General features: G+C 63.2%; 114 protein-coding genes and 2 pseudogenes (1 of these 116 cut by a window edge). 65 read left to right on the plus strand and 51 right to left on the minus strand.

Annotated features, from left to right (window positions below; genetic code table 11):
* Positions 1–200: 200 nt before the first annotated feature.
* The 3 genes from NKJ94_RS00005 (at position 201) to NKJ94_RS00015 (ending at position 3,450) form a co-directional block, all read left to right on the plus strand.
* Positions 201–1,745 carry a sugar ABC transporter ATP-binding protein gene (locus NKJ94_RS00005; RefSeq protein ID WP_352522358.1) on the plus strand — a complete coding sequence of 515 codons (1,545 nt, stop codon included), beginning with the start codon at positions 201–203 and terminating at the stop codon, positions 1,743–1,745.
* A gap of 24 nt (positions 1,746–1,769) precedes the next feature.
* Positions 1,770–2,765: an ABC transporter permease gene (locus NKJ94_RS00010; RefSeq protein WP_352522359.1), complete on the plus strand. Its 996-nt coding sequence runs from the start codon at positions 1,770–1,772 to the stop codon at positions 2,763–2,765.
* A 154-nt stretch (positions 2,766–2,919) separates the two neighbouring features.
* On the plus strand, positions 2,920–3,450 hold the full coding sequence (locus NKJ94_RS00015) for a DUF2231 domain-containing protein (RefSeq protein ID WP_352522360.1): 531 nt from the start codon (positions 2,920–2,922) through the stop codon (positions 3,448–3,450).
* A gap of 95 nt (positions 3,451–3,545) precedes the next feature.
* On the opposite strand, the gene phnN is transcribed toward NKJ94_RS00015, so the two are convergent.
* The 9 genes from phnN to NKJ94_RS00060 form a co-directional block, all read right to left on the minus strand.
* The gene (phnN, locus tag NKJ94_RS00020; protein ID WP_352522361.1) at positions 3,546–4,175 is read right to left on the minus strand and encodes a phosphonate metabolism protein/1,5-bisphosphokinase (PRPP-forming) PhnN; all 630 of its coding nucleotides are present in this window, start codon (positions 4,173–4,175) and stop codon (positions 3,546–3,548) included.
* Positions 4,172–5,311 carry an alpha-D-ribose 1-methylphosphonate 5-triphosphate diphosphatase gene (locus tag NKJ94_RS00025; RefSeq protein WP_352522362.1) on the minus strand — a complete coding sequence of 380 codons (1,140 nt, stop codon included), beginning with the start codon at positions 5,309–5,311 and terminating at the stop codon, positions 4,172–4,174. Before NKJ94_RS00025 ends, phnN begins: the two co-directional genes overlap by 4 nt.
* Before the next feature lie 77 nt (positions 5,312–5,388).
* Entirely contained in the window at positions 5,389–6,096 is a 708-nt protein-coding gene (locus tag NKJ94_RS00030; protein ID WP_352522363.1) for a DUF1045 domain-containing protein, read from the minus strand.
* Positions 6,097–6,247: 151 nt separating this feature from the next.
* Positions 6,248–7,060 (minus strand): 5-deoxy-glucuronate isomerase, encoded by an 813-nt coding sequence (gene iolB / locus NKJ94_RS00035; RefSeq protein WP_352522364.1) that lies wholly within the window; start codon positions 7,058–7,060, stop codon positions 6,248–6,250.
* Positions 7,061–7,062: 2 nt separating this feature from the next.
* The gene (locus NKJ94_RS00040) at positions 7,063–7,281 is read right to left on the minus strand and encodes a DUF3329 domain-containing protein (RefSeq protein WP_352522365.1); all 219 of its coding nucleotides are present in this window, start codon (positions 7,279–7,281) and stop codon (positions 7,063–7,065) included.
* Positions 7,282–7,323: 42 nt separating this feature from the next.
* Complete coding sequence (iolE, locus tag NKJ94_RS00045) at positions 7,324–8,241, minus strand: myo-inosose-2 dehydratase (protein ID WP_352522366.1); 918 nt, start codon at positions 8,239–8,241, stop codon at positions 7,324–7,326.
* Between the two features lie 43 nt (positions 8,242–8,284).
* Entirely contained in the window at positions 8,285–10,129 is a 1,845-nt protein-coding gene (gene iolD / locus NKJ94_RS00050) for a 3D-(3,5/4)-trihydroxycyclohexane-1,2-dione acylhydrolase (decyclizing) (RefSeq protein WP_352522367.1), read from the minus strand.
* A gap of 35 nt (positions 10,130–10,164) precedes the next feature.
* Positions 10,165–12,099, minus strand: a complete 1,935-nt coding sequence (locus tag NKJ94_RS00055) for a bifunctional 5-dehydro-2-deoxygluconokinase/5-dehydro-2-deoxyphosphogluconate aldolase (RefSeq protein WP_352522368.1) — start codon at positions 12,097–12,099, stop codon at positions 10,165–10,167.
* 200 nt (positions 12,100–12,299) lie between these two features.
* Positions 12,300–13,028: an SDR family NAD(P)-dependent oxidoreductase gene (locus tag NKJ94_RS00060; protein WP_352522369.1), complete on the minus strand. Its 729-nt coding sequence runs from the start codon at positions 13,026–13,028 to the stop codon at positions 12,300–12,302.
* Between the two features lie 137 nt (positions 13,029–13,165).
* Here NKJ94_RS00060 and NKJ94_RS00065 point away from each other — a divergent pair, with 137 nt between their 5' ends.
* Positions 13,166–14,056, plus strand: a complete 891-nt coding sequence (locus tag NKJ94_RS00065) for an AraC family transcriptional regulator (protein WP_352522370.1) — start codon at positions 13,166–13,168, stop codon at positions 14,054–14,056.
* Here NKJ94_RS00065 and NKJ94_RS00070 read toward each other — a convergent pair.
* Positions 14,053–14,898 (minus strand): MurR/RpiR family transcriptional regulator, encoded by an 846-nt coding sequence (locus tag NKJ94_RS00070; protein WP_352522751.1) that lies wholly within the window; start codon positions 14,896–14,898, stop codon positions 14,053–14,055. The two genes, NKJ94_RS00065 and NKJ94_RS00070, sit on opposite strands and share 4 nt — an antisense overlap.
* A gap of 153 nt (positions 14,899–15,051) precedes the next feature.
* Between NKJ94_RS00070 and NKJ94_RS00075 the strand changes: the two genes are divergently transcribed.
* Positions 15,052–16,161 (plus strand): Gfo/Idh/MocA family protein, encoded by a 1,110-nt coding sequence (locus NKJ94_RS00075; RefSeq protein ID WP_352522371.1) that lies wholly within the window; start codon positions 15,052–15,054, stop codon positions 16,159–16,161.
* Between the two features lie 57 nt (positions 16,162–16,218).
* Here NKJ94_RS00075 and NKJ94_RS00080 read toward each other — a convergent pair whose 3' ends face one another.
* The 7 genes from NKJ94_RS00080 to NKJ94_RS00110 all read right to left on the minus strand — a co-directional run bounded on the left by NKJ94_RS00080 (position 16,219) and on the right by NKJ94_RS00110 (position 23,947).
* Positions 16,219–17,310: a 3-deoxy-7-phosphoheptulonate synthase gene (locus NKJ94_RS00080; protein ID WP_352522372.1), complete on the minus strand. Its 1,092-nt coding sequence runs from the start codon at positions 17,308–17,310 to the stop codon at positions 16,219–16,221.
* A gap of 501 nt (positions 17,311–17,811) precedes the next feature.
* Positions 17,812–18,606: an SDR family oxidoreductase gene (locus NKJ94_RS00085; RefSeq protein WP_352522373.1), complete on the minus strand. Its 795-nt coding sequence runs from the start codon at positions 18,604–18,606 to the stop codon at positions 17,812–17,814.
* A 23-nt stretch (positions 18,607–18,629) separates the two neighbouring features.
* Positions 18,630–19,631: an inositol 2-dehydrogenase gene (gene iolG / locus NKJ94_RS00090; RefSeq protein WP_352522374.1), complete on the minus strand. Its 1,002-nt coding sequence runs from the start codon at positions 19,629–19,631 to the stop codon at positions 18,630–18,632.
* Positions 19,632–19,698: 67 nt separating this feature from the next.
* Positions 19,699–20,466, minus strand: coding sequence for an ATP-binding cassette domain-containing protein (locus NKJ94_RS00095; protein ID WP_352522375.1), 768 nt, complete (start codon positions 20,464–20,466; stop codon positions 19,699–19,701).
* 2 nt (positions 20,467–20,468) lie between these two features.
* Positions 20,469–21,545, minus strand: a complete 1,077-nt coding sequence (locus tag NKJ94_RS00100; RefSeq protein WP_292655972.1) for an ABC transporter permease — start codon at positions 21,543–21,545, stop codon at positions 20,469–20,471.
* Between the two features lie 117 nt (positions 21,546–21,662).
* Complete coding sequence (locus tag NKJ94_RS00105) at positions 21,663–22,604, minus strand: sugar ABC transporter substrate-binding protein (protein ID WP_352522376.1); 942 nt, start codon at positions 22,602–22,604, stop codon at positions 21,663–21,665.
* A 311-nt stretch (positions 22,605–22,915) separates the two neighbouring features.
* Positions 22,916–23,947, minus strand: coding sequence for a LacI family DNA-binding transcriptional regulator (locus NKJ94_RS00110; protein ID WP_352522377.1), 1,032 nt, complete (start codon positions 23,945–23,947; stop codon positions 22,916–22,918).
* Positions 23,948–24,081: 134 nt separating this feature from the next.
* Here NKJ94_RS00110 and NKJ94_RS00115 point away from each other — a divergent pair, with 134 nt between their 5' ends.
* The 3 genes from NKJ94_RS00115 to NKJ94_RS00125 are packed head-to-tail and all read left to right on the plus strand — an operon-like array spanning position 24,082 to position 26,804.
* Positions 24,082–25,212, plus strand: coding sequence for a fatty acid desaturase family protein (locus tag NKJ94_RS00115; protein WP_352522379.1), 1,131 nt, complete (start codon positions 24,082–24,084; stop codon positions 25,210–25,212).
* A 42-nt stretch (positions 25,213–25,254) separates the two neighbouring features.
* Positions 25,255–25,569: a MocE family 2Fe-2S type ferredoxin gene (locus NKJ94_RS00120; protein ID WP_352522380.1), complete on the plus strand. Its 315-nt coding sequence runs from the start codon at positions 25,255–25,257 to the stop codon at positions 25,567–25,569.
* Positions 25,570–25,574: 5 nt separating this feature from the next.
* The gene (locus NKJ94_RS00125) at positions 25,575–26,804 is read left to right on the plus strand and encodes an NAD(P)/FAD-dependent oxidoreductase (RefSeq protein WP_352522381.1); all 1,230 of its coding nucleotides are present in this window, start codon (positions 25,575–25,577) and stop codon (positions 26,802–26,804) included.
* Positions 26,805–26,838: 34 nt separating this feature from the next.
* Here the strand turns inward: NKJ94_RS00125 and NKJ94_RS00130 are convergent, their stop codons facing one another.
* The 5 genes from NKJ94_RS00130 to hslV form a co-directional block, all read right to left on the minus strand.
* The gene (locus NKJ94_RS00130; RefSeq protein ID WP_352522382.1) at positions 26,839–27,798 is read right to left on the minus strand and encodes a DUF1402 family protein; all 960 of its coding nucleotides are present in this window, start codon (positions 27,796–27,798) and stop codon (positions 26,839–26,841) included.
* Positions 27,799–27,982: 184 nt separating this feature from the next.
* Positions 27,983–29,296 carry an ATP-dependent protease ATPase subunit HslU gene (gene hslU / locus NKJ94_RS00135; protein ID WP_352522383.1) on the minus strand — a complete coding sequence of 438 codons (1,314 nt, stop codon included), beginning with the start codon at positions 29,294–29,296 and terminating at the stop codon, positions 27,983–27,985.
* 4 nt (positions 29,297–29,300) lie between these two features.
* A complete protein-coding gene (locus tag NKJ94_RS00140; protein WP_352522384.1) occupies positions 29,301–29,897 on the minus strand; it encodes a DUF2585 domain-containing protein in 597 nt (198 codons plus the stop codon).
* Between the two features lie 4 nt (positions 29,898–29,901).
* Entirely contained in the window at positions 29,902–30,459 is a 558-nt protein-coding gene (locus NKJ94_RS00145; RefSeq protein ID WP_352522385.1) for a GNAT family N-acetyltransferase, read from the minus strand.
* Entirely contained in the window at positions 30,449–31,000 is a 552-nt protein-coding gene (hslV, locus tag NKJ94_RS00150; RefSeq protein WP_352522386.1) for an ATP-dependent protease subunit HslV, read from the minus strand. The genes NKJ94_RS00145 and hslV overlap by 11 nt, the downstream gene beginning before the upstream one ends.
* 225 nt (positions 31,001–31,225) lie before the next feature.
* On the opposite strand from hslV, the gene hisB reads away from it, so the two are divergent.
* From hisB to NKJ94_RS00220, 14 genes are all read left to right on the plus strand, one after another.
* Positions 31,226–31,825, plus strand: a complete 600-nt coding sequence (gene hisB / locus NKJ94_RS00155; RefSeq protein WP_352522387.1) for an imidazoleglycerol-phosphate dehydratase HisB — start codon at positions 31,226–31,228, stop codon at positions 31,823–31,825.
* Between the two features lie 4 nt (positions 31,826–31,829).
* A complete protein-coding gene (locus NKJ94_RS00160) occupies positions 31,830–32,303 on the plus strand; it encodes a DUF2628 domain-containing protein (protein WP_352522388.1) in 474 nt (157 codons plus the stop codon).
* Position 32,304: 1 nt separating this feature from the next.
* On the plus strand, positions 32,305–32,955 hold the full coding sequence (gene hisH, locus NKJ94_RS00165) for an imidazole glycerol phosphate synthase subunit HisH (protein ID WP_352522389.1): 651 nt from the start codon (positions 32,305–32,307) through the stop codon (positions 32,953–32,955).
* A 3-nt stretch (positions 32,956–32,958) separates the two neighbouring features.
* Positions 32,959–33,249 carry a DUF1330 domain-containing protein gene (locus tag NKJ94_RS00170; protein ID WP_352522390.1) on the plus strand — a complete coding sequence of 97 codons (291 nt, stop codon included), beginning with the start codon at positions 32,959–32,961 and terminating at the stop codon, positions 33,247–33,249.
* A gap of 2 nt (positions 33,250–33,251) precedes the next feature.
* Positions 33,252–33,995, plus strand: coding sequence for a 1-(5-phosphoribosyl)-5-[(5-phosphoribosylamino)methylideneamino]imidazole-4-carboxamide isomerase (gene hisA / locus NKJ94_RS00175; RefSeq protein ID WP_352522391.1), 744 nt, complete (start codon positions 33,252–33,254; stop codon positions 33,993–33,995).
* Positions 33,996–33,997: 2 nt separating this feature from the next.
* Positions 33,998–34,834 (plus strand): arginase family protein, encoded by an 837-nt coding sequence (locus NKJ94_RS00180; protein ID WP_352522392.1) that lies wholly within the window; start codon positions 33,998–34,000, stop codon positions 34,832–34,834.
* A complete protein-coding gene (hisF, locus tag NKJ94_RS00185; RefSeq protein WP_352522752.1) occupies positions 34,831–35,625 on the plus strand; it encodes an imidazole glycerol phosphate synthase subunit HisF in 795 nt (264 codons plus the stop codon). The genes NKJ94_RS00180 and hisF overlap by 4 nt, the downstream gene beginning before the upstream one ends.
* Positions 35,626–35,661: 36 nt before the next feature.
* Complete coding sequence (locus NKJ94_RS00190; protein ID WP_352522393.1) at positions 35,662–35,988, plus strand: phosphoribosyl-ATP diphosphatase; 327 nt, start codon at positions 35,662–35,664, stop codon at positions 35,986–35,988.
* 18 nt (positions 35,989–36,006) lie between these two features.
* Entirely contained in the window at positions 36,007–36,966 is a 960-nt protein-coding gene (gene coaA, locus NKJ94_RS00195) for a type I pantothenate kinase (protein WP_352522394.1), read from the plus strand.
* A 76-nt stretch (positions 36,967–37,042) separates the two neighbouring features.
* On the plus strand, positions 37,043–38,050 hold the full coding sequence (locus NKJ94_RS00200) for a glycosyltransferase family 2 protein (protein ID WP_352522396.1): 1,008 nt from the start codon (positions 37,043–37,045) through the stop codon (positions 38,048–38,050).
* Positions 38,050–38,820: a class I SAM-dependent methyltransferase gene (locus NKJ94_RS00205; RefSeq protein ID WP_352522398.1), complete on the plus strand. Its 771-nt coding sequence runs from the start codon at positions 38,050–38,052 to the stop codon at positions 38,818–38,820. The genes NKJ94_RS00200 and NKJ94_RS00205 overlap by 1 nt, the downstream gene beginning before the upstream one ends.
* Positions 38,821–38,827: 7 nt before the next feature.
* Positions 38,828–39,241, plus strand: coding sequence for a GtrA family protein (locus NKJ94_RS00210; protein WP_352522399.1), 414 nt, complete (start codon positions 38,828–38,830; stop codon positions 39,239–39,241).
* Positions 39,238–40,425, plus strand: coding sequence for a hypothetical protein (locus NKJ94_RS00215; protein ID WP_352522400.1), 1,188 nt, complete (start codon positions 39,238–39,240; stop codon positions 40,423–40,425). Before NKJ94_RS00210 ends, NKJ94_RS00215 begins: the two co-directional genes overlap by 4 nt.
* On the plus strand, positions 40,377–40,790 hold the full coding sequence (locus NKJ94_RS00220; RefSeq protein ID WP_352522401.1) for a hypothetical protein: 414 nt from the start codon (positions 40,377–40,379) through the stop codon (positions 40,788–40,790). Before NKJ94_RS00215 ends, NKJ94_RS00220 begins: the two co-directional genes overlap by 49 nt.
* Positions 40,791–40,810: 20 nt before the next feature.
* On the opposite strand, the gene NKJ94_RS00225 is transcribed toward NKJ94_RS00220, so the two are convergent.
* From NKJ94_RS00225 to NKJ94_RS00235, 3 genes are all read right to left on the minus strand, one after another.
* Complete coding sequence (locus tag NKJ94_RS00225; protein ID WP_352522753.1) at positions 40,811–41,428, minus strand: alpha-ketoglutarate-dependent dioxygenase AlkB family protein; 618 nt, start codon at positions 41,426–41,428, stop codon at positions 40,811–40,813.
* A gap of 144 nt (positions 41,429–41,572) precedes the next feature.
* A complete protein-coding gene (arfB, locus tag NKJ94_RS00230) occupies positions 41,573–42,010 on the minus strand; it encodes an alternative ribosome rescue aminoacyl-tRNA hydrolase ArfB (RefSeq protein WP_352522402.1) in 438 nt (145 codons plus the stop codon).
* Positions 42,011–42,090: 80 nt separating this feature from the next.
* Positions 42,091–43,701: a phosphoenolpyruvate carboxykinase gene (locus NKJ94_RS00235; RefSeq protein ID WP_352522404.1), complete on the minus strand. Its 1,611-nt coding sequence runs from the start codon at positions 43,699–43,701 to the stop codon at positions 42,091–42,093.
* A gap of 343 nt (positions 43,702–44,044) precedes the next feature.
* Between NKJ94_RS00235 and NKJ94_RS00240 the strand changes: the two genes are divergently transcribed.
* The 13 genes from NKJ94_RS00240 (at position 44,045) to NKJ94_RS00300 (ending at position 61,983) form a co-directional block, all read left to right on the plus strand.
* Positions 44,045–44,746, plus strand: coding sequence for a response regulator transcription factor (locus tag NKJ94_RS00240; RefSeq protein WP_023677547.1), 702 nt, complete (start codon positions 44,045–44,047; stop codon positions 44,744–44,746).
* A 22-nt stretch (positions 44,747–44,768) separates the two neighbouring features.
* Positions 44,769–46,553, plus strand: coding sequence for a sensor histidine kinase (locus NKJ94_RS00245; protein ID WP_352522405.1), 1,785 nt, complete (start codon positions 44,769–44,771; stop codon positions 46,551–46,553).
* Positions 46,554–46,584: 31 nt separating this feature from the next.
* Positions 46,585–47,031 carry an HPr kinase/phosphorylase gene (locus tag NKJ94_RS00250; RefSeq protein ID WP_352522406.1) on the plus strand — a complete coding sequence of 149 codons (447 nt, stop codon included), beginning with the start codon at positions 46,585–46,587 and terminating at the stop codon, positions 47,029–47,031.
* A gap of 164 nt (positions 47,032–47,195) precedes the next feature.
* Positions 47,196–47,597 carry a PTS sugar transporter subunit IIA gene (locus NKJ94_RS00255; RefSeq protein WP_352522407.1) on the plus strand — a complete coding sequence of 134 codons (402 nt, stop codon included), beginning with the start codon at positions 47,196–47,198 and terminating at the stop codon, positions 47,595–47,597.
* Complete coding sequence (locus NKJ94_RS00260; RefSeq protein ID WP_352522408.1) at positions 47,594–47,890, plus strand: HPr family phosphocarrier protein; 297 nt, start codon at positions 47,594–47,596, stop codon at positions 47,888–47,890. Before NKJ94_RS00255 ends, NKJ94_RS00260 begins: the two co-directional genes overlap by 4 nt.
* Positions 47,891–48,060: 170 nt before the next feature.
* Positions 48,061–49,461 carry an adenosylhomocysteinase gene (gene ahcY, locus NKJ94_RS00265; RefSeq protein WP_352522409.1) on the plus strand — a complete coding sequence of 467 codons (1,401 nt, stop codon included), beginning with the start codon at positions 48,061–48,063 and terminating at the stop codon, positions 49,459–49,461.
* 187 nt (positions 49,462–49,648) lie between these two features.
* The gene (locus NKJ94_RS00270; RefSeq protein WP_352522410.1) at positions 49,649–52,213 is read left to right on the plus strand and encodes a sensor histidine kinase; all 2,565 of its coding nucleotides are present in this window, start codon (positions 49,649–49,651) and stop codon (positions 52,211–52,213) included.
* Positions 52,214–52,221: 8 nt separating this feature from the next.
* Positions 52,222–53,733 (plus strand): tRNA (adenosine(37)-N6)-threonylcarbamoyltransferase complex ATPase subunit type 1 TsaE, encoded by a 1,512-nt coding sequence (gene tsaE, locus NKJ94_RS00275; RefSeq protein ID WP_352522411.1) that lies wholly within the window; start codon positions 52,222–52,224, stop codon positions 53,731–53,733.
* A gap of 41 nt (positions 53,734–53,774) precedes the next feature.
* Positions 53,775–54,533 (plus strand): nucleotidyltransferase family protein, encoded by a 759-nt coding sequence (locus NKJ94_RS00280; RefSeq protein ID WP_352522412.1) that lies wholly within the window; start codon positions 53,775–53,777, stop codon positions 54,531–54,533.
* Positions 54,530–57,667, plus strand: coding sequence for a double-strand break repair protein AddB (gene addB, locus NKJ94_RS00285; RefSeq protein ID WP_352522413.1), 3,138 nt, complete (start codon positions 54,530–54,532; stop codon positions 57,665–57,667). Before NKJ94_RS00280 ends, addB begins: the two co-directional genes overlap by 4 nt.
* Complete coding sequence (addA, locus tag NKJ94_RS00290) at positions 57,664–61,176, plus strand: double-strand break repair helicase AddA (RefSeq protein ID WP_352522414.1); 3,513 nt, start codon at positions 57,664–57,666, stop codon at positions 61,174–61,176. The genes addB and addA overlap by 4 nt, the downstream gene beginning before the upstream one ends.
* A gap of 73 nt (positions 61,177–61,249) precedes the next feature.
* Entirely contained in the window at positions 61,250–61,573 is a 324-nt protein-coding gene (gene trxA / locus NKJ94_RS00295) for a thioredoxin (RefSeq protein WP_352522415.1), read from the plus strand.
* A gap of 128 nt (positions 61,574–61,701) precedes the next feature.
* On the plus strand, positions 61,702–61,983 hold the full coding sequence (locus NKJ94_RS00300) for a cupin domain-containing protein (protein WP_023718287.1): 282 nt from the start codon (positions 61,702–61,704) through the stop codon (positions 61,981–61,983).
* A 48-nt stretch (positions 61,984–62,031) separates the two neighbouring features.
* On the opposite strand, the gene NKJ94_RS00305 is transcribed toward NKJ94_RS00300, so the two are convergent.
* From NKJ94_RS00305 to NKJ94_RS00330, 6 genes are all read right to left on the minus strand, one after another.
* Entirely contained in the window at positions 62,032–62,451 is a 420-nt protein-coding gene (locus tag NKJ94_RS00305) for a VOC family protein (RefSeq protein ID WP_352522417.1), read from the minus strand.
* A gap of 62 nt (positions 62,452–62,513) precedes the next feature.
* A complete protein-coding gene (locus tag NKJ94_RS00310; RefSeq protein WP_352522418.1) occupies positions 62,514–63,839 on the minus strand; it encodes a bifunctional folylpolyglutamate synthase/dihydrofolate synthase in 1,326 nt (441 codons plus the stop codon).
* Positions 63,840–63,901: 62 nt separating this feature from the next.
* The gene (gene accD, locus NKJ94_RS00315; RefSeq protein WP_352522419.1) at positions 63,902–64,828 is read right to left on the minus strand and encodes an acetyl-CoA carboxylase, carboxyltransferase subunit beta; all 927 of its coding nucleotides are present in this window, start codon (positions 64,826–64,828) and stop codon (positions 63,902–63,904) included.
* A 36-nt stretch (positions 64,829–64,864) separates the two neighbouring features.
* Positions 64,865–65,704, minus strand: coding sequence for a tryptophan synthase subunit alpha (trpA, locus tag NKJ94_RS00320; protein WP_352522420.1), 840 nt, complete (start codon positions 65,702–65,704; stop codon positions 64,865–64,867).
* A gap of 2 nt (positions 65,705–65,706) precedes the next feature.
* Positions 65,707–66,957, minus strand: coding sequence for a tryptophan synthase subunit beta (gene trpB / locus NKJ94_RS00325; RefSeq protein ID WP_352522421.1), 1,251 nt, complete (start codon positions 66,955–66,957; stop codon positions 65,707–65,709).
* A gap of 33 nt (positions 66,958–66,990) precedes the next feature.
* The gene (locus NKJ94_RS00330) at positions 66,991–67,650 is read right to left on the minus strand and encodes a phosphoribosylanthranilate isomerase (RefSeq protein ID WP_352522754.1); all 660 of its coding nucleotides are present in this window, start codon (positions 67,648–67,650) and stop codon (positions 66,991–66,993) included.
* A gap of 166 nt (positions 67,651–67,816) precedes the next feature.
* Here NKJ94_RS00330 and NKJ94_RS00335 point away from each other — a divergent pair, with 166 nt between their 5' ends.
* Positions 67,817–68,035 carry a hypothetical protein gene (locus NKJ94_RS00335; protein WP_352522422.1) on the plus strand — a complete coding sequence of 73 codons (219 nt, stop codon included), beginning with the start codon at positions 67,817–67,819 and terminating at the stop codon, positions 68,033–68,035.
* 31 nt (positions 68,036–68,066) lie between these two features.
* On the opposite strand, the gene NKJ94_RS00340 is transcribed toward NKJ94_RS00335, so the two are convergent.
* From NKJ94_RS00340 to NKJ94_RS00360, 5 genes are all read right to left on the minus strand, one after another.
* Entirely contained in the window at positions 68,067–68,453 is a 387-nt protein-coding gene (locus NKJ94_RS00340) for a hypothetical protein (RefSeq protein ID WP_352522424.1), read from the minus strand.
* Between the two features lie 79 nt (positions 68,454–68,532).
* Complete coding sequence (locus tag NKJ94_RS00345; protein WP_023677568.1) at positions 68,533–69,291, minus strand: M48 family metallopeptidase; 759 nt, start codon at positions 69,289–69,291, stop codon at positions 68,533–68,535.
* A 97-nt stretch (positions 69,292–69,388) separates the two neighbouring features.
* Positions 69,389–69,868 carry a DUF2852 domain-containing protein gene (locus tag NKJ94_RS00350; protein WP_352522425.1) on the minus strand — a complete coding sequence of 160 codons (480 nt, stop codon included), beginning with the start codon at positions 69,866–69,868 and terminating at the stop codon, positions 69,389–69,391.
* Positions 69,869–69,882: 14 nt separating this feature from the next.
* Complete coding sequence (locus NKJ94_RS00355; RefSeq protein WP_352522426.1) at positions 69,883–70,146, minus strand: hypothetical protein; 264 nt, start codon at positions 70,144–70,146, stop codon at positions 69,883–69,885.
* Positions 70,127–70,591: an Lrp/AsnC ligand binding domain-containing protein gene (locus tag NKJ94_RS00360; protein ID WP_352522427.1), complete on the minus strand. Its 465-nt coding sequence runs from the start codon at positions 70,589–70,591 to the stop codon at positions 70,127–70,129. The genes NKJ94_RS00355 and NKJ94_RS00360 overlap by 20 nt, the downstream gene beginning before the upstream one ends.
* A 170-nt stretch (positions 70,592–70,761) precedes the next feature.
* On the opposite strand from NKJ94_RS00360, the gene NKJ94_RS00365 reads away from it, so the two are divergent.
* On the plus strand, positions 70,762–71,775 hold the full coding sequence (locus NKJ94_RS00365; RefSeq protein ID WP_352522428.1) for a 1-aminocyclopropane-1-carboxylate deaminase: 1,014 nt from the start codon (positions 70,762–70,764) through the stop codon (positions 71,773–71,775).
* A 48-nt stretch (positions 71,776–71,823) separates the two neighbouring features.
* Here the strand turns inward: NKJ94_RS00365 and NKJ94_RS00370 are convergent, their stop codons facing one another.
* Complete coding sequence (locus tag NKJ94_RS00370) at positions 71,824–72,594, minus strand: alpha/beta hydrolase (RefSeq protein WP_352522429.1); 771 nt, start codon at positions 72,592–72,594, stop codon at positions 71,824–71,826.
* A 212-nt stretch (positions 72,595–72,806) separates the two neighbouring features.
* Between NKJ94_RS00370 and infC the strand changes: the two genes are divergently transcribed.
* The 9 genes from infC (at position 72,807) to NKJ94_RS00415 (ending at position 80,042) form a co-directional block, all read left to right on the plus strand.
* Complete coding sequence (gene infC, locus NKJ94_RS00375; RefSeq protein ID WP_023677573.1) at positions 72,807–73,343, plus strand: translation initiation factor IF-3; 537 nt, start codon at positions 72,807–72,809, stop codon at positions 73,341–73,343.
* A 124-nt stretch (positions 73,344–73,467) separates the two neighbouring features.
* On the plus strand, positions 73,468–74,124 hold the full coding sequence (locus NKJ94_RS00380; protein WP_352522430.1) for a methyltransferase family protein: 657 nt from the start codon (positions 73,468–73,470) through the stop codon (positions 74,122–74,124).
* A 161-nt stretch (positions 74,125–74,285) separates the two neighbouring features.
* A complete protein-coding gene (gene rpmI, locus NKJ94_RS00385) occupies positions 74,286–74,489 on the plus strand; it encodes a 50S ribosomal protein L35 (RefSeq protein WP_006201248.1) in 204 nt (67 codons plus the stop codon).
* A 35-nt stretch (positions 74,490–74,524) separates the two neighbouring features.
* Positions 74,525–74,926 (plus strand): 50S ribosomal protein L20, encoded by a 402-nt coding sequence (gene rplT / locus NKJ94_RS00390; protein ID WP_352522431.1) that lies wholly within the window; start codon positions 74,525–74,527, stop codon positions 74,924–74,926.
* A 96-nt stretch (positions 74,927–75,022) separates the two neighbouring features.
* Positions 75,023–76,108, plus strand: coding sequence for a phenylalanine--tRNA ligase subunit alpha (pheS, locus tag NKJ94_RS00395; RefSeq protein WP_352522433.1), 1,086 nt, complete (start codon positions 75,023–75,025; stop codon positions 76,106–76,108).
* Positions 76,105–76,545, plus strand: coding sequence for a GFA family protein (locus tag NKJ94_RS00400; RefSeq protein ID WP_352522434.1), 441 nt, complete (start codon positions 76,105–76,107; stop codon positions 76,543–76,545). Before pheS ends, NKJ94_RS00400 begins: the two co-directional genes overlap by 4 nt.
* A complete protein-coding gene (gene pheT, locus NKJ94_RS00405; protein WP_352522435.1) occupies positions 76,542–78,950 on the plus strand; it encodes a phenylalanine--tRNA ligase subunit beta in 2,409 nt (802 codons plus the stop codon). The genes NKJ94_RS00400 and pheT overlap by 4 nt, the downstream gene beginning before the upstream one ends.
* 4 nt (positions 78,951–78,954) lie before the next feature.
* Complete coding sequence (locus NKJ94_RS00410) at positions 78,955–79,326, plus strand: hypothetical protein (RefSeq protein WP_352522436.1); 372 nt, start codon at positions 78,955–78,957, stop codon at positions 79,324–79,326.
* A 113-nt stretch (positions 79,327–79,439) separates the two neighbouring features.
* Positions 79,440–80,042: a nucleotidyltransferase family protein gene (locus NKJ94_RS00415; RefSeq protein ID WP_352522437.1), complete on the plus strand. Its 603-nt coding sequence runs from the start codon at positions 79,440–79,442 to the stop codon at positions 80,040–80,042.
* Between the two features lie 279 nt (positions 80,043–80,321).
* On the opposite strand, the gene NKJ94_RS00420 is transcribed toward NKJ94_RS00415, so the two are convergent.
* Positions 80,322–81,317 (minus strand): aldo/keto reductase, encoded by a 996-nt coding sequence (locus NKJ94_RS00420; RefSeq protein ID WP_352522439.1) that lies wholly within the window; start codon positions 81,315–81,317, stop codon positions 80,322–80,324.
* A 105-nt stretch (positions 81,318–81,422) separates the two neighbouring features.
* On the opposite strand from NKJ94_RS00420, the gene NKJ94_RS00425 reads away from it, so the two are divergent.
* The 7 genes and pseudogenes from NKJ94_RS00425 (at position 81,423) to NKJ94_RS00455 (ending at position 86,579) form a co-directional block, all read left to right on the plus strand.
* Positions 81,423–82,313: a LysR family transcriptional regulator gene (locus NKJ94_RS00425; protein WP_352522440.1), complete on the plus strand. Its 891-nt coding sequence runs from the start codon at positions 81,423–81,425 to the stop codon at positions 82,311–82,313.
* Between the two features lie 190 nt (positions 82,314–82,503).
* Positions 82,504–83,079 (plus strand): cytochrome b, encoded by a 576-nt coding sequence (locus tag NKJ94_RS00430; RefSeq protein WP_352522441.1) that lies wholly within the window; start codon positions 82,504–82,506, stop codon positions 83,077–83,079.
* Positions 83,080–83,145: 66 nt separating this feature from the next.
* A complete protein-coding gene (locus tag NKJ94_RS00435; protein WP_352522442.1) occupies positions 83,146–83,721 on the plus strand; it encodes a YceI family protein in 576 nt (191 codons plus the stop codon).
* Between the two features lie 155 nt (positions 83,722–83,876).
* Positions 83,877–84,863, plus strand: a complete 987-nt coding sequence (locus NKJ94_RS00440; protein ID WP_352522443.1) for a Gfo/Idh/MocA family protein — start codon at positions 83,877–83,879, stop codon at positions 84,861–84,863.
* Positions 84,864–84,922: 59 nt separating this feature from the next.
* Positions 84,923–84,976: pseudogene (locus tag NKJ94_RS00445) on the plus strand (hypothetical protein); the annotation flags it as partial.
* Positions 84,977–85,074: 98 nt separating this feature from the next.
* Positions 85,075–85,449, plus strand: a complete 375-nt coding sequence (locus tag NKJ94_RS00450) for a hypothetical protein (protein ID WP_352522755.1) — start codon at positions 85,075–85,077, stop codon at positions 85,447–85,449.
* 164 nt (positions 85,450–85,613) lie between these two features.
* On the plus strand, positions 85,614–86,579 hold the full coding sequence (locus NKJ94_RS00455; RefSeq protein ID WP_352522756.1) for an FAD-binding dehydrogenase: 966 nt from the start codon (positions 85,614–85,616) through the stop codon (positions 86,577–86,579).
* 25 nt (positions 86,580–86,604) lie between these two features.
* Here NKJ94_RS00455 and NKJ94_RS00460 read toward each other — a convergent pair whose 3' ends face one another.
* Complete coding sequence (locus NKJ94_RS00460; protein ID WP_352522444.1) at positions 86,605–87,345, minus strand: GntR family transcriptional regulator; 741 nt, start codon at positions 87,343–87,345, stop codon at positions 86,605–86,607.
* A 106-nt stretch (positions 87,346–87,451) separates the two neighbouring features.
* Between NKJ94_RS00460 and NKJ94_RS00465 the strand changes: the two genes are divergently transcribed.
* From NKJ94_RS00465 to NKJ94_RS00475, 3 genes are all read left to right on the plus strand, one after another.
* Positions 87,452–88,006: an autotransporter gene (locus tag NKJ94_RS00465; protein ID WP_352522445.1), complete on the plus strand. Its 555-nt coding sequence runs from the start codon at positions 87,452–87,454 to the stop codon at positions 88,004–88,006.
* Positions 88,007–88,171: 165 nt separating this feature from the next.
* The gene (locus tag NKJ94_RS00470) at positions 88,172–88,957 is read left to right on the plus strand and encodes a DUF899 domain-containing protein (protein WP_352522446.1); all 786 of its coding nucleotides are present in this window, start codon (positions 88,172–88,174) and stop codon (positions 88,955–88,957) included.
* 100 nt (positions 88,958–89,057) lie between these two features.
* Complete coding sequence (locus NKJ94_RS00475) at positions 89,058–89,342, plus strand: hypothetical protein (protein ID WP_352522447.1); 285 nt, start codon at positions 89,058–89,060, stop codon at positions 89,340–89,342.
* Positions 89,343–89,388: 46 nt separating this feature from the next.
* Here NKJ94_RS00475 and NKJ94_RS00480 read toward each other — a convergent pair whose 3' ends face one another.
* The 6 genes from NKJ94_RS00480 to bcoG form a co-directional block, all read right to left on the minus strand.
* Positions 89,389–90,330 (minus strand): alpha/beta hydrolase, encoded by a 942-nt coding sequence (locus NKJ94_RS00480; protein ID WP_352522448.1) that lies wholly within the window; start codon positions 90,328–90,330, stop codon positions 89,389–89,391.
* A gap of 159 nt (positions 90,331–90,489) precedes the next feature.
* Positions 90,490–91,272 (minus strand): carnitinyl-CoA dehydratase, encoded by a 783-nt coding sequence (locus NKJ94_RS00485; protein ID WP_352522449.1) that lies wholly within the window; start codon positions 91,270–91,272, stop codon positions 90,490–90,492.
* Positions 91,265–93,343 carry an acetate--CoA ligase family protein gene (locus NKJ94_RS00490; protein ID WP_352522450.1) on the minus strand — a complete coding sequence of 693 codons (2,079 nt, stop codon included), beginning with the start codon at positions 93,341–93,343 and terminating at the stop codon, positions 91,265–91,267. The genes NKJ94_RS00485 and NKJ94_RS00490 overlap by 8 nt, the downstream gene beginning before the upstream one ends.
* A gap of 58 nt (positions 93,344–93,401) precedes the next feature.
* On the minus strand, positions 93,402–94,565 hold the full coding sequence (locus NKJ94_RS00495) for an acyl-CoA dehydrogenase family protein (RefSeq protein WP_352522451.1): 1,164 nt from the start codon (positions 94,563–94,565) through the stop codon (positions 93,402–93,404).
* A 4-nt stretch (positions 94,566–94,569) separates the two neighbouring features.
* A complete protein-coding gene (locus NKJ94_RS00500) occupies positions 94,570–95,667 on the minus strand; it encodes a carnitine 3-dehydrogenase (RefSeq protein WP_352522452.1) in 1,098 nt (365 codons plus the stop codon).
* Positions 95,668–95,803: 136 nt separating this feature from the next.
* Positions 95,804–96,715 carry a 3-dehydrocarnitine:acetyl-CoA trimethylamine transferase BcoG gene (gene bcoG, locus NKJ94_RS00505; protein ID WP_352522453.1) on the minus strand — a complete coding sequence of 304 codons (912 nt, stop codon included), beginning with the start codon at positions 96,713–96,715 and terminating at the stop codon, positions 95,804–95,806.
* A 76-nt stretch (positions 96,716–96,791) separates the two neighbouring features.
* Between bcoG and NKJ94_RS00510 the strand changes: the two genes are divergently transcribed.
* Positions 96,792–97,772, plus strand: coding sequence for a GlxA family transcriptional regulator (locus NKJ94_RS00510; protein ID WP_352522454.1), 981 nt, complete (start codon positions 96,792–96,794; stop codon positions 97,770–97,772).
* Between the two features lie 61 nt (positions 97,773–97,833).
* On the opposite strand, the gene NKJ94_RS00515 is transcribed toward NKJ94_RS00510, so the two are convergent.
* Positions 97,834–98,043 (minus strand): hypothetical protein, encoded by a 210-nt coding sequence (locus NKJ94_RS00515; protein ID WP_095484432.1) that lies wholly within the window; start codon positions 98,041–98,043, stop codon positions 97,834–97,836.
* A gap of 164 nt (positions 98,044–98,207) precedes the next feature.
* Positions 98,208–98,864 carry an O-methyltransferase gene (locus NKJ94_RS00520; RefSeq protein WP_352522455.1) on the minus strand — a complete coding sequence of 219 codons (657 nt, stop codon included), beginning with the start codon at positions 98,862–98,864 and terminating at the stop codon, positions 98,208–98,210.
* Between the two features lie 93 nt (positions 98,865–98,957).
* Here NKJ94_RS00520 and NKJ94_RS00525 point away from each other — a divergent pair, with 93 nt between their 5' ends.
* Positions 98,958–99,602, plus strand: a complete 645-nt coding sequence (locus tag NKJ94_RS00525) for a TetR/AcrR family transcriptional regulator (RefSeq protein WP_352522456.1) — start codon at positions 98,958–98,960, stop codon at positions 99,600–99,602.
* Positions 99,603–99,725: 123 nt separating this feature from the next.
* Here the strand turns inward: NKJ94_RS00525 and xylA are convergent, their stop codons facing one another.
* Complete coding sequence (gene xylA, locus NKJ94_RS00530; RefSeq protein WP_352522457.1) at positions 99,726–101,051, minus strand: xylose isomerase; 1,326 nt, start codon at positions 101,049–101,051, stop codon at positions 99,726–99,728.
* 110 nt (positions 101,052–101,161) lie between these two features.
* Between xylA and NKJ94_RS00535 the strand changes: the two genes are divergently transcribed.
* Entirely contained in the window at positions 101,162–101,521 is a 360-nt protein-coding gene (locus NKJ94_RS00535; RefSeq protein ID WP_352522458.1) for a nuclear transport factor 2 family protein, read from the plus strand.
* Positions 101,522–101,562: 41 nt separating this feature from the next.
* On the opposite strand, the gene xylB is transcribed toward NKJ94_RS00535, so the two are convergent.
* From xylB to NKJ94_RS00550, 3 genes are all read right to left on the minus strand, one after another.
* Complete coding sequence (xylB, locus tag NKJ94_RS00540; RefSeq protein ID WP_352522459.1) at positions 101,563–103,017, minus strand: xylulokinase; 1,455 nt, start codon at positions 103,015–103,017, stop codon at positions 101,563–101,565.
* A gap of 192 nt (positions 103,018–103,209) precedes the next feature.
* Entirely contained in the window at positions 103,210–104,535 is a 1,326-nt protein-coding gene (locus tag NKJ94_RS00545) for a tetratricopeptide repeat protein (protein ID WP_352522460.1), read from the minus strand.
* Between the two features lie 9 nt (positions 104,536–104,544).
* The gene (locus NKJ94_RS00550) at positions 104,545–105,168 is read right to left on the minus strand and encodes a LysE family translocator (protein WP_352522461.1); all 624 of its coding nucleotides are present in this window, start codon (positions 105,166–105,168) and stop codon (positions 104,545–104,547) included.
* Positions 105,169–105,355: 187 nt separating this feature from the next.
* Here NKJ94_RS00550 and NKJ94_RS00555 point away from each other — a divergent pair, with 187 nt between their 5' ends.
* The 6 genes and pseudogenes from NKJ94_RS00555 to NKJ94_RS00580 form a co-directional block, all read left to right on the plus strand.
* A complete protein-coding gene (locus tag NKJ94_RS00555; RefSeq protein WP_352522462.1) occupies positions 105,356–106,120 on the plus strand; it encodes a L,D-transpeptidase in 765 nt (254 codons plus the stop codon).
* Positions 106,121–106,215: 95 nt separating this feature from the next.
* A complete protein-coding gene (locus tag NKJ94_RS00560) occupies positions 106,216–107,382 on the plus strand; it encodes a diphosphate--fructose-6-phosphate 1-phosphotransferase (protein WP_352522463.1) in 1,167 nt (388 codons plus the stop codon).
* 16 nt (positions 107,383–107,398) lie between these two features.
* Entirely contained in the window at positions 107,399–108,124 is a 726-nt protein-coding gene (locus tag NKJ94_RS00565; RefSeq protein WP_352522464.1) for an MBL fold metallo-hydrolase, read from the plus strand.
* Positions 108,125–108,525: 401 nt separating this feature from the next.
* Positions 108,526–110,063: pseudogene (locus NKJ94_RS00570) on the plus strand (DegQ family serine endoprotease).
* 135 nt (positions 110,064–110,198) lie between these two features.
* Positions 110,199–110,810, plus strand: coding sequence for a molybdopterin-dependent oxidoreductase (locus NKJ94_RS00575; protein WP_352522465.1), 612 nt, complete (start codon positions 110,199–110,201; stop codon positions 110,808–110,810).
* Positions 110,807–110,824: the 5' end (the start) of an FAD-binding oxidoreductase gene (locus NKJ94_RS00580; protein WP_352522466.1), read on the plus strand. The gene runs 729 nt beyond the window's last position; 18 of the gene's 747 nt are visible here — the first part of the coding sequence; it begins with the start codon at positions 110,807–110,809; its stop codon lies off the right edge, out of view. Before NKJ94_RS00575 ends, NKJ94_RS00580 begins: the two co-directional genes overlap by 4 nt.

Below are 110,824 nucleotides of genomic sequence, written 5' to 3' on the forward strand. Positions count from 1 at the left end.
CCCGATCCCCGCCCCACACCTACCCCCCGCACGCGTCCACCCCCCCCCCCCCCCCCCCCACCCCCGGCCTTCTCCGATACACTCCCACATACCTCGGGCCGCGCCGCCCCGCCCCCCCCCCCCCCCGCGATTCTATTGACGCGCCTTGCGAGGCCCGTCAGTCTGAGGCCAAAACGGCTCACCGACTGCTGTCAGGCGTGATGAATTATTCCGACCCATCCATCGTTGCATCCACGGACGCTCCGTTCCTGAGCCTTGACGGCGTGCGCAAGACCTATCCCGGCGTCGTCGCGCTGGACGGGTTCTCGATCGAGGTCAGGCCCGGCGAGGTCATCGGCCTGGTCGGCGAAAACGGCGCCGGCAAATCGACGCTGATGAAGATCCTCGGCGGCGTGACCCGGCCGGACACCGGCACCATCACCGTCGATGGCCTCGACCATGACGGTCTGACCGTCGAGGCCAGCATCGGTTCGGGCATCGCCTTCGTCCACCAGGAACTCAATCTGTTCGAAAACCTTGACGTCGCCGCCAATATCTTTTTCGGCCGCGAACCGCTGCGTGCCGGCCCGCTCAAGCTCGTCGACCGCGCCAGGCTGCGAGCGCTGGCGGCGCCGCTGCTAAAACGCGTCGGCGCCAATTTCTCGGCCGATACGCCGGTGTCGGCGCTGTCGCTGGCCCAGCAGCAAATGGTCGAAATCGCCAAGGCGCTGTCGATCAAGGCAAGGCTGGTCATCCTCGACGAACCGACCTCGAGCCTGCCGATCGCCGAAACCGACAAGCTGCTCGGCGTCATCAAGGCGCTGAAGGCGGACGGCATCAGCGTCATTTTCATCTCGCACCGCCTTCACGAGGTCGAGCGCGTCGCTGACCGCGTCGTCGTGCTCAGGGACGGAATGCTCGCCGGAACCTTGCCGAAGAGCGCCATCAATCACGACCAGATGGTCAAGCTGATGATCGGCCGCATGCTGAAGGAGAGGGAGAAGGCCGCGGAATCGGCGCGCCCGCCGGGCTCAGTCGCGCTGTCGGTCAAGGCCATTCGCACCGCTGCCTATCCCGACCGGCCCGTCGACCTCGATGTCAGGCATGGCGAGATCCTCGGCCTCGCCGGTCTCGTCGGCTCCGGCCGGACGGAGCTGGCGCGCGTCCTGTTCGGCATTGACAAGAGCTTTGGCGGCACCATGCTGCTCGACGGCAAGGAACTGGTCGTCGCGCAAGCCGCGGATGCGGTGGCAAGCGGCATCTTCCTCGTCCCCGAGGATCGCAAGCTGACCGGCATCCTGCTCGACCTGTCGATTGCCCAGAACATTTCGCTCCCCAACCTGCCGGCGCATTCGCGGCGCTCGCTGGTCTCGGCCAGCGCGGAAGCTGCTACCGCCGAGAAGCAGAAGACCAATCTCGGCATCAGGGCGCCCTCCGTCCAGACGCGCACCGGCACGCTGTCCGGCGGCAACCAGCAAAAGGTCGTGCTGGCCAAATGGCTGGCGATGAAGCCGAAGGTGATGATCCTCGACGAGCCGACGCGCGGTATCGATATCGGCGCCAAGGCCGAAATCTACGGGCTGATGCGGGGGCTGGCCGATGCCGGCGTCGCCGTGCTGATGATCTCCAGCGACATGGAGGAGGTGATCGGCGTGTCCGACCGCATCGCCGTCATGCATGAGGGCCAGATCTCCGGCATTCTCGACAAGGAACAGTTCAGCCAGGAAAACGTGCTGCTGCTGGCGGTGGGCAAGCAGCCGAAATAGGCAGCGGCCATTGGGGAGACGACGATGAGCAAGAAAGATCTCGGCCTGCTGATCCTGATCCTGGTGGTCGGCGCGGTGGTGGCGATCATCAATCCACGCTTCCTGCTGCCGATCAATCTCGCCAACACGTCGAACCTGATCGGGCTGTTCGGCATTCTGTCGATCGGCCAGGCCTTCGTCATCATCACCGGAGGCATCGAATTGTCGGTCGGTTCGGTGGTTGCGCTGCTCGGCGTGCTGTTCATCGATTTCATCGCCACGCGCGGCATGGCCTGGCCGGTCGCCCTGCCGCTGATCCTGGTGCTCGGCGGCATCATCGGGCTGGCGCATGGCTGGCTGATCACGCGGCTCAAATTGCAGCCTTTCGTGGTCACCTTGTGCGGCCTGTTGATCTATCGCGGCGTGGCGCGCTTCTACACCGCCGACGGCACCGCCGGCTTTGCCTTCGGACAGAATTTCCCGGAACTCGAATTCCTGACCGCCGGGCGGTCCTGGGGCGTGCCGAACAGTTTCATCGCGCTGATCGTCATCGCCGTCGTGATGTGGGTGGTGCTGCACCGCTCAGTGTTCGGGCGCTATCTCTACGCCATCGGCAAGAACGAGGAAGCGGCGAAATATTCCGGCATCCGCACCGGCCGCATCGTCATGGCCGCCTATGTCATCTGCGGCGTGCTGACGGCGCTGTCGGCGATCTATTTCGCCATGTACACACGCTCGATCTCGCCGGCGAGCCACGGCCAATTCTATGAACTCTACGCCATTGCAGCGGCGGTGCTCGGCGGCTTCTCGCTGCGTGGCGGCGAAGGCTCGCTGATCGGCGTCATCCTCGGCACGGTGCTGCTGCAGGAGCTGCAGAACCTCGTCAACCTGCTCGGCATCCCCTCCTCGCTCAACTTCGCTGTCATGGGCGGGGTGATCCTCATCGGCGTGCTGGTCGACCAGCAATGGGGCGTGTTCCGGGCGCGGCGGCTAATGCTCGAGGCCACCCGCAAAAGTGTGGCGGGTGCTGCCGCGGAGTGACGCAAAAATAACTGGATGAAGCACGCCAATTGCCATTGGCAGGTGGCATGAAAAATCAGTGCTGAGCTTCGCGACGGCAGTTTCAGATCAATCTCTATTTGGAACGAAACTCGTATCTGAGCGTTGATTTAGGCTTTTCTATTGGAGGCATCCAATGGCCACGAATCCTGTAAGCACCGCCAAAGTAGGAAGTCACCCCCTCCACCCGATGCTGATTCCTTTTCCTGTCGCTTTTCTTGTCGGTGCGTTTGTCACCGATCTGGTTTTCTGGGGGACTACTGATGCCTTCTGGGCACGGGCATCGATGTGGCTGATCGGGGCAGCCGTCGTAATGGCACTTCTAGCTGCCACAGCCGGTTTTATCGACTTCCTCAACGAGCCGCGCATCCGCGCCTTGCCCGACGCTTGGTACCACATGCTGGGCAACTTGACCGCGGTCGTTGTGGCATTGATCAATTTCTATCTTCGCTATGCCCAAGGCGCCGAAGCCGCGGTCCGACCATGGGGCGCGCTGTTGTCGTTCATAGTGGTCTGCATACTGCTGTTTACCGGCTGGAAGGGGTGGGAAATGGTGTATCGGCATCACGTTGCAGTTCTGGATACGCCAGCGGATACGCAGGTGCGGCCTTCGGCAACCAACGCCACTGACACTCGTCACGCCGGTCGGGACCGGCACGCCGCATGAGGCCATAATCCCGAAAAGTGAATACCGGTTTCCGGAAAGATATTGGTCAAACAAGAAGATAGAGTCCCATCCCGATGCATCGGGATGGGCAGGCTCTAGATAAGGCCCGACACGTCGGAGAAGGCCATGGCCTTGCGCAGCACCTCGGCGAAGCGCTCGCCGGCGGCTTCACGAGGGCCGCTATTGTCGATCGAGGTGACACCCGGTCCGGACAGCGCCACATTGGCGCTGCGCGCCAGCCGCGCCAGCACTTCGCCGCGCGACTCGCGACCGCGCAATGCCAGCCGCTCGGCCAGGATCTCCGGTGTAGCCGTGATCTCGACGACAGCCAGATTGGCGTAACGCTCGCGCAGCGCCGGGATAATCGCGCGCGAGACATTGGCGACCGCGACACGGCCGTTGGAGACCGACCAGTCGACTTCGGCCGGGATGCCGTAGCGCAGGCCATGCGCCTCCCAGGAAATGGCGAAGGCACCATCCGCTTCGGCCTCGACAAAGGCCGCGTCGGCCAGCGTGTCGTGATCCTCGGTGGCCGCATCGCTCGGCCGGGTGATCACCCGGCGCACGAACTCCAGCCGGCTTTCGTCGGCAAACACAGTGCGCGCATAGCCGATCACCGTGTCCTTGCCGGCACCACTCGGCCCGACGACGGCGACAAAGACGCCGTCGCGGATCGGAAACGCCGCCGCGGACAATTCACGCTCGATCGACGCCGACACCATCATGCGACCCGGCGTCCCTGCCGCCAGACCGTGCGGACAACCGGGACATGGTCGTCGACGCGCACGCGAACCAAATCGGCGCGCCGGCCGGGCTCGATGACACCGCGATCGGTGAGGCCGACCGCCTCGGCCGGGTTCTTCGAAACCATGGCCACCGCCTGCGGCAGCGAGATACCTTCGACCACGTCGCCGAGAAAGAAGGCCGACTGGATCAGGCTGAAGGGGATGTAGTCCGACGACAGTATATCGAGCAGGCCGTCGCCGGCCAGCGTGCGGGCCGAGACATTGCCCGAATGCGAAGCGCCGCGCATGACGTTCGGCGCGCCCATCAATACGCCGAGCCCTGCCTCTTTCGAAGCCCGTGCTGCCTCCTCGGTGGTCGGGAACTCGGCGACGCGCACGCCTTGCTCGATCGCTTCGTCGACATGGCCGACGGTCGCGTCGTCATGGCTGGCGAGCACGATGCCGCGCTCATGGCAGGCAGCGGCGATGAAGCTGCGGTTCGGGCTCGAATTCCTCGCCGATTCCGCCATCCGCTTTTCGCAGAATTTCTGGAAATCGCGATCGGTCAGCTTCAGCTTGCGCTGGTAATAATAGGCATAGGTTTCGAGATCGACGAATTGGCGCTGTCCCGGCGCATGGTCCATCAGCGACGCCAGCCTGACCCGCTCGTCGCCGTCGAAATTGGCGAAGGCTGTGAGGCAGTCCGGCGCCGAAACCTCGCAGCGCAGATGGATGAAATGGTCGGCCCTGAGCCGGTCCTGCTGGACGCTGTCCTCGATCGCGTCGGCCAGCTTGCGTATGTCGGCAGCCGTTAGGTCGGCGTCCTCGTCCATGCCGACGCGCAAGGCATCGAGCACGGTGGTGATGCCGGCGGTCGCCACCTGCGCGTCATGGGCGAGCACAGCGGCGATCGGGTTCCAGCGCACTTTCGGCCGCGGCGCGTAATGGCCTTCGAGATGGTCGGTGTGGAGCTCGACCAGGCCGGGAATGATGAAGTCGCCGTCCATGTCCTCGCCGCTGCGGCCGGGACCGGGATCGATGGCGGCGATCATGCCGTCGCGCAGCACGATCGACCCTTCGACGATCTGGTCGGCGAGCACGATGCGGGCGTTGTCAAGAACGGTCTCGGCGGTCATTTCAGGCAGTCCTTGCAGCATTTTTGCAGCCAATTGGAATCAATTCGCGTCGCTTGCGGTTAAAACAAATAGTCATTTCAGGCGGTTCTTCTGGCCGGGCGACACCCGAGCGCGTGATGAGACAGCACCATGAACGGCGCGCCAGGTTCAGTTTCCACAAACAGCGTCAGCGCGTCCACCGGCACCGGCCTTTGCAGCACGTCCGCAAACAGGCTGTCGATTGCTAAGCGAAGACGAGGGCTTTCCTGTGACGAGACCCGGCCGGACAGCGTCATATGGAAACGAAACGTCTCGAAGACATAGGGATAGCCCCATTGGCAAAGATTGCGGAATTCGTCGGGCTTCAGCGAATCGGGGCTGCGCCGTTCGATCTCGGCCTCGGTCAGCGGCGCGCGAAAGCGGTCGAAACCGCGCACTACGTCGTCGGCGAAGCGATTGAGTGCCGGCAGCGGTGCTTCCGGCACCAGCGCGAAAAAGCCGTCGATCTGGCTGACGACGAGGCGCGGGATCATCACCACCGGCATCGCCTCGCCAAAGTTGTCCAGTGCCGCGCGAAGCGTGGCTTCCGTCTCGTTCGAGGCCAGCCGGAAGGGCGCCTTCAGCGTTGCGTGGAAACCGTAGCGGCGCGCCGAGGCGGTATGGAAGGCGACCTCCGCCGCCGACAGTTCGCCCACCGCCTCAACCGGCCTTGTGGCGGCGCCGAATGGGTCGCGACCGAGCCAATTGGCGGCGATCCGTGCCAGCGGTTCGTCCTGCCGGGGGGTGAAATAAATCGCGTAGCGCATCGAAAGTCCTCGTCAGCCCGCTGCCATAGGCGATTTGCATGACGAAATGACGAAGCTGGTGATCGCTCCTGATAACAAAGTTGTCCAGGCGGGTCATTAGCCGACGATTTTTTCGCCTTGGGCCAGTTTGCCGACGCGGACGGGGCCGCTATCAGGCCTTCATCAGCCATTCGTGCTCGGGCGCGTTGTGGAATTTCCACGTCCGCTTCGGCCCGGCCATGACGTTGAGGTAATAGAGGTCGTAACCGTGGCAGGCGGCACAGGGGTGATAGCCCTTGGGCACCAGCACGACGTCGCCGTCCTCGATCGCCATCGCCTCATCGAGCGAACGAGCACCGTTCTGGTCGACATCGGTGTAGACGCGCTGGAAAGCGAAGCCCTGCGGCGGATTGAGGCGGTGATAATAGGTTTCCTCGAGATAGGATTCGGCCGGCAGGTTGTCCTGGTCGTGCTTGTGCGGCGGATAGCTCGACGTGTGGCCGCCGGGCGTGATGACCTCGACCACCAGCAAGGAATCGGCCGGCTTGCCCTCCGGCAGGATGTTGGTGACATAGCGCGTGTTGGTGCCCTTGCCGCGAACCTCCTGGCCGAGGTCCTTCGGCGCAATGACGCGGACCGGCAGGCCGCCGCCAAGCCCCGGCGCCGAGCAGACGGCAAGTTCGAGATCGGTATCCGCGCTCACCGACCACTCCGAGCCCTGCGGCACATAGACCGACCACGGCTTGCCCTCGAACGGCGACATGCGTCCGCCCAGCAGGCCGAGATCCCTGCCGCCGGCCTTGGCCTTGCCCTTGCCGGTGAGAAACACCAGGCAAACCTCACGATCCGCGGTTTGCCCGGAAGCGCTCTCGCCTGGCCTCAACCGATGCAGATCGAAGCCGACATAGCTCCAGCCCGCGCTTTGCGGCGTCACATGGGCGATGCGGCCGTGGCCTTTATTGGCTTTGACGAGCAGCTTCGACATGGTCATTCCTTCGGTTCGGCGTCCGCCGATGCCTTGTCTTCATTAGCTGGCTTATAGAGATAGAAGAACTGCCAGACGGCATAGCCGGCGAAGCCGAGCGCGATCACGCCCCAGAACGGCGTGCCGGTGGCGAACTCGATCACCGACCAGACCAGGCAGACCGCGACAATGGCAACGCGGCGCCATAGCGGCCGGAAGAACGGGTGCTCAGAGTCTTTCATCCAATCAACCCCGGCATCGGATCAGCCCTTCTTCGCAAACTCTCAAGCATTCGGAAAGCCCTGTGTCTCCACCGTATAGCCCGCGGCCGTCATCACCCGCATCAACTCCTTGTAGCCGACTTGCGCCATCTTGAGCGGCGGGTTCTTCTTCGGGTCCTGCTCGGCCTCGACCACGAACCAGCCTTCATAGCCATGTTCGGCGAACCTCTGCACAATCGCGCCAAAGTCTAGCGAGCCGTCTCCCGGCACGGTGAAGGCACCAAGCGCCACCGCGTCGAGGAAAGACTGCTTGTTGCGATCCAGTCTTTCGATCACTTCCATGCGTACGTCCTTCACATGCACGTGGTTGATGCGCCGGTGGTGGTTGTCTATCGCGCGCAGCACATCGCCGCCGGCAAAGGCCAGGTGACCGGCATCGAGCAGTAGGGGAATGCCCTCTCCCGAATAGCGCATGAAGGCATCCAATTCGGGCTCTGTCTCGACCACCGCCGCCATATGATGGTGATAGGAGAGCGGCATGCCTTGCTCGGCACACCATTCGCCGAACTGCGTGAGCCGCCTGGCGTAGGCTTTCATCTCGTCGTCCGAAAGCCTGGGCTTGCTGGCGAGCGGCTTGGAACGGTCGCCCTGGATGGAGCGGCCGACCTCGCCATAGACGATACAAGGCGCATTCACCGCCTTGAACAGATCGATCATCGGCTGGATGCGATCTTTATTCCCCGATGTATCCTCATCGACCAGCGTCCCGGAGAACCAACCGCCGCAAAGCGTCACGTCGGCCTGCCTGAGGATCGGCAGCATGATTTCTGGGTCATTGGGAAAACGGCGGCCCATCTCCATGCCGGTGAAACCAGCCGAACGCGACTGGCGCAAGCACTCCTCCAGCGATACGTCGTCGCTGAGTTCCACAAGATCGTCGTTCCACCATGCAATGGGGGACATGCCCAGTTTGGCTTTCAAGTCGTCACTCCAATTCAGACATTCGAGGCGGTCTTCGCAGGGCTTAAAGACCCCGCCCGCGCAACGCTTCTTCATATTTCTTGCGCGCCGCGTTCACTTGTGGCCGCGCCGAGACTTCCGGCACTGCGACATCCCACCAGCTTCCTCCGGCGTCGGTCGAAACCAGGGGGTCGGTGTCGATGACCAGCACCGTCGTTCGCGTGTTCTTCTTCGCTTGCGCCAGCGCCGTTTCCAGCCCAGCGATCGAGGGCACTTTTTCGGCGATCGCACCCATGCTCGCAGCATGCGCGGCGAAGTCGATATCGGGCAAGGTCTCGTGACGCGCATCCTTCAGCAGATTGTTGAAGTTGGCGCCGCCGGTTGCCATCTGCAGCCGGTTGATGCAACCATAGCCGCGGTTGTCGAGCAGCACGATGGTCAGCTTGAGGCCGAGCATCACCGAGGTCGCGATCTCGGAATTGAGCATCAGGTAGGAGCCGTCGCCGATCATCACGACAACCTCCTCGTCCGGCTTGGCCATCTTGGCGCCGAGCCCGCCGGCGATTTCGTAGCCCATTGTCGAGAAGCCGTATTCGGCGTGATAGGAGCCGGGCGCGCCCGCCTGCCACAGCTTGTGCAATTCGCCCGGCAGGCCGCCGGCGGCATGGAGCAGTACCACGCCGGAGCCCATGGCGCGCTGCACGGCGCCGATCACCTGCGCGTCGGACGGATAGGCGGCATTGGTCGACGCCGTCACCTTGCCGGCATCCGCCTGCCAGTCCTTTTTGCCACTGACTGCGTTGTCGGTCCAGCCTGAAGGAGCCTTCCAGCCCTTCAGCGCCGCAGCGAATTCGGCGAGCCCTTCCATCGCATCCGCGACCAGCGGCAGCGCCTGGTGCTTTCCGGCATCGAAAGGCTGGACGTTGAGCCCGATGATGGTCTTGCCGGAATTCTTGAACAAAGCCCAGGAGCCGGTGGTGAAATCCTGCAGCCTAGTGCCGACGGCAAGCACGACATCGGCCTCTTCGGCCAGCCTGTTGGCCGCCGAAGTGCCGGTAACGCCGACCGCAGCCATGTTCAGCGGATGATCGTCCGGCAGCGAGGATTTGCCGCCTTGCGTCTCGCAGACCGGAATGCCGGCGTCCTGCACCAGTCTGGCCAGTTCACCCGACGCCTGCGAATAGAGCACGCCACCGCCGGCAATCACCAATGGCTTCTTCGCGCTCTTCAGCGCCGCCACCGCAGCCGCCAATTCCCTACGGTCCGGGCGCTGCCGGCGCTGAGTCCAGAGCCGTTCGGCAAAGAAACTCTCGGGGTAGTCATAGGCCTCGGCCTGCACGTCCTGGCACAGCGCCAGCGTCACCGGGCCGCATTCGGCGGGATCGGTCAGCACCTGCATGGCGCGATTTAGCGCCGGTATGATCTGCTCCGGCCGCGTGATGCGGTCGAAATAGCGCGATACCGGCCGGAAGCAGTCATTGACCGTCGCCGTGCCATCGGAAAAATCCTCGACCTGCTGCAGGACGGGGTCCGGGATGCGATTGGCGAAGACATCGCCGGGCAGAAGCAGAACCGGCAGCCGGTTGACATGGGCAAGGGCTGCCGCCGTCACCATGTTGAGCGCACCGGGGCCGATCGAACTGGTCGCCGCCATGAAACGGCGGCGGAAATTGGCCTTGGCATAGGCGATCGCCGCATGCGCCATCGCCTGCTCGTTATGGGCGCGGAAGGTCGGCAACTCGTCGCGGACCTGATAGAGCGCCTCGCCGACGCCGGCGACATTGCCGTGGCCGAAGATCGCCCAGACACCGCCGAAGATCGGCACTTTCTTGCCGCCAATCTCGGTCATCTGTCTAGCAAGAAAGCGGGTCAGCGCCTGCGCCATCGTCAGGCGGATTGTTTTGGTCATGTCGTTTTCCTCCGCAGTCCTTATGCCGCGCCTTCTTATGCTGCTTTGCGGCCGCGCGCGGCAAGCCATGCCTCGGTCAGTCTCTCGAAGCGCGACGCCATGTCGGCCACCGCCTCGTCGTCCGACATCTTGCCGGCAAGCCATTGCTCGGCCGCGTTGATGAAGATGGTGCGACCAACGGCGAAACCCTTGACGATGGGTGCCTTGGCGGTGGCGGCGAAGGCCGCTTCCAGTTCGTCCTGCGGCGCTTCCAGGCCAAGCAGCACTATCCCGCGGCACCACGGATCGTTCCTCAGGATCACCGCCTCGATCTTTGCCCATGCGCCGGCCGACGCCTGCGGTTCGAGCTTCCACCAGTCGGGCTTGATGCCGAGCGCATAGAGTTCCTCCAGCGCCCGCGGGATGGTCATGTTGTCGAGCTTGCCATGCTTGCCGGCGATGATCTCGACCAGCAATTCCCGGCCGACCTTGCGCGCCGCTTCGAACAAAGCGCGCAGCTTCCGCTGCTGTTCGGTTTTCAGCTCCGCCGGATCGTCAGGATGGTAGAAGCACAGGCACTTGATGCAATGGTCGACCGGCCACTCGGTCAGTTGCGAGCCGATATCTTGCGAGAATTCGAAGCGAAGCGGCCGCGAGCCCGGCAACTCCACCGGTCGGCCGAGCCAGGCGAAGGAATGGTGGGCGAATTCGAACATCGCCTCGCGGCCGTATTTTTCGTCGAGCAGCATGCCGTAGCCGGCGCGACCAGCCGCGACCTTGGCCGCAGCCTTGACCGTCAGCACCTTGAAAGCTGGGATTCGCGACGGATCGGCACCGACTTTTGCCGCGACGTCCTCCAGCTGGACGCGGTGGTCGCAGGCGAATGCCATCAGCGAGGGGACGTCGCGCCGGCGCGTCGTCGCCCAATGGATGTGGTTGATCGCCTCGTCCTTGCGCAGCGCCAGATGCTTGCTGCCGTTCCTCAGGAAGAACTGCAATTCCTCGAAGGTCGGGTATTCCGGCGCGCAGAGCAGCCGCGACACGGCAAATGCCCCGCAGGCATTGGCCCAGGTCGCCGCCGTCGCCAGGCTTTCCTCGCCGAGCCAGCCGCGCAGGAAGCCCGACATGAACGCGTCGCCGGCGCCAAGCACATTGTAGACCTCGATCGGAAACCCCTTGCCGACGACACCGTCCTCGAGGTCGTCGCTGATCGGCCCGTCATAGACGATGCAGCCCATGGCGCCGCGTTTCAGCACGATGGTTGCCGCCGACAGCGACCGGATGGTTTTCAGCGCGCTCAGGTAATCGTCCGCGCCGGAGGCGATCATGATCTCCTCTTCGGTGCCGACGATGAGATCGCAGTCGGGCAGCACCGTCTTCAACTGCGCCGAGACGCGGTCGGATTTCACATAGCGCTCGAAGCCTTCGGCGTGGCCGGCGAGGCCCCATAGGTTGGGGCGGTAGTCGATGTCGAACACCACCTTGCCGCCCTTGGCTTTCATGACACGGATCGCCTTGCGCTGCGCGGCGTCGCTGTTTGGCCGCGAAAAATGCGTGCCGGTGACGACGACCGCGCGTGCCGAAGCGATGAACGCCTCATCGATGTCGTCTTCCGAAAGCGCCATGTCGGCGCAATCGCTGCGATAGAAGATCATCGGCGAGACGCCTTCATCCTCGACCGACAGCAGCACCAGAGCGGTCAATCGCTCAGGATCGGTCCTGAGGCCGTCGACGGAAACGCCCTCGCGGGTCAGCTGCTCGCGGATGAAGCGGCCCATCTGCTCATTGCCGATACGGGTGAGCAGCGCCGAGCGCAGGCCGAGCCTGGCAGTGCCGACCGCGATGTTGGCCGGACAGCCGCCGACCGACTTGGCAAAGGAGGTGATATCTTCCAGGCGCGAGCCGATCTGCTGGCCATAGAGATCGACGGAAGCGCGGCCGATTGTGATAACGTCGAGCGGCGCATATCTCGCTTCCACGGCTTCGCCCATTCGAACCTCCCATCGGCTTTGTTGTCTTGGGTAACACGCGCGAGCGGCAGCGTGGCGCCGGCAATATGAAATAATAATTCCAATCCATAGTCAATATGGAACGCGCGTTCCTTCGCCGAAAAGTGCTGTGCAAAGGCCCGCGCGTTGAGAAACTTTGAAGTCAGACGAACGTCAAGTCCCTACCACTGAAACCAGCTGATTTACCAAGGAAGCGGGCCATCTTCGTTGAAGAACCCGGCGGTCGGGCCATCGGCGTCCAGGGTCGCCAGGTGAATGACGATCTCGGCCGCCTGCTGCACCGTGCGGTGACCTCTGTACCCGTTGAGATCGGTGGCGGTATAGCCGGGCGCCGCGGCGTTGACCTTGATGTCTTGCGGCGCAAGCTCCCTGGCGAAGGCCACGGTGATGGCGTTCAAGGCCGTCTTGGAGCTGCCGTAGCCCATAATATTGACGGCGTGGTTCGCGCTGGCGGGATCGAGCGCCCGGCCGATGGACCCGGTGGAACTGCTCACCATCACGATGCGGGCAGCAGGAGCTGCCAGCAGCAGCGGCAGGAATGCCTGGGTCACGCGGATCGGGCCGAAGACATTGACGTCATAGGTGGCCTGGATGTCGGCAACCCGCTGCCGGCTCGGCGGCAGGTCGTAGTTGATGGCGACGCCGGCATTGTTCACCAGCACGTCGAGGCAGGAGTTGGCCGCGCTGACGGCTTTGGCGGCCGCCTTCACACTCTCATCCTGCGTGACGTCCATCTCAAGCCACTCTACGTCGAGGCCTTCGGCGCGCAAGGTTTGCACTGCCGCCATGCCGCGTTCGGCGTCTCTGGCGCCGAGCCAGACCTTGAAGCCCATCGTCGCCAGTCGCCGGGCGATTTCGCGGCCTATACCCTTGTTGGCGCCGGTCACCAGCGCGCTTTTCGATGTCGTCATATCGGTGTCTCCATGTTCCTTGTGGACGAGCCACAAATGGCGCGACGCAGCGGGCGCCGCGCGCCGGAAACTCTCCAGCTCTTGCCTAATCCTCTCACGCTGTTGCACGGTTGGCGCGAATGCGCGATGCTGGTGCAATGAGCGAGGCGCTGCAGGAGTTGATCGAGATCGCCGGCCGCCATGCGCGCGGGCGACGAACAAGAACGGCGATTCCCCGCGTTTCGATCGGCCGCAGCGAAGTCGCCACGGCGCCATTGCCGGGGGTGTGGGGATCGGGGATCTTATTCGTATTGCAGGGCGCGAAGACGGTTCTGATCGGCGACCGGGCACTTCGTTACAATCCGGCCAGCTATTTCATCTACACTGTCGAGACGCCCACTATCAGCCAGATAGTCGAAGCGAGCGCCGCGCGCCCTTACCTGGCCATTGGCTTGACCCTTGACCTGCAGGCCGTCGCCGCGCTCCTCGTCGACCACCGGCCGGCCCTCGGCGGCGACAGTTTCTCCACCTCTCCCGTTGATGACGACCTGCTCGACGCGTTGCGTCGAATGATGCGGCTGCTTGGCCGGCCAGCGGAGATTCCCGTGCTCGCAACCTTGCTCGAGCGGGAGATACTGTTTCGGCTTCTGCAAGGCCCCCAGGCCGGAAAGCTACGTGAGCTTGCGCGCGCCGATGGCCATCTGTCCCGGATTGGCCGGGCGATCGCCTGGATCCGTTCGCATCCCCATCAGCCGGTCCGGGTCGGGGATCTGGCCGAAATCGCCCGCATGAGCAGCGCTGCGTTTTATCGCCACTTCAAGGCGGCGACGGCCATGAGCCCAATCCAGTATCAAAAGCAAATCCGCTTGCTGGAAGCCCGCCATCTGCTGATTGCCCAGCCGGGCAACGTGGCGCGTGTCGCCTTCGCTGTCGGCTATGAGAGTGCTTCCCAGTTCAGCCGGGAGTATGCCCGCCAGTTCGGATCGCCGCCTGCCCGCGACGCAGCGCGGCTTTTGGCAGAAGGCGAAACGGCAATAGAGGTGATCTAAGCCTTCCGCTTGCGGCCGCCGTCGCGCCGCTTCTCGCCGACGGCAACGGTCAGCGCCATGGCCAAAGCCATCGTCGCCGACAGCGAGCGGAAGCCGGCGAAATCGGCTTCGGCGACCTCGAACCAGACCCTGGCGAATTGGGCGAGCGGCGAAAAGGAGCTGTCGGTAATCGCCACGATCGGCACGCCTTGCTCCGAAATGACGCGCGCCTCCTCGATGGTGGCCGGGGCATAGGGCGAAAAGCTGATGGCGATGACGGCGTCCCTTGGAGAGGCAAAACCGATCATCTCCGCATTGAGGCCGGCGGCCGATTCGATCAGCTGGTTGCGGATCTTGAGCTTGCCCAATGCATAGGCAATGTAGGAGGCGACCGGGTAAGAGCGCCGCTTGGCCAGCACATAAATGGTTTCCGCCTTGGCCAACACGGCGATCGCATCTTCGAAATGGTCTTCGTTCAGCGTGCGCGAAATGTCGTTGAGCGAGGTGCTGGCTGCGGCGACAAAACCGTCGAAAATCGCCCGGTGACCGGCGCCTTCCTCGGCCTTGGCGCGCAACGCCGCCAGCCTCTCGTCATAGGACGAGTTGCGTTCGCGCAGGCGCTCGCGAAATACCAGCTGCAGGCTGGTAAAGCCGTCGAAGCCAAGCTGCTGGGCAAAGCGGATCAGGGTCGAAGGCTGTACACCGGCGGAGGCGGCGATGCTGGCAGCGGTGCCGAAGGCGATATCGTCGGGATTGTCGAGCGCGTAGGCGGCGATCTGGGCGATGCGTTTCGGCAGGCTCTGGCGCCGCTCCAGGATCGTCGCCCGCAGCGTTTCGAAATCGCGAGGCACCCGTTCGTCCATCGTCGCTCCGCCCAGGCTCATCGTCGGTTCCCTCTGTGCCCCATCATAGCGGGCCTGTGCAAGAACACCATAAAAAATGAGACAAGCGTTCCATTTACAAACAAAATGGACTAATTCATCCACACAAATTTGCACGTAGCGGAGGCAAAGCAGATGGTCGGGGTAGGTCTTATCGGTACTGGTTTCATGGGCAAGTGCCACGCCATTGCCTGGAATGCGGTCGGCACCGTCTTTCCCGACGTGGCCAAGCCAAGGCTGGTCCATCTCGGCGAGGTCAACGAGGACCTTGCCAAACGCCGTGCGGCCGAATTCGGCTTCGCCAAGGCCTCCGGCGACTGGCGCGCCGTTGTCGACGACCCGGAAGTCGATGTCGTCTCGCTGACCACGCCGAACCAGTTCCACCCGGAAATGGCCATCGCCATCCTCGAAGCCGGCAAGCATCTGTGGTGCGAAAAACCGATGGCGCCGAGCTTCGCCGAGGCGCAAGCAATGGCGGCGGCGGCCCAAAAGTCAGGCAAAGTCGCCGCGCTCGGCTATAACTACATCCAGAACCCCGCAATCCGCCATATCGGTGCACTGCTCGATGAGAAGATCATCGGCGAGGTCAACCATCTGCGCATCGAGATGGACGAGGACTTCATGGCCGATCCGCAGGCGCTGTTCTTCTGGAAGCACGAGGCGGTGTCGGGCTATGGCGCTCTCGACGATTTCGCCGTACACCCGCTGTCGCTCATTGCGGTCCTGTTCGGTCGTGTCGCCCGCGTCATGTGCGACATGGCCAAGCCTTATGCCGACCGCCGCGTCGCCTCAGGCGGGCGCCGCGCGGTCGAGACCTACGATATCGCCAGCATCCTGATGCATCTCGAAAATGGCATCGCCGGCACCTTGCTGGTCAACCGTTCCGCGTGGGGCCGCAAGGGCCGGATCGCCATCCAGATTTTTGGTTCGAAGGGTTCGATCCTGTACGATCAGGAGCGGATGAACGAGTTCCAGCTCTATCTGACGGCCGATCGACCGACCGAGCAAGGCTACCGCACGATCCTGGTGGCGCCGCACCACAGGCCTTACGACGCCTTCCTGCCGGCGCCCGGCCACGGCCTCGGCTTTAACGATCTCAAGATCATCGAATGCCGCGAACTGTTGACGCGCCTTGCCGGCAAGCCGGCGCGGATCATCGACTTCGACGAAGGCCTGGAGATCGAGCGCACCGTGCACGCGATGGCGCGCTCGTTCGCGGAACAGCGCTGGATCGCAGTGCGGTAGTAAGCCGGGCGCTGGTTTCCCTTTCTCCCGCAAGGGGAGAAGGGGGCAGTGCCGGTCTCAGGCGGCTCCCGGGCGATCGGCGATCATGGCGTGTCGCGCCGACCGGCGCCGCTCGACGGCGTCGGCAAGGCCGAGCAGCACTGTCTCGGTGGTTTCCCAGTCGATGCAGCCATCGGTGATGCTCTGGCCATAGACGAGCGGCTTGCCGGGCACGACGTCCTGCCGGCCGGCGACCAGGTTGCTCTCGATCATGATGCCGATGATGCGCTCGTCGCCCGCCGCGATCTGGCCCGCCACGTCAGCCGCCACCAGCGGCTGGTTTTCCGGCTTCTTGTTGCTGTTGGCGTGACTGACATCGATCATCAGCCGAGGTGCCACGCCGATCCGGCCGAGCTCAGCGGAGGCAGCAGCTATGCTTGCCGCGTCATAGTTGGGCACAATGCCGCCGCGCAGGATGACGTGGCAGTCCTCGTTGCCGGTGGTCGTCGCGATGGCGCTGCGCCCGCCCTTCGTCACCGCCATGAAATGATGCGGCTGGGCGGCGGACTTCACCGCCTCGACGGCAATCCGCAGATTGCCGTCGGTGCCGTTCTTGAAACCGACCGGGCAGGAGAGGCCCGATGCGAGCTCGCGATGGATTTGGCTCTCTGTCGTGCGCGCGCCGATCGCGCCCCAGGCGACGAGGTCGGCGATGTATTGCGGAGTTGTCATGTCGAGGAACTCGGTCGCTGAGGGAAGGCCGAGATTGTTGACCGCCGAGAGCACGTTGCGGGCCATCCTCAGTCCTTTGTCGATGTTGAAGCTGCCGTCGAGGTCGGGATCGTTGATCAGGCCCTTCCAGCCGACCGTAGTGCGCGGCTTCTCGAAATAGACGCGCATGACGATCTCCAGCCGGTCCGACAGGGTCTCGCGCAGCGCCGCTAGCCGGCTGGCATAGTCCACGGCGGCGACCGGGTCGTGGATCGAACAAGGGCCGACGATGACCACCAGCCGGTCGGCGGCGCCGGTCAAGATGGAATGGATCGCGTTGCGTGAGGCGGTAACGGTGCGCGTCGCCGTCAGCGTGCGCGGTATCTCGCGCATCACCTCTTCCGGCGTGCTCAGTTCTTTGAGTTCCTTGACCCGAAGATCATCTGTGGTGGTCAACACGGCTTTCTGCTCCTGATTGGGAGACCTGCCGGCTGAAACAAAAAAGCCGCCAGGTCTGGCGGCGTTCGGATGTTGATGCTGCAATCTTCAGATCGAGCGCAATCCTCCCGCCGCCAGCGAGTAGCTAAAGTACCAAAACGAGGCGGTCGGGTTGATCATGCCAGCCCTATAGCCGAAGCCGAGGTGCTTGTCACGCTCCCCTCAGTTTGAATTTTGACGGCCCTGCCCGTCGCGATCCAGCCCGAACTCTTATACGCTCAACGATATGGACCAAGATCCCGAAGAACCCGTCGATGTTTATGCGCTGCTGCGAGCGGCGGCAGACGCACGCCTAAGATCAGCCAAAGCTATGTTGAGCGCCTACGAGGCCAACGCCTTCGGGACGCCAGCTACGCCGGAGGATATTGCCTACTGGAAGCAAGAGCTGGCCGACGTTCAGGTCGAGTTGGCGGGGTTGCACAATGCACACCGGACCTGAGGCCCCGACGTTTTCAACTGATGCTACTCAGGCGACGACCCGGCGACGCTCTGGTCGTAATCGACAAGCGACCCGGTCATGACGCCGGACTGCGGGCTGATCATATAGCTGATCAGCCGGGCAAGCTGCGCCGGCTTCACCAATTGGCCCATCGGCTGCGCGGCTTCGGCCTTTTCCAGCCAGTCGTCTGGCGCGTCATGCCATTTCTTCTGCACGATCGCCTCGCCCTCGGTGTCCATCCAGCCGGGCAGCACCGCGTTGCAGCGGATGCGGCTGCCGCGATAGGCATTGGCGACATTCTTGGTCAGCGTCGCCAGCGCCCCCTTGCTCGACGAATAGGGCGCCAGGAACGACTGGCCGCAATGCGCCGACATCGACAGTACGTTGACGATCGAGCCCGGCGCCTTGCGCGCCAGCAAATGCGCCACCACGCCTTGCATCAGGAAAAACGGGCCGCGCACATTGGTCTGGAATATCTGGTCGAAGAGGTCTTGGGAGGTCTCGACCAGCGAGCCACGGGCCGAAGTGGCGGCGGCGTTGACCAGCGCGTTGACGGTGCCGAAATGGGCGATCGCCGTTTCGACGGCGCGCTTGCAGTCGGCCACCTCTGAGACGTCGGCACTGATGAAGATGGCGTCGACGCCTGCCCGCTTGAGAGCGGCGACAGCCTTGTCGCCTTTCTGCTGGGAGCGGCCGATCAGCGCCAGCGCCCGGCAGCCCTCATCGGCCAGCGCCTCGGCGACGGCGAAGCCGATGCCTTGCGCGCCGCCGGTGACGATGGCGCGTGTTTCGGAATTGCGACCGGCGGAACCGTTCATCGCCTTGCTCCTGTGCTTGATGTTCAGTGGCTCTTGTCGAGGCGAATGGTCTTGCCTTCCTTGGCCGATTTCAGCGCCGCATCCGCCAGCCTCAGTGCCACCAGCCCGTCCTTGCCGCTCGGCGCCGCCTTGTTGCCTGTCGTCGCCGCGGCGATGAAGGCAGCGATCTCGTTGGCATAGGCGTCGAGGTAGCGGGTCATGAAAAAGTCGTGCAGCGGCGGCCGCGTATAGCCTTTTTCATTGGCCAGTTCGATCGACACCGGCCGCTGGTTCTCGGCCGCAATCATGCCTTTCGAGCCATGCACCTCGATGCGCTGGTCGTAGCCATAGGTGGCGCGGCGCGAGTTGGAGATGACGCACTGCTTGCCGGAGGCGGTTTCGAGGATGACGCTGACGCTGTCGAAATCGCCGGCCTCGCCGATCTTCTTGTCGACCAGCACCGAAGCATGCGCGCTGACTGCCACCGGCTCCTCGCCAAGCAGGAAGCGCGCCATGTCGAAATCATGAATGGTCATGTCGCGGAAGATGCCGCCGGAGCGGCCGATATAGTCGAGCGGCGGCGGACCGGGATCGCGCGAGGTGATGGTCACCATCTCGACGGTGCCGATGGCGCCGTGGTCGATCGCCTTGCGCACGGCGGCAAAATGCGGATCGAAGCGGCGGTTGAAGCCTACCATCAAGGTCGCGCCGGCCTTGTCGACGACGGCCAGGCATTCTTCCACCCTGCCGGCATCGAGGTCGATCGGCTTCTCGCAGAAGATCGCCTTGCCCGCCTTGGCGAAGCGCTCGATCAGATCGGCATGGGTGTCGGTCGGCGTGCAGATGACGACCGCGTCGATATCCCCGGCCTTCTCGATGGCGTCGATGCTGCGCACTTCGGCGCCATAGGCTGTGGCCAGATCGGTCGCCGCCTTCTCGAAGGCGTCGGCAACCGCAACCAGCCTGGCCTGCGGATTGGAGCCGACCGCACGGGCGTGGACCTTGCCGATACGGCCGGCACCGAGAAGAGCAAAGCGAAGAGGCATGAAGATTTTCCTTTGAGGATGGTTCGGAAGGGAAGGCGTGTCGGCGCCTGTGGCCCGGCGTTGGCCTTTAGGCCGCAAGTTCCGCCTGCCCGGTCTTGGCGCCGGTGATATAGGAGACGATATCGTTGCCGTCGGTGTCCTGCTTGCGCAAATTGGCGACGATGCGGCCGCGCCGGAAGACGACGATGCGGTCGACCAAATCGAACACCTGGCGCATGTTGTGAGAGATCAGGATCAGCGGTTCGCCATTTTCCTTCAGCGTGCGGATGATGTTTTCGACCTGCATCGTTTCCTGCACGCCGAGTGCCGCCGTCGGCTCGTCCATGATGATGAGCTTGGAAGCAAAGGTCGCGGTTCTGGCGATCGCCACGCACTGGCGCTGGCCGCCCGACATGTGGCGGATGGTGTTGGAAAGGTTGGGGATCTTGACCGCGGTCCGGACCAAGGCGGCCTCGGTCGCCTTGCGCATGAACTTGCGATCGAGGATCGAGAAGGGCCCGAGATTGAACAGCACCTTTTCGCGGCCGAGGAACAGGTTCGACGGCACGTCGAGATCGTCGGCCAGCGCCAGATTCTGGAACACCGTCTCGATGCCCGCCTCGCGCGCTTCGATAGGGCCGGCAAAATTTACTTCCTTGCCGTCGAACCACATCTTGCCGCTGGTGCGCTGCTCGACGCCGGTAATCTGGCGTACGAAGGTCGATTTGCCGGCGCCATTGTCGCCCATAATGGCGACATGCTCGCCCTTACGCAGTTCGAAGTTCGCACCTTCCAGCGCATGGACGCCGCCATAATACTTGGTCAGGTTTTCGGTCTTCAGGACGATGTCCGACATGATCAAGCCCTCATTGCCCGCAAGCGTTGGCGCCACTGGTCGAGAACGACTGCGCCGACGATGATCACGCCCTTGACCATCTCCTGGTAATAGGCGTCGAGGCGCAAAAAGGTGAAGCCGGAAATGATGACGCCGAAGATCAGCGAGCCGATCACCGTCCCGATGATCGAGCCGCGGCCGCCCGACAGCGAGACGCCGCCGATCACCGCCATGGCGATCGCGTCGAGTTCATACATCACCCCCATGCCGGCCTGGGCGGTGAGATTCTTGGAGCTCAGCACCACGGCGGCGAGCGCGGCGAGGACGCCCGCAATGACGTAGACGAGGATCTTGTGGTTGGCGATGTTAATGCCGGACATGCGCGCGGCATCCTCATTGGAGCCGATGGCATAACAGTGCTTGCCATATTTGGTGTAGCTCAGGATCAGCTGGAACAGCACTGCCAGGGATATGAAAATGATGACGGGCATCAGCCCCTTGCCGATGGCGGCGAAACTCTCGGTCGGAAACGAGATCGGCTGGCCCTTCGACCACCATTTGGCGATGCCCCGCGCGGTGACCATCATGCCGAGCGTGGCGATGAACGGCGGAATGCGGGTGTAGGCGATCAATGCACCGTTGACCAGGCCGGCCAGCAGACCGCAGCCGATCGCGACCAGCACCGGAACGATTACCGGCAGATCGGTCCAGCCTTGGGCGATGAACATTGCCTTGGGATTCGGGTTGCCATTGACCGTCGCCACCTGGGCGAAGCTCATGGCTATCATCGCCGTGGCGCCGACGATCGAACCCGAGGACAGATCGATGCCGCCGGTAATGATCACCTGCGTCACGCCGATGGCAATGATGCCGACGATCGACACCTGCAGGATGATGATCTGCAGGCGTGCCTCATTGAAGATTGCATCGATATTGTCGCGGGTATTGAACAGGAAGCTGTCGCCAAGGAAAACCCGGCCGATCAGCTCGAAAGCGCCGACCAGGATGACGAGCGCCAGGAAGACGTTGAATTCGGCCGGCCATGCGCGCCGCTTCGCATCATAGCTGAGCCCGCCGACGCCGTGAGATGTCTGTGCCAATCGTGCTTCCTCCGTCAGCCACGGTCTCCACTCGGCCGCTCTTCAGGCCGAGAGGGAAAGGAGGAGCGGCGCTGTCTTATTTTGGCGCGCCGCTCCGTTTCGAATGGGTCCGCGGCCTCAGTTCTTCTTCAGGAACTTGTCGATATTCGCCGGCGTGACCAGCTGGAAGGGGATGTAGACCTTGTGCTCGACCTTCTCGCCCTTCGCTAGCTTGAGCGCTGCGTCAAGCGCGCCGGCACCCTGGCCGGCCGCGTCCTGGAACACGGTTGCATCGAGATCGCCAGCCTGCATCGCTGCAAGCGCGTCCTGGGTAGCGTCGACGCCACCGACGACAACCGACTTCATATCGATGTTGGCAGCTTTCATCGCCTGGATGGCGCCGATGGCGCTTTCGTCATTGTTGGCGATGACGCCGTCGAACGGCTTGCCGGTCGACAGCCAGTTGGTCATCAGGTTTTGCGCTTCTTCGCGCTTCCAGTTCGATGTCTGCTTGTCGATGATCTTGATGAAGCTGCAGTCCGGAGTGGCGATCACGTCGTCAATGTCCTTGGTGCGCTGCACCGCTGCCTGGTTCGACAGCTCGCCCATGATCACGTAGACATTGGCCTCTTTCTTGCCGGCCTCCTTGAACAGGCGGCAGACCTCCTTGGTCTCGAGCGTGCCGGAATCGGCTTCGTTCGAGGCGACGAAGGCCTGGTTGTCGGGCAGCGTGTCGACGTTGACCGGCTCGCGGTTGACATAGACCAGCGGAATTTTGGCCGCGGCGGCTGCGTCCGACATCGCCTGGGTGGCCGAGGTGTCGACCGGGTTGACGATGATGGCGTCGACGCCCGAGGCGGCAAAATTCTTGATCTGGTCAAGTTGCTTGGCGACGTCGTTCTGCGCGTCCTCCACCTGCAGCTCAACGCCGTCCATGCCCTTGGCCTGCTCGATCATGCCGTTGCGCAGCACGGTGAGAAAATTGTCGTCGAACAACGCCATCGACACGCCGATCTTGGCAGCGAGAGCGGACGAACTCATCAGCGCCGTAAACGCGACGCCCAAAAGCAGTTTCTTCATTTTATGTCTCCTCCACATTGGTGTCCGGCTGCACCGATCTACCCGGAATCCCCGATCTCCCAGGGAATCTCTCCCGATTGCCCGCTTCAGTTCCGGAAGGCATTTTGCCTGAAACAGGTGTTCCGGAACGAAAGAACCAAAATGCTCAGTTAGTGAAATATTTATTCCATTTCGCGTGAGGGCGTCAAGCGAGATTTCGCCGTGAGGAATGGATTTTCGGCATTTCGAGCTCTTTTAGACGAACGCTCAGGCAAGCCAGGCCTGAAAGCCGTCCTGATAGATTACATCATGCAGCGGCAATGGCCGCGACCTCAGATGTTTTCCGGTAGATAAATGTCGAAGGGCAGAAAGGTCTGACCCGGCGCATTCGCGGCACCGGTCTCGATGGCATGCGCCATCAGCGCTACAAGCTCCCGGCAAAGCGCCGCCAGTGGTGTCGAGATCACCATGGTCAGGATGTTATCCGCCAGCGCCGCACGGGAGTCAGGCGTGATCTCGTTGCAGACGACCGCCGGCATCTCTGCCGGCATCGCTTCCCTCAGCGCCGAGATCGCGCCTTCCATGCCGCCGCCGGCGACATAGCAACCGGCGAGATCAGGATGGCGGGCCAGAAGCTCGATCATTGCATCATGCGTGATCTGGTTCGCTTCCAGATTGACCAGCGTCTCGAGTATGGTGAATTCTGGCGCCTGCTCGCGAAAGAAGGATCTAAAGCCGATCTCGCGGAGCTCGTGACCATGGAAGCGATGGCTGCCGACGAAGAGCGCGACTTTGCCCGGTTTCTTCGCGGCCTTCGAGATCATCCAGGCAGCGGTGCGGCCGACCTTTCGATTGTCGAGGCCGACATAGCCCTCGCGAATGCCGGACGCGAAGTCGGAAAGCAGGGAAAATACCGGCACATCCTTGGCTTTGAGAGCCTCGACGGCGACCGTCAGTGTCGGGTGATCAGGTCCGACCAGGGCGACAGCCCTGGATTTTGCGGCCAGCTTGCGCATTCGCTCGACGATCTCGTCCGGCGCCAGCGAAGCGGCGAAGTCGATGGTCGCTACGCCGCGAAAGCGCGGCGACTGCGACACCGCCAGCTCAAGCTCGCGGGCGAATTCGCTGTAGAAGACGTCCTCCCGCCTCAACAGCAGGAACCCGAGCCGGTATTCGGGCAATTCATGGCGCATCCGCTGCTTGATCAGCCCGGCTGCGTGATAGCCGATGCTGGTCGCCGCTTCATAAACGCGGCGCGCGGTTTCCTCGCGCACCGGCAAGCGGTTGTTCAGCACCCGGTCGACGGTGGCAACGCTGACCCCCGAAATGCGTGCCAGGTCGGTGATCGTCGGCCGTTTCGCCATCGCTGCCTTACTCCACTATCCGGCCCCTTTTACACCATTCTGATGGAAAATGATAGAAACTATCTTTGTGATATTGAGCCTATCAAGCCCAAGCGTTATTTTAGTATGGCAGAAACCTAATCGAGGCCTCCGCCATGGTGGACATTGGACTCCGAACCGGGAACATTACCTCTGTAGCAGCGTCCCGGCGTGACTACAGCCTGATCGGCCGCGACGCGAAACTCGCCGTCGAGAGCGGGCTGACGGCGGCCGAGTGGTACCACACCGACGTGTCGCGCAAGCAGATGAAGGAGCTGATGCAGCGCTCCGACGGTCCGGCGATCCGCGATACCATCATCTGGCTCGGCGCCCTGGTCCTGAGCGGCGCCGGCGGCGCCTGGTTCTGGGGCAGCTGGTGGTGCGTGCCGTTCTTCTTCATCTACGGCGTCCTCTACGGTTCCTCCACCGATTCCCGCTGGCACGAATGCGGCCACGGCACCGCTTTCAGGACGCAGTGGATGAACGACGTGGTCTATCAGATCGCCTGCTTCATGATCATGCGCAACCCGGTAACCTGGCGCTGGAGCCACACGCGCCACCATACCGATACCATCATCGTCGGCCGCGATCCGGAGATCTCGGTGATGCGTCCGCCCGATCTACTGCGCGTCGTGCTCAACTTCGTCGGCATTCTCGACGCCTGGCATGCGATGAGCGACATGCTGCGCAATGCAGCCGGCATCATCAGCCCGGCCGAAAGAACCTTCATTCCCGAGCAGGAGCAGCCGAAGGCCATCCGCATTGCCCGCATCTGGACGGCGATCTATGCCGCGACTATCGCGCTGGCGCTCTACACGGGCTCGTTCCTGCCGCTGATGCTGGTCGGGCTGCCCAGGCTTTACGGCGCATGGCACCATGTGATGGTCGGCCTGCTGCAGCATGGCGGCCTGGCTGAAAACGTCACCGATCACCGGCTCAACAGCCGCACGGTCTACATGAACCCGGTGAGCCGTTTCATCTACTGGAACATGAACTACCATGTCGAGCATCACATGTTCCCGATGGTGCCCTATCATGCGCTGCCCAGGCTGCATGAGCTGATCAAGCACGATCTGCCGGCGCCGACACCGTCTATCCTGGCCGGCTACCGCGAGATGATACCGGCCTTCCTGCGGCAGCTGCGCAATGAAGACTATTTCATCAAGCGTGAACTGCCGCCGACGGCGAGGCCCTATCGCGAGGACTTCCACAACGACAACGCTGCTGCCGCCGCGGCAGCCGAATGAGCCAAGCCCATGCCGGGCCAAAAAATCTGCCGGGAGGGAGAAATGAGCGACTGGATCGAGGCCTGTGACGCCGGGGACATCGACGAAGAGGACGTGATGCGGTTCGATCATGGCGGCCGCACCTTTGCGGTCTATCGCAGCCCCGACGACGGCTATTTCGCCACCGACGGCCTTTGCACCCATGAGAAGGTGCATCTGGCCGACGGGCTCGTGATGGACAACATCATCGAGTGCCCGAAGCACAATGGCCGCTTCAACTACAAGACTGGGGCTGCCAGGGGCGCGCCGGTCTGTGTCGATCTAAGGACCTATCCGGTCAAGGTCGATGCCGGCAAAGTTCTGATCCAGATTGGGTGACGGTGATGGCGAAAGGAATAGTCATCATCGGCGCCGGCGAATGCGGCGGGCGGGCAGCGCTCGCGCTGCGCGATCTCGGCTATAATGGCCCGGTGACGCTGGTCGGCGACGAGCCGCATCTGCCCTATGAGCGGCCGCCGCTGTCGAAGAACGCGATGGTTGCCGAAGCGCCGGTGATCACGGCAATCGCCAGTGACGAGATCTTTGCCGAGCGGTCGATCAGGCACATCCATTCAGTTCGGGCGGTCGCGATCGACCGTGCTGCGCATACCGTGCGCCTGTCGGACGGCTCGGTCCTGCCTTACGACAGGCTCTTGCTGGCCACTGGGTCGGTGCCGCGCAAATTGCCGATGCCGGGTCTTGGCGGGCGCTGCGTCTATCTCCGGACCTTCAACGATGCGCTGGCTATTCGTGCTCATCTCAGCGCCGGAAATCGCGTCGCCATCATTGGCGGTGGCTTCATTGGGCTCGAGCTCGCCGCGGCGGCGCGCAGACTGGGTGCGGCGGTCACCGTCATCGAGGCGCAGCCGCGCATCTTGATGCGCGGCGTGCCGGCCGAGATTGCGCAAATCATTCACGCGGCGCACGAGGCCGAAGGCGTGAAAATCCTGTGCGGCGAGGGCATCGCCGCCATCGCTGATGATGGCGCCGAAGTGCGCATGGCGCTTGCCAGCGGGCAGGGCATTGTCGCTGATCTTGCCGTGATCGGCATCGGCGCCGTGCCGGTGACCGGACTTGCCGCGGAGGCGGGGCTGACCATCGACAATGGTATCGCCGTCGACGCCGCGCTTCGCACCGGCGACCCGGACATCTTTGCCGCCGGCGACTGCTGCTCGTTTCCGCTCGCCATCTATGGCGGCCGGCGCGTGCGGCTCGAAGCCTGGCGCAATGCGCAGGAGCAGGGTGCGCTTGCCGCCAGGAACATGCTTGGCGCCGGCGAGGCCCACGCGGCGGTTCCGTGGTTCTGGTCGGATCAGTACGGCCTGACCTTGCAGATCGCCGGCCTGTCGGACGAAGGCCGCAGCATCGTGCGCCGCGACCTCGGCGACGGCGCGTTCATCCTGTTCCATCTCGCCGAGGACGGCAGGCTGGTTGCGGCAAGTGGCATCGGCCCCGGCAATGCGGTCGCGCGCGACATAAGGCTGGCCGAGATGCTGATTGCAAAGCGGGCAAAGCCAGCGCCGGAAGCGCTAGGCTCGCAGACCGTCAAACTGAAATCGCTGCTGGCGGCTTGAGCTGCCGGGGGGATAATTGGCCGAATGGGCTCGGCTAAAACAGCGCCTTCAGCTCCGGCAACTTGTCGTTGACCAGCCAGCCATAGTAATTTTCCTCAGGCAGCTTTTCCGGCTCGCCCGCAGCGCGGCGCTTGTCGTTCTCGGCCTTCAGCGCATAGGCACGCTGTTCCGGATTGCCGACATTGTAGAGCGTCGACGTGATGCCGGGATTGCCCGAGATGTCGAAGCCGGCAATGGTTTTATAGGCGTCGATCGACTTCCGGATCGTTGCCGCGACATAAGGCAGGGTCAGGTCCGGATCCATGATGGTCTTGTAGACCGCATTCGGGTCGCCGACGTCGAGCTCCGGCAGGCCGGAAACCTTGTGCACGAGATCGCTCATCTGCAGTGCCGTCAGCGGATTGAGCTGGCCAAGGCCAAAAGTCTGGCCGGCATAATAGGGCTGGAAGAAAGTCGCGCCGAAGCGGTCGTTGGGAAAGCTGGTGCCATCGACGGTCTTGCCGCGAAAGGAACGGTTCCACACCTGCTCGCGGCATTCCCAGAGCTCGTAACTGTCCGATTTGCCGGCGCACTTGGCAAATTCCGGCCGTTGCACGAAATCGGTGATGTCTTGGCCGTCATAGGCGAAGGAGAGCTTGCTCGACAGATACGAGATCGCCTTGACGTAGTAGGTCTGCAGCCGGTCGTAGGCATCGACATTGTAGGTGTGCTCGCCGACGATGGCGCCGACGATATGCATCGGGTCGATGCCATAGGCCGCGGCTGCCTGCTTGATCTTGCCGCGCAGTTCGGCATCGTTCTGGAGCAGCGCAAAGACCTTGCGGTATTTCGCCTGGAAGGTGGTGTTGGTCGCCTGGGTGCGCCGGCTCGAAGCGCCCGGTATGTCGGGCTGCTCGGTGTTGCGGTTGCCCGGCGGCACCATCGTTGCCGCTTGCGCGGCGAACATGGCTGCCGCCAGCGTCAGCCCGAGAATGACGAGGATCAGTTTTTTCATGTGCCGCCGCCCAAATAATCGCCGGGCAAACTAGGTAATGCTCCAACGGGAGTCGAGAGACGCCTGCACCCGACGGGACGAAAGCTCGCCGGATGCTTCCATTTAGCCACACATCGGGGATGCCGGGCTGAATTTGGCGGAGACCGGGAGCAGTTCCCCGGCCTCTTTGAGGATGAAGCGTCTCCTACAGGATGAAACGCGACAAATCCGTGTTTCTGGAGAGGTCGCCGACATGCTTCTCCACATAGGCGGCATCGATGGTCACCGAGGTGCCGTTGCGGTCCGGTGCGTCATAGGAGATCTCGTCCAGCACCCGCTCCATCACCGTCTGCAGCCGCCTGGCGCCGATGTTCTCGACGCTTGCGTTGAGGTCAACGGCGATGCCGGCCAACGAGTCGATCGCGTCATCAGTGAAGACCAGGTCGACGCCCTCGGTCTTCATCAGCGCGATGTACTGCTTGATCAGGCTCGCTTCAGTCTCGGTGAGGATGCGGACGAAATCGTCCTTCTCCAGCGCCCGCAGCTCGACGCGGATCGGCAGGCGGCCCTGCAATTCGGGCAGCAGGTCGGATGGCTTGGCGACGTGGAATGCACCCGAAGCGATGAACAGGATGTGATCGGTCTTCACCGGCCCGTATTTGGTCGCAACCGTGGTGCCTTCGACCAGCGGCAGCAGGTCGCGCTGCACGCCCTCGCGCGAAACACCGGCACCGATGCCGCCTTCACGCGAGGCAATCTTGTCGATCTCATCGAGGAAGACGATGCCGTCGTTCTCGGTCGATTCGAGTGCCCTGCGCACCACCTCGTCCTGATCGAGCAGCTTGTCGGACTCGTCGCCGATCAACAGCCCGTAGGACTCCTTGACGGTCGTCTTGCGCATCTTGGTTTTCTTGCCGCCCATCGCCTTCGACAGCATGTCGTTGATGTTGAGCACGCCGATATTGGCGCCCGGCATGCCGGGAATCTCGAAGCCGGGCATGCCGCCATTGCCGGTATCGGCCACTTCGACCTCGATCTCCTTGTCGTCGAGCTCGCCGTCGCGCAGCTTCTTGCGGAAACTGTCGCGGGTGGCCGGGCTCGCTGTCTTGCCGACGAGCGCTTCGAGTACCCGTTCTTCGGCGTTGATGTGAGCACGCGCCTTGACGTCCTCGCGCATCTTCTCGCGCACCAGCCCGATGGCGATCTCGACCAGGTCGCGGATGATCTGCTCGACATCGCGGCCGACATAGCCGACCTCGGTGAACTTGGTGGCTTCGACCTTGACGAAAGGCGCACCGGCAAGGCGCGCCAGGCGGCGCGAAATCTCGGTCTTGCCGACACCGGTCGGGCCGATCATCAGGATGTTCTTCGGCATCACCTCTTCGCGCATCTGGCCTTCGAGCTGCTGGCGGCGCCAGCGGTTGCGCAAGGCAATCGCCACGGCACGCTTGGCGTCTTTCTGGCCGATGATGAAGCGGTCGAGTTCCGAAACGATTTCGCGGGGAGAGAATGTGCTCATGTCACTAAATTCCACTTTGCCACTGCCGAATGGACTCGAACGGATGCAGCAGCATGATCACGTTGAGTGTCAGATTGTCCCGGATGAGATAGCCGACACCGAATTCGAAGATGAGGGCGAGGATTACGATCACCCATATAGGGAGCCTTCGCGCCATGACAAACCCCAGCACCATGGCCAGCGTGTCCGACACCGAATTGATAATGCTGTCGCCATAATAGTCGAGCGAGATCGTGCCGGCGCGGTAGCGGTCGATGATGAAAGGGCTGTTCTCGAGCAGCTCCCAGCCGCCCTCGATGACGACCGCAAAGGCCAGCCTGAGCCCGATCGGCGAGCGCGGGAAAAGGAACCATGCCAGCGCATAGAACAGGAAGCCGTGAATGATGTGCGAGAAGCTGTACCAGTCGGAAATATGCTGGGAATTCTCCGAACTCTGCACGATGCCATGCCACAGCTTGACATAACCGCAGGTGCAAATCGGCGTCCGCCCCATGCCGTAAAGGGCCCCGGCCTGGAAGATGACCAGGCCGAGAACCAGCAGAAGCCCCATTCGCCAACTGTCTTCATAGGCCGAGACGGTTTTGTCGCTGGATACGCTCATGCTGCTATTGCCCCTCTTCTGCGTCGCCCACTTCGGCATCACCCTGTTCGGCGTCACCCTCGTGGGCATCAATCGCCATCAGCACGGCATCGCCATATTCCGACTTCCTGCGATCGATAGCCCTGAAACCGGCCTTTTCATAGGCACGGATAGCCCGTGCATTGGCAGGGTCCGGGTCGATGATGACGCGCGGCGCACCTTCCTCGAAAAGCTGCTCGACGAACTGCCGGACGATCGTCGAGCCGTGACCGATCCCGACAAGCTCCGGCACGCCGATCGACAAATCGATGCCGAGCGTGCCGAACGGCTGGTCGCTATAGGGATGGCCGTCCTCAAGATGCGGATCGTAACTCTGCAGATAGCCGATGGGTTTGCCGTCGAGCTCGACAATAAGCGGCTCGACCGAAATGCTGTCGATATGCCCGCGGATCTCTGCAATCTCGGTCCCTGGATCGTCCCACCACTCGGCGACATGCGGCTCGGCAAGCCAGCCGGCGATCATCGGCAGGTCCTTCTCGGTCACCGGCCGAAAATCATAGCGGAGACTCCGCTCAGGCGGCATCGAGCGTTTCGACGACGAAGCTGTTGTTGGTGTAAACGCAAATGTCGGACGCGATCTGCATCGCCTTGCGGGCGATCCCCTCGGCGTCCTTGTCGGTATCCATCAGGGCGCGTGCTGCGGCCAACGCGTAATTGCCGCCCGAGCCGATCGCCATGACGCCAAATTCGGGTTCCAGCACGTCGCCGGTGCCGGTCAGCGCCAGCGAGACCGACTTGTCGGCAACCAGCATCATTGCTTCCAGTCGGCGCAGATAGCGGTCGGTGCGCCAGTCCTTGGCGAGCTCGACGCAAGCGCGCGTCAGCTGGTCGGGATATTGTTCGAGCTTGGCTTCGAGCCGCTCCAGCAGCGTGAAGGCATCGGCGGTGGCGCCGGCGAAACCGGCGATGACGTTGCCGCCCTTGCCGATGCGGCGCACCTTCTTGGCGTTGCCCTTCATGATGGTCTGGCCGAGGCTGACCTGGCCGTCGCCGGCGATCACCACTTTGCCGCCCTTGCGCACGGTCAGGATGGTCGTGGCATGCATGGTCAGTTCATTCGACATTTTCTGCTCCGATCAGCACCGATCCCATCAAGGCGATTGGCGCGTTACGAGTGACTTGATCGGCCATATGTATGCATAGGCCGGATGATTGCAAACCGGCCATCCGCAGGGTCTGATATCGCTCCGCAGCGGTAACTGGCAATCGCCGGGTCATGCTGCTAGAAGGCTTTCGTTTTCAGGCATGTGAACGCCTGAACCGTGCAAACCTGAGACAAGGATGAGGTCATGGCGCCCCGTTCCGCCGAGATAAGCCGCAAGACCAAGGAAACCGATATCTCCGTGTCGGTTCAGGTCGACGGCTCGGGCAAATCCGACATTTCGACGGGCGTCGGCTTCTTCGACCATATGCTGGACCAGTTGTCGCGCCATTCGCTGATCGACATGACGGTGAAGGCCAAGGGCGACCTGCACATAGACGACCACCACACGGTCGAGGATACTGGCATCGCGCTCGGCCAGGCGCTGGCCAAGGCGCTGGGCGAGCGGCGCGGCATCATGCGCTATGGTTCGATCGATCTCGCCATGGACGAGACGCTGACGCGGGCGGCGATCGACGTCTCCGGCCGCCCTTTTCTGGTCTGGAATGTTTCGTTCTCGTCGCCGAAGATCGGCACCTTCGACACCGAGCTGGTGCGCGAATTCTTCCACGCACTGGCGCAGAATGCCGGAATCACGCTGCATATCACCAATCATTATGGTGCCAACAACCACCATATCGCCGAGACCTGCTTCAAGGCCGTGGCGCGTGCGCTGCGTTTGGCGCTTGAGCGCGACCCGCGCCAGCCGGACGCGGTTCCCTCCACCAAGGGATCCTTGAAAGGGTAGCGCCATGGCCATCTATGTCGTGATGGAGCCGCCGGGCCGCAACGGAAGAGCGGACGCTACCTTTGTCCGCGACGGTTTTGCCTGGCTCGGCTTGCTGGTGCCGCCGCTCTGGCTGGCTTGGCATCGGCTGTGGGTCGAGGCGGCATTGGCCTTTGTCGCCATGGGCCTGCTTTCGATGCTTGGCGAAAGGCTGGGCCTAGAAACCGCCGGCTCGCTTTTGTCGCTGCTTGTCTCGCTCTATGTCGGGCTGGAAGGACAGGGCCTGCGGATTGCAGCCCTTCGCCGCCGCGGCTGGCATGAGTGGGGCGTCGTCGAGGCCGACAGGCTCGACGATGCCGACATCCGCTATGCATTGGAAGCCGATGCGGATTCGAATGCACAGGCCCCTGCGCAGCGCATCGTCCCGGACGCAGCACTTGCCCGGCCGGCGCAGATGGGTATGGCGCTGGGATTGACCCATATTCCGGGAAAGCCCTGAGATGCGGGTCGCGATCATCGATTACGGGTCGGGCAATCTGCGCTCGGCCACCAAGGCCTTCGAGCGCGCCGCGCATGAAGCCGGCATCGCCGCCGCGATCGAGCTCACCGCCGATGCCGAGCGGGTCAGGACCGCCGACCGCATCGTCCTGCCGGGCGTCGGCGCCTATGCCGATTGCGCCGCTGGACTGCATGCGGTTGCCGGCATGTGGGAGGCAGTGGAGGAGGTGGCGATCGCCAAGGCGCGGCCGTTCCTCGGTATCTGCGTCGGCATGCAGCTGATGTCGGAGCGAGGATTGGAAAAGACCGTTACAAAGGGCTTTGGCTGGATCGCCGGCGACGTCAAGGAGATCACGCCGGCCGATCCGGCGCTGAAGATCCCGCAGATCGGCTGGAACACGCTCGATCTCAGGCGCAAGCACCCATTGTTTTCCGGCATTGCGACGGGCGGGAAGGGACTGCACGCCTATTTCGTCCACTCCTACCATCTCGATGCGCAGAAGGAGGATGAGGTGCTGGCGGTTGCCGACTATGGTGGCCCGGTGACGGCCGCTGTCGCGCGCGGCAATCTCGCCGGAACGCAATTCCACCCCGAGAAGAGCCAGGCACTCGGTCTCGCTTTGATCACCAACTTCCTGCAATGGAGGCCCTGAATCATGAGCAAGAAGGGCTATTGGATGGCGATGGTCGACGTCCGCGATCCCGAGATCTACAAGCAGTATATCGAGGCCAACGCCGCGGCTTTCGCGAAATACGGCGCGAAATTCCCGGTGCGAGCCGGGCGGCATACCAGCCCGGAAGGGCCGACAGGCAATCGCCATGTGCTGGTGGAATTCGAATCCTACGAGAAGGCGATGGAATGCTACGGCTCGCCTGAATACCAGGAGGCCTTGAAGTACAGGCTCGCCGGCTCGACCGGCCACTTTGTCATCGTCGAAGGCGCCTGAAGGTGATCCTGTTTCCGGCGATAGACCTCAAGGACGGCAAATGCGTGCGCCTCAAGCATGGCGACATGGCGACTGCGACGATCTACAATGACGATCCCGCCGCTCAGGCGCGCGCCTTCGAAGAGCAGGGCTTCGAATGGCTGCACGTGGTCGACCTCAACGGCGCCTTCAAGGGCCAGAGCGTCAACAGCGCAGCTGTCGGCGCCATTCTCAAGGCGACCAGCAACCCGGTGCAGCTCGGCGGCGGCATCCGCACCCTGGCGCAGATCGAGGACTGGCTCGACCGCGGGCTGGCCCGTATCATCCTCGGCACAGTGGCCGTGCGCGATCCGGATCTGGTCAGGCAGGCCTGCAAGGCATTCCCGGGCAAGATCGCCGTCGGCATCGACGCCAAGGGCGGCAAGGTCGCAGTCGAAGGCTGGGCCGAGGCCTCGAGCCTCGGCGTCGTCGAACTGGCGAAGAAATTCGAAGGCGCCGGCGTCGCCGCCATCATCTACACCGACATCGATCGCGACGGGGTGCTGACCGGCATCAACTGGGACGCCACCATCGATCTCACTGAGGCGGTTTCGATTCCGGTCATCGCCTCGGGCGGGCTTGCCTCGATCGCCGACATCGTGCGCATGACCATGCCCGATGCGCGGAAGCTCGAAGGCGCGATCTCGGGCCGCGCGCTCTACGACGGCCGCATCGACCCGGCCGAGGCGCTGGCAATCCTGCGCGGCAAGCCGATGGCAGGGGCGTGATCATGAAAGTCTCGATTATCCTCGCCCCCTATGACAGCGGGCACCATCATGAAGGGTGCGGCCAGGGGCCGGACGCCATCATCGCCGGTGGGCTCGTCGAAGCCCTGACCATGGCTCGCCACGACGTCGCCGTCGAAGATATCGGCAAGGTGGGAGACGAGCAGGGGCGCGAAATCGCAACCGGCTTCGCCGTCTGCAACGCCGTCGCGGCCAAGGTCGGCCTCGCCGGCGACGGAGGACGCTTCCCCATTGTCCTTGCTGGAAATTGCCTGACCGCCGCCGGTGCGGTGGCCGGTGAAGCGGCTGATACGATCATCTGGATCGATCAGCATGGCGATCTCAACACGCCGGAGACGTCCGCCTACGGCTTTCTCGACGGCATGGCGCTGGCGGCGACACTCGGGCTCTGCTGGCGTCCGATGACAGCAGCGATTCCGGGATTCCGGCCGATAGACCCGGTGCGCTGCATGCTGGTCGATGCCCGCGACCTCGATCCCGACGAAAAGCGCCTGCTGGAACCTTTGCCGATCGTGCGCACCGAATGTGCCGGTGCACTCGATATAGTCGGAAAGCTCACAGCGGCAGGGGCTGCCCGGGCACATTTGCATCTGGACCTGGACGTCCTCGATCCGGATGTGCTGCAGGTGAACCGCTACATGCATCCAGGCGGTCCGAGCCCGGAACAGCTGCGGCAACTTGCCTGCGGGCTGGCCAGGTCCATCCCGATCGTCGGCGTGACGCTCTCGGCCTACGACCCTGCCTTTGATTCCCAGGCCGAGATTCCGCCCGTCATCGGCCAACTGCTTGTCGATTTTCTTGCGGCGATCGAGAGAATCTGATGCTGAAAGCCCGCGTCATCCCCTGTCTCGACGTCAAGAACGGTCGCGTCGTCAAGGGCGTCAATTTCGTCGACCTGGTCGATGCCGGTGATCCCGTCGAAGCGGCAAAGGCCTATGACGCGGCCGGCGCCGACGAGCTCTGCTTTCTCGACATCACCGCCTCGTCGGAAAACCGCGAGACCATCTTCGATGTCATCGCCCGGACGGCCGAACAATGTTTCATGCCGCTGACCGTCGGCGGTGGCGTCCGTCAGGTCGCCGACATCAGGAAGCTGCTTCTCGCCGGCGCCGACAAGGTGTCGATCAACACCGCGGCGGTGAAGACCCCTAATTTTGTCGCCGAAGCAGCCGACAAATTCGGCAACCAGTGCATCGTCGTCGCTATCGATGCCAAGAAAGTGTCCGCTGCGGGCGAGGCTGATCGCTGGGAGATCTTCACCCATGGCGGCCGCGAGAAGACCGGCATCGATGCCGTCGAGTTCGCTCGGCGGATCGTCGATCTCGGCGCCGGCGAGATCCTGTTGACGTCGATGGACCGCGACGGCACCAAGGCCGGCTACGACATAGCGCTTACCCGCGCGGTCGCCGACGCCGTACGCGTGCCCGTCATCGCTTCCGGTGGCGTCGGCACGCTCGATCACATGGTCGAAGGCATTCGCGACGGCCATGCAGGCGCGGTGCTGGCAGCCTCGATCTTCCATTTCGGCACCTACAGCATCGCCGAAGCCAAGATGCATATGGCTCGAGCCGGACTGCCGATGCGGCTGGACTCGCCGGGTAATCGGTCCTAGAGCCTTTCCGGCTAAGAAGAGGCTGTAAACGGCGTCATGACTGAGTTCTCGCTCTCCGATCTGGAGAAGATCATTGGCGAACGCGCACGTTCCGGCGATCCGGATTCGTGGACGGCCAAGCTCTTTCAGCGCGGCATAGGCAAGGCGGCGCAGAAACTCGGCGAAGAGGCGGTCGAAACGGTGATCGCAGCCGTCAGCGCCGACCGGGACGCGCTTGTTTCGGAGAGCGCCGATCTCATCTATCATTGGCTTGTCGTTCTCGGCATAGCGGGCATTCCGCTGAGCGATGTGCTCAAGGAGCTCGAACACCGCACCGGTCGTTCGGGCGTCGCCGAAAAGGCGTCTCGGCTGGACCGGGGCTGATCGCTGCGGAGGAACTCGATGGACCAGCTCGCTCCTACCGAGAAGTATTCACCCTATCGGTTCTTCTCGGCCGAGCAATGGTCGCGGTTCCGCGCCGATACGCCGATGACGCTCACCGAAGACGAGATCCATCGTCTGCGGTCGCTGAATGATCCGGTCGATCTCCATGAGGTCGAGCGCATCTACCTTTCGATGTCACGGCTGTTGTCGGCTCATGTCGAAGCCAGTCAACTCCTGTTCAGGCAGCGCCAGGCCTTCTTCAACGCGCTGGACGTGGCCAAGACACCGTTCATCATCGGTGTTGCCGGTTCCGTCGCCGTCGGCAAATCCACCACGGCGCGCGTCCTAAAGGAGCTGCTGGCGCGCTGGCCGTCGAGCCCCAAGGTCGACCTGGTCACCACCGACGGTTTCCTGTTGCCGAACGAGGTCCTGCGCCGCAACAACCTGATGGAGCGCAAGGGCTTTCCCGACAGCTACGATGTCGGCGCGCTGCTGCGCTTCCTGTCCGGCATCAAATCGGCGCAGCGCAACGTCCGCGCGCCGGTCTATTCGCACCTGACCTATGACGTTATCCCGGGCGAGTTCCAGACCATCGACCGGCCGGACATCCTGATCTTCGAAGGCATCAATGTCCTGCAGCCGGGCAACTTGCCCAAGGACGGCAAGATCGTGCCTTTTCTATCGGATTTCTTTGACTTCGCCATCTATATCGATGCGGAAGAAGAGCTGATCCATCACTGGTATATTGCCCGCTTCATGCGGCTGCGCGAAACCGCCTTCCGCGACCCGGCCTCCTTCTTCCACCGCTATTCGCAACTTTCCGAGGATGCGGCCCGCGCCATCGCCGAGGGCCTGTGGGCCAACATCAATCTGAAGAATCTGCGCGAGAATATATTGCCGACGCGCGCCCGAGCCGATCTCATCCTGCGCAAGGGCGCCAACCATCTGGTCGAGGAAGTGGCGCTCCGAAAACTGTGAAATCCCGAGGCATTCCTTAAAGTCATCTTAACCCAGTCTTCCTATTGTCGGGCCTGATCTGCGGGCTCGGCAAACAATGAATGCGCCATTCCTTAATATTGATCGGCCGGCATCTGGCCGCGTCGCACGTCCGGGCAGCGGGACCGCCACGATTGCTCTGATCGTACCGGTCCACAATGAGGAAGGCGCGATTGCTCCATTTCTGAAGGCCGTGTGCGAAAGCACCGCTCCGCTGAAGAATAAAGGCGTTGCCCTCGAGTTCATCTTCGTCAACGACGGCAGCAGCGATAGAACACTCGAAAAGCTGATCGAAGCCCAAGAGGCCGATCCACGCATCCGCGTAATCGACCTTTCACGCAATTTCGGCAAGGAAGCCGCGATGACCGCCGGCCTCGACAGCTGCGATGCCGATGCAGCGATCCCCATGGATGTCGATATGCAGGATCCGCCGCATGTCATTCCGCTGCTTGTGGAAAAGTGGCGCGAGGGTTTCGAGGTCGTTCTCGCCAAGCGAGCCAATCGGTCGAGCGACAGTTTTCTCAAGCAGCGCTCCGCCTCGATGTTCTACCGCGTTCACAACTGGATCGCGCAGCAGAAGATCCCACACGATGTCGGCGACTTCCGGCTGATCGACCGTCAGGTCATCGAAGCGCTGCGCTCCTTGCCCGAACGCCGTCGTTTCATGAAGGGCTTGTTCGCCTGGGTCGGGTTTCGCACTGCAACGGTCGAATACGTCCGCGATCAGCGCATCGCCGGCCAGTCGAAATTCTCCGGCTGGAAGCTGTGGAACTTCGCGCTGGAAGGCATCACCAGCTTCTCCACCGCTCCGCTTGAAATCTGGACCTATGTCGGCGCGATGATTTCCGTGCTGTCGTTCCTCTACGGCCTGCTGATTATCGCCAAGACAATGATCTTTGGCGTTGATGTGCCCGGCTACGCTTCGCTGCTGGTCAGTGTTCTTTTCCTTGGCGGCATCCAGTTGCTCGGTATCGGCATCATCGGACAGTACCTCGGCAGGGTCTACGCCGAGATCAAGCAGCGTCCGATCTACATCGTGCGCCGCAAATATGAGGGAATGGACTGATGGAGCTCGACGCCTACCGGCAGATGGCCGCCACGGAAGACGAGCATTGGTGGTTCTGCGGGCGGCGTGCCATCGCCGAGGCGGTCATTCGCAGCATCGGCCTGCCCGAAAAGGCGCGCATCGTCGAGATCGGCGCCGGCACCGGCGGCAACATCCGGATGCTCGAGCAGTTCGGCGCCGTGACGGCGGTCGAGATGAGCGATCTCGCGCGCCGGATCGCCCGGGAAAAGACCGGCCGCGACTTCCTTGCCGGACACCTGCCGGACAACATTCCTGTCGCGCCGCAAAGCTGCGACCTCGTCTGCCTGTTCGACGTGCTGGAACATGTCGCCGAAGACGAGGCTTCGCTGGCCGCGATCCGCCAAATGCTGAAACCAGGCGGCAGCGTCGTCCTTACGGTGCCCGCACACCAGTGGTTGTGGAGCACGCATGACGTGGGGTTGCATCATATGCGGCGCTATTCACGCAGCCTGCTGCGTGAACGAATTGAGAAGGCTGGCTTCACCATCGACCGGCTGAGCTATACAAATGCCGCGCTCTTTCCTGTAGCGGCACTGGCACGACTGCTAGACAGGTTGCGTACGCCAACCTTGCCAGCCGGCCATGCAACGCCGCCGAAACCGCTGAATGCGGCGATGAAGGCTGTGTTTTCGGCTGAGGGCCGCATCATACCAAACGCAAGTCTGCCCTTCGGTGTTTCGCTGCTGGCGGTGTTCCGCAGCAAGGGCGCCGTCGAAACCGGTCGCCTCGACGAGAAATTGGCAGCTTGACCGCGTAATGGGCACTGGCTCGTATCGTCGACTATCGCGCTTCGCGCTGATTGGCATTGCATCGACGCTGATCTATGCCGTTTGCGCTTTCTTGCTGTCCGCGCTTCCGGGTCCCGTCCTGCCGGCTGCACTGGCTTCGGTTGCCGCCTACATCATCGCTGCGATCTTTTCCTATCTCGGCCACAAATATGTGACTTTTGTATCGCCGGGGACGCATGCGTTTGAGGCACCCCGGTTTTTCCTCCTGACTGCGCTGGGCATTGGTTTTTCCTGGTTGTTGCCCCTGGTCTTGGTCGATTGCCTTGGCACGCGACCAGTGTTGCCGATCGCCATCATCTGTGTCGCCGTGCCGGCAATCAATTACTTCATCCTCGATCGATGGGTGTTTGCCCCGGGTCCAAAGATGCCGGCAGCATCATGAGCGTCTCGGATGACGTCGGCGCCTGGAGTCGGTGGCGCAGCCAGGATTTGGCAGAATCGCTGGTTTCCAGCCGCAGTGTTTTTGCCTTCGCTGCAATCACGGTCCTCTCAATCGCTTGGCAGATGCGCTGGGGAACCATTCCGGATACGAGTTGGCTGACCACTGTCTGCGAGCGTATGCTCTCCGGTGAGCGGCTTTACTCGCAAATCCACGAGACCAACCCGCCATTCAGTGTATGGCTCTATATGCCGCCGGTGGCTGCGGCCAGGATGCTGGGGGTTGCTCCCGAAATCCTGGTTCAGGCTTGGACATACCTGGCCGCATTGATCGGGCTTTTATTCTCCGGCGCCATCATCAAACGCGCCGGGTTCACGGAAACGCCCTTGCTGTTTGCGCTGGGCCCGGCCTTCTACGCGATGCTGGTCATCTTCCCGGGCAACGTCTTCAGTGAGCGCGAGCACATCGGCATCGCGCTGTTCATGCCGCTGCTGGCGCTGCATGCCTGGCGGGCGCGAAAAGAGGCAAGCACGCAACCAAGCTCAGGTCTCGCCGGGCTGGCCGGCCTTTCTGGCGGGGCGCTCCTGCTGATCAAGCCTTATTATGCGATCATGGTGCTGGCGCCGGCGCTGCTCGTTGCAGCGCATCGGCGCAGCCTAAGACCGGTGTTCGCCCTGGAACACTGGGTGATCGGCGGCGTTTGCATCGCCTACCTGGCAGCGGTCACCCTGATCTATCCGGAATTCCTGCGCGACGTCTATCCGCAGCTGGCGGACGTTTATGCTCAAGAGCGCATCTTTCTGCCGATTGTGGCGTGCTACGGTATAACCTGCTGGTGTCTCCCGTTGCTGATCTGGTGGTTGTGGCCGACTGGGCGTTTTCCAGAACTGGCGGCTGTAGCGCTAGCAGCGTCGATTGCCGGCTTGTTCCCGCTGTTCTACCAGGCCAAAGGCTGGACCTATCACGCCTATCCCACGATTTTTTACGCCATAGCGACCATTCTTTGCCTTTGCCGAGAAGCGAGCGGCAACCGGTATGGCTGCTCTCTCGTATCGGGGTTCCTCCGCGGGCCTTGGTGCTGGTGGGGGTTGCGGCCGCTTTCTTGCCGTACTCGACCGTCGAGCAAACGGACTACGTGTTGGCTGATGCCATTCGCGCCGCAACCGATCGACCAACCGTTGCATTGATCAGCCCGGATCTTTCCGCCGGACATCCGCTGAGCCGCATGGTCGACGGGCAGTTCGTTTCGACGCATGTCAGCGATTGGCTCGGAGCGTATTCGCTCGATCTGTCGCGGCGGGCGGCTCTCTCCGGCGATGCCAGCGAGGCGGCGCGTTACCAAGCCATCATGGTGCGCTATGCCGAAAGCAAACGTGAAGAATTTGAGCGACTGCGACCCGATGTCATCATCTTCCAGGATGACGGCCCTTGGACACGCCAGTTGATCGAGCGTTTTGGCTTCGACGCCATTCTGGCCCGCTACCGCGTGCTCGCCGAAGACAAGCGCCTACGCATCTACCTGCGTAACGATTATGTTCGCCCCAGCCCCTAGCCCGTCCGATTCCATCGGCTTTACATCGCTTTAGTCACCCGCCTCAGCGTCAGATTAATCCGGCCGCCGTTCTTGAGCAACGCCGAGGTCGACGGGTAGATGCGGTCGACGCCGTGAAAGCAGAGCCGCCCTTCGCCGCCAAGCACGACGACGTCGCCGCTCTTCAGCCTGAACGATTTGGTGGCGCCGTCGCGCGTGGTCTGGCCGACCCGGAACAGGCAATCGTCGCCGAGTGAGACCGAGACGACAGGTGCGGAGAGATCGATCTCGTCACGGTCCTGGTGAAGACCCATCTTGGCGTCCTGCGAATAGAAATTGATCAGGCAGGCCTGCGGCGGGTGCGCATGGCCAGACACGTCTCGCCACAGTTCGAGCAGTACCTCCGGGATCGGCGGCCAAGGTCTCCCGGTCACCGGGTGGGTCGGCTGGTAGCGATAGCCTTGCTCCTTGTCGGTGACCCAGCCCAGCGGGCCGCAATTGGTCATGCGCACGCTCATCTCCTTGCCGGTGCGCGGCATTGCCGGCACGAACAGCGGGGCTTCCTGCACGACTTTCCTGACATCTTCCACCAGCGCTTCCTGCGAGGCACGCGACAGGTAGCCGGGCATATGGCGGACGCCTTTGGGCAGCACGAGCATCAGCTTGATCGTTTCATTGGGTCTTTTGAGAAAATGATGCCACCAGCTCATGAAGACGGCGACCCGAAATCCGCCTCCGACAGTGGCTGCGAACCTTACACCGGCGATCTGGAATCCGAAGCCGCTTCGGCAGCGCCGCGGCCGTCAATCATCCTCGACCCGGCCGCGCAGCTTCTTGATCGAGCCGCGCCCGGCTTTGCCCTTTAGCCGTCTTTCGACCGCGCCCTTGGATGGCCTGGTCTTCTTGCGTGGCGGTGGCGGTGGTTCGGCGGCCTTGGCGACCAGTGCCGTCAGCCGCGCGCGGGCGTCGGCCCGGTTCTGCTCCTGCGTGCGGAAGCGTCCGGCTTCGATGACAACGACGCCGTCCTTGGTGGCGCGCTGGCCGGCGAGCTTGATGGTCCGATCGCGCACGCGCTCCGACAGGCCCGGTGCATTGGCGGCATCGAAGCGCAATTGCACCGCCGTCGCCACCTTGTTGACGTTCTGGCCGCCCGGGCCGGACGAACGGATGAAGTCCTCGTGCAGGTCGCCCGGATTAATCACCGCATCGTCGGTAATGATGATCTTGTCGTCGGCGTTCATGCCGCAGTCATGGCGCGGCAGGCGAAAAAAGAAAAGGCCCGATCGAAACCGGGCCTTGAAGCGTCGCCATGTGGCGGGGGCTATTCCGCTGCGACCTGCATGCGTGGTGCAGAGCCGAGTACGGTGGCGTCGACATGGGCTTCGAACTTTTCGAAATTGTCGACGAACATACCGACCAGCCTTGCCGCTTGCCGGTCATAGGCGGGCTTGTCGATCCAGGTCGATCTCGGGTCGAGAATGGCGCGGTCGACGCCGGCAACCGTCACCGGTACGTCAAACCCGAAATTGGCGTCGGTCCTGAAGTCGGCCGCTTTCAGCGAGCCGTCGAGCGCTGCCGCAAGCAGCGCCCGCGTTGCCTTGATCGGCATCCGTTTGCCGGTGCCGTAGGCGCCGCCGGTCCAGCCGGTGTTGACCAGCCAGCAATCGACACCGTGGCATGCGATAAGCTCGCGCAGCAGATTGCCGTATTCCGATGGATGCCGCGGCATGAACGGTGCGCCGAAGCAGGTCGAAAATGTCGCTTCGGGTTCGGTAACGCCCTTCTCGGTCCCCGCCACCTTGGCGGTATAGCCGGAGAGGAAATGGTACATGGCCTGCGCCGGGGTCAGCCGCGCGATCGGCGGCATCACGCCGAATGCGTCGGCGGTCAGCATGATGATGTTCTTCGGGTGGTTGGCGCGCCCCGTCTTGCTGGCGTTTGGAATGAAGTCGAGCGGGTAGGCGCAGCGCGTGTTTTCGGTCAGCCCGCCATCGTCGAAATCCGGCACACGGCCGGCGTCGAGCGCTACATTTTCCAGCACCGTGCCGAAGCGCTGGGTGGTGGCGAAGATCTCCGGCTCGGCTTCGGCGGAAAGCTTGATCGTCTTGGCATAGCAGCCGCCTTCGAAATTGAAGATGCCATGCGGTCCCCAGCCATGCTCGTCATCACCGATCAGCGTCCGCGACGGGTCGGCCGACAACGTCGTCTTGCCGGTCCCGGAAAGGCCGAAGAAAACGGCCGCGTCGCCGGCCGGCCCTTCATTGGCCGAGCAATGCATCGGCATCACGCCTTTTGCCGGCAGCAGATAGTTAAGCACGGTGAACACCGACTTCTTCATTTCGCCGGCATAGGAGGTGCCCCCGATCAACACGATCATGCGCGAAAGATCGACGGCAATCACCGTTTCGCCGCGCGTGCCGTGGCGGGCGGGATCGGCGCGGAACGACGGCAGGTCGATGATCGTCAAATCGGGCACGAAATGCTCGAGTTCGGCGGCTGCCGGCCGGATGAGCAGATTGCGGATGAACAAGGAGTGCCAGGCAAGCTCCGTGATCACCCTGGTCGGCAGCTTCAGTTCCTCGTCGGCACCGCCGACCAGGTCCTGTACATAAAGGTCCTTTTCGGCTGCATGGAGGCGAAAATCTCCAAGCAGCGCATCGAACTGGACCGGCGAAATCGCCTTGTTGTTGTCCCACCACACATGCGGTGCGGTGCTTTCGTCGCGCACCACGAATTTGTCCCTGGGCGAGCGGCCGGTGTGCTGCCCGGTTTCGGCGGCAAGCGCGCCATGGGCGGTGAGTCGGGCCTCGCCGCGGCGGATTGCCTCCTCGTACAGCGCAGCCGCGCCGAAATTATAGCGCACCACGCCCGTGGTTCTCAGGCCGATCCGATCGATTGCGCATGCAGGATTGCGTTTGCCGGCTTCCGACATGGGTGTCCCTTCTTCGATTTACCGCGTCTTTACCGGCGAATTTCCGGAACCCCAATTGCAGGAGCTAAAAACGTCAAAATCAGAAAAGGCGAATGATATCAAATCATTAATCGATTTAAATATTTTGAAAGTTGTTTAAATCGTTTATATGTGCGAAAACATTGGTGGTTGCCCAAAGGATTGGCGATGTTCATTCGTCCAATCCATATCGAGGTACAATTGTGGCCGCCGGCATGCCGCGCGTGACAGCGGATAGAGTCTATGCCACATTTTGTACCTAATTTGTCCTGCAAAAGCCCCTTCTCGACGAAAGAAGGGACAGCTCATGAGGGAGCCGCTTGAAATGGCAACAATCGCGCTTGTCGACGACGATCGCAACATTCTGACTTCGGTTTCGATCGCCCTCGAATCCGAGGGTTATCGGGTCGAAACCTACACGGATGGGGCGTCGGCGCTGGAGGGGCTGGCGGCGCGCCCGCCGAACCTCGCCATCCTCGACATCAAGATGCCGCGCATGGACGGCATGGAGCTGCTGCGCCGGATGCGTCAGAAATCCGACCTGCCGGTGATCTTCCTGACCTCCAAGGACGACGAGATCGATGAACTGTTCGGCCTCAAGATGGGCGCCGACGACTTCATCCGCAAACCCTTCTCGCAGCGTCTTCTGGTCGAACGCGTCCGCGCCGTGCTGCGCCGCGCCAGCACCCGCGAGGCGGCTGCCAAGGCGCCCAACCAGCAGGCTCGATCGCTTGAGCGCGGCCAGCTTGTCATGGACCAGGAGCGCCACACCTGCACCTGGAAGGGCGAGCCGGTGACGCTTACTGTCACCGAGTTCCTCATCCTGCATTCGCTGGCCCAGCGTCCGGGCGTCGTAAAAAGCCGTGATGCGCTGATGGATTCGGCTTATGATGAGCAGGTCTATGTCGATGACCGCACCATCGACAGTCACATCAAGCGGCTGCGCAAAAAGTTCAAGGCCGTCGATGATGACTTCGAAATGATCGAAACCCTTTACGGAGTCGGATATCGGTTCCGCGAAGCTTGAGTCGAGCGGGAGCTGCTATTCGATGGCAGTGGAAGTAGAGCGAGTGAGACGGTCGGGCGCCGCCAGGCGCCCGCCGCGGATTCTGCCCGCCTTCGTGTCGAAAATCACGGTGCCGATGCGCCGATTTCTCGGCCATCACATCTTTTCCAGCCTGACGCGGCGCATCCTCTTTCTCAACCTTGCCGGCCTTGCTGTCCTGGTCACCGGCATTCTCTATCTCAACACCTTTCGTGACGGGCTGATCGACGCCCGTGTCGAAAGCCTGATGACCCAGGGCGAGATCATCGCCGGGGCGATCGCGGCATCGGCGACGGTCGAGACCGATTCGATCAGCATCGATCCGGAGAAGCTGCTCGAGTTGCAGGCCGGCGAAAGCCTCGGCCCGGGCTCCGATCAGCTCGACAACCTCGATTTCCCGATCAATCCGGAGCGCGTGGCGCCGGTGCTCAGGCGGTTGATCTCGCCGACGCGGACGCGCGCCCGCATTTACGACCGCGACGCCAACCTGCTGCTCGATTCCCGCCATCTCTATTCGCGCGGCCAGATCCTTCGCTACGACCTGCCGCCGGTCGAAGAGGAAAAGCCCGACCTTCTGGAGCGCATCCAGAAATTCGTCTTCGATTTCTTCCGCAACAAGCAGCTGCCCGTCTATCGCGAGCAGCCGGGTGGCAACGGCGCCGCGTTTCCGGAAGTGGTCAAGGCGCTTACCGGCGGTCCGTCGACTATCGTGCGGATCTCGGAGCAGGGCGAGCAGATCGTTTCTGTGGCGGTGCCGATCCAGCGCTTCCGTGCCGTTCTCGGCGTGCTGATGCTGTCGACCGAAGGCGGCGACATCGACAAGATCGTCGCGGCCGAGCGCAAGGCGATCCTGCGCGTGTTTGGCATCGCCGCCCTGGTTACCGCCATCCTGTCGATGCTGCTGGCCTCCACCATCGCCAATCCGCTGCGCCGGCTTTCCGCGGCAGCCGTCAGGGTTCGCCGCGGTGTCAAGAACCGCGAGGAAATCCCCGACTTCTCCGATCGACAGGACGAGATCGGCAATCTGTCGATCGCCGTGCGCGACATGACCAATGCGCTCTACGCCCGCATCGAGGCGATCGAAAGTTTTGCCGCGGATGTCTCGCACGAGTTGAAGAACCCGCTCACCTCGCTGCGCAGCGCGGTGGAGACATTGCCGCTGGCCAAGAACGACAATTCGCGCAGCCGGCTGATGGACATCATCCAGCACGATGTGAGGCGGCTGGACCGCTTAATCACCGATATTTCCGATGCCTCCCGTCTTGATGCCGAACTCGCGCGGGAAGACGCGGGAACCGTCGACCTGAAGAAGTTCATCACCGATCTGGTCGCCGTCTCGCGCGAGGCGACGCGCAACAAGAAGGCGGTCGAGATCGAATTCAAGGTCGCCAAACTGCCGCAGGGCGTGAAAGGCTACTTCGTCGTCGGCCATGATCTGAGGATCGGCCAGGTGATCACCAATTTGATCGAGAACGCCCGCTCGTTCGTTCCCGAAGAACGTGGCCACATCACCATATCGCTGGCGCGCGCCGGCAAGTTCAACATCGTCACCGTCGACGACAACGGCCCCGGCATCCGGGCCGACAACATAGATCGCATTTTCGAGCGGTTCTATACCGACCGGCCGGCCGGTGAGGCGTTCGGCCAGAACTCGGGCCTTGGCCTGTCGATCAGCCGGCAGATCGTCGAAGCGCATGGCGGCACGCTGAGCGCCGAGAACATCCCGGGCACCAAGCCCGGCGAGATCAAGGGCGCGCGCTTCGTGGTGACGCTGCCGGCCGAAGGCTGACACATGAATTCCAATCACGCCTGGTTCAATTGTGCAGCCTGAAAACATTCACGGCACCGCGATCCTGATAGGTGATCGCGGCATTCTCATCACCGGACCGTCCGGTTTAGGCAAGACTACGCTGGCGCTCACCTTGATCGATCATTGTAGACAGCGCGGGCTGTTTTCCCGGCTGATCAGCGATGACCAGCTCTATGCCGCCGATCGCCAGGGGCGGCTGGTCTGCCGCGCGCCTGCCAGCATCGCCGGCCTCGTCGAAGTGCCGGGATTTGGCCCAAAACCGATACCGTTTGAGCCAAGCTGCGTGATCGACCTCGTTATCCGACTGGTGCCGGCCGGCAAGATGGTCCGCTTCCAGGAAGATTTGACAGAGATCATAGCTGGCGTTCCAGTGCCGCGCATCGATCTTGCCGGGCGCAACGTCGCGGCGGCCCTGCCGGCAGTGATGTCGCGCCTGTCGATTGCGCCTTTCCTGTGATCCAATCTCGATTTTTTGCTGCAATGCGTCAAATTGGCTTGGGCCGGCGCAATTTTGGGCTTGTCAACGGGCCTTGCGTCGACAAGATAGCGCTCCCGCCACCTGGGATGGTCGGCGAGCATAAAATGCGCCTGTGAAGCGGCGATGACGGGAGCCACCAAAGAATGATCGGACTCGTGCTTGTAACGCACGGTCAACTGGCCGCCGAGTTCCGCCATGCCGTGGAACACGTCGTTGGGCCACAAGACAATTTCGAGACCGTGGCGATCGGTGCCGACGACGATATGGAACAGCGCCGCCGCGACATTATCGACGCGGTCGGCCGGGTCGATACGGGATCAGGCGTCATCGTTTTGACCGACATGTTCGGTGGCACGCCCTCCAACCTCGCCATTTCGGTGATGGAATCCGGCCGCATCGAGGTCATTGCCGGCATGAACCTGCCGATGCTGATCAAGCTGTCCAGCGTTCGCAAAGGCGACAACATGACGGCCGCGCTGGATGAGGCACAGGCTGCCGGCCGCAAATACATCAATGTCGCCAGTCAGCTCCTGAGCAGCAAATGAGCGCACTGTTGCCGGAAAAGGACAAGATCGTTCGCGACTTTCCGATTGTTAATCAGCGCGGCCTGCATGCGCGCGCCTCGGCCAAGTTCGTTCAAATTGCCAGCGGCTTCAATGCCACGGTCCAGGTCGAGAAGGACGGCGTCAAGGTCGGCGGCACCTCGATCATGGGCCTGATGATGCTGGCGGCGAGCCCCGGCTATTCGATCCGCGTCACCGCCAGCGGCCCGGAGGCCGAAGAGGTCATCGAGGCGCTGGAGCAATTGGTTGCTTCCCGTTTCGGCGAGGAAAGCTGACGGCGCCCTCTCGCGCCGGGTCGTCGCCGAAGACATGCACGGATAAAGATTTCTTTATATCCCATTGTCGTCCAACTCTCGATCTGCTAGTCAGGCCGGCAACTCGCGCCTTTCGACACGCCTTTCGGGGCGGGCGCGTCCCGCAAACAATTCTTGATCGGAGCACTGCCATGACGGGTAGCAAGGACTATGTGGTCGCAGACATCGCGCTTGCCGGCTGGGGCCGCAAGGAGATCGAGATCGCCGAAACCGAAATGCCGGGCCTGATGGCCTGCCGCGAGGAATTCGGCGACAAGAAGCCGCTCAAGGGAGCGCGCATCACCGGCTCGCTGCATATGACCATCCAGACGGCGGTGCTGATCGAAACGCTTAAGGCGCTCGGCGCCGATATCCGCTGGGCTTCCTGCAACATCTTCTCGACCCAGGACCACGCCGCCGCGGCCATTGCCGAGGCCGGCATTCCGGTGTTTGCCGTCAAGGGCGAGACGCTCGAGGACTATTGGGTCTACACCGACAAGATCTTCCAGTGGGCCGATGGCGGCACCTCCAACATGATCCTCGACGACGGTGGCGATGCCACCATGTACATCCTGATCGGCGCCCGCGCCGAGGCCGGCGAGGATGTGCTGTCCAATCCGGGCAGCGAAGAGGAAGAGATCCTGTTTGCCCAGATCAAGAAGCGCATGCAGGCATCGCCCGGCTTCTTCACCAAGCAGAAGGAAGCGATCCGCGGCGTCACCGAAGAAACGACGACCGGCGTCAACCGGCTCTACCAACTGCAGAAGAAGGGCCTGCTGCCGTTTCCGGCGATCAACGTCAATGATTCCGTGACCAAGTCGAAATTCGACAACAAATATGGCTGCAAGGAATCGCTTGTCGACGGCATTCGCCGCGGCACCGACACGATGATGGCCGGCAAGGTCGCCGTCGTCTGCGGCTATGGCGATGTCGGCAAGGGTTCGTCGGCTTCGCTCAAGGGCGCCGGCGCCCGCGTCAAGGTCACCGAGGTCGATCCGATCTGCGCGCTGCAGGCGGCGATGGACGGTTTCGAGGTGGTCACGCTCGAAGACGCGGCACCGACGGCCGACATCGTCATCACCACCACCGGCAACAAGGACGTCGTTACCCTCGACCACATGCGCCTGATGAAGGATATGGTAATCGTCGGCAACATCGGTCACTTCGACAACGAGATCCAGGTGGCGTCGCTGCGCAACCTGAAGTGGACCAACATCAAGCCTCAGGTCGATATGATCACCTTCCCGGACGGCAAGCGGATGATCCTTTTGTCGGAAGGCCGTCTCCTCAACCTCGGCAACGCCACCGGCCACCCGAGCTTCGTCATGTCGGCGTCCTTCACCAACCAGGTGTTGGCCCAGATCGAGCTGTACACCAAGCCCGGCCAGTACCAGAACCAGGTCTACGTCCTGCCGAAGCATCTCGACGAAAAGGTCGCGCGCCTGCATCTCGACAAGCTCGGTGCCCGCCTGACCGAACTGTCCGGCGAACAGGCCGCCTATATCGGCGTCACCCCACAGGGACCGTTCAAGCCGGAACACTACCGCTATTAACCACGGCGGCGCTTGCCACTAGATATTGAAGCCGGGCGATTGACTTTTCGCCCGGCTTTATTTTTGCGCTGATTGATTCTTCACGCCGATTCGCGCAAGCGCTATGGTGCTGATTCGCGGTCCGGGGACGAGGCCCGGCGCACGCATCAGGGCGGTCTTGCATTCAGGCGGCGAAGAGGACCAAGACATGCCGGGGGATAACCCGCCTTGCGCGGGACAGGCCGTTTCCGGCGGCCGAAACGATTCGAAGACCACAGGCTCCGCTGCCAGGGGCGGCAGCCTTTTATGGCGCGCCGGCAGCCGCGTCGGGGTGCTGCTTGCTTCTTCGGCGCTGGCTGGTCCGCTGCTTGGCTTTGCAGCACATGCCCAAACCCGCGTGGCGCAAAAAGCCGGGCTGTCGGTCAGCACGGTCGAGGTCATGCAACTCGCCATGTTCGTCGGCGTCATGGGGGCGGCATTGCTGTCGGCCATCGTTCTGATCCGCGAAAGGGCGCGCACCTCGGCGGAAAATGCCGAACTCAGGACCCGCATCGCCGACGTCAATGCCGCGCTGCAGCGCTCAGAGGCGCTGCTCCATTCCCGCGACCAGCGCGTGGTCGTATGGGCTGCCGAAAACAAGAAACCCGAGCTTGTCGGGACATTGCCGATCGAGAGCGGCGCGCCGGAGGACCGTGCTGCCTTCCTGGCGTTCGGCCGCTGGCTGATGCCGCGTTCGGCGGCGGCGCTCGAGCACGCCGTGGCGGCACTGCGGGAAAAGGCAAAGCCCTTCGATCTCGTCATCGAATCGCAGGCCGGCCAGCCGCTCGAGGTTCATGGCCGCAAGAGTGCGGCGCATGTGCTGGTTCGCTTCGTCTCGCTTTCGGAGACACAGCGAAGCCAGGCCAGGCTGAAGATCGAGAACCAGCGCCTCGCCGCCGACCATGAGACCCTGATCGGGCTTCTGGATGCGCTCAAGATGCCGTCATGGCTGCGCACCGTCGACGGGCGGCTGAAATGGGTCAATCGGTCCTATGCCGAAGCGGTCGAGGCCGAGAATGCCGAAGCGGCGGTTCGTGATGGCAAGGAATTCCTCGGCGGCCAGGCGCGCGAGACGATCGCTGCGCAGCACAAGTCGCATCCCGTCTTCGAACAGACGCTCTCCACGGTGATCGAAGGCGACCGCCGTAGGTTTGCCGTGACCGATTTTGCCGGGGCGGACGGTTCGGCTGGTCTTGCCTGCGACATCAGCGCCATCGAGGCCATCCGTGGCGAATATGAGCGGACCGTGCAGAGCCACGCCGATACGCTCGATCAGCTCAACACAGCCGTGGCGATTTTCGATACCGACGAGAAATTGCGGTTTTTCAATCAGGCGTTCCAGAAACTATGGGGCCTCGACAGCGGCTTCCTGCACAGCGCGCCGGATAACGCCTTGCTGCTCGACCGCCTACGCAGCGAAGGCAAGATCGCCGAGCAGCCCGAATGGCGGCGCTGGAAAGAGAGCTTGCTCGGCGCTTACCGCGCGGTTGAATCGCAGGAGCATTGGTGGCATCTGCCGGACGGCAAGACCATTCGCGTCGTCGCCAACCCGCAGCCCAAGGGCGGCGTGACCTGGGTGTTCGAGAACCTGACCGAGAAGATGGACCTTGAAAGCCGCTACCAGACCGCGGTACGGGTCCAGGGCGAGACGCTCGACAACCTCGCCGAAGGCGTCGCTGTGTTCGGCCCCGACGGCAGGCTGAGATTGTCGAACCCGGCTTTTGCCGCACTGTGGGGGCTGGATGCCGATGCCTCAAAACCCAACGTCCATGTCTCGACGATCCGCGACCTTTGCGACCGCCGTGCCGTCGACAGTCCGTGGGGCGGGTTCGTTGCCGCCATCACCGGCTTCGACGACGAGCGCCGCGACCGTCACGGCCAGACCGAATTGAACAACGGCACTGTTTTGCGCTACGCGGCAATCCCTTTGCCCAACGGCCAGGTGATGATGACCTTCGTCGACGTTACCGACAGCGTCAATGTCGAGCGGGCGCTGAAGGACAAGAACGAGGCGCTGGAAAAGTCCGACCAGATCAAGAACGAGTTCGTGCAGCACGTCTCCTATGAGCTGCGCTCGCCACTCACCAACATCATCGGCTTTACCGAGCTTCTTTCACTGCCGTCGACTGGCCCGTTGAATCAGAAGCAACGCGAATATGTCGGGCATGTCGGCTCGTCCTCCTCGGTCCTGCTCACCATCGTCAACGACATCCTCGATCTGGCGACGGTGGATGCCGGAATCATGGAACTCGACATTTCCGAAGTTCACATCGATCGAACCATTACAGCCGCCGCCGAACTGGTCGCCGACCGGCTGGAGGAACATGCGATCAAGCTTAGGATCGACGCGGCGGCCGCGCCGAAAACCTTCCACGGCGACGAGATCCGCATCCGCCAGATCCTCTACAATCTGCTCAGCAATGCCGCCAATTACGCACCGGAGGCGAGCACCATAACGCTCGCCTGCCGCCAACTTGCCGACGGCGTGGAATTTTCCGTTCACGATGACGGCCCCGGCATGCCGCCGGACCTGCTTGACTCGGTGTTCCGGCGCTTCGAGCCGCGCACCAATGGCGGTCGCCGCCGTGGCGCCGGGCTCGGCCTGTCGATCGTCAAGAGCTTTGTCGAACTGCATGGCGGCAGCGTCCGCATCGAGACAGGCAGGGATAAGGGCACCACGGTTATTTGCGCCTTTCCCGACACGCCGTCCGGCATCCGCGCGGCGGCCGAGTAGCGCGTTCGATGGCGGTATTGGTGCTGGAGCGTTTTCTCGCCGACGAGGCTGCGACGGCAAGGCTTGGCGAGGATCTCGCCATGTCGCTGCGCCTCGGCGACGTGCTGGCCCTCAAGGGCGATCTCGGCGCCGGCAAGTCGACCCTGGCGCGGGCGCTGATCAGGGCACTGGCCGACGATGCCGGCCTCGACGTGCCGAGCCCGACCTTCACGCTGGTCCAGAGCTACGACACGCGTGTGCCGGTCCATCATTTCGACCTTTACCGGCTGGGCACGGCATCCGAGCTGGACGAGCTGGGTTTCGACGAGGCGCTGACGCAAGGCGCTGCGCTGGTCGAATGGCCGGAGCGGGCAGAGGCATATTTGCCGAAAACTTCGGTGCTGGTCGAACTCCTCCAGCAGGGCGACGGCCGCCTGGCGAGACTGTCGGGACAGGGCGCCGCCTTCGAGCGCGCGGCGCGATCGCTGGCCATGCGGGATTTTCTCGGGCAGGCCGGTTGGGGCGAAGCGCAGCGGCGATATTTCATCGGTGATGCCTCGGCCCGCTCTTACGAGATCGTCACGCTTGCCGGATTTCCGCCACGCGTGCTGATGAACTCGCCAAGGCTGGTGCTCGGACCGCCAGTCCGCGACGGCAAACCCTATGCCGAGATCGCTCACACCGCGCAATCCGTTTCGGCTTTCGTCGCCATCGACCGGGCCTTGCGGGCCGGTGGCGTCAGCGTCCCGGAAATTCATGCCCAGGATCCCGACCAGGGTTTTCTTCTGCTGGAACATCTCGGTTCCCAAGGGTTTCTCGGCAAGCGCGGCCAGCCGGTGGCTGAGCGTTATGCGGCGGCGGCCGAACTGCTTGCCATGATGCACGGCAAAACATGGCCCGCCCGCATGCAGGCCGGCCCCGGCGCCTTCCACGAGGTGCCGCCTTTCGACCGCGACGCTATGATGATCGAGGCCGAATTGCTGGTCGACTGGTATGTGCCGGCGATATCAGGCGCTCCGCCAAGCGAGGCGTTGCGCACCGGCTATCGCAGTGAATGGAATGCGGTGCTCGACCGACTCAAGGAGCGCGAATACACACTGATGCTGCGCGACTTTCATTCGCCCAACCTGATCTGGCGTGGTGAACGTTCCGGTCACGATCGCCTCGGCGTCGTCGATATCCAGGATGCGCTGATCGGTCCGTCCGCCTACGACGTCGCCTCGCTCGCCATGGACGCGCGCGTCACCATCTCACCTGAAATCGAAAAGCACACGCTCGCCGCCTATATCGCCGCGCGACGCGCGGCCGGCGTCTTCGACGAAGACGAATTCCTCGAAACCTATGCAATCATGGCCGCACAGCGCAATTCCAAGATACTCGGCATCTTCGTGCGGCTCGAAAAACGCGACGGCAAGCCTTATTATCTGAAGCACCTGCCGCGCATCCGCGATTATCTTCGCCGGGCGCTGGCGCAGCCGGCGCTGGCCGGGCTGCAGGATTTCTACATCGCCCACGGCTTGCTGGAGGAACGGTCGATTTGACGACTAAGGATTTGGGCCTGAAGGCGTCGGACGAGGGACCGATGCCCACGACCGCCATGGTGCTCGCCGCCGGGCTCGGCAAGCGCATGCGGCCGATAACCGAGACGATGCCGAAGCCGCTCATCAAGGTCGCCGGCAAGGCATTGCTCGACTGGGGGCTGGACAGCCTTGCCGAGGCAGGCGTCGCCAAGGCCGTCGTCAACGTCCATTACCTGCCGCAACAGATCATGGACCATGTTGCCAAGCGCAGCGTGCCGAAAATTGTCATATCTGATGAGAGCAGCGGCCTGCTCGACTCTGCCGGTGGTATCGTCAAGGCACTGCCCAGTTTGCGGGCACCCTTCTATGTGCTCAATGCCGACACCTTCTGGATCGACAGCGGCGTTTCCAACCTCAGGCGTCTTGCCCTTGCATGGAAGGGCGCGACAATGGACATTCTGCTGATGCTTGCGGATCTCCAGTCAGCAACCGGACATAGCGGCGGCACCGATTTCCTGATGGCGCCGGGCGGCGCCTTGCGGCGTGCAAACAAAGATCCGGCTGGCCTGATCTATGCCGGCGCCGCAATCGTCCATCCGCGCATCTTCAAGGATGCGCCGGCCGGCCCGCTGTCGCTTAACGCCTATTTCGATGCGGCCATCGCCGCCGGCCGCCTGTTCGGTATGACGATGCGTGGCCATTGGATCACTGTCGGCACGCCTGACGCGATCCCGCGGGCGGAAGCAGTGGTCGCCGCCGCGCTTGCCGGGTCGCCCGATGCTCTTGCTGAGGCACCCGGCGCTCTTACCGAGTCGAAATGAGCGGCTCCCGCCGCGTTTTCTCGATCCCGCCTGGAGCGCCGTTCCTGCCGACGCTGGCCGAGGCGCTGCTTGCAGGGCGCCTTGTTCCCGGTTTTGCCTATGATGGCGATCCGCTGGTGCTGGCCGATCTCACCATTTACGTGCCGACGCGCCGTGCCGCGCGGGCGCTTCGCGGCGTCTTCGTCGATGCTCTCTCGCGATCGGGAAGCCGCTCGGCGATCCTGCCGGTCATCCGCCCACTTGGTGAGTTCGATGAAGATGAAGCCGCCTTCGAGGCAGGAGCTTCCGCCGCCATCGACCTTGCGCCGCCGATCGCCGCGGTCGAGCGCCTGTTGCTGCTTGCGCCGCTGGTGCGGGCGTGGAAACGCCGCCTGCCGGCACATGTCGCGGCATTGTTCGACGAGGAGATCGTCATCCCGGCTTCGGCGGCCGACGCCATCTGGCTGGCGCGCGACCTTGCACGCCTGATGGATGAGATCGAGACCGAAGGCACGGATTGGGCGAGGCTCGCCGATCTTGTAACCGGCAACCTGGCAGGCTGGTGGCAGGTGACGCTCGATTTCCTGACCATCGTGACCGAGAACTGGCCGAAGCTCCTCGAGGAACGCCATCGCTCCAATCCGGCCGCGCATCGCAATGCCCTGATAAGGCTGGAGGCGGCGCGGCTGAAGCGCAATCCGCCCGCCGGACCGGTGATCGCCGCCGGTTCCACCGGGTCTATCCCCGCCACGGCCGAGCTGCTTGCCGCGATCGCCGGTTTGCCCAATGGCGCCGTCGTGCTGCCCGGCCTCGACCGGACGCTGGACGAACCGTCCTTTGCCGCGATTACCGCACCGGGTGTGCGCCCGGCCTTGCTTGGCCACCCGCAATACGGTCTGGCAAAGTTGATCGGCAAGATCGGCGTGCTGCGCGCCGATGTCGACGAGATTGCTGTTGCGCCGCGGCCGCTTACGCTGCGCGCCGCACTTGTCGGCGAGGCCCTGCGGCCGGCGGAAACCACCGAACTCTGGGCCGAGACGCGCGCCCGCTTCACCGCCGGCGATATTGCCGAGGCCTTCGCCGGTGTGACGCTTCTCGAAGCTGCCAGCGAACGCGACGAAGCCGTGGCGATCGCCGTCGCGCTCAAACAGGCTGTCGAACGGCCCGGCCGGCGCGCCGCACTCGTCACCGGCGACCGCGCGCTGGCGCGGCGCGTCTCAGTCGAGCTGTTGCGCTTCGGCGTCGCCGCCGACGATTCCGGCGGTACGCCGCTCATCAACACGCCAGCCGCCGGCCTGCTCAGGCTGGCGCTTCAAGCGGCGTTCCGTCCGGGCGACCCGGTCGCCTTGCTGTCGCTGCTCAAGCACCCCCTGCTCGGCCTCGGTTTGGAGCGGGCAAGCGTCCGCCATGCGGCCGAAATCGTCGAACTGGTGGCGCTGCGTGGCGGCACCGGGCGCCCGGATGTCGCGTCGCTGCCGCAACTCTTCGATGCCCGGCTCCTCGAATTCGACGACGGCGGCGATCGCCGCCGACCCTTCTGGCGGCCGCGGCTCTCGGGCAGGCGCATCGAACAAGCCCGCGATCTTCTGATCCGGCTAACTGCTGCACTGGCGCCGCTGCTTGCCTTTCGCGGCGAGGAGAATGCTGATCTTGCCACGCTTGTCCGGGCCAGCGTCGTCGCGCTCGAAAGCCTCGGCCGTGCTGCCGATGAAAGCCTGAGCGAGCTCTATGCCGGCGATGCGGGCGAAAAGCTGGCGGAGTTGCTGCGCGGGCTGGTCGCCGCGTCGGCATGGTTCTCCTTCGCGGCGGACGAATGGCCTGATGTGATGGAGGCGCTGATCGCGCCCGAAACGGTCAAGCCGGCGCAGGGCACCGACAGGAACATCGCCATCTGGGGCGTGCTGGAAGCGCGGCTTCAGGACGTCGATACGCTGGTCGTCGGCGGGCTCAACGAAGGCGTGTGGCCGCGCAAGCCGGAGAGTGACCGCTTCATGTCGCGGCTGATGAAGACCGGCATCGATCTCGAACCACCCGAACGGCGCATCGGCCTTGCCGCCCATGATTTCCAGATGGCGATGGGCGCGAAAAACGTGGTGCTGGCGCGCTCCGCCCGCTCCGGCGACGCACCGTCGGTGCCGTCGCGCTGGCTGCAGCGTATCCTTACCTTCGTCGGCGAGGAGCACGCTGCGGCACTTCGTCGGCGCGGCGATGAACTGCTTGCCTGGGCACGGGCACTCGATGCCGGCGAAAAGCAGGATTTTGCGCCGCGGCCGCAGCCGAAACCGCCGCTCGCCGTGCGGCCGCACCATTTCTCGGTCACCGAGATCGAAACGCTACGGCGCGATCCTTATGCCGTCTACGCCAAAAGGATCCTCCGCCTGATGCCGCTCGATCCGGTCGTTCGCGATCCGGGCGCTGCCGAGCGCGGCACGCTGTTTCACGCCATTCTGCACCTCTTCTCAGCGAGGGTGGCCGACCCGCGCACGCCAGAGGCGCTGGATGGACTTATCGCCGCCGGGCGCTCCTGCTTTGCCGAGGCGGCCCTGCCGGCCGATGTCGAGGCGGTGTGGTGGCCACGCTTCGAAAAGCTTGCCGCCGGCATCATCGAATGGGAGCGCGGCCGGGCCGCAGCGGTGGCACGGCGGCACGCCGAGGAACGCGCCGAAAAGACCGGCGTCGGCCGATCCGGCGTGACCCTGTCCGGCTATGCCGATCGTATCGATCTGCTGGCCGGCGGCATGGCCGACATTCTCGATTACAAGACCGGCTCCTCGCCATCCAAGGCGCAGGCGCACACGCTATTGTCGCCGCAGCTCGCGCTGGAGGGCGCATTGCTGCGGCGCGGCGCCTTCAAGGAGCTTGGCGCACGCGAGCCGTCGCAACTGGCCTTCGTGCGGCTGAGGCCGAATGGCGAGGTGTTCGAGGAATCGATCCTCGAATACAACCGCAAGCCGCGAACCGCTGCCGATCTCGCCGAAGAGGCGTGGGCGCGGTTGGAAAAACTGCTGATCCACTATGCCGACCCGACGACCGGCTATTTGTCGCGGGCGTTGCCGTTCCGCGAGGGCGAGACCGACGGCGACTACGACCATCTCGCCCGCGTGCTCGAATGGTCCGCCGGCGGCGACGCCGACGACGAGGGAGGGGAGGCATGAAGAAGGCCTATCCAATCCCGAGTGACACCGCCGCCAGCCAGGCGAGCGCCTCCGATCCGCAAAATTCCGCCTGGGTGTCGGCCAATGCCGGATCGGGCAAGACCCATGTTCTCGCCCAGCGCGTCATCCGGCTGCTGCTGCGCGGCACCGATCCGTCCAAGATCCTGTGCCTGACCTATACGCGTGCCGCCGCCGCCAACATGTCGAACCGGGTGTTTTCGACCCTGTCGCAATGGACAGCACTTGGCGACGCCGAGCTCTCGACACGGATAGAGGCGCTGGACGGCCGCCAGCCCGATCGCGAGACCATGCGCCGGGCGCGACGGCTGTTTGCCGAGGCGCTGGAAACACCGGGCGGGCTGAAGATCCAGACCATCCACGCCTTCTGCGAATCGGTGCTGCATCAGTTCCCGCTGGAAGCCAACATCCCCGCGCATTTCGAAATGCTCGATCCGCAAATGGAGGCTTCGCTGTTCGCCGCTGCCCGCCGCGACATGATTTCGGGCGGCGTTGCAGGCGATGCGGCATTGGCCGAGGCTTTTGCCACCGTGCTGGAGCGCGGTGGCGAACATGGGCTCGACGCACTGCTGTCCGAGATTGTGCGCAAGCGCGACGGTTTGCGCGTCTTCATCGTCGCGGCCGGCGGCGATGGTTTTCAGGCGCTGTTCGATGAGTTCCACTTCCGCACCGGCCAAACCGCCGAAGGCATAGCCGCCTCGGTCTGGCCGCTGCCCGGCTTCCTGCCGGATTATCTCGTCACCTTTTCCCGGGCGGCCGAGGCTGCCGATGCGCGCATCGTGCTGAACAATCTGCTGCCCTACGCCCGTCTTGCCTTCGCCGAGGATGACGCCGTCCGACGTCTGCATCTGCTTGCCAAGGCTTTCCTGAGGGCCGACGGCGAGCCCTATGATCCGGCAAAGACGTTCAAGAAGGCGTTGCTCGACCGGCTGCCCGACCTTGCCGAGCGCTATCTGGCGGCGGTCGACGCCATTCTCGAAATCTCCGACCGGCTGGCCTTGTTCAGGATGCTGGAAGGCACGCGTGCGGCGCTGACCATCGCCGACTGGCTGATCGCCCGCTACGAGCAGTTGAAGCGCGCCCGCGGCTTTCTCGACTTCAACGACCTGATCACCCGCACCGTCAACCTGCTGGCACGGCCCGATGCCGGCCCATGGGTGCAATACAAGCTCGACCAAGGGATCGACCACATCCTGCTCGACGAGGCGCAGGACACCAGTCCCGACCAGTGGGAGGTGGTCAAGCGGCTGGCGGAGGAGTTCTTTGCCGGGCTCGGCGCGCGCGACGCCGTCCACCGTACGATCTTTGCCGTCGGTGACGAAAAGCAGTCGATCTATTCCTTCCAGGGTGCCGCCCCAGATTCGTTTGCCGACAGCCGGCTTTTGTTTGCCGGCAAAGTTCGTGGTGCCGACGCCGCCTTCGCCGATCTCAAACTTACCTGGTCGTTCCGCTCGACCGACGACGTGCTTGCGGCGGTGGATCGCGTCTTTGTCGATCCGATCGTGCGGCGCGGCATCAGCCATGATCCCGATCCGCTCGACCATAAGGCGATCCGCACCGATGCGTCGGGTTACGTCGAGGTCTGGCCGTCGATCGGCGCCGATGTCGTCGACGAACCCGACGACTGGACGCAAGCGGTCGACCATGCCCACGCGCCGGCGGTGCGCGTTGCCGAAAACGTCGCAGCAACCATTGCCGGCTGGATCGGCAGCGGTGAGGTCATCGAAGGCCGCGGCAAGAAACTTCGGCCCGGCAATGTGCTGGTGCTGGTGCGCAAGCGCGACCGCTTCGTCCATGCGCTGACGCGGGCGCTGAAGCGCCGCGACATTCCGGTGGCCGGCGCCGACCGGCTCAGCCTGCCCGGACACATCGCGGTGAAGGACCTGATCGCACTCGGCCATTTTCTCATCCAGCCCGAAGATGATTTGTCGCTCGCCGCCGTGCTGCGCAGCCCGATCTTCGATATCTCGGAAGAGATGCTTTTCGCCCTCGCTTCCGAGAGGCCGCCCGCTGTCTCCTTGATCGCTTCGCTGCGCCGGCATGCCGGCGAAAGCGAGACCTTGGCCGCCGTCGTCAGCCGGCTCGACACATGGTCGAACGAAGCCGCATTCAAGCCGGTGTTCGAATTTTATGCCGGAGCTCTCGCCCGCGACGGCCTGCGCAAGAAGATGATCGCGCGGCTCGGGCCGGAGGCCGGCGATATCCTCGACGAATTCCTCAATTTCTGCCTGGCCGAGGAGCGGACCGGCCTGCCCGGACTGGAGTCCTTCCTGTCGACGCTGGAAAACGCCGGCCCCGAGATCAAGCGCGAGATGGACCAGACCCGCGACGAGGTTCGCGTCATGACCGTGCATGCCGCCAAAGGCCTGGAAGCGCCGGTGGTATTCCTGGTCGATGGCGGCTCCGCGCCGTTCAGCGACCAGCATCTGCCGAGATTGATGCCGTTCGAAGGCTCGGGCGACTGCTGGGATGGCAAGGGCTATCTCTGGCGTTCGGCCAGCGATGTTGCCAATGGATTTTCACGCGCCGCATCGGCCCGCGCCCGCGAGCTCGCCGACGACGAATACCGCCGGCTGCTCTATGTCGGCATGACCCGCGCCGAGGATCGGCTGATCGTCTGCGGCTACCATGGCAAGCGGGCGCCGAACACCGGCACCTGGCATTCGATCGTCAGCCGCGCGTTGGTCGGCGCCGCCGAAAGCGAGGAACGGCGGCACCCCGCTACCGCCGAAGCCGTGCACCGCTTTCAGGTGACGAAGCTGCCGCCCATGCCACTGGCGGCAGTGGATGAAGCACGGCAGGTGGAACGCGCCGCTCCGTTGCCGAAAACCCTGTTCCAGCCGCTGCCGCCCTTCGAGGAGCTGCCGCGGCCGTTGTCGCCATCCGGCGCCTCGGTGCTGATCGACGAAGCGAGGCAAGCCGTAGTCGACACGCGTTCGCCGGTACTGGACGCCGAGGCGGAGCCCGGCTTTGCCGTGATGCGCGGGCTGGCGCTGCACAAATTGCTGCAGATGCTGCCCGGCATCGCCGCGGGCGAACACCGGGATGCTGCCGAACGCTACCTGGCGCGCGCCGGCGCGGAATGGCCGGAAGACGAGCGCGAAAAAGCCTTGGCCGCGGTTTCCAGAATTCTTGCCGACAGCCGCTTCGCGCCGCTGTTTGCACCAAACTCGCGTGCCGAGGTCGCGATCATGGGCAGCCTGGAGGTGCGGGGAAAACTACGCTCGATCTCCGGCAAGATCGACCGGCTGGCGGTAACGCCCGGCAGCGTGTCGATCGTCGACTACAAGACCAACCGGCCGGCGCCGGCGATGCTCTCCGAAGTACCGCCCGCCTATGTTCTGCAGCTCGCACTCTATCGCGCGCTGCTTCAGCCGCTCTATCCGGGACGCGAGGTCTCGGCGGCACTGCTGTTCACCGAGGCGTCGCGGCTGATCGAGCTGCCGGCGGCAGTCATGGACGGTGCCCTTGCTCGACTCACGGGAGCGTGACACAACACCTGCTTGAAGAAAGACGCGATCACCACCACATTTGGTGCGACGAAAAAATCGAAAGGATCTCAGCATGGCCACCGTCAAGGTCGACAAGAGCAATTTCCAGGCCGACGTGCTCGACGCCAAGGAGCCCGTCGTGGTCGATTTCTGGGCGGAGTGGTGCGGCCCGTGCAAGATGATCGCCCCGGCGCTCGAGGACATCGCCATCGAACTCGGCAGCAAGGTGAAGATCGCCAAGCTCAACATCGATGAGAATCCTGAGCTGGCCGCGCAGTTCGGCGTGCGCTCGATCCCGACGCTGATGATCTTCAAGGGCGGCGAAGTCGCCGACATGAAGGTCGGTGCTGCGCCGAAGACCGCATTGTCGCACTGGATCAACGGCAGTCTCGCCTGATCCGATTGAAATTTTGCAGAACAGCCCGGCCTCGCGCCGGGCTTTTTCTTGGCGTCACCGATCCGCAGATCTGGCACTCGCCACTTGCCGTCTCATGCTCTTGTCTGGCTTAAAGCAGGAGAAGCGACATGACCGGATCCGCCAAGGCCACCGTCTTCATCGACAATGAGCGCGTCATCGTCACCGAATACCGCTTCGCCCCGGGCGACAACACCGGCTGGCACCGCCATGGCCACGACTACGTGATCGTGCCACTGACCGACGGCAAGGTGAAGCTCCTGACCAAGGACGGCGAATCCTTCGCCGAAATGAAGAAGGGTGCGCCCTATTTCCGCAACGAGGGCGTCGAACATGACGTCATCAGCGCAAATGATGGCGAATTCGCCTTCATCGAGGTCGAGCTGAAGTAATCCACCAACGTGTCGGCTGCGCCGCCATAAGCGTCCGGCAAGGCGCGATCACCAATCCGCGATACGATCGCCTCCGACGAATTGCGCACTTTCTTTCGTATATTCGAACAGTTCTATCTTCACGCCGTTAGGGTCGCGAATCCAAGCCTGGTACGTGTCATCGCACGCGCGTTTCTTTGAAGTGACTTCAACGCCCTTCGACCGCACATGCGCGATTGCGGCGTCGATGTTTTCCACTTCGAGGCAGAAATGGTTGATCTGGTTCAAGTCGCTATAACTCGCATGGTCTTTCTGGAACACCTCGACGTGACTACGGCTGTCGCAATTGAGGTAGAAACCGAAAATCTTCCCGTCGCGCAGGAAATTGAACTGGGTGTCCATGCCGAGGACGTCCCGATAGAAGCTTCGCGTCACTTCCAGGTCATTCGCGAAAATGCACACGTGAGCAAGCTGCTTTACCTTGATCATGACTGGCTCCTCGCGGTGGTCTGATAGGTCTGGCGTCATCGCGGCCCGGGCGAACGCACGCCTCAGGTCGGCGGCGTGCCGTTTTCGGCCAGTACCGCGCCGGCAAGGTAAAGCGATCCGCCGATCAGGATGCGCGGCGGCGGTCCGTCCCATGTATCGCGCAGCAGCATCAGTGCATTGGCGACGGAACTCACCGGCTCGGCTGACAGGCCGGCCTCGGTGGCGCGGGTCGCCAGTTCGTCATTCGGAACTCCGGCCTCGCTCAGGCTCACCGGCACGGTGTAGACATGCCGGACCAGCCCTTTGAAGGCACGGAAATAGCCGCTCTGGTCCTTGGTGTTGATCATGCCCGAGATCAGGAACAGCGGACGCGGGTTCTTTTCCTCCTGCTCGGCCAGCGCCTCGGCGACGACCACGCCGGCGCCGGGATTATGGCCGCCGTCGAGCCAGATGTCGGCGCCCTTCGGTGCCAGTTCGCTCAGCTTGCCTTGCGGCAACTTCTGCATACGGCCCGGCCAGACGACGCTGGCCATCGCCTTCTCGGCAGCGCGGTGGCTGATCTCGAAGCCCGCCGCCTTGACGGCCGCGATCGCCGCGGCCGCATTGGCGAATTGGTGGCGCCCCGGCAGGCGCGGCGGCGGCAGGTCCATCAATCCGTCTTCGTCCTGATAGACCATGCGGCCGTTTTCCTCATAGGCGAGGAAATCCTGGCCATAGACGAAGGCGGGACAGTCAAGCCGCTCGGCGGTTTCGATAAGCACCTGCTGCGCCGTCTCGCTTTCCTGCGCGCCGATGACGACCGGGCAACCACGCTTGATGATGCCGGCCTTTTCGGCGGCGATCAGTTCGACACGGTCGCCGAGATAGGCTTCGTGGTCGAGCGAGACCGGCATGATCACCGACACCGCCGGCTCGGCGATGACATTGGTGGCGTCGAAGCGGCCGCCAAGGCCGACCTCAAGGATGACCGCGTCGGCCGGATGTTCGGAAAACAAAAGGAAGGTGACGGCGGTGAGGATTTCGAAGACGGTGATCTTCTGACCTTGATTGGCCTCGGCAACACGAGCGATGGCTTCGGCGAAGACCTTGTCGTCCACCAGCCTGCCGCCGCCATCGGCGGCTAGCCGGTAGCGCTCGTGCCAGTTCACTAAGTGTGGCGAAGTGTGGACGTGGACGCGGTAGTCGGCTGCTTCGAGCAGCGCCCGCGAAAAAGCGGCACAGGAGCCCTTGCCGTTGGTGCCGGCGATGTGGATGACCGGCGGCAACTGGTCCTGCGGGTTGCCGAGGCGTTCGAGCAGCCGCGAAATGCGGTCGAGCGAAAGGTCGAAGCCCTTCGGGTGAAGCGCCATCAGGCTTTCGATTTCGCGGTCGGCGGCAAGCGTGGTCATGAAGGAATCCTAAGCGCGCGCACAACGGCACACAACAGCCGCTCGCGCCGCCTGATGTCGCGTCAGGCTTGCGGCCGGGCTTCGGCCGGGATCGCCACCGGCGGCAGGATTTCCGGCTCCTGTGGTTTTTGCTCTTCCGGCAGCTTGAGCAGCATTCTCAGCAGCCGCGCAACCGTCTGGCGCATCTCCAGCCGCGACACCACCATGTCGACCATGCCGTGTTCCATCAGATATTCGGCGCGCTGGAAGCCGTCGGGCAGCTTTTCGCGGATGGTCTGCTCGATGACGCGCGGTCCGGCAAAGCCGATCAGCGCCCCGGGCTCGGCAATGTGCACGTCGCCCAGCATGGCGTAAGAGGCGGTGACGCCGCCGGTCGTCGGGTTGGTCAGGACGACGATGTAGGGAAGGCCGGCCTCCTTCAGCCTGTCGACGCCAATCGTGGTCCGCGGCAGCTGCATGAGCGACAGGATGCCTTCCTGCATGCGGGCGCCGCCGGAGGCCGCAAACAGGATCAGCGGCCGCTTGCGCTGCAAGGCGACCTCGAAACCATGCACAATGGCGTCGCCGGCCGCCATGCCGAGCGACCCGCCCATGAAGGCAAAATCCTGCACAGTCACCACCACCGGCAGGCCCTCTACCGTGCCCAGCGCATTGATGATGGCATCTTCCAGGCCGGTCTTGGCCTTGGCATCCTTCAGCCGGTCTACATAGCGCTTCTCGTCGCGGAACTTGAGTGGATCCTGCACCACCTTGGGGTTCTCGAGCGTTTCGTATTTGCCGTCATCGAGGAAGAATTTCAGCCGCTCCTTGGCCGAGATTTTCATATGGTGGCCGGAGGACGGGATGACGAACTGATTCTGCTCCAGATCCTTGTGGAACACCATTTCGCCGGTCTCGGGATCCTTGATCCACAGGTTTTCCGGCATGTCGGTGCGGCGGCCGAGCATCGAATTGATCTTCGGGCGGACGTAATTGGTGATCCAGTTCATCGCTTCGGCTCCTGTCCTTACGAAGACGTAGGAAGACTATTCGGCGGCAGCAAGGCGGGCGGCCCGCACCCCTTGCGAAAGGCCGCTGACCAGCGTGGCGACGGCCTCGGCCGGATCGGCGGTCTTTTCGCCTTTTGGCCCCAGCACGTTGGCGACCGCATTGACGATCGCGGTGCCGACGACGACGCCGTCGGCCGACGCGCCGATGGTGCGCGCCTGCTCGGCCGTCTTGACGCCGAAGCCGACGCAGACCGGCAGGTCGGTATGGCTCTTGATGCGCTTGACCGCTGCCGCCACTTTGCCGGTGTCGGCCAGCGCCGAACCGGTGATGCCGGTCATCGAGACGTAGTAGACGAAACCCGACGTGTTCTGCAGCACCTTGGGCAGGCGCTTGTCATCGGTGGTCGGCGTCGCCAGCCGGATGAAATTGATGCCGGCCTTGAGTGCCGGGATGCAAAGCTCCTCGTCCATCTCCGGCGGCAGGTCGACGACGATCAGCCCGTCGATGCCACTTGCCAGCGCGTCGCTCAGGAAGCGCTCGACGCCGTAGATGTAGATCGGATTGTAATAGCCCATCAAAACGATCGGCGTTTCACTGTCGCCGGCGCGGAATTCCGACGCCATCTTCAGCGTCTTGACCAGCGTCTGGCCGCCCTTCAGCGCGCGCAGCCCTGCCGCCTGGATCGCCGGGCCGTCGGCCATCGGATCGGAAAACGGCATGCCGAGCTCGATGATGTCGCTGCCGGCGCCGGGCAGCGCCTTCATGATCGAGAGCGACGTGTCGTAGTCGGGGTCGCCGCCCATGAAATAGGTGACGAGCGCCGGGCGCCCTTCGGCCTTCAGCTTCGCCATGCGGCGGTCGATGCGCGTGGTCATGATCAGATCTCCATGCCCAGCATATTGGCCACCGTATGCACGTCCTTGTCGCCGCGGCCGGACAGATTGACGATGACGATCTGGTCCTTGTCCATGTCAGGCACGATCTTCACCGCATGGGCGATGGCATGGGCGGATTCCAGCGCCGGAATGATGCCTTCGACGCGCGTCGTCAGCTGAAACGCCTCCAGCGCCTCGTCGTCGAGGATCGGCACATAGTCGACGCGGCCGGAATCGCGCAGCCACGAATGCTCCGGCCCGACGCCGGGATAGTCGAGACCGGCCGAGATCGAGTGGCCGTCCATGATCTGCCCGTCGGCGTTCTGCAGCAGATAGGTGCGGTTGCCGTGCAGCACGCCGGGCGCGCCGGCACTCATCGATGCGCAATGCTCGATGCCGTCGAGGCCGCGGCCGCCGGCTTCGACGCCGATGATGCGCACCTGCCTGTCGTCGAGGAAGGGATGGAACAAGCCGATGGCGTTCGAGCCGCCGCCGACGGCGGCGATGATCGTATCCGGCAGCCGGCCTTCCTGCTCGAGGATCTGGGCGCGCGCTTCGGTGCCGATCACCGACTGGAAGTCACGCACCAGCTCCGGATAGGGGTGCGGGCCGGCGGCGGTGCCGATCAGGTAATAGGTATCCTCGACATTGGTCACCCAGTCGCGCAGCGCCTCGTTCATGGCGTCCTTCAGCGTGCCGTGGCCGGCGGTCACCGGCCGCACCTCGGCGCCCAGAAGCTTCATGCGAAAGACGTTGGGGCTTTGCCGGGCGACGTCGGTTGCACCCATATAGACGATACAGGGAAGGCCGAAGCGCGCTGCCACAGTAGCGGAAGCGACGCCATGCTGGCCGGCGCCGGTCTCGGCGATGATCCTCGTCTTGCCCATGCGCTTGGCGAGCAGGATCTGGCCGAGGCAGTTGTTGATCTTGTGCGAGCCGGTGTGGTTCAAATCCTCGCGCTTGAAATAGACCTTTGCGCCGCCACCGAGGCCCTTCGCCGAGGAGACCTCACGAAGATGCCTGGTCAGGCCTTCGGCGAAATAAAGCTTCGACGGACGCCCGGCATAATGCGTCGAGAGATCGGTCAGCTCGGCCTTGAAATCCGGGTCGTTCTTGACCTCGTTCCAGTGCCGCTCCAGCTCAAGGATCAGCGGCATCAGCGTTTCGGCAACGAAACGACCGCCAAAAATGCCGAACATGCCCTGCTCGTCGGTGCCGGTGCGGAAGGAATTCGGTGTCGCCGGCTTGTCCATCGCCGATCTCCTGGTTTGTGGTTTGAAGTGCGGTCAGGCGGCGCGGTTGTCGCGTGCTGCCCCGACGGCCCGGAAAAATTGTTCGATCAGCGCCGGTTCCTTGACGCCCGGCGCGCTTTCCACGCCCGATGAAATGTCTACTCCGGGCGGGTTCGCCAGTCGAAGGGCGTTGCCGATATTGCCTGCGTTGAGCCCCCCGGAAAGCATGTAATCGACGCCGGCGTCAAGGCTGGCCAGAATGCGCCAGTCGAAGGCAAGACCGTTGCCGCCCGGCAGCTCCGAGCCTTTCGGCGGCTTGGCATCGAACAGGAAGCGGTCGGCAATGCCGACGAAGTGTTTTACCCGCTCGAGATCGGCAGCCTCGCTGACCGGCAGCGCCTTCATCACCGGCAGGCCGTAGCGGGCCTTCACCTCGGCCACCCGCTCGGGCGTTTCAGCGCCGTGAAGCTGCAGCATGTCGGGCTGCATTTTTTCGACGATCTCGTCCAGGAATGCATCGCCTGCGTCGACCGTCACCGCAACCGCTCTGGCCTTGCCGCGCGCTGCCTCGCGCAGGCGTCCGGCTTCCGCCGGCTCGACATAGCGCGGGCTTTTGGCAAAGAAAATGAAGCCGACATGGCTGGCGCCGCCGGCCAATGCAGCGGCAAGCGTCTTGTCGGTCTTCAAACCGCATATCTTGATGTCGAGCGCCATGGCGCGGGATTGGCACGAAACGGCCAAAGAGTCGAGAAAAAGCATCTTGTTTGCCGCCAGCGCGAAACGCGCTACCTTGCTAATGTAAGAGCGGAACGCGCTACCTTGCTAATATAAGAGCGCAACGCGCTACTTGCTCAGGCACAAAGGCGGGAGAACAAAGACCATGCCGGAAAAGACCGTCGCGGAACTCAGGCAAAAGCTGGCACAGGCCCATGAGGTCATCGCTCATTTGATGGACAAGGCGGCTTTCAACGGCGCCGAGGCGCACCGGGCGCTGGCCTATTTCAGCAACGAGACCTTCGAGAAGGACTTCCTGCCTTGGCCGCGCCATGCCGATGAGGGGTTGCGGCCGGAGGAGTTGAACGCGGCGAATGACGATTGAGCAATTAAGCCCTGATCAAAAGCGCACTCTGTCAATGGAGTGTTCCTCCTCTCAACGCGCGACTTAGGTTGTTCATGGCCTCCAACGGAAAGTCATGTTTGCGCCAGTTTTCCTTGTAACCTTCGAGGCCATGTGTGTTCAAAACCTCACGCGCGGCACTGAGAACTGCTTCTGCGAACTCTCGCAACCCGCATGTGGCTTCAAGTTTCACCTCGCCGAAGTCGTCTGGCTCGTCAGACCAGATTTCTGAAAATTCCAGTATCTGCACTCTGACAAAAGCGCCTTCCGGCACCAGGACGAAGCGATACTCACCGAGTTCATCACAGAAGCGTGCGACCGAATACCTGGTGCCTTTCAGCGCGTTCAGCGTAGCGCCAAGCAGCTCGTTGAGGGCATCGCCCAGATAAGACGCCGCCACGGTCGCCTGAAGGTCCCCAACCGTCGCACATCGCCCAGCCCGCTCCAATCAGCCGGTATTCGATCCGCGCAGGCATCAATCACTCGAACGCGATCGCCTGCAGCGCGCCGCCATTGCGCTTGAGCCAGTCCTTGCAGCGCTCGGTGTCCGGGCAAAGCTGCTCGCATAATTTCCAGAATTTCGGGCCGTGGTTCATCTCCTTGAGATGCGCCACTTCGTGCGCGACGAGGTAGTTTATGACCGGCCGCGGCGCCATCATGATGCGCCAGGAAAACGACAGATTGCCGTCCGACGTGCAGGATCCCCAGCGGCTCGACGTGTCCTTGAAACGGATCGCCTTGGCCCGCTTGCCAATCGCGGCGCTGTGCTTCGTCACCAGCGCCTCGATCTCGCGCTTGGCTTCGCGCTTCAGGAAATCGGCGATGCGGCGCGGCAGATGCACACGCTCGCCATGCACGATCATCAGCGGCCCGCGCTCGTCGCGCGATAGCGTGACGGTGCCGCGTTTCGACGGTTCATGGACGATGCGATGCGGTACGCCGCGCACCGGTACCTTGATGCCGGGCCGCACCTGCGGCCGGTTGGGCACCTTGGCCAGCCTTTGCTCCAGCCAGTCCTGATGGCGGTCGAGGAATTTTTCCACCTCGCCGCGGCGCAGCCCCGGCGGCACGGTGATGCGCAGGCCGCGGCCGCCGGAGTCGATGCGCAGCGTCAGGCGGCGGGCGCGGTCGTTCTCGACGATCTTGAGCGGCAGCGTGCGGCCGGCAACGCAATGCTCGCGCTCCACGACGGGCGTGGGCTTGGGTTTCGCCGGGGTGCGGAAGAAGCCGAAGGACATGCCGGGACGATACGCGATTCGAGGGAAACGAATAGAACAAAAAAGAAACGGCGCCGCTGACGCGACGCCGTTGGATTATCTATCGGGGCACGAGGCCTTACTCGTCGAGCAGGCCTGGCGTGGACTTGCCGCTGGGTTTGTTGTTGGTCGTCGGCCCGGTGGTCGTGGGCGACGTCGGCTTGTTGCGATTGGCCATGAAGCGGTCGAACTCGTCCTGGTCCTTGGCGCGGCGCAATTCGCGCGCATAGTCGTCGAACTCGCCCAGCATCTCGTCGAGCTTGCGGCGCTCTTCGGCCAGCCGCTCGAGTTCCTTTTCGCGCCAGTCGTCGAAAGCGACGTTGCCGGTACGGGCGGAGCCATGGCCCCAGCGCGCGGCCTTGTCGGAACCGCGCCGACAGCCGGCGAAGATGCCGTCGGTCGCGCGGTTGACGTCACGCTTGAAGCCTTCGAGCCGGTCGCCCCAGATGATGTAGGCGAGCATGGCGAAGCCGAGCGGCCAGAACACCATGAACCCGATCACCATCAACGCGATGGTCGCCGGCGTCCAAGCCGGACGGATCAATGCAGATGTGTTCATTTTCTCCCAATCCTTCAGTTGGAGACAGCCAAATCCGGCTGCGTGGAATCGAAATGGGATGAAGAAAACGGCGATTCAAGACAGCAATCGCCAAAACCGGACAAGCGGCTGAAATGATTATCGCTTTTTGAGCGTATCGAGGAAAAGAGCAGCCAGGCCCGTAAGGTGGCAATGCCGCCGACGGTTCTGTAGTGAAAATCCAGCGCCGATCGCGTCTGCTGGCTGAGTGCAATGGTTTGACGCTTCGAAGCCGTCCGTTCAAAAATCCAGAGGCGCATTGTCGACGACTTCTTTCATCACGAAGAAGGTTCTCGTCTGGCGAACGCCGGGCAGTGCGATCAATTGGTCCCCGTGGATTCGGTTGAAATCCGCCATGTCACCAACCCTGATCTTCAGAAAATAATCGAAGTCGCCTGCCACCAGATGGCAGTCGAGGATGAATTTCAGTTTGGCGACGGCCTTTTCGAATTCCGCGAAACTCTCCGGGGTCGAACGGTCGAGTACGACGCCAACCATCACCAACGCGCCTCTGTCGACCTTCTGCGGGGTCACCATCGCTCTGACATGGCTGATGTAGCCTTCATCGAACAGGCGTTGCGTCCGGCGGTGGCACGTCGCCGGGCTGACAGCGACCGACTGCGCCAGCTCCGCATTGGTCAGTCGCCCATTGCCCTGGAGCAGGCGCAACATTTTCAGGTCGATCCGGTCGAGCGGTGCGCGCATGAAAGATTCTTCCGTTATTCTGATTAAGAATCGAATATATATGACATTTCAATGCCATGAAGCGATATTTTGGATATTTCAGGCTCGATCTTTGAGAGCACCTTTCAAGGCAGAGCTGATAGTGTTCATCGCACCACACCGCAATGAATGGAACAAGGGAGGGCACTCTCATGCTCGAGAAATTCGAACGCTATCCGCTCACATTCGGGCCGACCCATATCGAGAAACTGGAGCGGCTTGGTGGTCATCTCGGCGGGAAGGTCGATCTCTATGCCAAGCGGGAGGATTGCAATTCCGGCCTTGCCTTCGGTGGCAATAAACTGCGCAAGCTCGAATACATCGTCCCGGACGCGATCGCCTCAAACGCCGACACGCTGGTGTCGATCGGTGGCGTTCAATCCAACCATACGCGCATGGTGGCGGCCGTCGCGGCGAAGATCGGCATGAAATGCCGCCTCGTGCAGGAAAGCTGGGTGCCCCACGAGGACGTCGTCTACGATCGCGTCGGCAATATCCTTTTGAGCCGGATCATGGGCGCTGATGTCCAGATGGTCGATGAGGGTTTCGACATCGGGATTAGGGAAAGCTGGGAACAGGCAATCGCGGATGTGAAGGCCAAGGGTGGCAGACCCTATCCAATTCCGGCCGGGGCTTCGGTACACAAATACGGGGGCCTGGGCTATGTCGGCTTCGCCGAGGAGGTCCGCGCGCAGGAGAAGGAGCTCGGCTTTGCCTTCGACTACATCGTCGTTTGTACCGTCACCGGTTCGACTCACGCCGGCATGCTGGTCGGCTTCGCCAAGGACGGCCGCGAGCGCAAGGTGATCGGCATCGACGCATCCTGCACCCCGGCGCAGACCAAGGCGCAAGTGCTGAAGATCGCGCAGAGCACCGCGACGTTGGTCGAACTCGGCAAGGAGCTCGATGAGGACGATGTCGTCCTGATCGAAGATTATGCCTATCCGGTCTACGGCGTCCCCTCGCAGGAGACGAAGGCAGCGATCCGTCTCTGCGCGCGCCTTGAAGGCATGATCACGGATCCGGTCTACGAGGGAAAATCCATGCAGGGCATGATCGATCTCGTGAGCAAGGGTTATTTTCCCAAGGGATCGAAAGTGCTCTACGCCCACCTCGGCGGCGCTCCGGCCATCAACGGATATGCTTATACGTTCCGCAACGGCTGAATACCTTCAGTTGCAGCATCTGCGATCTATGGCCGCGATCAACGGCGGCTACCCGGCCTGCCGCACCATCGCGTCGATCGCCCGCACCAGCATGTCCAGATCCTGCGGCCGCGACAGGCGGTGGTCGCCGTCGGGAATGAGTGACAGCGTGACATCGTCGGCCGGAAGCAGGCCGACCAGCTTCAGCGCATGGCTCGGCGGCACGTCGGGGTCAGCCAGGCCTTGCAGGATGTGGACCGGGCAATGCGTGTCGATCGGGCCGGTCATCACCCGGTTGGTGCGGCCGTCCTCGATCAGTGCGCGCGTGTAAATGTAAGGCTCGGCGGAATAGTCCGACGGCTCCTCGAAAAGGCCCTTTTCCCGGAGGTCGCGCTTCTGCGCCTCAGTCAGCACCGGCTCGATCAGTTCGAAGGTGAAATCAGGCGCCGGGGCCAGGAGCACAAGACCGGCGACGCTGTTCTCGGCCGCCTTGCGCAATTCCTGCACCATGCGCAGTGCAATCCAGGCGCCCATCGACGAGCCGACTAGGATTTGCCTGCCCTGGGTGAAGCGGCGGAAAACCGCCAGGCTCTCGTCTAGCCATTTCGAGATGGTGCCGTCGGTAAAGGCGCCGCCTGACTCGCCATGGCCGGAATAATCGTGGCGCAGGAAGGCGCGACCTTCCCCAAGCGCCCATTCCGACAGTTTTTCGGCCTTGGTGCCCAGCATGTCGGATTTGTAGCCGCCAAGCCAGACGATGCCGGGCTCAGTGCCTGCCGCATGCCTGACGGCGATGCTCGTCCCGTCGACGTCCAGAAAGATCGGGGTGGTGGCGCTCATGACGTGTTCCCTCGTGACGGTCTTTTGGCACAAGCGGGGGTTCGACGAAAAGTGCTCTGCGTTTTCTTTGCTTGGTGCAGCGATGCATTCATCGAGCAGGTGATTTCCTGAGAATGCTGTGCTATTGACTCCGACCGCGCGCTCACCACATTGCGCGTTCGCAATCTGAACTGAAGAACCCCTTAACGAAACGGCTCAAGGAGACCACGACCATTCGCAGACCTTTCAAAGCAGCGGCGCCCACCAAGGAAGGCCCGCGCTCAAACCGTGACATCCGGGTTCCCCGGGTCCAGCTAATCGACGCCGAAGGCCAGAACCGCGGCGATGTCTCCATCAACGACGCATTGCTGCTCGCCGAAGAGGCTGGGCTCGATCTGGTCGAGATATCGCCCAATGCAGTGCCGCCCGTCGTAAAGATCCTCGATCTCGGCAAGCTGAAATACGCCAACCAGAAGAAGGCGGCCGAGGCGCGCAAGAACCAGAAGGTCATCGAGATCAAGGAGATCAAGATGCGCCCGAACATCGACAGCCACGACTACGAGACGAAGATGAAGGCCGTCCGGCGCTTTTTCGAGGAAGGCGACAAGGTCAAGCTGACTTTGCGTTTCCGTGGTCGCGAGATGGCGCATATGGAACTCGGCATGCAGCTTCTGAACAAGGTTCGCGAGGAAGTGGCGCCCATCGCCAAGGTCGAAGCCGAACCGAAGCTCGAAGGCCGCCAGATGATGATGGTGCTGGCGCCCCGCTAAAATCTGCCTGAATCATGTTGCAAGGCGTCCCGGCGATCGGCGGGGCGCCTGTTTCTTGTCCAGACGCTGCGATCGCCGGCGAGAGCGAAGACGCTCTGGTTCCCTCGACGATCGGATTCCCGACATGGTCAATGAAGTCAAGCATTCGGAAGTCAAACATCCGGAAGCCAAATATGGGCTGGGCAGCTACCAGCACACGCGCAGGATGGTGCTTGCCGGGGTCGTCGTCGTCCTGTTCGCGATGCTTTTGTTCGGGCAGTCGGTTTTTCCGCCCGATACGCCAGTGCATGAAACGATCGAAATGGTCGGCATCCTGCTGATCTTTCTCGGCATTGTCGGACGCTTGTGGTCGACGCTTTATATCGGTGGGCGAAAATCCTCCGAAGTCGTTACCGGCGGGCCCTATTCGATCACCCGCAACCCGCTCTATGTCTTCTCCACCGTGGCGGCCGCCGGCGTCGGCGCGCAGATCGGCTCGGTCATCGCCATGATCGGCTTTGCAGTCCTGTGCGCTGCCGCCTTCCATATCGTCATTTTGCGCGAGGAGAAGTACCTGAGATACGCACTCGGCGCCCCATTCGAGGCTTATGTGGCGCGGGTACCGCGCTTCTTTCCGAAGCTTTCGCTGTATCAGGAGGGCAATACCGGCGGCTTCAAGCCGCGCCTGCTCTTGACCACGCTGCTCGACGGTCTGGTGTTCCTGGTTGCCTTGCCGGCCTTCGAACTGATCGACGGCGCCCAGCAGGCTGGCATACTGCCGGTGCTGTTCCGTTTCCCGTGACCACTGGGTGTTGCGCGCCGGCCCGCTTTGACGTATAGGACCGCCGTTCCTAAAAAACCGCCCGGCAGGGCATGCCGTGGCGGTTTCATTTGCTTTTCGGGCTGTGGTCGGCCTGAAGCGAACAAAAAGCGCATTGGTGCGCATATAAACGGAGTAGCAAAATGCCCAAGATGAAGACCAAGTCGGCCGCTAAAAAGCGGTTCAAGATCACAGGTACCGGTAAAGTTCTGTCGGCTGCGGCCGGCAAGCGTCACGGCATGATCAAGCGTTCCAACAAGTTCATTCGAAATGCCCGCGGCACGATGGTTCTGGCTGAACCGGATGGCAAGAAGGTCATCAAGAATTTTCTGCCGAACGGCCTCTGAGCATTCGGTCTGGACAGCGTTAAGGAGATCATGACATGGCACGCGTAAAGAGAGGCGTCACCTCGCACGCCAAGCACAAGAAGGTTCTGAAAGCCGCCAAGGGTTTCTACGGCCGCCGCAAGAACACCATCCGCATCGCCAAGCAGGCGGTGGAAAAGTCGATGCAGTATGCGTATCGCGATCGCAAGAACCGCAAGCGCTCGTTCCGCGCTCTGTGGATCCAGCGCATCAATGCGGCGACGCATGAGCATGGCCTGACCTATGGCCGCTTCATCGACGGTCTCAACAAGGCCGGCATCGAGATCGACCGCAAGATCCTGTCGGACATGGCCATCCACGAGCCGCAGGCCTTCGCCGCACTCGTGGCCAAGGCCAAGGTTGCGCTCGAATACCTCAAGAATACCACGCCGAATGCTTTTGAAAGCGCTGTCGCTTAAGACCAGCGCTTCCCAAGCTATTCGACACTTGATTTGGGAAACCCGCGCTGGCAGGGCTGGCGCGGGTTTTTCTTTGCTTCCAATCGGGTCTGGAACATGAGTGACATGGAAACTCTCGAAAATTCCCTGATGGCCGAGATTGCATCGGCCGCCGACGAGCAGACGATCGAGGCGGTGCGTGTCTCGGCCCTCGGCAAGAAGGGTTCGGTCTCCGAGATGCTGAAGACGCTCGGCTCGATGAGCGCCGAGGAGCGGCAGGTCAAAGGCCCGGCGATCAACGGCCTCAAGAACCGCGTCACCGAGGCACTTTCGGCGCGCCGCGCCGAGCTGAAGAACGTGGCGATCTCCGCACGTCTCGCCGCCGAGAAGGTCGACGTCACGCTGCCGGTGCGGCAATCGCCGGCCGAGCGCGGCCGCATCCATCCGATCAGCCAAGTTATCGACGAGATCGCGGCGATCTTCGGCGATCTCGGCTTTGCCATCGCCGAAGGTCCGGACATCGAGACCGACTATTACAATTTCTCCGCGCTGAATTTCCCGGAAGGGCATCCGGCGCGCGAGATGCACGACACCTTCTTTTTCCAGCCGGATGAGAAGGGCGAGCGCAAGCTTTTGCGCACCCACACCTCGCCGGTGCAGATCCGCACCATGGAGATGCAGAAGCCGCCGATCCGCATCGTCATTCCTGGAAAAACCTACCGGCAGGATTCCGATGCCACCCACTCGCCGATGTTCCATCAGGTCGAGGGGCTGGTGATCGATAAGTCAGCCAACGTCGCCAACATGAAATGGGTGCTGGAGGAATTCTGCAAGGCCTTCTTCGAGGTGCCGAGCGTGAAAATGCGCTTCCGGCCGTCCTTCTTCCCGTTCACCGAACCCAGCCTCGAGGTCGACATCCAGTGCGACCGTTCGCGGCCGGGCGAGGTGCGCTTCGGCGAAGGCTCCGACTGGATGGAGATCCTCGGCTGCGGCATGGTTCACCCCAATGTACTCCGCTACGGTGGTCTCGACCCCGACGAGTATCAGGGCTTTGCCTGGGGCATGGGCATCGACCGCCTCGCCATGCTGAAATACGGCATGCCGGACCTGCGCGCCTTCTTCGACGCCGATGTCCGCTGGCTGTCGCATTACGGTTTTAGGCCGCTCGACATGCCGACGCTGTTCGGGGGCTTGAGCGCATGACAGCGCTGCACACCGGCGGCTGCCGCTGCGGCGCCGTGCGGTTCGAGGCCTCGGCCGAACCGCACCATGTCAGCTATTGCCATTGCGGCGATTGCCGGCGGGCCAGCGGCGCGCCGGTCTCGGCCTTTGTCGGCTTCATGACCGGCCAGGTCGTTTTCACCGGCAAGGCGCTGAAGATGTTCGAGAACGGGCCGGTGACGCGCTCCTTCTGCGGGGTCTGCGGCTCGCCGATTGCCTATGTCGATGAGCGGCTGGAGGACCAGATCTACTTCATGCTCGGCGCCATGGACCTGCCGGCCGCTTTCAGGCCGACGCACCATGCCTATGTGGGCGAGCAGCTTGCCTTCCTGCATATGGTCGACGACTTGCCGAGACATCCGAAGACCAGCGTGCCCAGACCAGTCAGCCTGCAAAGACCAGACGGAACACAGTCATGAAACTCACCCTCTCCTGGCTCAAGGACCACCTTGAGACCGACGCCTCGCTGGCGGAAATCGTCGAGCGTCTCACCTCGATCGGCCTCGAGGTCGAGCATGTCGACGACCGGGCGAGCCTGACCCCCTTCGTCATCGCCAAGGTGCTGACGGCGGTCCAGCATCCCGATGCCGACCGGCTTCGCGTGCTGACCGTCGACACCGGCGACGGCAAGCCGCCTGCGCAGGTGGTCTGCGGCGCGCCAAATGCGCGGGCCGGCCTGATCGGCGCCTTTGCCGCGCCCGGCACCTATATTCCCGGCATCGACGTGACGCTGACGGTCGGCAAGATCCGCGGCGTCGAAAGCCACGGCATGATGTGCTCCGAGCGCGAGCTCGAGCTGTCCGAGGAGCATGACGGCATCATCGACCTGCCTGCCGACGCACCGGTCGGCACCAGCTTCGCCGCCTATGCCCATCTCGACGATCCGTTGATCGAGATCAATCTGACGCCGAACCGGCCGGATGCGACCAGCGTCTATGGCATCGCCCGCGATCTGGCGGCGAGTGGGCTTGGCACGCTGAAGAGCGAGCCGATAGAGCCGATCCCCGGCAAGGGCGAGACGCCGGTCAAGGTGACGATCGAAGCGCCGGAGCTCTGTCCCGGTTTTGCACTGCGCCTGGTGCGCGGCGTCAAGAACGGCCCGTCGCCGAAATGGCTGCAGCAAAGGCTTATCGCCATAGGCTTGAGGCCGATCAGCGCGCTGGTCGACATCACCAACTACGTCACCTTCGATCGTGGCCGGCCCTTGCATGTCTTCGACGCTGGGAAGGTCACCGGCAATCTCACCGTGCGCCGGGCGCGTGATGGCGAAAAGGTGCTGGCGCTCGACGGCCGCGAATACACGCTGACGCCGGAGATGTGCGTCATCGCCGACGAGGATGGTGTCGAGTCGATCGCCGGCATCATGGGCGGTCAGCATTCCGGCTGCGACGAGAACACCACCGACGTGCTGATCGAGTCCGCACTTTGGGACCCGATCGCCACCGCGCGCACCGGCCGCACGCTCGGCATCATCACCGATGCACGCTACCGGTTCGAACGCGGCGTCGATCCGGAATTGATGGTTCCCGGTGTGGAGCTGGCAACGAAGCTGGTGCTCGATTTCTGCGGCGGCACGCCGGCGCAAACCGACGTCGTCGGCTATGCCGGGCATCAGCCGAAGATCGTCTCGTTGCCATTGTCGGAAGTGAAGCGGCTGACCGGCATCGAAGTGCCGCGCTCGACAAGCCTCGACATTCTTGCCCGCCTCGGCTTCAAGCCGGAGGGCATGGGCGATGTCGTCAATGTCACCGTGCCGTCCTGGCGGCCGGATGTCGATGGGAAGGCCGACCTGGTCGAAGAGGTCATGCGCATCCACGGCGTCGACAACATCGCGCCACAGCCGCTCGGCTCCCATGACGCGGTCAACGCCAAGATCCTGACTGTGCTGCAGGTCCGCACCCGCGCCGCCAAACGGGCGCTTGCCGTGCGTGGCATGATGGAGGCCGTCACCTGGTCGTTCATTCCGGCAAAACATGCCGAATTGTTCGGCGGCGGCCAGCAGGCGCTGAAGCTTGCCAACCCGATCGCCAGCGACATGTCCGACATGCGGCCGTCGTTGCTGCCGGGGCTGATTGCGGCAGCGCAGCGCAACGCCGACAAGGGCATCGGCGACGTCGCACTGTTCGAAGTGTCAGGCACCTATGAGGGCGACGGCCCCGACCAGCAGCGGCGCGTTGCCGCCGGTGTGCGGCGCGGCACCGCCAGGCTCGAAGGCTCCGGCAGGCACTGGGCCGGCAATGCCGGCGCGGTCGGTGTGTTCGATGCCAAGGCCGATGCGATCGCGGCGCTCGAAGCCTGCGGCGCGCCGGTCGACCGGCTGCAGATCGAGGCAGGCGGTCCGGCCTGGTATCATCCCGGCCGCTCCGGCACGATCAAGCTCGGACCGAAGGTCGTTCTCGGCACGTTTGGCGAGTTCCACCCGAAGACGTTGGAGGGGCTGGATGTCTCCGGCCCGCTTTGCGGCTTCGAGGTTTTCATCGATGCCGTGCCTGAGCCGAAGGCCAAGCCGACGCGGACAAAGCCGAGGCTGGATCTGTCCGCCTTCCAGGCGGTCAAGCGCGATTTCGCCTTCGTCGTCGACAAGGCGATCGAAGCCGGCACACTTGTTCGCGCCGCCCTTGCCGCCGACAGGAAGCTGATTTCCGGCGTCTCGGTGTTCGACGTTTTCGAGGGGGCCTCACTTGGCGCGGCGAAGAAATCCATCGCCATCGAGGTGTCGATCCAGCCGGTCGAAAAGACGCTGACCGACGAGGATTTCGAGGCGTTGGCCAAGCGCATCGTCGAGAATGTGCACAAGCAGACCGGCGGCGTGCTGCGGGGATAGCTGGATGAAATTGACCTCGCTCGAAATGTTTTTCGTTCGGGAGTTCTGTCGTTTCGCGGGCATTTCTTCTGACATAGCAAGCGGGCTGAAAGTCAAAGACCGCAGCCACGACCCCGTAGGGTTCATGACCACAATCATTCCCTCATCGGTTCCCCCGGAATTGCGTTTTGAGAGTCGGGTGTTCAGTTCGCTTCGGGTAGCGTGCGTTGGACCTGACCAGCTTCTTTGCGGCATGGTGCTGTTCTTCGATGAGATTGAAGGAAAGCTAGATGCGATCGAAGGCTTTGTGTATGGCGAAGAATGGCCGTCAATCGAGGAGCCAGTCTTCTGGTCCGAGACCGACCGAACAATGAGCCTTGGGCGGGGGCGAAACTAGCCCTGCAGAAATGGGCGTCACGACACCCTTTTCGATAATTGCACAATAGACGAATGGCGCGCTGAGGACCTAGAGGGGTTGCCAGCAGGTGACGAATCGCCCTCCAAAGGACGATGGACCATCTGCGCTATTCCGGGCTCTCGTTCGAAACTCAACGGGCGGTGTTTCTCGATATCGTCTCGTCCGATCCACTGATCGGCGAGACGCTGTCGCGGGTGCGCACGCTTGACTTGCCCGATTGGCTGGTCGTCTCCGGCGCGCTCTACAACAGCGTCTGGAACCATCTGGCGGGAAAGCCGTCGGGTTACGGCATCAGGGATGTCGACCTGTTCTATTTCGATGAGAGCGATCTCTCCTACGAGGCCGAGGACAGTGTGATCGCCCGCGCCGCGCCGGTCTTTGCCGATCTGCCCCTACCGGTCGAGATCCGCAATCAGGCGCGGGTGCATCTGTGGTACGAGGCGCGCTTCGGCAGCGCCTATCCCAGCCTGTCCTCGTCCGCCGAGGCGCTGTCCTGGTTCGCCTCGAAAACGCATGCGGTCGGCGTTCGGTATGACGCGGATGGACGGCTTGAGCTGGTGGCGCCGTTTGGTCTCGACGACATCTTCTCATTTCGCATATCGCCGAACCGGGCGCTGGACAATCAGCAGACGCATCAGAACAAGGGTGCCCGCGCCAGGGAAAACTGGCCGGAGATCACAGTCGTGCCGTGGTGAGCCTAGTATTCTCCTCAGACGTTGGCGGGACAGCGCCCCCCTCTGTCCTGCCGGACATCTCCCCCACAAGGGGGGAGATCGGATCTCCTCGGCTTTCGCCAACTACCAACGCTGTAAGGTGGGCGAGACTGCGAAGCTGCCAATCTCCCCCAAGTGGGGGAGATGTCCGGCAGGACAGAGGGGGGGCGCTGTCCCGCCACGTCTCCCAGCCTCTGCATGGCGCGGCGCACGAAAAAAGGGGCACCGAAGCGCCCCTTTCCGTTCCGAAAATTGCGACAATCACCCGTTGACCAGCGCCAGCAGCTCTTCGGTGTAGCGCTTGCCGACGACCTTTTCCGGCGACAGGGCGTCGCCGATGGAGGCCACCTCGGCCTGGCTCAGCACGATATCCGCTGCCGCGGTGTTCTGTTCGAGATGGCGGATCTTGCGGGCACCGGGGATCGGCACGATGAAGTCGCCCTGATGCAGCACCCAAGCGAGCGCCAGCTGCGCCGGCGTCACGCCCTTCTCGGCGGCAATCTTTTCCAGCACGGCGATGACCGCCGCATTGGCCGCCATGGCGTCGGCCTGGAAGCGCGGCAACCCACGGCGCCAGTCGTCGGCGCCGAGAACGTCAGGCTTGGCAATCGTGCCGGTGAGCAGGCCACGGCCGAGCGGGCTATAGGGGACAAAGCCAATGCCGAGCTCACGGCAGACGGCAAACACCTCTTTCTCCGGATCGCGGCTCCACAGGGAATACTCGCTCTGCACGGCAGCGATCGGATGCACGGCATGCGCCCGGCGGATGGTCGCCGCACTCGCCTCCGACAGACCGAGCGCACGCACCTTGCCCTCGCGCACCAGCTCGGCCATGGCGCCGACCGTATCCTCGATCGGCACGTTGGGGTCGACGCGATGCTGGTAGTAAAGGTCGATCACTTCGGTGCCCAACCGCTTGAGTGACGCCTCGGCGACCGCCTTGACGTGTTCGGGACGGCTATCGACGCCGGCCATGCGCTCGACCCCGTTGCCTTCCTCAAGAATCTTGAAGCCGAATTTTGTCGCGATCGTCACCTGATCGCGCACCGGCTTCAGCGCCTTGCCAACCAGGATCTCGTTCTCGTAGGGGCCGTAAACCTCGGCCGTGTCGAAGAAATTCACGCCGATGTCGACGGCGCGGCGCAGCGTGGCGATCGCGTCGGCCTCAGGCTGACCGCCATAGACGAAGCTCATCCCCATGCAGCCGAGGCCGACCGGGTAGACGTCAAGTTCATTACCAAGCTTGCGGGTTTGCATCACGCGTCTCCTTGTTGTGATGGTTGTGATGCCGCAGAGATAGCGTCTTGCGCTGCGTTCGATAATCGGCTCTCTTTTGCACAGGCTGTTCCAAAAAATAGATCAATGAAGCGAACCCATCTTTCACAGCTCGCTGTGCTGGCAACCGTCGCCCAATGCGGCAGTTTTCGCGGCGCCGCCAAGGAGCTGGCACTCGCGCCATCGGCGGTCAGCCACGCGGTGTCCAGCCTGGAAGCGCGTCTTGGCGTGCGCCTTCTGGCGCGCAGCACGCGCAGCGTCGCGCCGACCGAGGAAGGTGCGCAACTGCTCGAGCGCCTCAGGCCGGCGCTGTCGGAGATCGACCTGGCGCTGGAATCGGCGATCGAGGCGCGCGACCGGCCTGCCGGCAATCTCAGACTGACCGTGCCGCGCACCGCAGCGCATCTGGCGCTGACGCCGCGGCTGGGTGCCTTTGCTTCTGCCTATCCGGACATCGTGCTGGAGATCGTCATCGAGGATCGCTTCACCGACGTGGTTGAAGGCGGCTTCGATGCCGGCGTGCGGCTGGGCGAGAGCCTGCAGCGCGACATGATCGCGGTGCGCATCGGACCAGACCTTCGCGGCGCCGTGGTCGGCGCGCCGTTCTATTTCGAGACCAGCCCCAAGCCGCAGCACCCGCACGACCTTGCCGGTCACCGCTGCATCCGCTTCCGCTTCTCCAGCGGCATTCTCTATCGCTGGGAATTCGAGAAAAACGGCGAGGAGATCGAGATACCGGTGCAGGGGCCGCTGATCCTCGACGAGGATCATCTGATAGCCAACGCCGCGGTCGACGGCGCCGGGCTCGCCTTCGTGTTCGAGGATTATGTCCGCGACGCAATTGCCGCCGGCAAGCTCATTCGCGTGCTGGAGGACTGGTGCCCGCCCTTCGATGGCTTCTTCGTCTATTACCCAAGCCGCCGCCAGATGCGGCCGGCGCTCAGGGCCTTTGTCGATTTCTTCAAGGTCGGCGGATAAGCCACCCTCCCCCTTGTGGGGAGGGTCGGCTCGCAGTCGGAGCGAAGCGGAGGCTGCGAGACGGGGTGGGGGCAGCGCCTTACGAGACCCCCACCCCGCTTCGCAAAAGCCGCCTGGCGACATTTGCTGCGCGACCCTCCCCACAAGGGGGAGGGTGGAAGAAAGCCGACCTCGCCAGCGTTCACCAATCATGCCCGCATTGCTCAAGAACCAGACGACCGGCTATGGCTGGGCGGCGATCATCCTTCATTGGCTGATCGCCGCGATCTTCATCGGCCAGTTCGCGCTCGGCTTCGTCATGGTGCGGCTGTCCAGTCAGCGCGCCGCCTTTGAGCTGATCCAGCTGCATAAATCCTTCGGTTTCCTGCTGCTTGGGCTGGTGATCCTGCGCATCGCTTGGCGCCTTGGCAATGCGGTCCCGCCGCTGCCGCGCTCGGTCGGCCCTTTCGAGCGCCGCATGGCGCCCCTTGTCCATCTTGCGCTTTATGCGTTTCAGCTCGCTCTGCCGTTGTCCGGCTGGGCGCTGGTCTCGGTCTCGGTGCTGGAGATCCCGAGCGTGCCATTCAATCTGTTCGTCATGCCCAACCTGCCGCTCGCCGAATCGGACACGGCTGAAAGCTTCTGGGCGGCAGCACACTGGTATCTCGCCTATGCCGGCATCGGACTTGTCGCTTTGCATCTGGCCGCGGCGCTGCGCCATCATTTCTGGCTGAAGGATACCGTGCTGACGCGCATGATCACGCCTTCACATCGCGACGCGGAATAGAGCGGGCGGCTCATTCGTTCATGGGGCGAGGACGCAAGAAAGCGTTGCCTCCCAAAGGACCAGCCCATGTACGCGCGCATCTTCGGATTTGCGGCCGCCGCCGCTTGCTTTGCCATGCCTGTTTTCGCTGCCGTTGCACTTGGTGACGCGGCCGGCAGCTATACGATCAGCCCGGGGAGCTCCAGCATTCACTTCTCGATCGCCAAGCTCGGCGGCGGCGGGTTCGACGGCGCCTTCGCCCGCTTCAAGGGCAATATCCGCATCGACAACAGCGATGTCGGCAGGTCACAGGTCAATTTCACCATCTTTCCCGAAAGCGTCGGTACCGGCCAAAGTCGCATCGATGCCTTTCTTCGCTCGGACGCGGTCTTCGACGCGGCAAACAACCCGGAGATCCAGTTCCGCTCGATCAGCGTCAAACGCACCAGCGACACGTCAGCCCTGGTTACCGGCAGGCTGACGGCGCGCGGCAAAACCTTTCAGGAAAGGTTCACGGCCGAATTCGGCGGCCTCAAGGCGGGCAAGATAGAATTCCATGTCACCGGCAAGGTGCTGCGGTCGCGCTACGGCATGGATGTCGGCACGCCGATCTATTCCAACGTCGTCGATTTCGACATGACGCTGACGGGTAGAAGGGGTTGAGCGGTCGCAGAACTTGAGTTCTGCGAATGGCGGCGCCGACATCCGGAACCGATCCGAGCTTTAGGCGATCACTCCTTTCGCCACCATGCTCCCGCATTGGCTTTTCTCCTGAATTAGGGCAAACCTCCAAGCCTGCAATCGAGAGGAGAAGCCTGATGTTTCGATGGGGTGTTTTGTCAACGGCCAAGATCGGCCGCGAGCAGCTTCTGCCTGCGATGGTCGAGGCGGAGAACGGCGTACTGTCGGCGATCGCCAGCCGCGACCTGTCGAAAGCCCGTGCGCTGGGCGAACGCTTCGGCGCGCGCCACGCCTTCGGTTCCTATGAGGAACTGCTCGCCTCCAGCGAAGTCGACGGCGTTTACATTCCGCTGCCGACCTCGCAGCATGTCGAATGGACGGCCAAGGCGATCGAGGCCGGCAAGCATGTTCTGGTCGAAAAGCCGCTGGCGCTCGACGTCAAGGACATTCCGCCGCTGATCAAGCTGCGCGATGCCAAAAAGGTCCTGGTCTGCGAAGCCTTCATGGTCGTCTACCATCCGCAATGGATCAAGGTGCGCGAGCTGATCGCCAACGGCGCCATCGGCCGGCTGCGCCATGTCCAGGGCGCATTCTCCTACTACAATGTCGATCCCAACAACATGCGCAACAAGCTTGATCTGGGCGGCGGCGCGCTGCCCGACATCGGCGTCTACCCGACAGTGTCGACACGCTTTTCGACGGGCAAGGAGCCGCTGCGCGTCCAGGCGACGATCGAGCGCGACAAGACATTCGGCACCGACATCTATTCCTCGATCCGCGCCGATTTCGGCGACTTCGAACTGTCGTTCTATCTGTCGACGCAGATGGCAGCGCGGCAGGTGATGGTGTTCCACGGCGAGAACGGCTTCATCGAAGTGTTCTCACCGTTCAACGCCGGACTCTACGATCATCACCGCATCGAGCTGCACAACCAGAACCACAGCGAGGCGCAGGTTTTCCGCTTTCCCGGCACGCAGCAGTACCGTCTGGAGGTCGAGGCCTTCGCACATGCGGCACAGGGCGGCAAGGACCGCGTCTTCACGCTGGAAGAATCCGTGCTCAACCAGAAGGTCATCGATGCCATCTTCCGCGCCGGCGAGAAGGAAGGCTGGGAGACAGTCTAGGCGAGCCATGATCCCAAAAAGTGGGGACCGGTTTTTGGCCGAGATCATGGCCAAATAAAATGCCCGACGACGCGGATGTGATCATTGTCGGCGCCGGTCTTGCCGGTCTTGTCGCGGCGGCCGAACTGGCCGAAGCCGGCAAGAAGACCATCAGGTCGAGCAGGAGCCGGAGCAGTCGCTTGGCGGCCAGGCGTTCTGGTCGCTCGGCGGCATCTTCCTCGTCGATTCGCCCGAACAGCGGCGCATGGGCATCCGCGATTCGCATGATCTGGCGCTCGAGGACTGGCTGGGCACCGCAGGCTTCGACCGCAGGGAAGATCTCTGGCCGCGCCGCTGGGCCGAGGCCTATGTCGGCTTCGCCGCCGGAAAAGCGCTCCTGGCTCAGGGAGCGCGGCATGAAGTTCTTTCCGGTGGTCGGCTGGGCCGAGCGCGGCGGCGGCAATGCGGTCGGCCACGGCAATTCGGTGCCGCGCTTCCACATCACCTGGGGCACCGGGCCGGGTGTGCTCGAACCGTTCGTGCAGCGCGTGCGCGAGGCCGAGAAGCACGGGCTGATCAGCTTCAGGTTCCGCCACAGGGTCAATGAGCTGACCCGGACGGGCGCTGTCGTCGATGGCGTCCGCGGCGACATCTTGGTGGCGAGCGATGTCGAACGCGGCCGCAAGAGCTCACGCGAGATCGCCGGCGATTTTGTGCTGAAGGCGCAAGCGGTCAATCGTCGCCTCCGGCGGCATCGGTGCCAATCACGAGCTGGTCCGCAAGAATTGGCCGCAGCGGCTGGGTGGGCCGCCGAAGCGCATAATCACCGGCGTTCCCGACCATGTCGACGGCCGCATGCTGGCGATCGCCGAGGCGGCTGGCAGCAGGCTCATCAACCGCGACCGCATGTGGCACTATGTCGAGGGCATCAGGAACTGGGCGCCGATCTGGACCGATCATGCGATCCGCATCCTGCCCGGCCCGTCATCGCTGTGGCTCGATGCGCGCGGCAAACGCCTGCCGGTGCCGCTCTATCCCGGCTTCAACACGCTGGCCACGCTCAGTCACATCATGGGCACGGGCTACGACTATTCCTGGTTCATTCTGACCAAAAAGATCATCCAGAAGGAATTCGCGCTGTCCGGCTCCGAGCAGAACCCCGATTTGACGGGGAAGAGCTGGCGCCAGGTGCTTGGCCGCGCCACCAGCGGCGTGCCCGCGCCGGTCAAGGCGTTCATGGACAAGGGCGAGGATTTCATCGTCGAGCCTGATTTGCCGGCACTGGTCGCCCGCATGAATGCACTTGTCGGCGGCGAGCCGCTGCTCGAACTGGGGCAGGTCGAGCGCGAAATCCGCGCTCGCGACCGGCAGCTCGACAATCCGTTCTCCAAGGACATGCAGATCACCGCGTTGCGCGGCACGCGAGCCTATCTCGGCGACCGGCTGATCCGCACTGCGAAGCCGCACAAGATGCTTGATCCTGCCAATGGCCCGCTGATCGCCGTCAGGCTCAGCATCCTGACCCGCAAGACGCTCGGCGGCCTTGAGACCGATCTCGACAGCCGCGTGCTTGGCGCCGAGGGCCACTCGGTCGAGGGGCTGTACGCGGTGGGCGAAGCCGCCGGTTTCGGCGGCGGCGGCATGCATGGCTATGCAGCGCTCGAAGGCACGTTTCTCGGCGGCTGCATCTTTTCCGGCCGCTGCGCCGGACGGGCGGCCGCGCGAGCGGTAGCGTAAGCCATTTGGCGCCCAACGGCGTGCATCAGGCGAAGGGCTGCAAATTGACGTCTTGAATCTTGGAGCTCGCAAGCAAAGCCTCGAGCACCTGCTTCTTGAGAAACAGGCACTGCGAACGGGCAAGTTTCACGATGCCGGGAACTTCGCCTGCCTCGCAGGCAAGAACCAGATCCTTTTGCTGGGCGATGATCAGCTGGGTGAAGTCGCGCGACTTGAACCCGAGGTGGAGAACTCGCGCCGACTGGTCAAGTATCTGGTCCAGCAGATGCGCCAGTCGTAAATTTCCCGAGAGTTCCGCAAGGGCCAGACGAAACGCACGATCGGCCGCAAGGAAGGCAATTTGGCTGCGTAGTGTCTCCGGCTTCAGCACTTTTTTCGCCGCCAGCCTGACATCCTCCAATCCTCGCTCGGTAATGTTCGATGCAGCCACCCTGAACACTTCCGGTTCGATCAAGCTGCGGACGTCGAAGATCTCGTTGACATCCCGCAGGCTGAGCGTCGCGACGACGTAGCCGCGGCGCGGCTCGCTCCTGACCAGCCCTTCCTGCATCAGGCGGGCCAACGCCGCGCGGATCGTCGCCTTTTTGATCTGGTATCGATCGCCGATCTGCTTCTCGGTTAGAGCTTCGCCGGGGCGCAGCACGCAGGCAATGATGTCGTTCCTCAACTGCTCATATGCCTGTTCCCTGCGAAGGACGTCGGCGGCCGACAGTGCTGTGGCCTCGACCGCGGCCGGTCTTGCCGGTTCGGCTGTCAACTTGGTCATTTTCATATTTTATCCGTCTGGCTGTCCGGTTGACGCTGGCATCAGCATTCAGTAGCGTTGAACATCTCAGACCTGCAATCTGAGCATCTCAGGGAGGACAACTGCTATGCCTGTACTCGCCAACTCGCCTCTCTACGCTGCTGCCAATGATATCGTCAACGCCGCGAAAGGGCCAGATCCCCTCGAAGCGGTAAGGGCGGTCCTGGGTGACTACACCAAGCGTTTTCACTCCTCGGGGACACTCGCTCATGAAGAAGACGACGACGAGGTGCTTCTGCATGCGAGCCCGAATCTGACGATCTATCACATCACGTTGTCGCCCGGCCTGCAGTACCCGCCTCACAACCACCTGATGGATGTCTTGATCGGCATCTACAAGGGTAGCGAAACGAACTTCATCTACCCTGTTGCCGGCAGCGAACTCGATATCCCGGAAAGGCAGGACATCGCCGCACCTGCCGTGGTGCACTTGCCGTCAGATACCGTGCATGCGGTTGCGAACACCGGCAACGCGCGATCGGGTGCGCTGCATGTCTATCTCGGCGATCTCACGCGAACCCACCGGCAGCTGTGGAGCCCGGAAAGCAACCAGGCCGAGCCGTTTGACAATGATCGCTACCTGGCCGGCGCACGGCCCATTCAGCAGTCCGGGGACGAATGAACGCAGGAGCGTCGCGGGCGGCGAAGTCGGCCGTGATCAGCGGACCCGTCGGAATCGCGTCACACTTGTCACTCTCGCCAATCCGCTATCGCCCCTATCCTAGCTCATGACCAATCAGCAACACGTCGCGCCGGTGCGGCGACAGACCAGCAAGGGAGAAGCATAATGACGGCACATCAGAATGGCACAGGCGAGCAGGCCACGCGGCTCGCGATGAAGACACCACCGGTCGTTTCGCCTGACGCATGGGAGGCCGCGCGCCAGCAGCTGCTCGTGAAAGAGAAGACCGTGACCCGGGCTCGCGACGCACTGGCCGCCGAGCGCCGGCGGATGCCGTGGATGGCGGTGGAGAAGCCCTATACGTTCGAAGGGCCTGATGGAAAGGTGAGCCTGCTCGACCTGTTCGAGGGCCGCCGTCAGCTGGTCGTCTACCGCGCCTTCTTCGAACCCGGCGTATTCGGCTGGCCCGATCACGCCTGCCGCGGCTGTTCGCTGGGGGCAGACCAGGTCGGCAACCTTGCCCATCTGAACGCCCGCGACACCACCTTAGCCTACGCCTCGCGCGCACCGCAGGCGGACATTGCGCGGCTGAAGGCGCGGATGGACTGGAAGATGCCCTGGTACACCATCACCGACAGCTTCGATGCCGACTTCGGCGTTGACGAGTGGCACGGCCACAACGTGTTCATCCGCGACGGCGACCGCGTGTTTCGCACCTACTTCATCAACAACCGCGGCGACGAGGCGATGGGGACCGTATGGAGCTACCTCGACCTGACGCCGCTAGGCCGCCAGGAGGTCTGGGAGGATTCGCCCGAAGGCTATCCCCAGACGCCGACGTACAAGTGGTGGAACTGGCATGACAACTACGGCGCCGAAGCCGCCCCCGACAAAAAGTGGGTCGAGGTGTCTGACGCCGGAGAGGCCGCGTTCCGGAACCGCACTGAATAGAACATCTTTGGCGTCGCAGAAATGCGGCTAAGACAAGTGGATGGAGCGGGATGGCCAGTTCAATTCGAACGCATCCCGCTCACTACTCCAGGACAAAAACATGAGCGAGATTCATGCAAGCGGATCCGCCGGCAATGCGATCCAGGATGAGAACGCAAGCCCGGCCGCCCTTGGCGCAGCCGACTGGCTGTCCTTCGCGGCCGCGCCGACCTTCGCAACCATGGCGTTGCTGACGCTTCTCGGCGGAGCGCCGGACATGATCTGCTCTGCCGCGCAAGATGCTTCACCGCTGGGCGGCATGGTCCCGATGTACCTGCTGATGAGCGCCTTTCATTTAGGACCTTGGCTGAAGCGGGTTTCCAGCCGGCGACGCGGCCGCGAGTAGAGCTATACCGGCGGATAAAGCCCCATTGAGGCGAGGAGAACATCCCTCACCAGATCCATTCGCGCTTCCCCAGAACCGCCACTGCATCGACAATCCGGGTGAAGCTCGAGCGGGCGCGGCCGACCGTGTGTCTGGCGCGCAAATAGCCATGCACCAGCCCCGGCTCCTCGAGCCACCAGGCGCGTCCGCCTGCTGCAACGATGCGGTCGCGATAGGCTTCGCCGTCGGACGACAGCGGGTCGCATTCTGCGGTGATCACGACGGTAGGCGGCAGATTGGCAAAGTCGGCGTCGGCGAGCGGCGACAAAGTGAGATCGCCGGTTCGGTCCTCGCCGCCGGTCCTGATGTCGTTGTAGAAAGCGAGATCGCGTGCCGTCAGCATCGGCGCTTCGGCGTGGGTGACGTAGGAACCCGTGGAGCTGTCGCCGCCAAGGCCGGGATAGACCAGAATCTGGCCGATCGGCTTGCGCGCATGGCCGCGCGTCGCATGGCTGACAGAGGCGGCGAGATTGCCGCCGGCACTGTCGCCGCAGAGCAGGATAGGACGCTTGTAAGTGGTCGACGCCCATTCGAAGGCGCTGACGGCATCGTCGAAGGCGGCGGGGTGAAGGTGTTCCGGTGCCAGCCTGTAGTCGACCGAAACGACCTCGTAGCCGGTCCGGGCGCAAAGCTCGGCGCAGAGGTCGTCATGGCTGTCGAGCCCGCCGAGGATAAAGCCGCCGCCATGGAAATACAGCACCATCGCTGCTGCGTCCGGCGCCGGGGTGCGATAGATTCGGATCGGAACCTGGTACGACGGTGTGGCAATGGCGGTGGTTTCCGCAGTGACGCCTTGGGGATAGCCGGCAGAGAACTCACGGCACATGCGGTCGTAGATTTCGCGCTGCTGATCGATTGTGTAGTCGATCGTATCCGGCGGGTAGTAGGAATTGGTCCGCACGATGAAGGCCCAGGTCTCGGCGTCGATCAGCTTTTTGTAGTCGGTCATGGGCGCGTTGCTTTCTTGTTCAACGATGCCCCCTCATCCGGCCGCTTCGCGGCCACCTTCTCCCCGAGGGGAGAAGAGGCCTGGCGGCGCCGTTGGCGACCTCCTCTCCCCTCGGGGAGAGGGTGGCCGTAGCGAAGCGGAGGTCGGGTGAGGGGGGAACTACTTCCCCTTCCACACCGGGTCGCGCTTTTCGGCAAAGGCGCGAAAGCCCTCGAGATTGTCCTCCGAGCCGTAGAGTGCGTCAACCGCCGGTAATTGGCGGCGCGTCACCCTGTTCATCGCGTCCTGGAACGTGAGCGATTCGGCCACCCGCGCCGTCTCCTTGATGGCGGCAAAGACCAGCGGCGGGCCGCCGGCGAGCAGCCGGGCGATCTCCCAGACGCGGTCCTCGAGTCTGTTCTTGGGCAGCACCTCGTTGACCAGACCCCAGCGATGCGCTTCTGCGACATCCATCCAGCGGCCGGTGAGCAAAAGGTCCATGGCGACGTGATAGGGGATGCGCTTCGGCAGCTTGATCGTTGCCGCATCGGCCAGCGTGCCGGCGCGGATTTCGGGCAGCGCGAAAGAGGAGTGATCCGATGCATAAATGAGGTCGCAGGACAGCGCCAGCTCGAAGCCGCCGCCGACCGCCATGCCGTTGACGCAGGCGATCACCGGCTTGTTGAGGTCGCGCAATTCCTGCAACCCGCCGAACCCGCCGACGCCATAGTCGCCGTCGACCGCATCGCCGCCGGCCGCTGCCTTCAGGTCCCAGCCGGCGCAGAAGAACTTGTCGCCGGCAGTCTTGACGATGGCGACCCGCAGATCCGGATCGTCGCGGAACGCCTTGAATGTCTCGCCCATCAGGCGCGACGTCTTCAGGTCGATGGCATTGGCCTTGGGCCGGTCGAGCGTGACTTCGAGGATAGTGCCCTCGCGGCGGGTTGAAATGACGTCAGACATTCTTTTTCTCTCCCAGCACCAGCAGCGCGTCGGCGATCCAGGCGCCCTTGTCCTCGGTGCAGACGATCAGCGGGTTGATGTCGAGCTCCTCGATCTCGCCGGCATTTTGCTGCACGAAAGCGGCAATGCCTGCGATCGCATTGATGGCCGCCACAATGTCGGCTCTCGGCCGGCCGCGATAGCCTTCGAGCAGCGGGAACAGTTTGAGCCCGCGCAATGCGGCCTCGATGTCGTCGCGCGTCGCCGGCAGCATCAGCGTGACGCTGTCGCGCAACAGCTCGACCAGCACGCCACCGGTGCCGAGCGTCATCACCGCGCCGAACATCGGGTCGCGGGTGAAGCCGACGAGCAGTTCGGCGACGCCGTCGCGCACCATGCGCTCGACATAAAGACCGGTACCGAGCGGGCCGAGATCATGGGCGGCGGTGCTGACGGATTCGGCATCCCTGAGGTTGAGCCGCACCGCGCCAAGTTCGGATTTGTGGGTGACACCCAAGGCCTTCAGTGCCACCGGGAAGCCGAGCGCCATCGAGGAGATCACCGCCTCGACCGCATTGCCGGCGCGCTCGCCCTTCGGCACCGGAAGCCCAGCCTCGATGAGCCGCGCTTTCGCCTCGGCCTCATCAGGCGTGACATGGTCGCCGGCCGGCGCGCCGGAAGCCGAAGTGTCGATCGGCTGCGCCTGCGGCTCGCGCCATGCCCAGCCGGTAAAGGCTGCCGCCTGGGCGGCGTCCATTGCCTCGGATATGCCGAACAGCGGCACCATGCCTCGCGCCATCAGCCCGGCAGTGTATTCCTCGGGCAGGTTCTCAGGCAGCGACGACACGATCGCGCCTTGCGCGCTGTTGGTCTTCAGCGCCGATTCGAAGGCGCGCAGCGTCGCCCACCAGTCGGTGTCGGAACAGCGGTCGGGGCGTGGAAAGTCGAGCACCAGCATGTTGAGGTCGAAGCCGCCCGACACCATGGCGGTGAAGGTGGCGGTCATCGCCGGCTCGTTGTTCCAGATGAAGGTGTGGTAGTCGAGCGGGTTGGCCACCGCGACCAGCGGCCCGAGCGTCGATTTGACCTGCGTGCGGTGCTCGGGGGTGAGTGGCGGAAATCTCACCCAGCGGCCTTCTGCGCTGTCGGCCATGACCGACGCCTCGCCGCCCGAACAGCTCATCGACGACAGCCGGTAGCCGGGCAGGGGACCGGTGACGTGCAGTAGCTTGAGCGCCTCGATGAAGGCGGGAATCGAATCGATCCGGGCGATGCCGAGCCGCTTCAGGAAGGCGCCAGACGCCGCGTCGGAGCCGGCCAGCGACGCGGTATGCGAAACGGTCGCTTGCCGCGCCTGCTCGGAGCGGCCGACCTTCATGGCGATGATAGGCTTCTTCAGCTCGCGCGCCCGTGCCGCCAGCCTTTCGAAGCCGGCTACCGAATCGAAGGCCTCGATATGCAGGCCGAGCGCGGTGACGCGGTCGTCCTCGATCAGGCCGAGCGCCATTTCGGAAAGCCCGGTCTGCGCCTGGTTGCCGGCGGTCATCAGAAAGGCGATCGGCAGGCCGCGCCTCTGCATCGTCATGTTGATGGCGATGTTCGATGACTGGGTGATGATGGCAACGCCGCGGCCGCCCTCGGCGAGCCTGATGCCGCCATGCTGGTCGGGCCACAAAAGCGCGCCGTCGGCGTAATTGATCAGGCCGTAGCAGTTCGGCCCGATGATCGGCATCCGGCCGGCCGCGGCGACCAGCTCGGCCTGCAGCCGCTCACCATCCTCGTCATAGGCCTCGGTTTCGAGGAAGCCGGCGGCAAAGCAGACGGCGCCGCCGGCGCCTCGCTCGGCCAGTGCCTTGACCACTTCGATGGTCAAATGCCGGTTGACGCCGACAAAAGCGGCGTCCGGCGCACCGGGCAGATCGGCCACCGAGCGATAGGCCTTGCGGCCGGCGACCTCATCCTTGGTAGGGTGCACCGGCCAGATCTCGCCGGCAAAGCCCATTTTGATCGATTGTGCGACGACGGCAGCAGCCTGCGCGCCACCGAAGACGGCGATCGATTTGGGCCGCAGAAGACGTTCAAGTCTATGCATTGTCATCTTTTCGTCTGAGCATGATCTTTTTCCGGATTCCACTTTTTGGGATCATGCTTTAGGCCCCGAACGGGCGCAGCAGCGCCCGCGAGATGATGTGGCGCTGGATTTCCGAAGTGCCCTCCCAGATGCGCTCGACGCGGGCATCGCGCCAGATGCGCTCCAGCGGGAGGTCGTCCATCAGCCCCATGCCGCCATGGATCTGAATCGCCTCGTCGGCGACAAAGGCAAGCATTTCGGTGGCCTTCAGCTTGGCCATGGCCATGTCCTGATCGGTGACGGTGCCCTGATCGTACTTCCAGCCGGCTTCGAACACCATCAGGTCGGCGGCTTTCAGCTCGGTCGCCATGTCGGCGAGCTTGAACGACACGCCCTGGAACTTGCCGATCGGCTGGCCGAATTGCTGGCGCTGCGCGGCGTATTCGACGGCGTGGCCAAGCGCCCGCTCGGCGCGGCCGAGGCAGGTGGCGCCGACCTGCAGGCGCGTCGCGCCGAGCCATGAGTTGGCGACGTCGAAGCCCTTGTGAACCTCGCCGAGCACCTGACCTGCCGGCAGCCGGCAATCGTCGAATTCGAGGATGGCATTGGTGTAGCCGCGATGCGAGACATTGCGGTAGCCATCACGCACCGTGAAACCCTTGGTGCCCTTGTCGACAAAGAAGGCGGTGATCTTCTTGCGCTTGCCGCGCGGCGACTCCTCTTCGCCCGAGGCCATGAAGACGATGGCGAAATCGGCAAGGTCGGCATGGCTGATGAAGTGCTTGGTGCCGTTCAGCACCCAGTCGTCGCCGTCCTGCACGGCGGTTGCCTTCATGCCGCGCAAATCGGAGCCGGCACCCGGCTCGGTCATCGCCAGGCAATCCCATTTTTCGCCGCGAATGCAGGGAAACAGATACTTTTCGCGCTGCTCCGGCGTGCCGGCAAGAAGGATGTTGGAAGGCCGCGCCACGCAGGTCCAATGCAGCGCGTAATTGGCGCGGCCGAGTTCCTTTTCGTAAAGCAGCCAGGTCACCGTATCGAGCCCGGCGCCGCCGACTTCCGCCGGCATGTTGGCGGCATAGAGCCCGGCTTCGATCGCCTTGGCCTTGATCTCCTCGATCAGCTCGCGGCGCAGCACGCCGGTACGCTCGACCTCGCGCTCATGCGGGTAGAGCTCGTTCTCGACGAAGGCGCGCGTCGTCTCGATGATGAGCTTCTGTTCCTCCGAAAGACCAAAATCCATGGTCTCAGCCTTTCTTCTTTTTCTTCGGCATTTCAGCTTTGGCCTTCACCGGCTTGCTCGCCTTGGCCTTTGCGGCCGCCTTGGAGGCGGTGGGCTTCTTCGCCGCAAGCTTGGCCAGCTGCTTGGTATAGTCCTTGTGCAAGGCACCGGCGCCCCAGCCCTTGCCTTTGTTCTGCTTCGACAGCGCCTCCATGATGGCGACCAGATTGTCGTCGCGGATCTTTTCGAGCTCGCGGATCGACAGACCGTGCGCCTGGTCGTCGGACTGCGTGGCGATCAGCTCGACCAGTTCGTCATTGAACTCCGGCACATCCATCAGCTTGGTCCATGGCCATTTCAGGCACGGGCCGAACTGCGCCATGAAGTGGCGCATGCCGGCCTCGCCGCCGGCGACGCGATAGACCTGGAACATGCCCATCTGCGCCCAGCGCAGGCCGAAGCCATAGCGCATGATGTCGTCGAGCTCCTCGACTGTGCAGATGCCGTCCTTGACCAGCCAAAGCGCCTCGCGCCATGCGGCTTCGAGAAGGCGGTCGCCGACGAAGGCTTCGATCTCCTTGCGGATCACCACCGGCTTCATGCCGATCGAGGCATACATCTCCTTGGCGACTTCGATCGCCTCGGGAAAGGTCTGTTCGCCGCCGACAATCTCGACCAGCGGCAGCAGGTAGACCGGATTGAATGGATGGCCGACGACCAGCCGCTCTGGGTGCTTCTTCATCGCCACCTGCATGTCGGTCGGCTTGATGCCGGAAGTCGAGGAGCCGACAATGGCGTTAGCCGGCGCATAAAGGTCGATCTCGGCCAGCACGCGGTGCTTGAGGTCGAGCCGCTCCGGAACGCTTTCCTGGACGAAATCGGCGTCGGCGACAGCGTCGGCGATGGTCTTGGCGAAGGTCAGTCTGCCTTCTTTTGGCAGGCCGTCGGGCAGCATCTGCTTATAGGCGCGGCGCGCGCCTTTCATCACCTCGCCGACCTTGCGCGAGGCTTCGGGGTCCGGATCGAAGATCGACACGTCGATGCCGTTCAACAGCAGCCGCGCCACCCAGCCGGCGCCGATCACGCCGCCGCCGATGGCGGCCGCTTTGTTGATGATGCTCATGCGGAGGCTCCGGTTCTTGTTCTGGCGGTTGCGGGATTGACGGAGGGCCGGAAGGCGGACTCCCCGCCATCGCCGGCCTTCATGGTTGTGAATTTCACGGTGGTCATCGGCGGCTCCTCCCAACCGATTTCCCTGCTCAAAGCGGTGCGCGCTTCGTCAGGTTCAGCTTCTTGCGCACTTCGTCCGGGCCGATGACCCTGGCGCCCATATTCGACACGATGCTGACCGCCCGCTCGACCAGCTGCGCATTGGTCGCCAGCACGCCTTTGTCGAGCCAGAGATTGTCCTCCAGCCCGACGCGGACATTGCCGCCGGCCAGCACCGCAGCCGCGACATAGGCCATCTGGTTGCGGCCGATGGCAAAGGCCGACCAGTTCCAGGTCGGCGGCACATTGTTGACCATCGCCATGAAGGTATTGAGGTCGTCCGGCGCCCCCCACGGTACGCCCATGCACAATTGCACCAATGCGTCCGGCTTCAGCACTTCTTCCTCGACCAATTGCTTGGCGAACCACAGATGCCCGGTGTCGAAGGCCTCGATCTCCGGCTTGACGCCGAGCGCCGTCATCATGCCACCCATGGCGCGCAGCATGCCGGGTGTGTTGGTCATCACATAATCGGCTTCGGCGAAGTTCATGGTGCCGCAGTCGAGCGTGCAGATTTCCGGCAGGCACTGGCGCACATGTTCCACGCGGTCGGTCGCGCCGCCCATATCGGTGCCTTTTTCGTTCAGCGGCAGCGGGTTCTCCGGCGAGCCGAACACCATGTCGCCGCCCATGCCGGCAGTCAGGTTCAGCACCACGTCGACATCCGCCGCGCGGATGCGCTCGGTTACCTCGCGATAGAGATGCACGTCGCGGCGCGGCTTGCCGGTCTTGGGATCGCGCACGTGGCAGTGCACGATCGCCGCACCTGCCTTTGCCGCCTCGATGGCCGAATCGGCGATCTGCTTGGGCGAGCGCGGCACATGCGGGCTGCGGTCCTGCGAACTGCCGGACCCGGTCACGGCACAGGTAATGAAAACCTCACGGTTCATCGCTAACGGCATCGGACTCTCTCCCAATAGAACGTAGGGCAAGAATGCCTGACTTGCCGGAAACTGTTTTGCGTTTTACGAAGATCATGTGATCAAAAACGAAAAACCGACGATCTTTCGTGCCGAACGTTTGCCGCTCAAGGTGACGCTGCTGGTGTTCTCCGGCTCGTCGATCATGTGCGTCGCGTCGGCCATCGATCCGTTGCGCGCCGCTAACCGCGTCGCTGGCGAGACCCTGTTCGATTTCAGGCTGGTCTCGGTGACGGGCGAAGCGCCGGTCACCACATGCGGCCTGCCGGTGGCGGTCAGCGGCCGCTTCGATGCGGCTGAGACAACCGACATGCTGGTCGTCGTCGCCGGCTTCGGCACGCAGAACTATGCCACGTCAGCCTTGCTGTCGGGACTGCGCCGTGCGGCGCGCGCGGCACGCGCCTGCGGCGGCGTCGAGGCCGGCACATGGCTGGTGGCGCGCGCCGGCCTGCTCGAAGGCCGCAGCGCCACCACCCACTGGGAGGACATGGAGGATTTTTCGTCGGCCTTTCCCGGTGTCGACGTGCGCCCCGATCGCTACGTCATCGACGGGCCTGTGTTCACCTCCGGCGGCGCCTCGCCGACCTTCGACCTGATGCTGCATCTGATCCGCACGCGGCTCGGCATGGCCGTGGCGCTCGATGTCGCGAGCGTCTTCATCTACGACCAGGCGCGCGCCGCGACCGACGCGCAGCCGCTGGTCTCGCTCGGCCGCCTTGACGGCTACGATCCGCGGTTGGCGCAAGCCATCCGGCTGATGGAAGCGCATGTCGACCAGCCGCTGACCATCGCCGCCGTGGCAAAGCGGGCCGGGGTGACGGCACGGACGCTGGAAAGCATCTTTCGCAAGTCGATCGGCGAAACGCCCGGCGCCTATTACCTCAGGCTGCGCCTCGGCGCCGCGCGCCGGCTGGTCGTCGATACGCGCATCGCCATGGCGGACATTGCCGGGCGAACGGGGTTTTCGTCCGCCGCGGCATTTTCCAGAGCGTTTTCAAGAGCGTTCGGCGAAGCGCCGGTCAGGCTGCGTCGAGGATAATGCATGTCGCCCAAAAGTGCGTAGCGGTTTTGGGATAACGACATGCATAGACAAAGGTGGATCAGGCAGCGTCCTGGCGGTCGCTGTTGCCGTCGATCTGCGAGCGCATTTGCCTCGCAAGATGGGTCTCAAAGCGGCTGGCGACCGCGCGATCCCATTCGTTCGCACTCCGCGCACCATGCTTCGGGTGCGGCAGCGCCATCAGCCGGTCGATGATCGATCCGGCTTCGCCAGATGAGAGCAGGGCGTCGATTTCGCGTTCGTGCTGCATATCGTTTCGCCTCCTTCTTCTGTTCCCGCCACGAACCACACTATACGAGATTCGTGACGGCTGTTTGAAGGCAAGAGCGAGGCGATTGAGGGGCGATGCTGGGCAAAGTTTTGTCCGCCGCCGCCCATCTTGGGCACGATCTTTCCGGCAAGTCAGGCGGTGCTTCAGCCAAGCCGCGTGGACAGTTCGACGTCCTCCCCGAACGGCGTGGACATGTAGCCACTCCCGGTCGAGCGCACCCGCTCGAGGTATTCTGGGCAAAGATCGGCGTTATCGGCAACGACGAAGGCGCCTGGCCTGAGGCGGCTTTCAACCAGTCTCAAGATCTCGGGATAGAGCGCTTTGGCGCCGTCGAGCAGAAGCAGGTCGACCGTTTCGGGAAGATCGACGCTAAGCGTCTGCAGGGCGTCCCCCTCTCGGATCTCCACCAGGTCGATGAGATCGCCAGCTGTCAGATTGTTCCGCGCGCGCGCCACCTTGGATGGCTCGAACTCGCTGGTGATCAGGCGGCCGCCGCCATTGTCCCGCAAGGCTGCGGCGAGATGCAGGGTCGAGATGCCGAACGAGGTTCCAAATTCGACGATCGTACGTGCGCCGCTGCTTCGTGCCAGCATGTAGAGCAGCGTGCCCGTCTCTCGCGAAACGGGAAGCCAGAGATCCTTTAGCTGTCCATAGAAATCGAGGTATTCGGTCTTGCTCCGAACCAGGCGCATCCGCTCTTCGGCGGAGAGCTCCGCCACCGCAGGGCTCGTTGCCGCAGCGGCTTCCTCGAACAGGCGATCCAGCAGGGGCGCGAGCGGCGTTGTCGTCAGTGTAGTCATATCGGTCTCCAGTCAGAATTGAATGCGTTCTTGCGCGGCGCTCAAAATACGACTAATCATTCGCGTTTGCTAATCGCATTGGCACGCCCCTCCATGAGCGATCACCGAAGTCCCCGGATTTCCTCGCGAAAACAGCCCAAGCAGGCCCGCTCGGCGGAGCTCGTCGCTGCGATTTTGGAGGCTGCTGTTCAGGTTTTGGCGAGGGAAGGCGCGCAGCGCTTCACCACGGCGCGGGTGGCCGAGAAGGCCGGTATCAGCATCGGATCGCTGTATCAGTATTTTCCGAACAAGGCGGCGATCCTGTTCCGGCTCCAGAGCGACGAATGGCGGCAGACGACCGAGCTGCTGCGCCTCATCCTCGAGGATATTAGGAAACCGCCGCTCGAGCGGCTGCGCGCCCTTGTCCGCACCTTCCTCCGCTCGGAGTGTGACGAGGCCGCGGTACGTGTGGCGCTCGACGACGCCGCACCCCTTTACCGCGACGCGCCTGAGGCGCAGGCGGCAAGGGCGTCCGGAGACCGCATCATCCGGGTCTTCATGGAGGAGGCGCTGCCCAAGGCCTCGGAAGTGACTCGCGAATTGGCCGGCGACCTGGTCATGACGACGCTCAGCACGGTCGGGAAGCAGTTCTCGGAGGCACCTCGAACCGCCACGGAGATCGAAGCCTACGCCGACGCCATGGCCGACATGTTCTGCGCCTACCTGAGAGGCCTCGATCACGGCCAGGACAAGCGCTAGACCCGGTCAGCGGACAGGCCGCGCGCATTCGCACGGGGCAAACCTTGTCGTCGGTCTCAGCCCTGCTGAAAGCCGTCTTTAGCCAGCGGCCGCTGAACAATGCGGCCGTGAAAACGGTACGCCTTAGACGTATCGATTGACGATATTTTCGAGCAGTTCCTGGCGGCCGGACCTGGGCTGCGGCTCGATCTCCTCCTTGATGACGCGCTCAGCGATCTCCTCCAGCGTACGCTTGCCGGCAAGCATCGCCTTGGCCTCGGCCGAATTCCAGCCGGCATAGCGCTCGGCGAGCGGGGCGGACAGCGCCTTGTCCTCAATCATGCGTGCCGCTGCCTTGAGGCCTCGAGCGCAGCAATCCATGCCGCCGATGTGCCCAATCAGCAGATCCTGCGGATCGAGCGACTGGCGCCTGAGCTTGGCGTCGAAATTGGTGCCGCCGGTCTTGAAGCCGCCAGCCTGCAGCACGTGATAGTAGGCCAGTGCCATTTCCGGTACATTGTTGGGGAACTGGTCGGTGTCCCAGCCCGACTGGTAGTCGTTGCGGTTCATGTCGATCGAGCCGAAGACGCCCAGCGCGTTGGCGAGTGCCAATTCATGCTCGAACGAATGGCCGGCCAGGATCGCATGGCCCTGCTCGATGTTGAGCTTCACCTCATTCTCCAGTCCGAAACGCTTGAGGAAGCCATAGACGGTGGCGACGTCGTAATCGTACTGGTGCTTGGTCGGCTCTTGCGGCTTCGGCTCAATCAGGATGGTGCCTTCGAAGCCGATCCTGTGCTTGTAGTCGACGACCAGATTGAGGAAGCGGCCTGCCTGCTCCTGCTCGCGGGCAAGGTCGGTGTTGAGCAGCGTCTCATAGCCCTCGCGGCCGCCCCACAGCACGTAGTTCTCGCCGTTCAGCCGCTTGGTGACGTCGATGCAGTGTTTCACCGTCGCCGCCGAATAGGCAAAGACGTCCGGATCGGGATTGGTGGCGGCGCCCGACATGAAGCGGCGGTTGGAGAACAGGTTCGCAGTCCCCCACAACAGCTTGACGCCGGTCTGCTTCATCTTTCCGGCAAAATAATCGGCGATCTCGTCGAGCCGCGCCGCACTTTCGGAAAAGTCGCGGCCCTCCGGCCGCACATCGGCATCGTGGAAGCAGAAATAAGGCGCACCCAGCAGCGAAAACATCTCGAAGGCGACGTCGGCCTTGAGCTTGGCCAGCTCCATCGTGTCGGTACCGCCGGCCTTGGGGAACCATGGCCGGTCGAACGTCTGGCCGCCGAACAGATCGCCGCCCGGCCAGGCAAAGGAATGCCAATAGGCGACGGCAAAGCGCAGATGGTCTTCCAGCCGCTTGCCGACGACAATCTCGTCGGGATTGTAGAACCGGTAGGCCAGCGGATTGGTCGAATCCGGTCCCTCATATTTGATCTGTTGGATGTCGCCGAAAAAACCGCTGGTCATGTTCTCTTCCTCTCGCATGGTTCTGCCTGATTACCTCAGGCGTAATTGGTTTCGCGCTTACGCTGGTCGAAAAGGCTCGTGTCAAAGCCACCCAACGAAGGAGACAGACCATGACCGACCTCAACACCATTGCCGAAAACTACATCACCGCCTGGAACGAGAGCGACGCCGCGCGCATGCAAGCCTTGCTCAAGGCGACCTTCACCGAAGACGTCAGCTACCGCGATCCGATCATGCAGGGCGACGGCCATGACGGCATTGCCGCGCTGATCGACGGCGTGCAGCAGCGCTTTGCCGGCTTTAGGTTCTCGCTGAAAGGCAAGCCGGACGGCTTCGCCGATACCATCCGCTTTTCGTGGAATCTTGGGCCGGACGGCATCGAATCCGTCATCGAAGGCACGGATATCGGCGTCATCGAAAATGGCCGGCTGAAAAGCGTCACCGGCTTTCTCGACAAAGTGCCGGCATAGTGAGGCCTTCTCGGCAGGCCGCGGCGAGGGCGGGAAACCGTTCACGCCGTGGCGCCTCTGATCGCCGGATAAAGCTGGCGATAGCGCTGATAGGCTTGCGCATAGGCGTCGCCGAGGGCGGCGACCGGCTCGACCGTGGCGTCGGTCGCCGGCGCCGCGCAGACGGCGCGCGGATCGGCACCGGTCGCCGCGATCAGGCCAAGTCGGGCCGCGCCAAAGGCAGCGCCGAAATCGCCGTCGGCTGGAATATCGACGGGCAGGCCAAGCGCCGTGGCGATTGCCTTCAGCCAATAGTGCGAGCGCGAGCCGCCGCCGATCGCCGTCACCCGGGTCAGCGTCGTGCCGGCTTTGGCCAGTGCTTCCAGACTGTCGCGGAAAGCGAAAGCGACGCCTTCGAGCACGGCCTGGGTCAGTGCCGCGCGGCCGGATTCATGGGCAAGCCCGGTAAACGCGCCACGAATGACGGAATCATTGTGAGGCGTCCGCTCGCCTGAGAGATAGGGCAGGAAGGAGACGCCGGTCGGCGCCTGCAGCGCGTTGCCGAGTTCGGTGGTCAGCTCGCCGGCGCCTTTGCCCGCGATTCCCGACAGCCAGTTCAGCGAATCGGTCGCCGACAGAATGACGCCCATCTGGTGCCAGGTACCGGGCAGCGCATGACAGAATGTGTGTACGGCGCTTTCCGGGTTGGGCAGATAGGACGCGTTGGCGGCAAAAAGCACGCCGGACGTGCCGAGGGAAACGAAGGCCTGGCCGGCGCCGACCGTGCCCATGCCGCAGGCCGAGGCCGCGTTGTCGCCGGCGCCGCCGGCGATCGGGATGCCTGATAGCATGCCCCATTTCGCAGCCAGTTCGCTGCGCAAGGCACCGGCCTTTGCCGTGCCTTCGACCAATGACGGCATCTGCCTTTCGTCGAGCGAGGTGGCGGCGAGCAGTTCGGCAGACCAGGCTCGTTTGCCGACATCGAGCCACGACGTGCCAGCCGAATCCGACATTTCCGAAATGTGCTCGCCGGAGAGCCAGAGCCGCAAAAAGTCCTTCGGCAGCAGGACCTTTGCCACTTTGGCGAAAACATCCGGTTCGTTGTTCTTGACCCAGGCGAGCTTTGGCGCGGTAAAGCCGGGAAAGACGATGTTGCCGGTCAGCTTGCGAAAACGGGGGTCGGCATCGAGTGCGGCAGCCTCGGCGTGGCTGCGTGTGTCGTTCCACAGGATGCAAGGGCGCAGCACCTGGTCGCCGGCATCGAGCAGAGTGGCGCCATGCATATGGCCGGAGAGGCCGATGCCTTTGACCGCCGCGAGCTCCTTCGTATGCGTGGACCGCAGTTCGGCGATCGCCGCTTCGCAGGCCCGGATCCAGTCTGCGGGATTCTGCTCCGACCAGCCGGGATGCGGGCGCGACACATCGAGCGGCGCATGGCCGGAACCGACGATGCTCTGCCTGGCATCGATCAGCAGCGCCTTGACGCCCGACGTGCCGAGATCGAGGCCGAGATACATGTTTCCTCCCACGTCCGTCATGCCTGGCGGCGACGGTCTTTTCCTTGCTCCCCGGCCCTGTCCTGCGACACGGTGGCGAAGATATCCCGGCAATCGTGCCGCCGGAAACGCCCTCCGGTCAACACGCGAAGATTTTTTCGACACTCGAAAAAATCTCGCCGGGGCAGTTTTTAAGGCAAGATTTAGCCTTGGTCAATTCGCCGCGGGATCGGTTGCGCGCCGCAAAAATAGTGCAGACAACGGGCTGTCCGGCCGCGCCAGGGCGCGTTCCGCCGCAAGCGCCCTCGCCAGCGCGCCATCGCCCGAACGCAATGTCGCCTCGACCAGCGTCAGGTCGATGACGTCGCGTTGTGCATGGCTGCCGCCGAAGCGATGGGCGATTGCCCGGATCGGCCGGATCAGGCGTATCGTCTCGGCATAATTGCCTTCGCCGAACGCCTTGATGGCGAGCGTCAAGGGATGGCCGACATCCCTGGTGAAACCCACGTTGTCGTCTTTGCCGCGCATCGCCTCGCGCTGCGCGTCGAGCAAGTTGCGGGCCGGCGCTTCGAGGCCGGCGCCGACAAACGCCATCATCGCGTGGGCGTCGTTGAAGGCATAGTTGCCGGCGCTGGCCTTGGGCACCCAATTGGCGGCGAGCGCCGTCCAGCGATCGCCGACGTCGACGCCGCCGAGATGCAGCCGCCACAGGATCGCCGAGGCATCGACCATGTTGAGCGCCAGCGTCGAGCGCTCGCCATAGATCGGCCCGTCATAGAGCGCCAGCACCTCGTCGGTCTCGCCGAGATCATAGTGGAACAGTGCCAGGTGCCACCAATTGTGGACTTGCAGGAAGCTTTCCCGCGTCCACGCTTCGGGATTGGCGCGCATCCACAATATGCCGTCCTTCTGCCGGCTCTGCATCTCCATGACATGGGCGACGGCGTGCTGGGCCCAGCCGTCGCGCGGCTCGAGATCGACCGCCGTGCGGCCAAGCTTTTCGGCGCGCGCATAGTCGCCCATTTCCTCCAGCCCGAAGGCCTGCATGCCGAGTATGGCATGGTAGCCCGGCATGCCGCTCTGCCAAGACGGCAGTGCACGGCCGATGCGGTCGCGCAGCATACGGGCGTTGCCGGTGAAGAAGTCGATCTGGTGGCCGGTCTGCAGCGCCAGCGCATCGAGCGGGAACTCGATGGCGATATCCTCGAGCAGGCGAGCGGCTTCGTGCCAGCGTCCTTCTGCAAGGTGGCCAAGTGCGGCGACATGCGCCTGCTCGCGCGCCGTTGCCGGTAACGGCAGCGCTGCCTCGTGACATGCCTTGGCCACCGCCGTCGCGTCACGCTCGGTGGCGAGGCCGAACAGATAGCCCTTAAACACATGCGCCATGACGAAGCCGGGATCGTCGGCGATTGCCCGGTCAACGGAACTGACAGGATCGCCGATAAAGCACTGCAATTCGCGCACAGCCCGGCTGTAGGACGAAAGCCCGGCCTCCGTCGCGCCCGACAGCGTCAGGCCGAATGCGTCCCTTGCTGCCATGCCTTGTCCTCAGTTGCCCGATCGCATCGCCACTGTCGCGATGCCGGCGCCGACCAGCAGCGTGCCGCCGGTGCGGTTGAAGATGCGGATCGCCTTCGGATTGCGCACCACGGTGCGCGCCCTTGCGGCGATCAGCGCGTAACCGAAGGCATTGGCGAAGGCGAGCGCCAGGAAGGTCGTCTCAAAAATCAGCATCTGTGTCCAGAAATCCGCATGCCGGTCGAGGAACTGCGGCAGGAAGGCGACGAAGAAGGTGATGCTTTTCGGGTTGAGCGCCGTAACCAGCCAGGCATGCGCCATCATTTTCGCCGACGACACCGCATCGGTGCGCGGTTCGGCCCTGAGCGCACCGCCGGCGCGAAACAGCTTGATGCCGAGATAGATCAGATAGCCGGCGCCGATCACCTTCAGCACGGTGAATACGGTGGCCGACGCAGCCAGCAGCGCGCCGATGCCCAGCATCGACAATGTCATGGCGGTGAAGTCGCCGAGCGCCACGCCGACCGCCATCGGCAGCGCGGTACGCCAGCCCTGGCCGAGCGCATAGGACACCACCAGCAGAATGGTCGGGCCCGGAATGACCAGAAGGACTGCCGAGGCGGCGGCAAAGGCGGCCCAGTTTTCGAAGGACATTTTCTTCTCCTTGAGCTCAAAGATGAGGATAAATCCTTGGCCCGGCGAAGATGTAAAGAGGCAAAATCGAAAAAGCCCTCGTTAACGCCAGGCGGCCAGCCTTCACGCTTTTTCAACCATGATTGGTGAAAATGCCTGCTATTCGGCCGGACCGTGTTTCCCGCCGACAGCGTAGGGTTTGGGTAATATGCGTGAGTTGCCGCAAGGTCTGACGCCGCCGTACAATGGCGACGCAATCGAAACCGAAATACAACTTTCCCGCCGCACGGTGCTGTCCGGCGCCGGCGCGCTGGCACTGCTCGGCATCGCCGGCTGCAGCCAGACGCTGGATTTGCCGTCGCTCCAGCTCGACGACGTCGCCACCGGCTCGATCCGGCCGGTCCGCCCGAGCATCAGCGTCGACAAGAACATCACCAGCCCTGACGTGATGTACGCCGCGCTCACCGACGGCGGCTTCAACGTGCCGGAAGTGCCTTACCTCAAGGTCAAACCGGAATTCCGCCGCCAGATCGTCGTCGATCCGACCGGCGAGCAGCCCGGCACCATTGTCGTTCACTCGCAGGAACGGCTGCTCTATCTGGTGCAGCCCGGCGGCGAGGCGATCCGTTACGGCGTCGGCATCGGCAAGGACGGATTCCGCTGGTCCGGCCGCGCCAACATCCAGTACGGCAAGGAATGGCCGGTCTGGACCCCACCGCCCGAGATGATCGCCCGCAAGCCGGAACTGGTGAAGTGGCAAAGCGGACAGCCGGGCGGCCTCGACAATCCGCTCGGCGCGCGTGCCCTCTACATCTATCAGAACGGCAGCGACACCGGTTATCGCATCCACGGCTCGCCCGAATGGTGGAGCATCGGACAGGCGATGTCGTCGGGCTGCGTGCGCCTGATCAACCAGGACATCATCGACCTCTACAGCCGCGTCTCCAAGAAAAACCCGATCGTCGTCGTCTGAACGGCGGCTTCGCCTTCAGCGATCACTCTGCCGTTGCGCGATGCCGCAAGACAGGCGAATGTGCCTGCGATTTCATCGCCCTGGAGACGTGAACAATGGCCGGAACTTTTGTCATCGCGCAAGGCGGCGGCCCGACCGCCGTCATCAACCAGACTGTGGTGGGTGCTGCGCTCGAAATCCGCAAGCGGCATCCCGGCGCCAAGGTGCTGGGATCCATCCACGGCGTGCGCGGCATTCGTGACGGCAATTACGTCGATCTTTCCGCCATCCCCGAGGACCGTTTGCGGCTGATCGCGGCGACGCCGAGCGCCGCGCTTGGTTCGACGCGCGACAAGCCGGATGCCGCCTACTGCGACCTCATCCTCAACGGCCTGAAGAAAGCCGGTGCCGACGCCTTCATCTATATCGGCGGCAACGACACGTCGGGCACGCAGCAGATCCTGACCGACGCCGCCGGCGGCAAGATCGCCTTCGTGCACGCGCCAAAAACCATCGACAACGATCTCGAGGAGAACGACCATACGCCCGGCTTCATGTCGGCGGCCGAGTTCGTCGCCGGGGCGTTTCTTTCGGTCGATCTCGATTTCCGCGCTTTGCCGGGCATCTATGTCGGCATCGTCATGGGGCGGCATGCCGGTTTCCTGACGGCCGCGTCCGCGGCATGGCAGCTCGATCAGGACAGCGGCCCGCATCTCGTCTACGTGCCGGAGCGGCCGTTCTCGGCGGCCGGCTTCATCGACGACGTGCGCGCCACGCTCGACCGCCACAAGCGCTGCATCGTTGCCGTCTCCGAAGGCGTCAGCACCGCCGACGGCAAGGCGCTGGTCGAAAGCCTGGTGCCGCCGGAAAGGCTGGAGCGCGACCAGCACGGCAACGTCAAGCTGTCGGGCAGCGACCTGCCGGCAGCACTGGAGCACGCGCTCGCCGAAGGATTGCCGGGCAAGCGGGCGCGCGTCGATGCGCTCGGCTACATGCCGCGCGGCTATGTCGGTGCCATCAGCGCGGTGGACGCGCAGGAGGCCTTCGACGCCGGAGCCTTCGCGGTCACGGTGGCCGAAGAGGGCGGCGGTTCGGTGGCGCTGCAATATGACGGCAAGAAAACCGTGCTGAGGAAGGTGCCGCTGAAGGACGTCGCCGGCAAGACGCGCCATATGCCGGATGATTTCATGCTGCCCGATGTCAACCGGCTGTCCGATGCGGGCATGGCCTATCTGAAGCGGCTGGTCCCGCAAAAGTACAAGGTCGGCAAGCCGTTCGTCTGATGCCGGCCTTGACCTGATGGACAACTGGTTCAGCAAAACCATCGTCGACGCCAAGACGACGATGCTGACCGAGCCCTTCGTGCATGATTTCGTGCGTGCCAACATCTGGCATTTGCGCGGCCGCGATGTCGACCTGCTGGTCGACACCGGCATGGGGATCTGCCCGCTGGCGCCGCAGATCGACACGCCGGCCGGCAAGCCGCTGCTCGCCGTCGCCACGCATATCCATCTCGATCATGTCGGTTCGCTGCACGAGTTTCCGTTGCGGGCAGGGCCGCGCCACAGCGCCGCGCAGTTCGACAGCATGGATGAAGCGGTGACCTACGCCTACATGTTCCACGATCTGGAAGGCGCTGTCTCCAAGCTGCCGGCGGAAGGCTGGAAAGCGGCCGATTACAGGATTCCGCCGGCGCCGCTGACCCGGACCCTGGACGAGGGCGATATGGTCGACCTCGGCGACCGGCAGTTCCGCGTGCTGCATCTGCCCGGCCACTCTCCCGATTCGATCGCGCTGTTCGACGAGACTGACGGCCTGTTCTTCGCCGGCGACGCCATCTACGACGCCATGCTGATCGACGACCTGCCGGATTCGGATCGTGCCGCCTACCGCCGGACGATGCAGCGGCTGCTCGAGCTGCCGATCCGCATCGGCCATGGCGGCCATGGACCGAGCTTCGACGGCAGGCGGATGCGCGAGATTGCCACCGCCTATCTCAGCCGGACCGACGGGACAGCGGCATAGCGGCCTCGGCAGTGGCAGTGACGGGGCGGCGCAAATGTGAAGCGATTTGTCTTGGGCAGCTATTTTGTTCTTGCTTTGTGCCGGCAGCTATGCTACTAATTTGGGTATGGTGCTGATTCGCCCCAACGACCCGCCTCCCGAGGCGGGTTTTTGTATTTTCGGGTTTCGGCGGCAACGCCGCAAGGCGGTTGCCAGCCGGAAATCAAATCTTCGTCCAGCCGGAAATTAAATCTTCGTAACCTCATCTGGACACTCCGATCGGCGCCCTAGATGCGGGGCTGTCGATCCGGTCGGCTGCCGTGACAGGCGAGACAGGCAACGCCGACGACCGACGCGCCGATGAATTGTTCCGGTGACGGAACGTTGCGGCGCTCCACCAATCTCTCGCCCGGACAACGGCCATGTCACCAATCCACACCCTTCGCAGACATCGCGTCGCCGCTTTGCTGGGCGCCGCACTGATAGTCAGCCCCTTCGCCCTGTCCTTCGCTCCCAGGCTGAATGATGTCCTGGCGGCAACAGTGACCCCACCTGTCACCGGCATGACGGCGCCCCGCGGCTCGTTCGCTCCGGTCGTGGCGGCCGACAAACCGGCAGTGGTGACCATCACGACGGTCATGAAAGTACAACAGCCGGACATCACGAGCGACGCCTCTCCCTTCGGCGGAAACTCGCCTTTCGACGATTATTTCCGCCGTTTCTTCGGTGACCAGGGACTGCCCGCCCCCAAGACACCGCCGGAACAGGCGCCCCGCACCGAGGCTCTCGGCTCAGGCTTCATCGTCGGCTCCGACGGCATGATCGTCACCAACAATCACGTCGTCGACGGCGCCCAGTCGGTCAAGGTGACGCTCGACGACGGCAGCGAGCTTCCCGCCAAATTGATCGGCCATGACGCCAAGAACGATCTTGCCGTGCTCAAGGTCAACGTCGGCAAGCCCTTGCCGACCGTCAAATGGGGCAGTTCCGACAAACTCATGCCGGGCGATCAGGTGCTCGCCTTCGGCAATCCTTTCGGCCTTGGCACCACGGTCACGGCCGGCATCGTCTCGGCGCGCGGCCGCGACCTGCACAGCGGCCCGTTTGACGACTTCATTCAGATCGACGCGCCGATCAACCGGGCAATTCCGGCGGCCCACTGACGGATGTGAACGGCGATGTCGTCGGCATCAACACCGCGATCTTTTCGCCGAATGGCGGCAGCGTCGGCGTCGGCTTCGCCATCCCCTCCGACCAGGCGCAAAAGGTCGTCGCCAAGCTGATGAAGGGCGGCTCCATCCAGTACGGCTATCTCGGCGTCCAGATTCAGCCGGTGACGCCTGATGTGGCGAGCGCCATCGGCCTCGATCACCCCGCCGGCGTGCTGGTCGCGCAGGTCAGCGACGGATCGCCGGCCGCCAAGGCCGGCCTCGAGACCGGCGATGTCATTACCAGCTTCGCCGGCCAGGAGATAAAGGATCCGAGGGATCTGTCGCGCGCCGTCGCTGACGTTGCGCCTGGCACGAGGGAAGCCCTCAATGTCTGGCGCAAGGGGAAAGGCCTGCAGATCTCCGTCGAGATCGGGCGCAACGAAGACGACACGGCAACGGGATCGGTGACCGGCGATTCAGGTCAGCCGTCGACGGGGCAGGGCCTTCGCGCACCGGCGCTCGGTCTCGGCCTGATGGACGTCACTCCGGATGTGCGCCAGGCAATGAACCTGCCAGAAAACCAGCACGGCGCACTGGTCGAGCGCGTCGACCCGAACAAGGCGGCATCGGCTTCCGGCATCCAGCCCGGCGACATCATCGTCGGCGTCGACCAGACTCCGGTGCGGAGCGCCGGACAGGCAAATCAGGCGATTGTGCAGGCTGCCAAATCCGGCAAGAAATCGGTGCTGCTGCTTGTCGAGCGCGGCGACGCCCAGATGTTTGTCGCCGTCCCCTTCGCCAGTGGTTGAGGCAGGCAGCGCGCCGCCAAGGTCGATGTAGAGTTTTTTGCCGCCAGGCCGGAGCCAAGATTTCAGTTGCCCGCGGGCGCGTCTTCGAGAAAACTGGCAAAGTTCGATTGGACCTTGCGCAAACGGATATTCTCGATGGTTACCCGCGGCTTCTCTTCCGGACGAAAGCCCCCGACGGATACGGATGCACGCATCCCGCCGGGGCAGTATCTCGAGCAAGGGTTCCCGGTCCTGTCGGCCGGCCCGACGCCGCACGTGCGCACCGAGGACTGGTCGTTCACGCTTAAGCACGGGCCGCGGCCGATCAAGAAATGGAACTGGGCCGAGTTCAACGCGCTGCCCTTGACCAAGATGACGCGCGACATCCATTGCGTGACCGCATGGACCAAATTCGACACGGCGTGGCAGGGCGTGCTGGTCGACGACATCCTTGCCGATGCCGGCATTGAGCCGCCGACCGCTTTCACGCTGGCGCTGGGTTTCGACGGCTACACCACTAATGTGCCGACGAAGGATCTCACCGCCGGCAAGGCGATGGTGGCGCTGCTTTACGAGGGCAAGCCGATCACGCCCGACCATGGCGGGCCGGCGCGGCTGCTCGTTCCGCATCTTTATTTCTGGAAATCGGCCAAATGGCTGAACGGATTGCAGTTCACCGAGCGTGACGAGCCGGGTTTCTGGGAGTTGCGAGGCTATCATATCTATGGCGATCCGTGGCGCGAGCAGCGCTACACGAACGATCCATGAGCGATGGACCGGCG

The organism is Mesorhizobium sp. M0060 (assembly GCF_040323155.1).
Taxonomy (GTDB): Bacteria; Pseudomonadota; Alphaproteobacteria; order Rhizobiales; family Rhizobiaceae; genus Mesorhizobium.

Excerpts from the sequence above, each read along its gene's own strand:
- NKJ94_RS00005 (WP_352522358.1), top strand. The coding sequence starts at position 201 with ATGAATTATTCCGACCCATCCATCGTTGCATCCACGGACGCTCCGTTC.
- NKJ94_RS00010 (WP_352522359.1), top strand. The coding sequence starts at position 1,770 with ATGAGCAAGAAAGATCTCGGCCTGCTGATCCTGATCCTGGTGGTCGGC.
- NKJ94_RS00015 (WP_352522360.1), top strand. The coding sequence starts at position 2,920 with ATGGCCACGAATCCTGTAAGCACCGCCAAAGTAGGAAGTCACCCCCTC.
- phnN (WP_352522361.1), bottom strand. The coding sequence starts at position 4,175 with ATGATGGTGTCGGCGTCGATCGAGCGTGAATTGTCCGCGGCGGCGTTT.
- NKJ94_RS00025 (WP_352522362.1), bottom strand. The coding sequence starts at position 5,311 with ATGACCGCCGAGACCGTTCTTGACAACGCCCGCATCGTGCTCGCCGAC.
- NKJ94_RS00030 (WP_352522363.1), bottom strand. The coding sequence starts at position 6,096 with ATGCGCTACGCGATTTATTTCACCCCCCGGCAGGACGAACCGCTGGCA.
- iolB (WP_352522364.1), bottom strand. The coding sequence starts at position 7,060 with ATGTCGAAGCTGCTCGTCAAAGCCAATAAAGGCCACGGCCGCATCGCC.
- NKJ94_RS00040 (WP_352522365.1), bottom strand. The coding sequence starts at position 7,281 with ATGAAAGACTCTGAGCACCCGTTCTTCCGGCCGCTATGGCGCCGCGTT.
- iolD (WP_352522367.1), bottom strand. The coding sequence starts at position 10,129 with ATGACCAAAACAATCCGCCTGACGATGGCGCAGGCGCTGACCCGCTTT.
- NKJ94_RS00055 (WP_352522368.1), bottom strand. The coding sequence starts at position 12,099 with ATGGGCGAAGCCGTGGAAGCGAGATATGCGCCGCTCGACGTTATCACA.
- NKJ94_RS00060 (WP_352522369.1), bottom strand. The coding sequence starts at position 13,028 with ATGACGACATCGAAAAGCGCGCTGGTGACCGGCGCCAACAAGGGTATA.
- NKJ94_RS00065 (WP_352522370.1), top strand. The coding sequence starts at position 13,166 with ATGAGCGAGGCGCTGCAGGAGTTGATCGAGATCGCCGGCCGCCATGCG.
- NKJ94_RS00070 (WP_352522751.1), bottom strand. The coding sequence starts at position 14,898 with ATGGACGAACGGGTGCCTCGCGATTTCGAAACGCTGCGGGCGACGATC.
- NKJ94_RS00075 (WP_352522371.1), top strand. The coding sequence starts at position 15,052 with ATGGTCGGGGTAGGTCTTATCGGTACTGGTTTCATGGGCAAGTGCCAC.
- NKJ94_RS00085 (WP_352522373.1), bottom strand. The coding sequence starts at position 18,606 with ATGAACGGTTCCGCCGGTCGCAATTCCGAAACACGCGCCATCGTCACC.
- iolG (WP_352522374.1), bottom strand. The coding sequence starts at position 19,631 with ATGCCTCTTCGCTTTGCTCTTCTCGGTGCCGGCCGTATCGGCAAGGTC.
- NKJ94_RS00095 (WP_352522375.1), bottom strand. The coding sequence starts at position 20,466 with ATGTCGGACATCGTCCTGAAGACCGAAAACCTGACCAAGTATTATGGC.
- NKJ94_RS00105 (WP_352522376.1), bottom strand. The coding sequence starts at position 22,604 with ATGAAGAAACTGCTTTTGGGCGTCGCGTTTACGGCGCTGATGAGTTCG.
- NKJ94_RS00110 (WP_352522377.1), bottom strand. The coding sequence starts at position 23,947 with ATGGCGAAACGGCCGACGATCACCGACCTGGCACGCATTTCGGGGGTC.
- NKJ94_RS00115 (WP_352522379.1), top strand. The coding sequence starts at position 24,082 with ATGGTGGACATTGGACTCCGAACCGGGAACATTACCTCTGTAGCAGCG.
- NKJ94_RS00120 (WP_352522380.1), top strand. The coding sequence starts at position 25,255 with ATGAGCGACTGGATCGAGGCCTGTGACGCCGGGGACATCGACGAAGAG.
- NKJ94_RS00125 (WP_352522381.1), top strand. The coding sequence starts at position 25,575 with ATGGCGAAAGGAATAGTCATCATCGGCGCCGGCGAATGCGGCGGGCGG.
- NKJ94_RS00130 (WP_352522382.1), bottom strand. The coding sequence starts at position 27,798 with ATGAAAAAACTGATCCTCGTCATTCTCGGGCTGACGCTGGCGGCAGCC.
- hslU (WP_352522383.1), bottom strand. The coding sequence starts at position 29,296 with ATGAGCACATTCTCTCCCCGCGAAATCGTTTCGGAACTCGACCGCTTC.
- NKJ94_RS00140 (WP_352522384.1), bottom strand. The coding sequence starts at position 29,897 with ATGAGCGTATCCAGCGACAAAACCGTCTCGGCCTATGAAGACAGTTGG.
- NKJ94_RS00145 (WP_352522385.1), bottom strand. The coding sequence starts at position 30,459 with ATGCCGCCTGAGCGGAGTCTCCGCTATGATTTTCGGCCGGTGACCGAG.
- hslV (WP_352522386.1), bottom strand. The coding sequence starts at position 31,000 with ATGTCGAATGAACTGACCATGCATGCCACGACCATCCTGACCGTGCGC.
- hisB (WP_352522387.1), top strand. The coding sequence starts at position 31,226 with ATGGCGCCCCGTTCCGCCGAGATAAGCCGCAAGACCAAGGAAACCGAT.
- NKJ94_RS00160 (WP_352522388.1), top strand. The coding sequence starts at position 31,830 with ATGGCCATCTATGTCGTGATGGAGCCGCCGGGCCGCAACGGAAGAGCG.
- hisH (WP_352522389.1), top strand. The coding sequence starts at position 32,305 with ATGCGGGTCGCGATCATCGATTACGGGTCGGGCAATCTGCGCTCGGCC.
- NKJ94_RS00170 (WP_352522390.1), top strand. The coding sequence starts at position 32,959 with ATGAGCAAGAAGGGCTATTGGATGGCGATGGTCGACGTCCGCGATCCC.
- NKJ94_RS00180 (WP_352522392.1), top strand. The coding sequence starts at position 33,998 with ATGAAAGTCTCGATTATCCTCGCCCCCTATGACAGCGGGCACCATCAT.
- NKJ94_RS00190 (WP_352522393.1), top strand. The coding sequence starts at position 35,662 with ATGACTGAGTTCTCGCTCTCCGATCTGGAGAAGATCATTGGCGAACGC.
- coaA (WP_352522394.1), top strand. The coding sequence starts at position 36,007 with ATGGACCAGCTCGCTCCTACCGAGAAGTATTCACCCTATCGGTTCTTC.
- NKJ94_RS00200 (WP_352522396.1), top strand. The coding sequence starts at position 37,043 with ATGAATGCGCCATTCCTTAATATTGATCGGCCGGCATCTGGCCGCGTC.
- NKJ94_RS00205 (WP_352522398.1), top strand. The coding sequence starts at position 38,050 with ATGGAGCTCGACGCCTACCGGCAGATGGCCGCCACGGAAGACGAGCAT.
- NKJ94_RS00210 (WP_352522399.1), top strand. The coding sequence starts at position 38,828 with ATGGGCACTGGCTCGTATCGTCGACTATCGCGCTTCGCGCTGATTGGC.
- NKJ94_RS00215 (WP_352522400.1), top strand. The coding sequence starts at position 39,238 with ATGAGCGTCTCGGATGACGTCGGCGCCTGGAGTCGGTGGCGCAGCCAG.
- NKJ94_RS00225 (WP_352522753.1), bottom strand. The coding sequence starts at position 41,428 with ATGCTCGTGCTGCCCAAAGGCGTCCGCCATATGCCCGGCTACCTGTCG.
- arfB (WP_352522402.1), bottom strand. The coding sequence starts at position 42,010 with ATGAACGCCGACGACAAGATCATCATTACCGACGATGCGGTGATTAAT.
- NKJ94_RS00235 (WP_352522404.1), bottom strand. The coding sequence starts at position 43,701 with ATGTCGGAAGCCGGCAAACGCAATCCTGCATGCGCAATCGATCGGATC.
- NKJ94_RS00240 (WP_023677547.1), top strand. The coding sequence starts at position 44,045 with ATGGCAACAATCGCGCTTGTCGACGACGATCGCAACATTCTGACTTCG.
- NKJ94_RS00245 (WP_352522405.1), top strand. The coding sequence starts at position 44,769 with ATGGCAGTGGAAGTAGAGCGAGTGAGACGGTCGGGCGCCGCCAGGCGC.
- NKJ94_RS00255 (WP_352522407.1), top strand. The coding sequence starts at position 47,196 with ATGATCGGACTCGTGCTTGTAACGCACGGTCAACTGGCCGCCGAGTTC.
- NKJ94_RS00260 (WP_352522408.1), top strand. The coding sequence starts at position 47,594 with ATGAGCGCACTGTTGCCGGAAAAGGACAAGATCGTTCGCGACTTTCCG.
- ahcY (WP_352522409.1), top strand. The coding sequence starts at position 48,061 with ATGACGGGTAGCAAGGACTATGTGGTCGCAGACATCGCGCTTGCCGGC.
- NKJ94_RS00270 (WP_352522410.1), top strand. The coding sequence starts at position 49,649 with ATGCCGGGGGATAACCCGCCTTGCGCGGGACAGGCCGTTTCCGGCGGC.
- tsaE (WP_352522411.1), top strand. The coding sequence starts at position 52,222 with ATGGCGGTATTGGTGCTGGAGCGTTTTCTCGCCGACGAGGCTGCGACG.
- NKJ94_RS00280 (WP_352522412.1), top strand. The coding sequence starts at position 53,775 with ATGCCCACGACCGCCATGGTGCTCGCCGCCGGGCTCGGCAAGCGCATG.
- addB (WP_352522413.1), top strand. The coding sequence starts at position 54,530 with ATGAGCGGCTCCCGCCGCGTTTTCTCGATCCCGCCTGGAGCGCCGTTC.
- addA (WP_352522414.1), top strand. The coding sequence starts at position 57,664 with ATGAAGAAGGCCTATCCAATCCCGAGTGACACCGCCGCCAGCCAGGCG.
- trxA (WP_352522415.1), top strand. The coding sequence starts at position 61,250 with ATGGCCACCGTCAAGGTCGACAAGAGCAATTTCCAGGCCGACGTGCTC.
- NKJ94_RS00300 (WP_023718287.1), top strand. The coding sequence starts at position 61,702 with ATGACCGGATCCGCCAAGGCCACCGTCTTCATCGACAATGAGCGCGTC.
- NKJ94_RS00305 (WP_352522417.1), bottom strand. The coding sequence starts at position 62,451 with ATGATCAAGGTAAAGCAGCTTGCTCACGTGTGCATTTTCGCGAATGAC.
- NKJ94_RS00310 (WP_352522418.1), bottom strand. The coding sequence starts at position 63,839 with ATGACCACGCTTGCCGCCGACCGCGAAATCGAAAGCCTGATGGCGCTT.
- accD (WP_352522419.1), bottom strand. The coding sequence starts at position 64,828 with ATGAACTGGATCACCAATTACGTCCGCCCGAAGATCAATTCGATGCTC.
- trpA (WP_352522420.1), bottom strand. The coding sequence starts at position 65,704 with ATGACCACGCGCATCGACCGCCGCATGGCGAAGCTGAAGGCCGAAGGG.
- trpB (WP_352522421.1), bottom strand. The coding sequence starts at position 66,957 with ATGGACAAGCCGGCGACACCGAATTCCTTCCGCACCGGCACCGACGAG.
- NKJ94_RS00330 (WP_352522754.1), bottom strand. The coding sequence starts at position 67,650 with ATGGCGCTCGACATCAAGATATGCGGTTTGAAGACCGACAAGACGCTT.
- NKJ94_RS00335 (WP_352522422.1), top strand. The coding sequence starts at position 67,817 with ATGCCGGAAAAGACCGTCGCGGAACTCAGGCAAAAGCTGGCACAGGCC.
- NKJ94_RS00345 (WP_023677568.1), bottom strand. The coding sequence starts at position 69,291 with ATGTCCTTCGGCTTCTTCCGCACCCCGGCGAAACCCAAGCCCACGCCC.
- NKJ94_RS00350 (WP_352522425.1), bottom strand. The coding sequence starts at position 69,868 with ATGAACACATCTGCATTGATCCGTCCGGCTTGGACGCCGGCGACCATC.
- NKJ94_RS00355 (WP_352522426.1), bottom strand. The coding sequence starts at position 70,146 with ATGCGCCTCTGGATTTTTGAACGGACGGCTTCGAAGCGTCAAACCATT.
- NKJ94_RS00360 (WP_352522427.1), bottom strand. The coding sequence starts at position 70,591 with ATGCGCGCACCGCTCGACCGGATCGACCTGAAAATGTTGCGCCTGCTC.
- NKJ94_RS00365 (WP_352522428.1), top strand. The coding sequence starts at position 70,762 with ATGCTCGAGAAATTCGAACGCTATCCGCTCACATTCGGGCCGACCCAT.
- NKJ94_RS00370 (WP_352522429.1), bottom strand. The coding sequence starts at position 72,594 with ATGAGCGCCACCACCCCGATCTTTCTGGACGTCGACGGGACGAGCATC.
- NKJ94_RS00380 (WP_352522430.1), top strand. The coding sequence starts at position 73,468 with ATGGTCAATGAAGTCAAGCATTCGGAAGTCAAACATCCGGAAGCCAAA.
- rpmI (WP_006201248.1), top strand. The coding sequence starts at position 74,286 with ATGCCCAAGATGAAGACCAAGTCGGCCGCTAAAAAGCGGTTCAAGATC.
- rplT (WP_352522431.1), top strand. The coding sequence starts at position 74,525 with ATGGCACGCGTAAAGAGAGGCGTCACCTCGCACGCCAAGCACAAGAAG.
- pheS (WP_352522433.1), top strand. The coding sequence starts at position 75,023 with ATGAGTGACATGGAAACTCTCGAAAATTCCCTGATGGCCGAGATTGCA.
- NKJ94_RS00400 (WP_352522434.1), top strand. The coding sequence starts at position 76,105 with ATGACAGCGCTGCACACCGGCGGCTGCCGCTGCGGCGCCGTGCGGTTC.
- pheT (WP_352522435.1), top strand. The coding sequence starts at position 76,542 with ATGAAACTCACCCTCTCCTGGCTCAAGGACCACCTTGAGACCGACGCC.
- NKJ94_RS00410 (WP_352522436.1), top strand. The coding sequence starts at position 78,955 with ATGAAATTGACCTCGCTCGAAATGTTTTTCGTTCGGGAGTTCTGTCGT.
- NKJ94_RS00415 (WP_352522437.1), top strand. The coding sequence starts at position 79,440 with ATGGACCATCTGCGCTATTCCGGGCTCTCGTTCGAAACTCAACGGGCG.
- NKJ94_RS00420 (WP_352522439.1), bottom strand. The coding sequence starts at position 81,317 with ATGCAAACCCGCAAGCTTGGTAATGAACTTGACGTCTACCCGGTCGGC.
- NKJ94_RS00425 (WP_352522440.1), top strand. The coding sequence starts at position 81,423 with ATGAAGCGAACCCATCTTTCACAGCTCGCTGTGCTGGCAACCGTCGCC.
- NKJ94_RS00430 (WP_352522441.1), top strand. The coding sequence starts at position 82,504 with ATGCCCGCATTGCTCAAGAACCAGACGACCGGCTATGGCTGGGCGGCG.
- NKJ94_RS00435 (WP_352522442.1), top strand. The coding sequence starts at position 83,146 with ATGTACGCGCGCATCTTCGGATTTGCGGCCGCCGCCGCTTGCTTTGCC.
- NKJ94_RS00440 (WP_352522443.1), top strand. The coding sequence starts at position 83,877 with ATGTTTCGATGGGGTGTTTTGTCAACGGCCAAGATCGGCCGCGAGCAG.
- NKJ94_RS00460 (WP_352522444.1), bottom strand. The coding sequence starts at position 87,345 with ATGACCAAGTTGACAGCCGAACCGGCAAGACCGGCCGCGGTCGAGGCC.
- NKJ94_RS00465 (WP_352522445.1), top strand. The coding sequence starts at position 87,452 with ATGCCTGTACTCGCCAACTCGCCTCTCTACGCTGCTGCCAATGATATC.
- NKJ94_RS00470 (WP_352522446.1), top strand. The coding sequence starts at position 88,172 with ATGACGGCACATCAGAATGGCACAGGCGAGCAGGCCACGCGGCTCGCG.
- NKJ94_RS00475 (WP_352522447.1), top strand. The coding sequence starts at position 89,058 with ATGAGCGAGATTCATGCAAGCGGATCCGCCGGCAATGCGATCCAGGAT.
- NKJ94_RS00480 (WP_352522448.1), bottom strand. The coding sequence starts at position 90,330 with ATGACCGACTACAAAAAGCTGATCGACGCCGAGACCTGGGCCTTCATC.
- NKJ94_RS00485 (WP_352522449.1), bottom strand. The coding sequence starts at position 91,272 with ATGTCTGACGTCATTTCAACCCGCCGCGAGGGCACTATCCTCGAAGTC.
- NKJ94_RS00490 (WP_352522450.1), bottom strand. The coding sequence starts at position 93,343 with ATGCATAGACTTGAACGTCTTCTGCGGCCCAAATCGATCGCCGTCTTC.
- NKJ94_RS00495 (WP_352522451.1), bottom strand. The coding sequence starts at position 94,565 with ATGGATTTTGGTCTTTCGGAGGAACAGAAGCTCATCATCGAGACGACG.
- NKJ94_RS00500 (WP_352522452.1), bottom strand. The coding sequence starts at position 95,667 with ATGAGCATCATCAACAAAGCGGCCGCCATCGGCGGCGGCGTGATCGGC.
- bcoG (WP_352522453.1), bottom strand. The coding sequence starts at position 96,715 with ATGCCGTTAGCGATGAACCGTGAGGTTTTCATTACCTGTGCCGTGACC.
- NKJ94_RS00515 (WP_095484432.1), bottom strand. The coding sequence starts at position 98,043 with ATGCAGCACGAACGCGAAATCGACGCCCTGCTCTCATCTGGCGAAGCC.
- NKJ94_RS00520 (WP_352522455.1), bottom strand. The coding sequence starts at position 98,864 with ATGACTACACTGACGACAACGCCGCTCGCGCCCCTGCTGGATCGCCTG.
- NKJ94_RS00525 (WP_352522456.1), top strand. The coding sequence starts at position 98,958 with ATGAGCGATCACCGAAGTCCCCGGATTTCCTCGCGAAAACAGCCCAAG.
- xylA (WP_352522457.1), bottom strand. The coding sequence starts at position 101,051 with ATGACCAGCGGTTTTTTCGGCGACATCCAACAGATCAAATATGAGGGA.
- NKJ94_RS00535 (WP_352522458.1), top strand. The coding sequence starts at position 101,162 with ATGACCGACCTCAACACCATTGCCGAAAACTACATCACCGCCTGGAAC.
- xylB (WP_352522459.1), bottom strand. The coding sequence starts at position 103,017 with ATGTATCTCGGCCTCGATCTCGGCACGTCGGGCGTCAAGGCGCTGCTG.
- NKJ94_RS00545 (WP_352522460.1), bottom strand. The coding sequence starts at position 104,535 with ATGGCAGCAAGGGACGCATTCGGCCTGACGCTGTCGGGCGCGACGGAG.
- NKJ94_RS00550 (WP_352522461.1), bottom strand. The coding sequence starts at position 105,168 with ATGTCCTTCGAAAACTGGGCCGCCTTTGCCGCCGCCTCGGCAGTCCTT.
- NKJ94_RS00555 (WP_352522462.1), top strand. The coding sequence starts at position 105,356 with ATGCGTGAGTTGCCGCAAGGTCTGACGCCGCCGTACAATGGCGACGCA.
- NKJ94_RS00560 (WP_352522463.1), top strand. The coding sequence starts at position 106,216 with ATGGCCGGAACTTTTGTCATCGCGCAAGGCGGCGGCCCGACCGCCGTC.
- NKJ94_RS00565 (WP_352522464.1), top strand. The coding sequence starts at position 107,399 with ATGGACAACTGGTTCAGCAAAACCATCGTCGACGCCAAGACGACGATG.
- NKJ94_RS00575 (WP_352522465.1), top strand. The coding sequence starts at position 110,199 with ATGGTTACCCGCGGCTTCTCTTCCGGACGAAAGCCCCCGACGGATACG.